At 67.3% G+C, this 81,190-nt stretch carries 88 protein-coding genes and 1 pseudogene (1 of these 89 running past the window's edge); 25 read left to right on the forward strand and 64 right to left on the reverse strand.

The genetic code is table 11. The features are described from left to right. Both ACY3FI_RS16220 and ACY3FI_RS16225 read left to right on the forward strand, forming a co-directional pair. A protein-coding gene (locus tag ACY3FI_RS16220; RefSeq protein ID WP_214545996.1) for a hypothetical protein crosses the window boundary here: on the forward strand, nt 1-5 show its 3' portion. The gene continues 544 nt to the left of window position 1, outside the view; 5 of the gene's 549 nt are visible here — the last part of the coding sequence; its start codon lies off the left edge, out of view; it ends in the stop codon at nt 3-5. An 88-nt stretch (nt 6-93) separates the two neighbouring features. Beyond that, nucleotides 94-630, forward strand: a complete 537-nt coding sequence (locus ACY3FI_RS16225; RefSeq protein ID WP_462548638.1) for a hypothetical protein — start codon at nt 94-96, stop codon at nt 628-630. Nucleotides 631-1,043: 413 nt separating this feature from the next. On the opposite strand, the gene ACY3FI_RS16230 is transcribed toward ACY3FI_RS16225, so the two are convergent. From ACY3FI_RS16230 to ACY3FI_RS16255, 6 genes are read right to left on the reverse strand one after another with little or no spacing between them, the layout of a single operon-like run. Beyond that, nucleotides 1,044-2,264 (reverse strand): MFS transporter, encoded by a 1,221-nt coding sequence (locus ACY3FI_RS16230; RefSeq protein WP_462548639.1) that lies wholly within the window; start codon nt 2,262-2,264, stop codon nt 1,044-1,046. 39 nt (nt 2,265-2,303) lie between these two features. Next, entirely contained in the window at nt 2,304-2,699 is a 396-nt protein-coding gene (locus tag ACY3FI_RS16235; RefSeq protein WP_462548640.1) for an arsenate-mycothiol transferase ArsC, read from the reverse strand. A gap of 11 nt (nt 2,700-2,710) precedes the next feature. Then, a complete protein-coding gene (locus ACY3FI_RS16240; protein WP_462548641.1) occupies nt 2,711-4,144 on the reverse strand; it encodes an FAD-dependent oxidoreductase in 1,434 nt (477 codons plus the stop codon). A 20-nt stretch (nt 4,145-4,164) separates the two neighbouring features. Further along, the gene (locus tag ACY3FI_RS16245) at nt 4,165-4,581 is read right to left on the reverse strand and encodes an arsenate reductase ArsC (protein ID WP_462548642.1); all 417 of its coding nucleotides are present in this window, start codon (nt 4,579-4,581) and stop codon (nt 4,165-4,167) included. A gap of 20 nt (nt 4,582-4,601) precedes the next feature. After that, nucleotides 4,602-6,005, reverse strand: coding sequence for an arsenic transporter (locus ACY3FI_RS16250; protein ID WP_462548643.1), 1,404 nt, complete (start codon nt 6,003-6,005; stop codon nt 4,602-4,604). Next, nucleotides 6,005-7,408, reverse strand: coding sequence for an FAD-dependent oxidoreductase (locus ACY3FI_RS16255; protein WP_462548644.1), 1,404 nt, complete (start codon nt 7,406-7,408; stop codon nt 6,005-6,007). Before ACY3FI_RS16255 ends, ACY3FI_RS16250 begins: the two co-directional genes overlap by 1 nt. Nucleotides 7,409-7,524: 116 nt before the next feature. Between ACY3FI_RS16255 and ACY3FI_RS16260 the strand changes: the two genes are divergently transcribed. Beyond that, nucleotides 7,525-7,878, forward strand: coding sequence for an ArsR/SmtB family transcription factor (locus tag ACY3FI_RS16260; protein ID WP_123680830.1), 354 nt, complete (start codon nt 7,525-7,527; stop codon nt 7,876-7,878). A gap of 15 nt (nt 7,879-7,893) precedes the next feature. Here ACY3FI_RS16260 and ACY3FI_RS16265 read toward each other — a convergent pair whose 3' ends face one another. Continuing rightward, nucleotides 7,894-8,322 (reverse strand): MerR family transcriptional regulator, encoded by a 429-nt coding sequence (locus tag ACY3FI_RS16265; RefSeq protein ID WP_123937946.1) that lies wholly within the window; start codon nt 8,320-8,322, stop codon nt 7,894-7,896. A 109-nt stretch (nt 8,323-8,431) separates the two neighbouring features. Here ACY3FI_RS16265 and ACY3FI_RS16270 point away from each other — a divergent pair, with 109 nt between their 5' ends. Beyond that, entirely contained in the window at nt 8,432-9,388 is a 957-nt protein-coding gene (locus tag ACY3FI_RS16270) for a bile acid:sodium symporter (RefSeq protein ID WP_462550377.1), read from the forward strand. Between the two features lie 157 nt (nt 9,389-9,545). Here the strand turns inward: ACY3FI_RS16270 and ACY3FI_RS16275 are convergent, their stop codons facing one another. The 9 genes from ACY3FI_RS16275 to ACY3FI_RS16315 all read right to left on the reverse strand — a co-directional run bounded on the left by ACY3FI_RS16275 (nt 9,546) and on the right by ACY3FI_RS16315 (nt 16,638). Further along, entirely contained in the window at nt 9,546-10,274 is a 729-nt protein-coding gene (locus ACY3FI_RS16275; protein ID WP_406884296.1) for a cytochrome c biogenesis CcdA family protein, read from the reverse strand. Beyond that, on the reverse strand, nt 10,271-10,870 hold the full coding sequence (locus ACY3FI_RS16280; RefSeq protein ID WP_123937950.1) for a signal peptidase II: 600 nt from the start codon (nt 10,868-10,870) through the stop codon (nt 10,271-10,273). Before ACY3FI_RS16280 ends, ACY3FI_RS16275 begins: the two co-directional genes overlap by 4 nt. Next, nucleotides 10,867-11,481 (reverse strand): TlpA family protein disulfide reductase, encoded by a 615-nt coding sequence (locus tag ACY3FI_RS16285; protein WP_462548645.1) that lies wholly within the window; start codon nt 11,479-11,481, stop codon nt 10,867-10,869. The genes ACY3FI_RS16280 and ACY3FI_RS16285 overlap by 4 nt, the downstream gene beginning before the upstream one ends. Further along, a complete protein-coding gene (locus ACY3FI_RS16290; protein WP_123937954.1) occupies nt 11,478-12,152 on the reverse strand; it encodes a DsbA family protein in 675 nt (224 codons plus the stop codon). Before ACY3FI_RS16290 ends, ACY3FI_RS16285 begins: the two co-directional genes overlap by 4 nt. A gap of 225 nt (nt 12,153-12,377) precedes the next feature. Next, nucleotides 12,378-13,604: a M23 family metallopeptidase gene (locus ACY3FI_RS16295; protein WP_243648836.1), complete on the reverse strand. Its 1,227-nt coding sequence runs from the start codon at nt 13,602-13,604 to the stop codon at nt 12,378-12,380. Further along, nucleotides 13,601-14,194, reverse strand: coding sequence for a copper resistance CopC family protein (locus tag ACY3FI_RS16300; RefSeq protein WP_165901039.1), 594 nt, complete (start codon nt 14,192-14,194; stop codon nt 13,601-13,603). Before ACY3FI_RS16300 ends, ACY3FI_RS16295 begins: the two co-directional genes overlap by 4 nt. 13 nt (nt 14,195-14,207) lie before the next feature. Then, nucleotides 14,208-14,657: a M23 family metallopeptidase gene (locus ACY3FI_RS16305; RefSeq protein WP_165904629.1), complete on the reverse strand. Its 450-nt coding sequence runs from the start codon at nt 14,655-14,657 to the stop codon at nt 14,208-14,210. Between the two features lie 495 nt (nt 14,658-15,152). Beyond that, nucleotides 15,153-15,560 carry a hypothetical protein gene (locus ACY3FI_RS16310; RefSeq protein WP_123937963.1) on the reverse strand — a complete coding sequence of 136 codons (408 nt, stop codon included), beginning with the start codon at nt 15,558-15,560 and terminating at the stop codon, nt 15,153-15,155. Nucleotides 15,561-15,672: 112 nt separating this feature from the next. Continuing rightward, nucleotides 15,673-16,638 (reverse strand): cytochrome c oxidase assembly protein, encoded by a 966-nt coding sequence (locus tag ACY3FI_RS16315; protein ID WP_123937965.1) that lies wholly within the window; start codon nt 16,636-16,638, stop codon nt 15,673-15,675. Nucleotides 16,639-16,685: 47 nt separating this feature from the next. On the opposite strand from ACY3FI_RS16315, the gene ACY3FI_RS16320 reads away from it, so the two are divergent. From ACY3FI_RS16320 to ACY3FI_RS16330, 3 genes are all read left to right on the forward strand, one after another. Continuing rightward, nucleotides 16,686-17,048: an ArsR/SmtB family transcription factor gene (locus tag ACY3FI_RS16320; RefSeq protein WP_123937967.1), complete on the forward strand. Its 363-nt coding sequence runs from the start codon at nt 16,686-16,688 to the stop codon at nt 17,046-17,048. Then, on the forward strand, nt 17,045-17,965 hold the full coding sequence (locus ACY3FI_RS16325; RefSeq protein WP_462548646.1) for a cation diffusion facilitator family transporter: 921 nt from the start codon (nt 17,045-17,047) through the stop codon (nt 17,963-17,965). The genes ACY3FI_RS16320 and ACY3FI_RS16325 overlap by 4 nt, the downstream gene beginning before the upstream one ends. Before the next feature lie 78 nt (nt 17,966-18,043). Then, nucleotides 18,044-20,095 carry a bifunctional copper resistance protein CopD/cytochrome c oxidase assembly protein gene (locus tag ACY3FI_RS16330; RefSeq protein WP_462548647.1) on the forward strand — a complete coding sequence of 684 codons (2,052 nt, stop codon included), beginning with the start codon at nt 18,044-18,046 and terminating at the stop codon, nt 20,093-20,095. An 85-nt stretch (nt 20,096-20,180) separates the two neighbouring features. Here the strand turns inward: ACY3FI_RS16330 and ACY3FI_RS16335 are convergent. Next, nucleotides 20,181-22,154, reverse strand: a pseudogene (locus tag ACY3FI_RS16335) (acyltransferase family protein); the annotation flags it as partial. Nucleotides 22,155-22,482: 328 nt separating this feature from the next. On the opposite strand from ACY3FI_RS16335, the gene cmtR reads away from it, so the two are divergent. Continuing rightward, nucleotides 22,483-22,869, forward strand: a complete 387-nt coding sequence (gene cmtR, locus ACY3FI_RS16340; RefSeq protein ID WP_123937975.1) for a Cd(II)/Pb(II)-sensing metalloregulatory transcriptional regulator CmtR — start codon at nt 22,483-22,485, stop codon at nt 22,867-22,869. Further along, on the forward strand, nt 22,866-24,881 hold the full coding sequence (locus tag ACY3FI_RS16345) for a heavy metal translocating P-type ATPase (protein WP_123937977.1): 2,016 nt from the start codon (nt 22,866-22,868) through the stop codon (nt 24,879-24,881). The genes cmtR and ACY3FI_RS16345 overlap by 4 nt, the downstream gene beginning before the upstream one ends. Before the next feature lie 534 nt (nt 24,882-25,415). Here the strand turns inward: ACY3FI_RS16345 and ACY3FI_RS16350 are convergent. From ACY3FI_RS16350 to ACY3FI_RS16395, 10 genes are all read right to left on the reverse strand, one after another. After that, nucleotides 25,416-26,054: a cation diffusion facilitator family transporter gene (locus tag ACY3FI_RS16350; protein ID WP_079238224.1), complete on the reverse strand. Its 639-nt coding sequence runs from the start codon at nt 26,052-26,054 to the stop codon at nt 25,416-25,418. Next, nucleotides 26,051-26,398: an ArsR/SmtB family transcription factor gene (locus ACY3FI_RS16355; RefSeq protein ID WP_079238223.1), complete on the reverse strand. Its 348-nt coding sequence runs from the start codon at nt 26,396-26,398 to the stop codon at nt 26,051-26,053. Before ACY3FI_RS16355 ends, ACY3FI_RS16350 begins: the two co-directional genes overlap by 4 nt. A gap of 131 nt (nt 26,399-26,529) precedes the next feature. Beyond that, nucleotides 26,530-27,267, reverse strand: coding sequence for a cytochrome c biogenesis CcdA family protein (locus ACY3FI_RS16360; RefSeq protein WP_099051938.1), 738 nt, complete (start codon nt 27,265-27,267; stop codon nt 26,530-26,532). After that, on the reverse strand, nt 27,264-27,755 hold the full coding sequence (locus ACY3FI_RS16365) for a signal peptidase II (protein WP_158521905.1): 492 nt from the start codon (nt 27,753-27,755) through the stop codon (nt 27,264-27,266). Before ACY3FI_RS16365 ends, ACY3FI_RS16360 begins: the two co-directional genes overlap by 4 nt. A gap of 20 nt (nt 27,756-27,775) precedes the next feature. Further along, the gene (locus ACY3FI_RS16370) at nt 27,776-28,390 is read right to left on the reverse strand and encodes a cadmium resistance transporter (protein ID WP_079238222.1); all 615 of its coding nucleotides are present in this window, start codon (nt 28,388-28,390) and stop codon (nt 27,776-27,778) included. 198 nt (nt 28,391-28,588) lie between these two features. After that, nucleotides 28,589-29,395 carry a M23 family metallopeptidase gene (locus ACY3FI_RS16375; protein WP_123937981.1) on the reverse strand — a complete coding sequence of 269 codons (807 nt, stop codon included), beginning with the start codon at nt 29,393-29,395 and terminating at the stop codon, nt 28,589-28,591. A 269-nt stretch (nt 29,396-29,664) separates the two neighbouring features. After that, a complete protein-coding gene (locus ACY3FI_RS16380) occupies nt 29,665-30,270 on the reverse strand; it encodes a DUF305 domain-containing protein (protein WP_079238220.1) in 606 nt (201 codons plus the stop codon). 103 nt (nt 30,271-30,373) lie between these two features. Beyond that, entirely contained in the window at nt 30,374-30,817 is a 444-nt protein-coding gene (locus ACY3FI_RS16385) for a hypothetical protein (RefSeq protein ID WP_096897504.1), read from the reverse strand. A 95-nt stretch (nt 30,818-30,912) separates the two neighbouring features. Then, complete coding sequence (locus ACY3FI_RS16390) at nt 30,913-31,227, reverse strand: metal-sensitive transcriptional regulator (RefSeq protein ID WP_079238218.1); 315 nt, start codon at nt 31,225-31,227, stop codon at nt 30,913-30,915. A 38-nt stretch (nt 31,228-31,265) separates the two neighbouring features. Next, nucleotides 31,266-31,943, reverse strand: coding sequence for a hypothetical protein (locus ACY3FI_RS16395; protein ID WP_123937983.1), 678 nt, complete (start codon nt 31,941-31,943; stop codon nt 31,266-31,268). Between the two features lie 92 nt (nt 31,944-32,035). On the opposite strand from ACY3FI_RS16395, the gene ACY3FI_RS16400 reads away from it, so the two are divergent. The 4 genes from ACY3FI_RS16400 to ACY3FI_RS16415 all read left to right on the forward strand — a co-directional run bounded on the left by ACY3FI_RS16400 (nt 32,036) and on the right by ACY3FI_RS16415 (nt 35,654). Further along, nucleotides 32,036-32,293, forward strand: a complete 258-nt coding sequence (locus ACY3FI_RS16400) for a heavy-metal-associated domain-containing protein (RefSeq protein ID WP_243648838.1) — start codon at nt 32,036-32,038, stop codon at nt 32,291-32,293. Then, nucleotides 32,290-34,491: a heavy metal translocating P-type ATPase gene (locus ACY3FI_RS16405; RefSeq protein ID WP_123937985.1), complete on the forward strand. Its 2,202-nt coding sequence runs from the start codon at nt 32,290-32,292 to the stop codon at nt 34,489-34,491. The genes ACY3FI_RS16400 and ACY3FI_RS16405 overlap by 4 nt, the downstream gene beginning before the upstream one ends. A 7-nt stretch (nt 34,492-34,498) precedes the next feature. Beyond that, nucleotides 34,499-35,002, forward strand: coding sequence for a DUF4396 domain-containing protein (locus ACY3FI_RS16410; protein WP_185094187.1), 504 nt, complete (start codon nt 34,499-34,501; stop codon nt 35,000-35,002). A 484-nt stretch (nt 35,003-35,486) separates the two neighbouring features. Beyond that, the gene (locus ACY3FI_RS16415; RefSeq protein ID WP_165901042.1) at nt 35,487-35,654 is read left to right on the forward strand and encodes a hypothetical protein; all 168 of its coding nucleotides are present in this window, start codon (nt 35,487-35,489) and stop codon (nt 35,652-35,654) included. Nucleotides 35,655-35,830: 176 nt separating this feature from the next. Here the strand turns inward: ACY3FI_RS16415 and ACY3FI_RS16420 are convergent, their stop codons facing one another. The 3 genes from ACY3FI_RS16420 to ACY3FI_RS16430 are packed head-to-tail and all read right to left on the reverse strand — an operon-like array spanning nt 35,831 to nt 38,645. After that, nucleotides 35,831-36,643, reverse strand: a complete 813-nt coding sequence (locus tag ACY3FI_RS16420; RefSeq protein ID WP_123293741.1) for an AAA family ATPase — start codon at nt 36,641-36,643, stop codon at nt 35,831-35,833. Beyond that, the gene (locus ACY3FI_RS16425; protein WP_123293740.1) at nt 36,643-38,037 is read right to left on the reverse strand and encodes a TnsB C-terminal domain-containing protein; all 1,395 of its coding nucleotides are present in this window, start codon (nt 38,035-38,037) and stop codon (nt 36,643-36,645) included. The genes ACY3FI_RS16420 and ACY3FI_RS16425 overlap by 1 nt, the downstream gene beginning before the upstream one ends. Before the next feature lie 5 nt (nt 38,038-38,042). After that, the gene (locus ACY3FI_RS16430) at nt 38,043-38,645 is read right to left on the reverse strand and encodes a recombinase family protein (RefSeq protein ID WP_123293853.1); all 603 of its coding nucleotides are present in this window, start codon (nt 38,643-38,645) and stop codon (nt 38,043-38,045) included. A gap of 544 nt (nt 38,646-39,189) precedes the next feature. Here ACY3FI_RS16430 and ACY3FI_RS16435 point away from each other — a divergent pair. Beyond that, a complete protein-coding gene (locus ACY3FI_RS16435; protein WP_462548648.1) occupies nt 39,190-39,918 on the forward strand; it encodes a potassium channel family protein in 729 nt (242 codons plus the stop codon). 34 nt (nt 39,919-39,952) lie between these two features. On the opposite strand, the gene ACY3FI_RS16440 is transcribed toward ACY3FI_RS16435, so the two are convergent. The 5 genes from ACY3FI_RS16440 to ACY3FI_RS16460 form a co-directional block, all read right to left on the reverse strand. Beyond that, on the reverse strand, nt 39,953-41,314 hold the full coding sequence (locus ACY3FI_RS16440; protein WP_123293738.1) for a dihydrolipoamide acetyltransferase family protein: 1,362 nt from the start codon (nt 41,312-41,314) through the stop codon (nt 39,953-39,955). Further along, nucleotides 41,311-42,327 carry an alpha-ketoacid dehydrogenase subunit beta gene (locus tag ACY3FI_RS16445; RefSeq protein WP_123293737.1) on the reverse strand — a complete coding sequence of 339 codons (1,017 nt, stop codon included), beginning with the start codon at nt 42,325-42,327 and terminating at the stop codon, nt 41,311-41,313. Before ACY3FI_RS16445 ends, ACY3FI_RS16440 begins: the two co-directional genes overlap by 4 nt. Then, entirely contained in the window at nt 42,324-43,415 is a 1,092-nt protein-coding gene (locus ACY3FI_RS16450) for a thiamine pyrophosphate-dependent enzyme (protein WP_200849223.1), read from the reverse strand. Before ACY3FI_RS16450 ends, ACY3FI_RS16445 begins: the two co-directional genes overlap by 4 nt. Beyond that, nucleotides 43,412-43,909 (reverse strand): uracil-DNA glycosylase family protein, encoded by a 498-nt coding sequence (locus ACY3FI_RS16455; RefSeq protein ID WP_260235857.1) that lies wholly within the window; start codon nt 43,907-43,909, stop codon nt 43,412-43,414. The genes ACY3FI_RS16450 and ACY3FI_RS16455 overlap by 4 nt, the downstream gene beginning before the upstream one ends. A 131-nt stretch (nt 43,910-44,040) precedes the next feature. Further along, a complete protein-coding gene (locus ACY3FI_RS16460; RefSeq protein WP_235035965.1) occupies nt 44,041-45,105 on the reverse strand; it encodes a TDT family transporter in 1,065 nt (354 codons plus the stop codon). A 152-nt stretch (nt 45,106-45,257) separates the two neighbouring features. On the opposite strand from ACY3FI_RS16460, the gene ACY3FI_RS16465 reads away from it, so the two are divergent. Next, nucleotides 45,258-46,178, forward strand: coding sequence for a LysR family transcriptional regulator (locus tag ACY3FI_RS16465; protein ID WP_235035966.1), 921 nt, complete (start codon nt 45,258-45,260; stop codon nt 46,176-46,178). 47 nt (nt 46,179-46,225) lie between these two features. On the opposite strand, the gene ACY3FI_RS16470 is transcribed toward ACY3FI_RS16465, so the two are convergent. The 11 genes from ACY3FI_RS16470 to ACY3FI_RS16520 form a co-directional block, all read right to left on the reverse strand. Next, a complete protein-coding gene (locus ACY3FI_RS16470; RefSeq protein ID WP_123293733.1) occupies nt 46,226-46,708 on the reverse strand; it encodes a hypothetical protein in 483 nt (160 codons plus the stop codon). Nucleotides 46,709-46,746: 38 nt separating this feature from the next. Beyond that, nucleotides 46,747-46,995 (reverse strand): hypothetical protein, encoded by a 249-nt coding sequence (locus ACY3FI_RS16475; protein WP_123293732.1) that lies wholly within the window; start codon nt 46,993-46,995, stop codon nt 46,747-46,749. Nucleotides 46,996-47,066: 71 nt separating this feature from the next. Continuing rightward, nucleotides 47,067-48,824 (reverse strand): aa3-type cytochrome oxidase subunit I, encoded by a 1,758-nt coding sequence (gene ctaD, locus ACY3FI_RS16480; RefSeq protein WP_123293731.1) that lies wholly within the window; start codon nt 48,822-48,824, stop codon nt 47,067-47,069. Between the two features lie 618 nt (nt 48,825-49,442). Beyond that, nucleotides 49,443-50,417 (reverse strand): ABC transporter permease, encoded by a 975-nt coding sequence (locus tag ACY3FI_RS16485; protein WP_123293730.1) that lies wholly within the window; start codon nt 50,415-50,417, stop codon nt 49,443-49,445. Beyond that, complete coding sequence (locus ACY3FI_RS16490; protein WP_131845087.1) at nt 50,359-50,637, reverse strand: hypothetical protein; 279 nt, start codon at nt 50,635-50,637, stop codon at nt 50,359-50,361. The genes ACY3FI_RS16485 and ACY3FI_RS16490 overlap by 59 nt, the downstream gene beginning before the upstream one ends. Before the next feature lie 6 nt (nt 50,638-50,643). Beyond that, nucleotides 50,644-51,987: a phosphopyruvate hydratase gene (gene eno, locus ACY3FI_RS16495; protein ID WP_123340877.1), complete on the reverse strand. Its 1,344-nt coding sequence runs from the start codon at nt 51,985-51,987 to the stop codon at nt 50,644-50,646. Nucleotides 51,988-52,123: 136 nt separating this feature from the next. Next, complete coding sequence (locus ACY3FI_RS16500) at nt 52,124-52,609, reverse strand: inorganic diphosphatase (protein WP_123293728.1); 486 nt, start codon at nt 52,607-52,609, stop codon at nt 52,124-52,126. Nucleotides 52,610-52,641: 32 nt separating this feature from the next. After that, the gene (locus tag ACY3FI_RS16505; RefSeq protein WP_123293727.1) at nt 52,642-53,013 is read right to left on the reverse strand and encodes a fluoride efflux transporter FluC; all 372 of its coding nucleotides are present in this window, start codon (nt 53,011-53,013) and stop codon (nt 52,642-52,644) included. Continuing rightward, nucleotides 53,010-53,513: a CrcB family protein gene (locus ACY3FI_RS16510; protein ID WP_235035968.1), complete on the reverse strand. Its 504-nt coding sequence runs from the start codon at nt 53,511-53,513 to the stop codon at nt 53,010-53,012. Before ACY3FI_RS16510 ends, ACY3FI_RS16505 begins: the two co-directional genes overlap by 4 nt. Further along, entirely contained in the window at nt 53,510-54,256 is a 747-nt protein-coding gene (locus tag ACY3FI_RS16515) for a 2,3-bisphosphoglycerate-dependent phosphoglycerate mutase (RefSeq protein WP_123293726.1), read from the reverse strand. Before ACY3FI_RS16515 ends, ACY3FI_RS16510 begins: the two co-directional genes overlap by 4 nt. Next, nucleotides 54,253-54,759 carry a universal stress protein gene (locus ACY3FI_RS16520; RefSeq protein ID WP_123293725.1) on the reverse strand — a complete coding sequence of 169 codons (507 nt, stop codon included), beginning with the start codon at nt 54,757-54,759 and terminating at the stop codon, nt 54,253-54,255. Before ACY3FI_RS16520 ends, ACY3FI_RS16515 begins: the two co-directional genes overlap by 4 nt. 351 nt (nt 54,760-55,110) lie before the next feature. On the opposite strand from ACY3FI_RS16520, the gene ACY3FI_RS16525 reads away from it, so the two are divergent. The 4 genes from ACY3FI_RS16525 to ACY3FI_RS16540 all read left to right on the forward strand — a co-directional run bounded on the left by ACY3FI_RS16525 (nt 55,111) and on the right by ACY3FI_RS16540 (nt 58,267). Continuing rightward, nucleotides 55,111-55,554, forward strand: a complete 444-nt coding sequence (locus ACY3FI_RS16525; RefSeq protein ID WP_123340876.1) for a hypothetical protein — start codon at nt 55,111-55,113, stop codon at nt 55,552-55,554. Between the two features lie 108 nt (nt 55,555-55,662). Next, nucleotides 55,663-56,262: a DUF305 domain-containing protein gene (locus ACY3FI_RS16530; protein ID WP_123293723.1), complete on the forward strand. Its 600-nt coding sequence runs from the start codon at nt 55,663-55,665 to the stop codon at nt 56,260-56,262. A gap of 52 nt (nt 56,263-56,314) precedes the next feature. Then, nucleotides 56,315-57,511 carry a permease gene (locus ACY3FI_RS16535; protein ID WP_200849224.1) on the forward strand — a complete coding sequence of 399 codons (1,197 nt, stop codon included), beginning with the start codon at nt 56,315-56,317 and terminating at the stop codon, nt 57,509-57,511. A gap of 153 nt (nt 57,512-57,664) precedes the next feature. Continuing rightward, on the forward strand, nt 57,665-58,267 hold the full coding sequence (locus tag ACY3FI_RS16540; protein ID WP_462548649.1) for a recombinase family protein: 603 nt from the start codon (nt 57,665-57,667) through the stop codon (nt 58,265-58,267). Nucleotides 58,268-58,525: 258 nt separating this feature from the next. On the opposite strand, the gene ACY3FI_RS16545 is transcribed toward ACY3FI_RS16540, so the two are convergent. From ACY3FI_RS16545 to ACY3FI_RS16590, 10 genes are all read right to left on the reverse strand, one after another. Further along, nucleotides 58,526-59,050 (reverse strand): hypothetical protein, encoded by a 525-nt coding sequence (locus tag ACY3FI_RS16545; protein ID WP_462548650.1) that lies wholly within the window; start codon nt 59,048-59,050, stop codon nt 58,526-58,528. Nucleotides 59,051-59,522: 472 nt separating this feature from the next. Continuing rightward, a complete protein-coding gene (locus tag ACY3FI_RS16550) occupies nt 59,523-60,233 on the reverse strand; it encodes a restriction endonuclease (protein WP_462548651.1) in 711 nt (236 codons plus the stop codon). A 162-nt stretch (nt 60,234-60,395) separates the two neighbouring features. After that, complete coding sequence (locus ACY3FI_RS16555; RefSeq protein ID WP_462548652.1) at nt 60,396-60,677, reverse strand: hypothetical protein; 282 nt, start codon at nt 60,675-60,677, stop codon at nt 60,396-60,398. Between the two features lie 85 nt (nt 60,678-60,762). Beyond that, nucleotides 60,763-60,900 (reverse strand): hypothetical protein, encoded by a 138-nt coding sequence (locus ACY3FI_RS16560; protein WP_181819313.1) that lies wholly within the window; start codon nt 60,898-60,900, stop codon nt 60,763-60,765. Between the two features lie 471 nt (nt 60,901-61,371). Continuing rightward, the gene (gene dnaB / locus ACY3FI_RS16565; protein WP_462548653.1) at nt 61,372-62,739 is read right to left on the reverse strand and encodes a replicative DNA helicase; all 1,368 of its coding nucleotides are present in this window, start codon (nt 62,737-62,739) and stop codon (nt 61,372-61,374) included. Nucleotides 62,740-63,257: 518 nt separating this feature from the next. Then, a complete protein-coding gene (gene rplI, locus ACY3FI_RS16570; protein ID WP_462548654.1) occupies nt 63,258-63,710 on the reverse strand; it encodes a 50S ribosomal protein L9 in 453 nt (150 codons plus the stop codon). Between the two features lie 14 nt (nt 63,711-63,724). After that, nucleotides 63,725-63,982 carry a 30S ribosomal protein S18 gene (gene rpsR, locus ACY3FI_RS16575; RefSeq protein WP_017887834.1) on the reverse strand — a complete coding sequence of 86 codons (258 nt, stop codon included), beginning with the start codon at nt 63,980-63,982 and terminating at the stop codon, nt 63,725-63,727. A gap of 50 nt (nt 63,983-64,032) precedes the next feature. Next, nucleotides 64,033-64,605, reverse strand: a complete 573-nt coding sequence (locus ACY3FI_RS16580) for a single-stranded DNA-binding protein (RefSeq protein WP_462548655.1) — start codon at nt 64,603-64,605, stop codon at nt 64,033-64,035. 3 nt (nt 64,606-64,608) lie between these two features. Continuing rightward, nucleotides 64,609-64,998: a 30S ribosomal protein S6 gene (gene rpsF, locus ACY3FI_RS16585; RefSeq protein WP_110825785.1), complete on the reverse strand. Its 390-nt coding sequence runs from the start codon at nt 64,996-64,998 to the stop codon at nt 64,609-64,611. A gap of 219 nt (nt 64,999-65,217) precedes the next feature. Beyond that, nucleotides 65,218-66,651 (reverse strand): CCA tRNA nucleotidyltransferase, encoded by a 1,434-nt coding sequence (locus ACY3FI_RS16590; RefSeq protein WP_462548656.1) that lies wholly within the window; start codon nt 66,649-66,651, stop codon nt 65,218-65,220. A 122-nt stretch (nt 66,652-66,773) separates the two neighbouring features. Between ACY3FI_RS16590 and ACY3FI_RS16595 the strand changes: the two genes are divergently transcribed. From ACY3FI_RS16595 to ACY3FI_RS16620, 6 genes are all read left to right on the forward strand, one after another. Beyond that, on the forward strand, nt 66,774-70,874 hold the full coding sequence (locus ACY3FI_RS16595) for a DUF6049 family protein (protein WP_462548657.1): 4,101 nt from the start codon (nt 66,774-66,776) through the stop codon (nt 70,872-70,874). 91 nt (nt 70,875-70,965) lie between these two features. Next, on the forward strand, nt 70,966-71,964 hold the full coding sequence (gene trxB, locus ACY3FI_RS16600) for a thioredoxin-disulfide reductase (protein WP_462548658.1): 999 nt from the start codon (nt 70,966-70,968) through the stop codon (nt 71,962-71,964). Between the two features lie 62 nt (nt 71,965-72,026). Continuing rightward, complete coding sequence (gene trxA, locus ACY3FI_RS16605; RefSeq protein WP_022832611.1) at nt 72,027-72,353, forward strand: thioredoxin; 327 nt, start codon at nt 72,027-72,029, stop codon at nt 72,351-72,353. Between the two features lie 179 nt (nt 72,354-72,532). Next, nucleotides 72,533-73,855 carry an aminotransferase-like domain-containing protein gene (locus tag ACY3FI_RS16610; protein WP_462548659.1) on the forward strand — a complete coding sequence of 441 codons (1,323 nt, stop codon included), beginning with the start codon at nt 72,533-72,535 and terminating at the stop codon, nt 73,853-73,855. A gap of 41 nt (nt 73,856-73,896) precedes the next feature. Further along, the gene (locus tag ACY3FI_RS16615) at nt 73,897-74,859 is read left to right on the forward strand and encodes a D-alanine--D-alanine ligase family protein (protein WP_462548660.1); all 963 of its coding nucleotides are present in this window, start codon (nt 73,897-73,899) and stop codon (nt 74,857-74,859) included. A 158-nt stretch (nt 74,860-75,017) separates the two neighbouring features. After that, nucleotides 75,018-75,539 carry an ElyC/SanA/YdcF family protein gene (locus ACY3FI_RS16620; protein ID WP_462548661.1) on the forward strand — a complete coding sequence of 174 codons (522 nt, stop codon included), beginning with the start codon at nt 75,018-75,020 and terminating at the stop codon, nt 75,537-75,539. 87 nt (nt 75,540-75,626) lie between these two features. Here the strand turns inward: ACY3FI_RS16620 and ACY3FI_RS16625 are convergent, their stop codons facing one another. The 8 genes from ACY3FI_RS16625 to rpmH all read right to left on the reverse strand — a co-directional run bounded on the left by ACY3FI_RS16625 (nt 75,627) and on the right by rpmH (nt 80,691). Beyond that, nucleotides 75,627-76,592, reverse strand: coding sequence for a ParB/RepB/Spo0J family partition protein (locus ACY3FI_RS16625; RefSeq protein ID WP_462548662.1), 966 nt, complete (start codon nt 76,590-76,592; stop codon nt 75,627-75,629). Continuing rightward, entirely contained in the window at nt 76,592-77,485 is an 894-nt protein-coding gene (locus ACY3FI_RS16630; protein ID WP_462548663.1) for a ParA family protein, read from the reverse strand. Before ACY3FI_RS16630 ends, ACY3FI_RS16625 begins: the two co-directional genes overlap by 1 nt. Before the next feature lie 81 nt (nt 77,486-77,566). After that, nucleotides 77,567-78,235 (reverse strand): 16S rRNA (guanine(527)-N(7))-methyltransferase RsmG, encoded by a 669-nt coding sequence (rsmG, locus tag ACY3FI_RS16635; protein ID WP_462548664.1) that lies wholly within the window; start codon nt 78,233-78,235, stop codon nt 77,567-77,569. Next, nucleotides 78,232-78,777, reverse strand: a complete 546-nt coding sequence (locus ACY3FI_RS16640) for a Jag family protein (protein ID WP_462548665.1) — start codon at nt 78,775-78,777, stop codon at nt 78,232-78,234. The genes rsmG and ACY3FI_RS16640 overlap by 4 nt, the downstream gene beginning before the upstream one ends. After that, nucleotides 78,778-79,746 (reverse strand): membrane protein insertase YidC, encoded by a 969-nt coding sequence (gene yidC / locus ACY3FI_RS16645; protein ID WP_462548666.1) that lies wholly within the window; start codon nt 79,744-79,746, stop codon nt 78,778-78,780. A 7-nt stretch (nt 79,747-79,753) separates the two neighbouring features. After that, nucleotides 79,754-80,134 (reverse strand): membrane protein insertion efficiency factor YidD, encoded by a 381-nt coding sequence (gene yidD, locus ACY3FI_RS16650; protein ID WP_462548667.1) that lies wholly within the window; start codon nt 80,132-80,134, stop codon nt 79,754-79,756. After that, a complete protein-coding gene (gene rnpA / locus ACY3FI_RS16655) occupies nt 80,131-80,493 on the reverse strand; it encodes a ribonuclease P protein component (RefSeq protein ID WP_462548668.1) in 363 nt (120 codons plus the stop codon). The genes yidD and rnpA overlap by 4 nt, the downstream gene beginning before the upstream one ends. A gap of 60 nt (nt 80,494-80,553) precedes the next feature. After that, nucleotides 80,554-80,691 (reverse strand): 50S ribosomal protein L34, encoded by a 138-nt coding sequence (gene rpmH, locus ACY3FI_RS16660; RefSeq protein WP_019181680.1) that lies wholly within the window; start codon nt 80,689-80,691, stop codon nt 80,554-80,556. Nucleotides 80,692-81,190 lie beyond the last annotated feature (499 nt).

Below are 81,190 nucleotides of genomic sequence, written 5' to 3' on the forward strand. Positions count from 1 at the left end.
GATGATGCGGCTGACGGGCGGGGCCAGCTGGACCGGAACGCACTTCATCGAGGCGCGGCCGAGGGAGGCTCCCCACGAGAGAAGGCGCCCAAGATGACGGACCAACCTGCCGACAACTCGTCAGGTTATGAGGGACACAGCGTTTGTGACAGTGATGACGTTCGTCAGCACATGCCAGCGCGCGTTTCGGATCCGATCCTCAAAGCTCTACTGCGGGCGATCCAGTCAGGCGAACTGCGGCCCTCCGAAGCGATGGACTACGCATCCGAATACATCGACCACAACCGTCCTCAAACCGCTGACCAGCCGTCGGTAACTCGAGCCGCCGCCCTGGCGGACGCTGCCCTTGGCGCCGAGGGGATCACGGTCATCGACCCCTACGCGCGGCAGCTCGCCCGGTGGGTTGCCGAGGGACGGATGAGCGGTGATGAAGCAGTGGTGTTCATCACGGTCCTGACCGACGTCGATGCCTGCCTTGTCGATCTCGATGCACCTTCCGATCCCGGCTACCAGGTGGAGACAGCGCCTTGGGGTGTTGACCTGCAGGGAGCAGTCGACCGCGGCGACACCGCGCAACTCGACGCGACAGCTCGGGCTTCCAGTGCGATGCGGTGCGACAGGGCGTTCTGACGGGCGGTCGGTGCTTCGGGTCTCGATAACAACCTGGAGCTTCGGGATCAGGCTCTCGTGGAACTCATCCGCGATGTGCTGCGTGGCAAGCGATCCGAAGACAATGCGCTCTCCGCGGGCCTTCGCCACATCCACGACGCGCACCGCACCGGTGGCTGACCAAAACGCCGGCGCCCCGGATTCAGTTGCAGGTTGGGGGGGGCGGGCTGCCGGAACATGCAGGGCTCGAACGCCTCATCGAGCCGCGCGCTGAGCGCGCGGACGTGAAGACAGCACCACGTCCTAGAACAGTGCGTTTGGCGGGTTTCGACCGAATCGACGGACAGCCCTCGACGTTGTCTCGATACCCGATCGGCTGTTAAGACGGAACTCAGCTAGCGCCGAACTGTGGGCGGCTTCGTTCGGTGTCGTCGTTATTGGTGCGTTGGATGTCGGGTTGCGCCCCGCGGATCTCGGTGGGTGGTTGTCCCGAGGAGCAGCGCACTGCCGCCGATCGCCGCCACCGCTGCGCAGAGCAGCGCGGTGGTCGCGCCGCCCGTTGCGTGGAGGAGGGCGGCGCCGACCGCTGGTGCGATCGCGGTCGCGATGGTCACCGGGGCGGCGAAGACCCCGGTGAGGTGTCCTGTGTTCGCTGTGCCCCACCGGTCGAAGACGACTGAGGCCTGGATCAACGTGAGGGAGCCGCGGGCCGCGCCGGCGAGGACGGCTAAGCCGATGGCCGCGGGGAGAGGGCCGGCCCCTGCGGCGAAGCCGGCCAGCGCGATCACCGCGACCGCCGCAACCGCGGTGACGGCCGGGACGGTCGTGGTGCCGCGTCCGAACGCGAAGAACGCGCGGCCGGCGACCTGTCCGACGCCGACGAGGCCGAAGGCGGTCGCAGCGGCCGCGGCGGCAAGTCCTGCGCTGGTCAGGAGGGGCACGAGATTGATGGTCAGGGCGTACAGCGCGAGCGCGAGGCCGGTGACGCCGACCTGCAGGAGCAGGAACGGTCTCGATCGTGCGATCCGGCGGACTCTGAACGGATCAGCGCGCGCGCCTGCCTCAGGTACGCCGTAGATGTGCGGCCACCGACGTGGGAGGAGGGTGGCGTGGATCGGGGCCACGGTGACGAGCAGGATGCCGGCGAGGATTAGGAAGCTTCCACGCCATCCGAGGCCGTGCGTGAGGGCGACGGCGATGGGCGCGAAGATCGTCGATGCCAGCCCGGCAGCGAGAGTCACAACGGTCAGAGCAGTGCCACGGCGGGTGCCGAACGTGGTGTTGATGACCGTGAACGCCGCCTGATACAGCGTCGCGGACTGGCCGAGACCGACGACACACCATGCTGCGATGAACAGTGGGAACGAGGGTGCGACGGCGACCGCCACGAGGCCGACTACGCCGACGACTGTCCCGACCGTCATCGCCAGGCGCGGTCCGGCCCGATCGAGGAGCCGCCCGACTGGGATACCGGCGGCGGCGGAGAGGATCAACCCGGCCGAGAACGCCGTGGTGATGAGGACCACGGACCATCCGGTGTCCCGCGCGATCGCGGTACTTGTGGCGGGGAGGGCGTAGTACATGGTTCCCCAGGAGATCACCTGCGACACGGACAAGCCGATCAGCAGGAGCGGGTGCCGGGGCTGGTCAGCCACGGTGTGCGCGGTGTGATCCAACTCCGACCCGTGCCGTCATCACTGCTGCAGGAGCTCGCGCTGGATGCGGTCCGCGACGGCGTCGCGCAGAGGGCGGACGTCCTCCGGTGACCAGGAGGACGGGTCAGGGAAGGACCATTCCAGGACCGTGCCGCGCGGCTTGGCTGGTAGCTCCAGGCCGGGTTTCATCAGCACGACGATGTCGGCTGCCTCGAGGAGTTCCGCGGTGACGTTCCGGGGTGTCCGGTCGGCGATGTCGAGGGCGAGTTCCCGAACAGTCGCGGCGATCGAGGGGTTCACGTCCTCGGCCGGCGTGATGCCGGCGGAGGTGGCGGTGAACCGGTCGGGTGCGGCGAGTTCGAGGAGCGCTGCGCCAAGTTGGGAGCGGCCGGCGTTGTGCTTGCAGATGAACAGGACGGTCGGCTTGGTCGTCATGAGAGTTCCCGTCAGTTGGCGCAGCACGAGCTGCTGTCAGCGGCTGGGGTGGGCTCGGGGGCTGCGCAGCACGACGCCGTTTCCGGAGCTGTCACGTCCACGGTCGGCGCAGCGGCCGTCGGGCTCCCGGCGCTGCTCTGGGTGGTGCAGCAGGAGGATCCACCGAGATCCGTGGAGCAGACACCGGTCTCGGGGAGGACGAGCTCGACCAGGCGCGCTGCGGTGTGGTCGCCGGCGAGCTCGGCGGCGATGGACCGGACCTGCTCGTACCCGGTGAGGAGCAGGAACGTGGGTGCTCGGCCGTAGGACTTCATGCCGGCGATGAAGAAGTTCGGCTCCGGGTGCGCAAGCTCCGCGACACCGTGCGGGGCAACGGAGCCGCAGGAGTGCAGGTTCGGGTCGATCAGCGGTGCGAGGGCTCGGGGTGCTTCGACGATGTCGTCGAGGCCGAGGCGGATCTCGCGGAGCATGCCGAGGTCGGGCCGGAACCCGGTCGCGTTCACGATCACATCGACCGTCACCGCGAACGGCGCCTCAGCGCGGCGTCCGGTGACAGTGACCTGGTCGCCGTCAGGTCGGACATCGTCGATCTCGAACGAGGCGATCTGCTGCACCCAACCGGACTCGACGAGCACGTGCACAGTGGACCCGAGCTGCCCCCGGGCCGCGAGCCCGTCAGCGGCGTCGGCGCCGAGCCGAGCGGTGCCGGCGTTTCGGACAGCCCACAGCACGTCGGTACCTGGGGCCGTCTTGGCGAGGCTGGCGAGCTTGATGAGGGTGTTCGCCGCGGAGTGGCCCGCACCGACGACGAGGACCCGCTTCCCCGCGAACCTGGCACGGTCGGCCCCGAGGACGTCAGGCAGCGCGTGGACCACCCGGTCACCGAGGTCCGCGGCAGGTGCGAGCCCAGCAGCAATGAGCGGGTTCGGGGACGTGTAGGTGCCGGAGGTGTCGACGACCGCACGCGCAGTCACGTCCGTGACGCCATCGGCGGTGTGGAGGCGGAGCAGGAACGGGGTGTCTGCGCGGCCGGCGGAGCGGGTGCGGTCCATACCCTGCCGGGACACCGCCTCCACGCGTGTGCCGTACTGGATCACCGGTGCGAGCTGCGGGGTCGCTGCAAGGGGGGCCAGGTAGGTGTCGATGAGGTCGTGGCCTGTGGGCAGGGATGATGCCCGGGGTGCTTCCCAGCCGGTGGCTTCCAGGAGCCGCTGGGCGGCGGGGTCGATGACGTACTGCCACGGGGAGAACAGGCGCGAGTGTCCCCAGGCGCGGACGCTGGTCCCCACGGTGGGGCCGGCTTCGTAGACGATGACGTCGAGGCCCTGCTCGAGGAGGTGTGCGGCGGCGGCGAGGCCGACGGGGCCGGCGCCGATGATCGCGACGGGGAGTCCGGTGAGGCGGTCCGCGTCGGTGCGGGGTGGAACGGTGAGGGTGAGCGTCATGGTCTGCGGCTTCCTGGTCGTTACACGGTTGCTTCTGCGGGCAGCAGCTCGTTGAGGAGCGCCCGGACGCGGCGCTTGATGTCGTCGCGGATGGGGCGGACGTCCTCGATGCCGCGGCCGGCGGGGTCGGTGAGGTCCCAGTCCTCGTACCGCTTGCCCGGGAAGATCGGGCACGCGTCGCCGCAGCCCATCGTGATGACGGCGTCGGAGTCGCGGACGGCGTCGGTGGTGAGGATCTTCGGCTGGTTGCCGGCGATGTCGATGCCGTCCTCGGCCATCGCCTGGATCGCGATCGGGTTGATCTGGTCCTTCGGCTCGGAGCCGGCAGAGAGGACCTCGACGCGGTCGCCGCCGAGGGCCTGGGCGTAGCCGGCGGCCATCTGGGAGCGTCCGGCGTTGTGGACGCAGACGAACAGGATCGTGGGCTTGTCGCTCATGGGTGTGTGTCTTTCCGGGTTCAGTGGATGAGGGTGAGCCAGCCGGCGAGGGCGGCGAGGGTGATGGCGAGGACGGGGATGGTGAGGACGATGCCGGTGCGGAAGTACTGCCCCCACCCGATGTGGATGCCCTTCTTCTCCAGCACGTGCAACCACAGCAGCGTCGCGAGGGAGCCGATGGGGGTGATCTTCGGGCCGAGGTCGGAGCCGATGACGTTGGCGTAGACCATCACCTCGTGCGTGAGCCCGGTCGCGCCGGCGCCGCCGATGGCGAGAGCGGCGATGAGGACGGTGGGCATGTTGTTCATCAGCGACGCGAGGATCGCGATGGTGAACCCGACACCGAGCGCGGTGACGAGGACCCCGTGGTCACCGAACACGTCGAACAGCCTCGCGAGGTAGTCGGTGAGCCCCTGGTTCTGGAGGCCGTAGACGACGAGGTACATGCCGATGGAGAACAGCACGATCTGCCACGGCGCCTCCCGGATCGTCTTCCACACCGGGATCACCCGCCCCGACGGCGCACCCGGCCCGGTGCTGCCTGCGCTGACGGTGGCAGTACCGCCGGTTGCGACGAGGACCGGTGCGGCCTCGGCACGAGCGAAGAGGAACGCGGGCTGCCGTGAAGCCACGGCAACGATGACGACGGCTCCGACGCCGGCGACAGCGGCGAGCGGGACGCCGAGCGGGTCGGCGGCGAAGTAGCCGACGAGCAGCAGCGCCAGGACGACCCAGCCGGCACGGAACGTCGCCCGGTCCGTGATCGCTGCGGCGGGGCTGGTGAGGGCGAGGACGTCGTACCGCTTCGGGATGCTCCTGCCGAAGTAGAGCAGCAGCATCTCGAGGGAGGCCAGGACGGAGACGATGCCGACGGGAATCATGACGGCGGCGTACTCGGCGAAGCCGAGGTGGAAGTAGTCCGCGGAGACGATGTTGACCAGGTTCGACACCACCAACGGCAAGCTGCCGGTGTCCGCGATGAACCCGGTCGCGAGGATGAACCCGAGCGCCGCCTTCTGCGGCATGTTCAGTGCGCGGAGCATCCCGACGACGATCGGGGTGAGGATCAGCGCGGCCCCGTCGTTGGCGAACACCGCCGCGATGACCGCGCCGAGGCCCACGATCAGCACGAAGAGCAGCCGTCCGTTGCCGCGGCCCCAACGGGCGACGTGAAGGGCCGCCCACTCGAAGAACCCGGCCTCGTCGAGGATCAACGAGATCAGCACCACCGCGACGAACGTCAGCGTCGCGTTCCACACGATCCCGACCACGGTCGGAATGTCGGAGAGGCCGACGACGGTGGTGGCGAGGGCGATGACGGCGCCGATGAGCGCGGTGTAGCCGATCGGGAACCCCTTGGGCTGCCAGATCACCACCACGAGCGTCGCGACGAAAATCGCCGCAGCGACCACAGCCAGCACCATCAGGCGCTCACCCCAGCCTGATTCACTGCAGCCTGGTTCGCCGCTGCGGCGGCGCGTTCCCAGCCCTGCGCGGCGACCTGCACAGCGTCCCACGGGGACCCGAGCGGCGGCGTGTAACTGAGGTCAAGATCGATGACGTCGTCCACGGTGAGCTCCGCGTGGAGGGCGGTGGCGAACGTGTCGATGCGCTTGCTGATCTCCGCGGTCCGCTGCCCGACGATCTGCGCACCGAGGAGCCGCCCGGTGGCCTGGTCGCCGGTGACGCTGATCGTCAGCGGGACGGCGCCCGGATAGTACCGCTTGTGGTCATCCGCGACCGTCACCCGCGTCAGCGGAGACACCTCCAGTGGGCCGGTCTCGTGCTGGCGGAGGCCGGTGCGGGCGGCGACGAGGTCGAACACCTTCACCACCTGCGTCCCCACCGACCCGGCGAACGTCTTCGAGCCGCCGAGCATGTTCTCCCCGGCGACGCGGCCCTGCTTGTGCGCCGTCGTCCCGAGCGGCAACCACGTGGTGCCGAGGAGGCGGTGGTGCGTCACGACGCAGTCCCCGGCCGCCCACACATGCGGCACCCCGGTCCGCATGCTGGCGTCGACGACGATCGCACCGGCCTGGCCCAGCTGCACGCCGGCAGCGACGGCAAGGCCCGTGACCGGGCGGACGCCGACGCAGACGACCACCAGCGCGAACGTGCCCTCCGTGTCACCAGACGCGGAGCCGGTGGCGACGCGCCACTGCCCACCGCCTGCCGGGGTGATCCCGGTGACGGTGGAACCGGTCAGCACGGTCGCGCCGTGGCGTCGGACCTCGGCGGTGACGAGGGACCCGAGTTCCGGGTCGAGGGTAGAGAGCACTTCCGGACCACGCTGGATCAACGTCGTGTCGAACCCACGGGCGACGAGCCCTTCGGTCATCTCCAGGCCGATGTAGCCAGCACCGACCACCGCGACCCGGCTCCCCGCCGGCAGCAGCTCGAGGGCAGCAACGACCTGCTCGGCGTCAGTCATGGAGTGCAGCAGGTGGATGCCCGGTTCCCCGAACGGCACGCCGGCCGGACGGACCGGTTCCGCGCCCGTGCCGATCAGCAGCTCGTCGTACGCGATCTCCTCGTCCCCGGTGGGGCCGGTGACGGTGAGGCGGCGCCCGTCGACGTCGACACTCGAGGCCCAGGTGGAGGAGCGGACGGTCATGCCGGCGGCCTCGAGATCAGCACGGGTGCGGTGCGCGAGGGACGCTTCCGTGGCGACGTCGCCGGACACCCAGTACGGGATGCCGCAGATGGAGAAGTTCGGGAACTCGTCCGCGAGCACCACCGTCACAGCCGTCGACGGGTCAAGTTCACGGGCGCGGAGCGCGGCGGCGATGCCGGCGTCGCTGCCGCCGACGGCGAGGAGGTGAGTCATCAGGCTGGTCCTTCACGGATCGAGCGGGAACCGGAACCCGGCGAGTACATCGAAGCACGTCGATATCGACCATCGCAAATATAGACGCGTGTCAAAGTCCGTGGGAGGATGAATCCATGACGATCGAGCTGCTTCCCATCCAGGACGTCACCGCGTGCTGCTCGCCCGTCACCACCGAGGCCATGGACCAGGCATCCGCCGAGGTCCTCGCGAAGTCACTCAAAGCGATCGCCGACCCGGCCCGGCTCCGGCTCATCTCGATGGTCGCCGCGCACGACGGCGCCGAAGCATGCGTGTGCGACCTGCAGGAACCGCTCGGCCTCTCGCAGCCGACCGTCTCCCACCACCTCAAGGTGCTCGTCGACGCCGGAATCCTCCACCGCGAGAAGCGTGGCACGTGGGCGTACTTCTCCCTCGTGCCCGGCGCGCTCGATACCCTCGCCGGCCTCATCACCGCACCGACGCGCTAACCCTCGGCCGCGCGGTTACCTTCCGGGACGCCGGGCAGTTGCGCCGATGCCGTCGGCGATGACGCACTGCGTGCTGCAGTGCTCGTCACGGTCCGGGCATCCCGCGAAGTCCTGATCCGCTTGCGCCAACCGCCCGCGGAGCTGCTGCAGTCGGGCGATCTTGTCGTCGATCTCCTGAAGACGTCGGGCGAGGACGGGACGCATGGTGTCGCGGACGTCCGTGCAGGATCGGGTATCAACCGTGACGAGGTGCGCGGCGACGTCGACGAGGGAGAGGCCGAGCTCCTTGCTCGCCTGGATGAACCCGACCCGGTCGATCGCGGCGTCGTCGTAGTCGCGGTACCCGTTCTCGAGCCGGCGGCTGCCGATCAGGCCAAGGGACTCGTAGTACCGCAGCGTGGTCGCTGCGACACCGGTTCTGCGGCTGGCTTCCGAGATGCGCACGTCAGCAGCGTACGGCTTGACCTTCCAGCGCACTGGAACGTTTAGGGTCAACGTTCGTGCACACCCCTGATGCGGCCGGAGCGTTCCGGTGAAGCGGCTCGTCTCCGCGATGGAGGCTCACCAGATCCTGCTCTACCTGGCCGCGATCGCCATCGGCGCCGGAGCCGGACTGGTGCTGCCTGGAGCGGAGCGCCTCGAGGTCGGTATCAACCCCGTCCTCGGACTTCTGCTCTACGCGACGTTCCTCGGGGTGCCGTTCGCCGTGATCGGACGAGCGGTCCGAGACGTTCGCTTCCTCGGCACGGTGCTCGTGCTGAACTTCGTCGTCGTGCCGGTCGTGGTGTTCGCGCTGTCCCGGTTCGTTGCCGGCGACCCGCCACTGCTCTTCGGCGTGCTGCTGGTGCTGCTGACACCATGCATCGACTACGTCATCGTGTTCTCCGGCCTCGCCGGCGGTGCGTCCGCGCGGCTGCTCGCGGCGGCACCCCTGCTGATGTTGATGCAGATCCTGTTGCTCCCCGTCTACCTGCTGCTGTTCATCGGCCCCACCGGGGTCGCCGCAGTCGACATCGGACCGTTCGTCGAAGCGTTCCTCGTCCTGATCGTCTTGCCGCTGGCCGCAGCCGCGGCGACGCAGGCACTCGCGAAGCGGACGCGTTTCGGCCAACGTGTTGAGGGGCTGATGCAGGGCCTGATGGTGCCCCTAATGATGGCGACCCTGTTCGTTGTCGTCGCTTCACAGGCGGGCGCCGTCGCCGAGAACGTCACCCGGCTCATCGTGCTGGTACCCATCTACGGGACGTTCCTGGCGGTGATGGCCGCACTCGGGACGATCGCCGGCAGAATCGCCAGGCTCGACGTCCCCAGCCGGCGCGCGCTGGTGTTCAGCGGTGCCACGCGGAACTCCCTGGTCGTCCTCCCGCTCGCACTCGCACTCCCACCCGACCTCGGCCTCGCACCGGTCGTCGTGGTGACGCAGACCCTCGTCGAGCTCGTCGGCATGATCATCTACGTACGGCTGGTACCTTGGCTCGTTCCAGCCAGAGTCGGGCCAATGACCACTTGATGCTGGGTCCTGCAGCGGTCGACCACCATTTCGTCAGCGCGGACGAGGCGGCTTCGGCGACGGTGTGCGCGGGGCACCATAGAGGCGACGAGCGACGAGCGACGTGTGGTCGGCGGGTCACTGCGAGATCCACGAGCTGGGTGGGGAGTTCCGGGGGTTACAGGACAACTGTTGTGTTCGCGATCATGCCTTGCAGGATGGACATGATGAGGGTCCAGACCCCGGTCAGCATGGCGATCCCGGTGGCGATGAGGATGCATCCGCCGAGGAGATTGATCGCCCGGATGTGGGTCCGTAGGAACGTCACGGTTCGGCTGGCCCATCCGAAGCCGGCAGCGACGATGATGAAGGGAATGCCGAGGCCGAGGCAGTAGGCCAAGCCGAGGGCTGCGCCGCGGAGTCCTGTACCGGAGTCGAGGCTGAGAGCGGTGATGGTCGCGAGGGTGGGACCAAAGCAGGGCGTCCAGCCCAATCCGAACGTTGCGCCTAGGAGTGGTGCTCCGAGGAGACCGGGTCGCGGTCTCCATGATGTTCGGACGGTCCGTTGGAGTGGACGGAAGAGCCCGATGAACGCGGCTCCCATAATGATGACGATGAGCCCCAGGATGCGGATGATGACGTCCTGCCATCGGAACAGCCACGCGCCAGCGGTGCCGAATGCTGCACCGTAGGCGACGAACACCAGTCCGAACCCGACGACGAAGAGTGCGGCTCCGCCGAGAGTGCGTCGCGTTGTGACCGTGGACGCGGAGCCACTGACGAAGCCGAGGTACCCCGGCACCAGCGGAAGAACGCATGGGGACGCGAACGAAATGAGCCCGGCGAGCATGGCAATCGGAACGGCAGCCAGCATCTGCCCACTGAAGACTGTCTCCTGCAACGTCATCGAGGCTCCTGGTTTCGGGGCTCGGTGGGGTAGTCGGAGGCGCCGGGAGGGCCGTCTTTGCCGTTTTGGGATCGGGGGTTCGGGGACCGAGAGAAGGTGACCGCGAGGATGACGACGCCGACGAGGATGGCGATGTCCGCAACGTTGCCGATCGCGATGTCGGCGTAGTTGATCATGTCGACGACGGCACCTTCGCCGATGTTCTGCCCGCGGGTGAGCCGGTCGCTGAGGTTGCTGGCTGCGCCACCGATCAGACAGCCGACACCGACAGCGATGATGAGTCGGAGGCCGGTCGCCGCCCACACCAGCAGGCTGGCTATCACGAGTGCTGCGAGGACGGAGAGTATCCAGGTTCGTCCTTCTGCGAGAGAGAACGCCGCTCCACGGTTGAACGCAAGTTGCAAGCCGACGAGGTCACCGAGGACGGGGAGGGTCCGGTGCGGGTCGAGGTGCCAGAGCGCCCACAGCTTGGTCTGCTGATCCACGGCCGCGACGAGGACTGCGACCCCGATGACCGTCGCGAGGGAGCGCCCGCGCTGAGAACCTGGGCTGCGGTCGGCGTCGGTCTGGTGACCTGGCGGGGGGTTGTTCCTCACGCTCGGGTGAGTTCGTCTTCGATGAGTGTGGCGAGGGTTCCCGGCCCGCCGATAGCTCCGAGGATCCGCACGGCGACCCTGCCTCGCACGTCGAGAACGATCGTGGTGGGGACAGCGTTTGGCGCCACGTCGCCGGAGAGCGCGAGTTGCATGCGACCGGTGTCGTTGTCGAGGATCGACGGGTACGTCACGTTGAAGCGGCGTTCGAAGGCTTCCGCTGTGCCCTGCGCGTCGCGGACGTTGACGCCGATGAACTGTACGTCTCGGTTTGCGAAGCGCTCCGCGACCTTGTTGAGGTGCTTCGCCTCAGCGCGGCAGGGCGGGCAGGAGGCGTACCAGAAGTTGAGAACGACGACCTGCCCGCGGAGCTCCTCGCTGTTCAGCTGCGTGCCGTCCATCGCGGTCTCGTCAAACTGTACCGGAGCGCTCCGGTTGGACGTTGGCACCTGCGTCACGGTGCCGTCGCCGGAGACGTAGTTCTTCGTTTCGCCGCCGCGGTACTGCGAGCTCAGCGTGCCGTTCTGCCCGCCAGCGCATCCCGCCAGCAGCATCACCGCCATGATCGCCGCCGTTGCGGGCGCGGCTCGTCGCCAAGATGGCCGGCGGGTCATCGACTTTCCTGCACAGCGGCGTCCACTGCGGTCTGCAGGTCAGCGTAGGTCTGCAGGGGAACCACTTCGCCGTTGATGAAGAACGTGGGTGTGCTGTTCACGCCCAGTGTCGTTCCGAGATTGACGTCTCGTTGAATGCGCTCGAGCACAGTCTTGCTGGTGACGTCGCGGTCGTAGCGGCTCATGTTCAGGCCGAGGTCTTTGGCGTAGCCGCGGAATCGTTCGGCCTGAGAGTCGGTGCCTCGCTCGCCCCACTCCTTTTGCGTCTCGTACATGCGCTGGTACATGCCCTCAACCTTGTTCTGCTGGGCGGCAGCCTCGACGGCGGCGGCAGCGGTGCGGGAGTTGCCATGGCCGGGGAGGGGGAAGTACCGGAACCCGAAGGTGACGTCACCTTCGTACTTCTTGCGGAGGTCCTCGACGTAGGGGTAGAACGCCGCGCATGCTTCGCATTCGAAGTCGAGGAATTCGACAACGGTGACGGAGCCCTTGCCAGGGGGCCCGAGGACCCGTGTTGGCGTGACGGCACCGGTTGGGCTCGAGGACGCCGCTGTTGCTGCGGTCGGCGCGGAGGGAACGTAGGCGCGGATGACGAAGACGGCGATGACGATCAGGACGAGTGCGCCGGCGATGAGGCCGGAAACGACACCGATGCGGGTGCTACGAGTCATGAGGTCCCTTTGCTGGGTTGGGAGCGGGGGCGCCGCGTCGAGCGGAACGTGCGAGCAGGAGAACGGTGGCGTGTCCGATGAGGGCGAGCCCGAAGCAGACCGCGCCAATGACGTAGATGCCGCCGGGCCCTGGGCCGTCGCGGAGCAGCATCACGCCGCACACTGCAACGGTGATCGTCAGGACAACGACTTGCACGGCGGACCACGTCGCCCGAATGGGCCCCATCACGCCCCCTTGCCATTGAGGAACGGGGTTGGTGGGATCGCGGTACCGCCCTGACGCACCTCGAAGTGCAGGTGACAGCCAGTGGAGAGTCCGGCATTGCCGACTTCCGCGATTTTCTGTCCGGCGCTGACACGCTGCCCGACAGCAACTTGCACCCCGGCAGGGAACATGTGCGCGTAGTTGGTGGTGACGCCGCCGCCGTGGTCAACCGTGATGAGGTTCCCGTAGCCGCCGTACGGGCCGGCGTAGGTGACGGTGCCGGCGGATGCGGCGTAGAGGCCGGTGCCGCATGCGGCTCCGAAGTCGTCGCCTGCGTGGAGGCGGTAGTAGCCCAGTACGGGGTGCAGCCGGTTGCCGTACGCCTGGTACGAGCGGTACGACGTGATTGGCATCGTCCAACCGGATGCGGAAACCGCGCCGGGGTTCGACGGGGTCTGTGGACGGTTCTGCGCGGCTTGTGCTGCAGCAGCCGCCGCGGCGGCTCGTGCAGCTGCAGCGCGGCGCCGCTCCGCCTCCGTGTATGCCGCCTCCGTGCTCAGCGTCCGGTTGCGCAGCACCGCGAGCTGGTCGTTGAGTTCCCGCTGGCGGCTGCGCTGGGTGGCCTCCGCAGCGGCGGCTTCTGCAGCGGCCGTTGACGCTGCGGTGAAGGCGCCGGCAGCGGTGTTCCGGAGCTGGTCCCGCTTCCGTTTCGCTGCCTTCGCTTGCTTACTCAACGCCGTCGCGGTCCCAGCCTTGGTCGCGGCGTCTCGGAGCGTGGTGTTCATGGTGTCGGTGACTTTGGACGCCGTGCCCAGACGAGAGAGGAGATCGTCAGTGTCCGCCGTGATACTCACCGTGAGATCGCGTCCTGCCGACCGGGAGAGATACGCCGACCAGGACGCGATCTGCTCCTCCGCGCCGGCGGCGTCCGCTCGTGCATCATCGGCCTGCGCGGTGAGCGTGTCGAAGCGGCCCGCCGCAGCGTCTGCGGCATCCTGAGCGACTTGCAGCTCCCGTCCGCGAGCATCAGCGGCCGCCTTGGCCGTCACGGTCGTGTCCTCGAGTTCCGTGACGAGCGCTGCGATCTGCTCGGCCTGCCGGGAGGCGGCCGCCTCATCGCCTCGAGCGCGGAGCACGTCCGCCCAGCTCGGTGCCGGTGCCGTTGCCGCCGCCGCGGGTACTGCAGGCAGCGCAGCGATGACGATCGCGATGATGGTCGCCGCGGCGACCGTGGTGCGCCGCATCATTCGGGAGCCTTTGGACGGCGGCGGGTGATGAGCAGGATCCCGACGACCGCGAGGACGAACAGCCCGGTCAGACCGCCAAGGGCCCAGATCGCCGGACTGGTGTCCCTCCCTCCGCCCTGCGCTGCGGCCGTTGCTCGTGCGGTCGGAGAGGCGCTTGTCGGTGTTGCCGATGGCGTAGTGGCCCGTGCCGTCGGTGTGGCAGATGCGGTGCTGCCGGTGGAGGTGAACTGGTAGCCACCGGAGATCGGGTGCCCATCAACCGAGACGCTCCGCCAGGCAAGGTTGTACGTGCCGGGGGCGGTGACATTGACGGATTTGGTGAGGGTGCTGCCGTCGACTTCCAATGTGCCCGTGGTGACTTCGGCGCCGTTGGGTCCGGTGACGCTGATCACTAGTCCGGATTCCAGCCCCGCCAAGGGCTGCTCGGAGAACGTCAGGGTGACCGTGTCGAGGTCGCCGCTGATGGTGGTGTCTGCGGCGGGCGTTGCTGATGAAAGTGCGTCGTGCGCACTTGCCGGGGCAGCAATGGTCAGTGCTGTGGCGAGCACGGTTGCCGGGATGAAGATTGCGATGAGGGTGCGAAGTCGCACGGGTGCCTTCCTGTTAGAAGTTGCGGCCGGCGTTGCTGCGCAGCCACGCTGCCGGGTCGATGGGAGTGGCGCCGCCCTGATGCACCTCGAGGTGCAGGTGCGCGCCGGTACTCCGGCCAGAAGATCCGACAAGCCCGACTCGAGCGCCAGCGGCGACGCGTTGCCCCGTCCGGAGCGGGGATGAACCGATGATCATGTGGGCGTACAGGGTAGATACGAGCTGCCCGCCGACCTGGTGGTCGATGATCACGTACTGCCCGAACTCAGAGTGCATGCCGGAGACGCGGACCACGCCCGCGGCGACCGCACCGATGGGAGTTCCAGCTCCGGGGGTGAGGTCGAGGCCCTGATGCGCTGTCGAGCAGGTGGCGCATGGCGCGATGCGATATCCGAAGCCGGAGCTCTGCGGCACCGGACCGGGGAACGGCCAGCGAACATCGCCCCCGCCGGTGACGGCGCCCACCTCACCGGCCGCGGTAGCCGGTGCGCTGCCGACCACTGTTGGGGTGCTGACGGTGAAGGAGTCGCGTTGGGCAGTTGGGTCCAATGCGGCGGCTGCTACCTGGAGGCTCTGCCCGCTCACACCGGGGGTGAGGGCTGTCGCCGGCGCGGCCACGGACGCCGTTGCCGGCCCGGGCAGTGCGGCAGTTGCGAAGAGCACGACGGCTGCTGCCGCACTGGTCAACACCAGCTGCGAGGAGACAGCCCTCCTCGGGCGAGCGGGGGAGGGCGCGCCGGCGATGGGTCGCGGACGGGGAAGTGGCCGGTGTTGGAGCTGCCGAGGGGTGCGTGCTCGCTGGGCGTGGCGTTCAGCGTCGAGGGCTGCGCGTCGCGTGAGGGGAGTTGGGGAATCGGGTACGAGGGCGGTCTGGTTCGTCACAGGTCTGCAGGAAGGCTTCCGTTAAGCGGGCAGGACGCTTTTGACGTCCCCGCGTTGCGGGGTCGTCCGGAAGGAGAATCAGACGCGTGCGATCGACAGGACCGTCAGCGAGACCGCTGTCTGGTCGTGCCGGATGAGCCGCGGCCGCAGTCTGGCGAGGACCCGGGACAAGGAGAACAACGGCCGGCGGAGGTCGTGCGCGAGCAGTGCCAGGACGAGGCCGGCACTCATCACCAACGCCGCCAGCCCCAACAATGCGCAGAAGATTCCACTGACGCCCTCATGCTGGTCCACGTGGGCGGTACCGGAGGTGCCCTGTTCCAGTTCGGACACGGTAGATGCGCCAGTGAGGCTCGCCACCGGGTCGTCCGTGTGCGCGGCCAGGTTTTGCAACGTCATCGCACCGAGCAACAACAGAACGGCTGCGATCACCGCGGTGGCAGCACGAAGCAGCCGGAGCGGGAGGAGGTGGCGAAGTGTCGTCATGATGAGGATGGCCCGATCGGTGCGGCCGCATCCATTGTGCAGGACGCTGTCAAGGGGTACAGGTGAGTTCGCTGGGTGTGTCCGGGGTGCCTGAGCATGCGGTGCCGGTGGGTCATCCGTGCTGCTCGTGGGGTGAGGTTGTTCGTCCTTGCAGCCGTGCGAGGTGCGCGTTGTAGGCCTCGAGGTCCGGGTCACCATCGCGATCGATCTCACGGTCCCGCTCTCGACTCTTCCGGGATTCGTGGCGGAACCAGCTGGTCATCAGGATCAGCACTAGGGCGAGTGAGGGTGCTTCCCCATACGACCACGCAAGGCCGCCCGCGAACGCTTGGTCGCCGACTGCGGTGATGCCCCAGGAGGCAGGAATGTTGGTGAACGCGGGTACGAGTGGCACGGTCGCCATCATCAGGATCACTCCGAAGAAGGCGTGCAGCGGCATCTCCAGGAACGCATCCAGGAGTCGGCCGAGGTGCCCTTGTCGGCGTGGCAGTGGGTCGGTTGGGATCAGCGGGGCGGTGAAGAGCACTCCAGCGGCGAGGAATGCGAGCTCGAGGCCGACATGTCCGGCCCACGTCTGGAGGAGGGCGTCCGCGGCGCTGGTGAGGTAGAGGCCGTAGAAGGTGATGAGGAACAGCGGGATCATGAACCCGGGATGCAGCAAGAACCGGCCGAGCCGTGACCGCAGCCCGAACACCGCCGTCTGCAACACCAGCCGACCGGGACCTCGATGCGGTGTTGCTCGGAGGAGCAACGTGCCCGGTGCGCCGAGGACAAGCAGTAGCGGAACCGTCATCATCAGTGTGAGCTGCTGGAACATGAACGCGGAGAACAGTACGAAGCCGTACCCCTCGATGCCGGCACCCATCGTGACGGCAAGCAGTCCGCATCCGGTCAGGAACAGCACGCCACGCCACACCGGCCACGTTCGGCGTTGCAGTCGTAAGCGTAGCCATCCGGTCACGTACCCAGCAGCGAGCAGCACCGCGATGACAGGGATCACGGGCACGGGCTGCAACGTCGGTGCGAGCAACGCAGCGACAGTCGGCGGTGCGGTCGGTATCCACGCCAACGGTTCCATGCCACCCGACGGTAGACACACCACCATCAACATGCAACTATATTCGCATGAGCGAATACACGAATGTTGGGCAGGCGGAGTTCGATGACGCGCACGTCGAACTAGCCGCAGAGATCTTCGCGATGCTCGCCGACCCGACACGTATCCGCCTCGTCCTCGCACTGCGTGAGGAAGAGATGCCGGTGGGGCATCTCGCTGCCGTCGTCGACCGGTCGCAGGCTGCCGTGTCTCAGCACCTCGCGAAGCTGCGCATGGCCCGCATGGTCACCACTCGGCAAGACGGCAACCGGGTCTACTACCGCCTCGCGAACGACCACGCGAACAAGCTCGTGCACGATGCGATCTTCCAGGCCGAGCACACCGTCGGCGACGTGGTCCGTCACCACCACAACACGGAGCACGACGCATGAGCACCTCACACGACCACGGCATCGACGCGCACGCGGTGAACCGCCGCCGGCTCGCGATCGCGTTCGGCATCACCGCGACGATTCTCGTCGCGGAGGTCGTCGGCGCGATCGCCACGAACAGCCTCGCGCTCCTCGTCGACGCAGCGCACATGCTCACCGACGCCGGCGGGCTAGCCACCGCTCTCGTTGCAGCGAACCTCGCACGACGACCCGCGACCGCGAAGCGCACCTGGGGCTTCGCCCGAGCCGAGGTGCTCTCCGCCACAGGACAGGCGGCAGTCCTGCTCGCGGTCGGACTGTTCGTCCTCATCGAAGGGGTGCAGCGGCTCTTCGCGCCCCCGGAGATCGCTTCCGGCGGGCTGCTCGTCTTCGGCATCATCGGCCTCGCCGGCAACATCGCGTCGATCCTGGTGCTCGCCTCCGGCCGGAACGCGAACTTCAACCTGCGCGCTGCGTTCCTCGAAGTCCTCAACGACGCTCTCGGATCGGTCGCCGTCATCATCGCAGCGATCGTCATCGCCATCACCGGTTGGGGCGGGGCTGATGCCATTGCAGGTCTCCTCATCGGCATACTCATTCTGCCGCGGGCGTTCAAGCTGCTCCGAGAGACCCTGAATGTGCTGCTGGAGGCCACCCCCACGGGCCTGAACCTCGACGACGTCCGCGCACACCTGCTCGAGCGGAAACACGTGATTGACGTGCACGATCTCCACGCGTCCCAAATCGCGACCGGCCTTCCGGTGCTCACCGCGCATGTCAGCATCGACTCCGCATGCTTCACCGACGGCAGCGTGCCGGCCTTGCTCGACGACCTGCAGCGGTGCGTCGCGGAACACTTCGATGTCAGTGTTGAGCACTCCACGTTCCAGCTGGAACCGGCTGGACACAGCCAACACGAACACACCCCCCACGTCTGATCCCGCGCATCTACCTCCGCCCCTGAGCCTGCTGCGCACCAAGGAAACAGCGGCCCGACAACGACTTGTGATGACCCATTGACTGACACGAACCACCGCTCGGCAGACACGCGCACCGCACCCATTGAGGTAGCGCCCGACACCGTGGCAGTTCGCTCGACACTCACCGTCTCAGTGCCACTCGCACTGGCATGCGCGCTGCTCGGGCTCACCCTGACCGGGGCGCTCGGGGAAGCAACACAGCTCGTCGACGCCGGCCGGCTTGTCGACTACGGCCTACCTGTCGCGCGAGTGGTCCACGACGCCATGGCTGCAGTGACGATCGGGCTGCTCATCGTCGCAGCGTTCGCGCTGCCCGGTCAGCGGAAGGAACGGGGCCGGCTCTCCTGGATGCAGTACCGGGCCGCACGCTGGGCGGCGTGGAGCGGCGCGCTGTGGTTCCTCGCCGCCGTGGCCGGAATCGTGTTCACCGGCGCCAACACCATCGGCGCGCCGATCACGAGCTCCGTGTTCGCCCGAACTTTTCCGGAGTTCCTCTTCCGCCTGGAAGCCGGTCAGGTGTACCTCGTCTCCGCAACCGCGGTCCTGGTCGCCACGATCATCGCCGCCTCCGCAACACGTGTGACCAGCATCGCCGTCGCGACGGTCTTCGCCATCTTCGCCCTCCTGCCGCTGTCGCTGTCGGGTCACGCAGCTGGATCCCTCGAGCACGCCAACGCCGTGAACTCCCTCGCGATCCACCTAATCGGCGTATGTGTCTGGGTTGGCGGGCTCACCGCGGTACTGCTGCTGCGCACGATGACCCAGGGCAGCACCGGCCGTGTTGTCGCTCGCTACTCGACCCTCGCCGGCTGGTCCTTCGCCGCTGTTGCCTTCTCCGGAATCGTCAACGCGGCACTCCGACTCACCGGCCCCGTCGACCTGATCACCACCTCATACGGCTGGCTGATCACCGTCAAAGCATCGGCGCTCATCCTTCTCGGCATCGCCGGCGTCGCGCAGCGCAGAAAACTCGTGCCAGGGCTTCTCCGCGACCCCGCCAACCGTCGGCTGTTCGTCCGGTTCGCTCTCGCCGAGATAATTTTCATGGCGGTCGCGATCGGCGCCTCCGTCGCGGTGTCCCGGAGCCAACCGCCGATCCCGCAGACGCCGGAAACCGGGGCAGACACACGTGACGGGCTGATCGGGTTCACCTACCCGCCCACCCAGACCCTGCAGAACTTCCTGAGCGCGTGGCACTGGGACTGGGCATGGACCGCTCTCGCCCTCATCGGCATCGGCTGGTACCTCTTCGCCGTCCGCAAGCTCCACAAGCGCGGCGACAGCTGGCCGGTCGGTCGGACAATCAGCTGGGTCACGGGCTGCCTGATTTTTATCTGGACGATGAACGGCGGCCCCGCCGTTTACGGCATGATCCACTTCTCCTCGCACATGATCCAGCACATGCTGCTGATGATGTTCGTCCCGCTGCCGCTCGTGCTCGGCGGCCCGGTGCTCCTTGCGCTGCGCACGCTGCCGGTCCGCAACGACGGCTCACGCGGCGCCCGTGAGTGGCTGATGCTCTTCGTACACTCCCGCTGGATGCAGTTCCTCGGCAAGCCCGCCGTCGCTGGGATCATCTTCGCCGGGTCCCTTGTGGTGTTCTACTTCACCCCGGCGTTCCAAGCCTCGATGCAGTCACACGAGTGGCACATCGTCATGGTCGTCCACTTCGTGCTGAGCGGCTACCTATTCTTCTGGGTCTTCGTCGGCATCGACCCGGGCCCGCAACGGCCCGCCTACCCGATCCTCATCATCGCGCTCCTGGCGACAATGGCGTTCCACGCGTTCTTCGGCGTCGCAGTGATGACCTCAACCGAGGTCTACGCACTCGACTGGTTCCGCGCACTCGGGCAAACCAACGAAGCCGCACTCCTCGCTGACCAGCACACCGGCGGCGGCATCGCCTGGGGCGCGTCCGAACTGCCGATGGTGTTCGTCGCACTGCTCGTCGTGCGGAACTGGGTCAAGTCAGACAAACGCGACGCCAAACGCCTGGACCGTCAGGCGCAACGCGACGGCGACGCTGAGCTTCGCGCCTACAACGAACAGCTCGCCGCGATGAACGGGCGAGATCGCTCGCGCGAGTGATCTCAGCCGTTACCGTTCGCTTCGTCGCTGGTGAGGCTCGAGCCAGTGCTGCCGTGATGGTGCGCTGCAGGGGACGAGTGAGAGTGTTCGCGTAGGTGCGGGTGATGTGCTGCGAGTCCCGATACACAAGCACCTTCCCAACCACCGCAGGACACCACCCAGCACGACAGAACGACGACGTCAGATCCAGCACCTGTGCACCGCGGATGCGCTGCGCCGCAACAGCGAGGTAGTCCTTCGCCGCGAACGCTCGTCCTGTGCTCAATCGACAGCGGGAGACAGCACCCGGATTCACGTCGAGGCAACGTTGCACACCGGTCCCAGCTGCGGGGGTGTCCCGAATCGCAAGGACAGTGGCCCCTCGGGTAATCACCGGATCCCATGACGCGCGGTAGCCGCGCTGCGCCGCCCGATCATGGTCAGCTCCCACCGGTCGTCCGCGGAGGTCCGCACGAGCGGCCGTGAAGACCAGCGTGTAGGGGGCTTCGGCTTCCAACGAGCGGTCGACGTCGTCGTTCCAAATGGCGCATCGACGTTGATTCGTCTCCGACACGTCCGACCATCGCACGCGTGAGAAGTCGCACCCGCCCTTGACATAGAGGTGCAGCTCCCAGCCTCGTGCGCGAGCAATTTGTATCAACACCGACGACCACTGGTGCGCGTGGGAATCCCCAATCAACGCCACCCGAGTGCCCCCTCGCACCCCGACCACGCAGCTGCGCGCTGCGGTCGTCTGCGCCTGGCACTTGTCCCAGGTCGGGTCGATGTCGTACGCCGCGGTCAAGGTCGCCGGGGTGAATGGTTGTCGCGGATCACCGCTGAGCCGGCAGGAACGGTTCCACGCAGCAGCAGCACCGAAGCAGCCGTCCCCGCGCAACATGGACACGACATCCCGGTCCCGACGCTCCTGACTCTGCAGTGCCGCCCAGCCCGCGGTCGGGACGATCAGCAACACCACCATCAGACCTGCCGCGCCGGCGAGAACAGTGGCTGGACGGTACCGTGAGAGCAAGCCGGAACGAACGCGCTTCTCGATCAAGACGTGTGTCAACTGGGCGAGGATCAGCGCGAACACGACAGTGGCGACGATTCGAACCGGCGGTGGTAGTTCAACAAGTCGCGGGAGCAACAGCGCGACCGGCCAGTGCCACAAGTACAACGGGTACGAGATGGCGCCAAGCCAGCGCACCGGACTCCAACGCAGCATCACCCCGATCACCCCGCCCTCGGCGCCTGCGGCGATGATCAGAGTGGTCGCCGTGACGGGGATCGCTGCAGCAATGCCTGGGTACGGCACCCTTGCCGAGAGTGCGACGCCGGCACCAATCAGGCCCATCCAACCGAACAGAGCAGTTCCAAACCGCAGCCGCGCAGGAACCGAGAACCGTCGCCCGGGGTTTGGCCCAAGCAACGCCAGTAATGCACCGACGCCGAACTCCCATGCGCGCGTATGCGGCCAGAAGTACGCAGCTGCGGGGTCTGAGACCGTCAACCAGATGGAACTGACGACTGAGGCTCCGGTCACTGCCCCCACGACCCAGCGCAACGCCGATTTTCGTGGAACGTACTTCCACACCACCAGGAGCAGGACCGGCCAGCCGATGTAGAACTGCTCCTCGACGCTGAGTGACCAGAAATGCTCAAACGGAGTGGACGGTGTGCCAGCCGCAAGGTAGTCAGTCCTCGACGCGGCAAGCGCCCAATTCTCGACGTAGGCCACACTCGCGGCGAACTGCCCCCCAACCTTCGGCCAGTCTTCCTTCGGATACAACACCGCTGCGGCGATTCCAACGGTGACGAGGACGGCCAGCGCCGAAGGCGCCAATCGGCGAACACGGCGAGCCCAGAACCTCGGGAGGTCTATCCGCCCCTGAGACTGGAGCTCTCGAGCGAGCTGGGTGGTGATGAGGTACCCGGAGACGACGAAAAAGGCATCCACTCCCACAAAGCCGCCACGGAACCAGCCGAAATCCACGTGATACAGCACCACAAGCGCCACGGCGACAGCCCGGATCGCGTGCACGTCGGCTCGGAACGAGCCATACTCCCGAGGCAGCATCGTCCGCGACGCTAGCTACCCCGGGTGAACTCGAAACGACGAGCGCTTGTCGGCCCGGTTCGGCGCCCCAGCTACTGAACGTTTAGCTGATGCGGCGAGGACCATCGCTGCGATTCCGAGCGGCGCGCAGAACACCGCCTCTCGCGTCGTGCACACCGTCAAGCTGCACCGTCGCGGAGGCCGATGGTGCAAGCGCAGGCTTAACCAGTGTGATTGAAACTTGGATCGACGTGGCGCCCAGATGCACGCGGTTGAAACCCGGGGCCCGCGCTAAGCGGCGGGACCTGGTCAACTGGCGATTGGTCATCATGCGCTGTATGGTCATCGCATGCTGACACTTGCTTCGCGGCTTGACGTGATGAACCGGCTCGGCCGGGCGATGGCGGATGAGACCCGTTCTCGGATCCTGTTGAGCTTGCTGGACGAGCCGGGGTACCCGGCCCGGCTGGCTGACGAGCTGACGCTCACGCGGACCAACGTGTCGAACCACCTCGCGTGCCTGCGCGGATGCGGCATCGTCGTCGCGACCCCGGAGGGCCGCCGCACCCGCTACGAAATCGCGGACCCGCACATTACGAAGGCGTTGGAAGCGCTCGTCGAGGTGGTCCTCGCTGTCGATGACGGCGTCGACTGTGCCGACCCCGCATGCGACGTGCCGTTGTGCTGCGACACGACGACGTCCAGTGTCCTGCAGGATATGAAGGCGATCCGATGAGCCGCGAATGCTGCGGGCCGGAGGAGGGGCAGGAACGCCAGCCGCTTGCCGTGCAGGTGCGTCGGCCAGAAAGCGAGCTGAGCCTGCAAGTGACCGGCACCGACTCACACGGCCACGCCGACGATGACTGCTGCAATCACGACGCCGCGGCATCGGAGCACGACGACGACGGACTCGTCCCCGTCTGGCGCGATCGGGCGCTACTGTTCCCGGCCCTCGCCGGCGTGTTCCTGCTGATCGGCTATGGGCTCGACTGGAGCGGTTTCACCGTCGCGGGCACCATCGTGCACGGCGCCGCGCTGCTCGCCGGAGCGTGGACGTTCGTCCCCGGCGCGATCCGTCGGGTACTCCGGGGCCGACTGGGCGTGGGTCTGCTGATGACGATCGCCGCGATCGGCGCGGTTCTGCTCGGCAAGGTCGCAGAAGCAGCCGCGCTGGCGTTCCTGTTCTCAATTGCTGAAGCTCTCGAGGACCGGGCGATGGACCGCGCACGGCAAGGCCTCCGCGCCCTGCTGGACCTGATCCCCAACACCGCCCGCGTCTCTCGACTCTCAGGAGAGGTTGAGATCCCGGCGCAGGAGATCCGAGCGTTGGACCTGCTGGTGGTGCGCCCCGGGGAACGGGTCGCCACAGACGGCATCGTCACCGCTGGTCGGAGCAGCCTCGACACGTCCGCAGTGACCGGCGAGTCCATCCCTGTCGAAGTGGGTCCCGGCGACTCGGTCCCGGCCGGATCGGTCAACGGGCAGGGCGCCTTGCAGATCGAGGCATCAGCGGATGGCCACGACAACTCCCTGACAACCATCGTGCGACTCGTCGAAGATGCACAATCCCGGAAGGGTGAACGCGCCCGTCTTGCGGACCGCATCGCCCGCCCCCTTGTCCCGGTCGTACTCATCGTCGCGGCGCTCGTCGTCGTGTTCGGGTTCATCGTCGGTGACCCGGCGACGTGGACCGAGCGCGCACTCGTTGTCCTTGTCGCAGCATCCCCGTGCGCACTCGCAATCGCCGTGCCCGTCACAGTGATCTCCGCGATCGGGTCGGCGAGCAAGTTCGGCGTCATCATCAAGTCCGGAGCGGCATTCGAGCAGCTCGGCGCCGTCACCGCGGTCGCGTTCGACAAGACGGGCACGCTGACCCGCAACGCCCCCGAAGTCGTCGACGTCGTCACCGCCCCCGGTCACGACCGCCAGGACATCCTCACGGCAGCAGCTGCACTCGAACGACACAGCACCCACCCGCTCGCAGCAGCGATCTCCAACGCCGTGGACCAGCCGCCGGCAGCATTCGACGTCACGGAAGAACCCGGCCGCGGTCTCACCGGAGAGGTCCACGGGCGACGAGTCCGAGTCGGCAGCACGCGCTGGCTGCAAGCCGGAACACTCCAGGCAGACATCGACCGGCTCGAGCGCAACGGTGAAACCGTCGTGGTGGTCGAAATCGACGGCGTCATCACCGGCGTCGTCGGCGTCCGCGACGAGCTGCGCGACGAAGCCGCCGAAACCATCACAGCACTGCACGAAGCGGGCATCCGCACCCTCATGCTGACCGGCGACAATCAACGCACCGCCACCACGCTCGCCGCCCGCGCTGGGATCCACGACGTCCGCGCCGAACAGCTCCCACAGGACAAAGCATCCGCGGTCAACGAACTCCGACGCAACGGTACCGTGGCGATGATCGGCGACGGCGTGAACGACGCGCCCGCCCTCGCGTCCGCAGACGTCGGCATCGCGATGGGCGCCACCGGTGCCGCTGCAGCCGTCGAATCCGCCGACGTCGCATTCACCGGCACCGACCTGCGCGCCATCCCGGCAGCGCTCCTGCACGCACGCCGGGGACGTCGCATCATGACCAGCAACATCGGACTCTCCCTCGCGATCATCGTCGTCCTGTTCCCGCTCGCCCTGGCCGGAGCGCTCGGCCTGGCTGGTGTCGTCCTTGTTCACGAGCTCGCCGAGGTGGTCGTCATCGCCAACGGAGTTCGCGCTGCACGACGACCACGCGCGTGATCCGCTCCAGATCCCGGACCGGGTCACCGTAACCGTGCTGCCGTCGGAGCGGGAGTGAGCATGCAACAGGCTGCCCCTGACAGACAAATACTTGCCGCGGCTCCTGCTCCGCAGCACCCACTAGGTAGAACGCTGACCTACTTCAGTGGATAGCAGCCCCATCGGCAACATCAGCCCGCGTCGCCAGGCACGGCGTGAGGGCGATCATGCCGGCCGCGAGCGGTGAACCATGTCCCGTCCGAGACTGAAGGCAATGCTTGGGTTGAAGACGAGCCCGTCCGTCCGAGGTGACGCCGGGTTAGCTGTTGCGTCCAGCAGCTGAAAGGGCGGGGGTTGGTGAGGCCCCCGCCCTTCTTCTCGCGGCTCTGATCGCAACGCGAGGCAGCCCCAGTTTGCTCATCTGCAGCTGTGCGCGTTGCGGTGGTGTTCTGCATCCCGTTGGTCCGCTCTTCGCCCCGCGAGGCACAGAGTGTGAGCAGCTTCGCTTTGTGTCAGCTTTTGAGCGGTGTTCGGTGTCGCTATGAAGCGGTCGTTTCAGTCGTCATCGTCGTCTTCCACGAGTTCGCCTTCCCACGCTTCGCGTCCTTCGTGGATGGCGAAGAGGGCGATGACGAATCCTGCGACGGGGTCGAGCCAGGCTGCGCCGGTGAGGGTGTAGAGGAGGAGTCCGATGAGGGTCGCGACGCTGAGGAGGACACAGATTCGAGTTTCTGCCGCGTCGGCGAGGATGAGCGGGTCGTCGAGCTTCTTGCCGACTCGGGTCTTGAGTGCGGCGAGGACCGGCATGACGATGATCGAGAGGACCAGCAGCACGATGCTGACCGGGGAGGTCTCCGGTGTTTCGTGGGTGATCAGGCTGCGGATGCCATCGATCACGACGTAGGCGGCGAGGAGGAAGAACGTCACGGCGACGAACTTCAACGTGCGTCGCTCCTTACCCTCGTCCGCTTCGCCGTGGCGGAGCCTGGCGGCGAGGCGGATGCCCACCAGCACGGCGACGATCGATTCGATTCCGGAGTCGATACCGAACCCGATGACGGAAACGAGTCCCGCGGCGATCCCAGCCGTGATGGCGACGATTCCTTCGAGGACGTTGTATGCGACGGTGAACTGCGCGAGGCGGAGCCCTCGTCGGGTGAGCTGCTCCGTTTCGGTTTCGGTGAGCGTGCTCATTCGCCAGCCCTCGCGTCCGAGCCATAGGTGCCGCAGAGATCGACTTGGTAGCCGGTGGCCTGCAGCAGTGTCTCCGCGGACTCGAGGAGGTCCATCAACTCCGGACGGGCGAGGCTGTAGAACACTTGCCGGCCCTGCGCCCGCCCCTCCACGAGTGCGCAGTCGCGAAGGCACGCGACGTGCTCGGAGAGGGTCGATTGGGCAAGACCGAGCTCCGCGACGAGGTCGCTCACGCGAGCTTCCCCGTGGCGGAGTCGGCGCAGGATGCGCAGCCGGGTCGGGTCTGCGAGAGAGTGGAACAGCGATACCGCGGCAAGATCGCCCCGCGCTTCTACGATCGGCATATGCCGATGATATCGGCGTAGCGCGGTTCGTGCGTTCAAGGTCGGCCATTGGTTCTGGGGCGGTGCTTGCTCGATCGTGACCATGGGGATGCCGCCGTCGACCATGCGTTGCAGCGGGCTGCACCTGGGTGTTAGAGGAGCGTGACGTACTGGCCGATGTGTGCGCCGACCGTGTACATCAGCGATGACCACAGTCCGGTGACCATGAGGACACCGATGAGGATCAGCGTGCCACCACCGATCAGGTTCACGGTCCGTAGGTGCCGTTTAACGCGGCTGATCGCGGTGGTGGCCCAGGTGGTTCCAAGGGCGAGGAGGAGGAAGGGGATGCCGAGTCCGAGGCAGTAGGCGATGCCGAGCAGGACGCCGTTCCAGGTGCTCGCGGCTTGCAGGCTCAGCAGGTTGATCGCGGTGAGGGTCGGGCCAAGGCAGGGGGTCCAGCCGAGCCCGAACACGATCCCGAGCAGGGGTGCGCCGGCGATGCCGGTGGCCGGTTTCCATCGTGGTTTGAGGGTGCGCTGCAGGATCCCGAAGCGGCCGATGAACACGAGTCCCATGATGATGACGAAGCCGCCGAGGATCTGCGTGAGCAGGTCGCGCCAGCGGATCAGCCAGAAGCCGGCGGCGCCGAATGCGGCGGCGTAGGCGACGAAGATGACGGTGAAGCCGAGGATGAACAGGAGCACGCCCAGGGTGAGCGTGCTGCGGCGGCGTTGCTCTGCGACACCGCCGATGAAGCCGAGGTACCCGGGGACGAGTGGGAGGACGCATGGTGAGAGGAAGGACACCAGCCCGGCCAGGAGAGCGACCGGCACGGCGATCAGGAGCTGTCCGCTGAGGATCGCTTCCGCGAAGGGGTTCCCGTTCACGCTGATCGCTCCGTGGGCGCGGGCTCGTCCTTGTGCCTGCCCGGCATCAGGAAGCGGATCGCGAATCCGGCGATCCCCAGGGTGGCGAAGATGTCGGCGACGTTGAAGATGGCGAACCAGTCGATGTTGATGAAGTCGACGACTTCGCCGGTGAGTGGCCCGGACTCGGCGCGGGTGATGCGGTCCCAGAGGTTGCCTGCGGCGCCGCCGACGGCGACGCTCATCAGCCCAGTGGCGAGCATGTCGGCGCCGCGCACGGCGCGCACGACTGCCCACGTTGCCAGGCACAACGTCAGGGCGATGATGCCGAGTGCGAGCGGCGGCCCCATCTCGCTGCCGAGGCTGAAAGCGACGCCTGGGTTGAACACGAGCTGGAGGGTCGCACCCGGAGCCAGCTCAATTGTGCGCGACGGGCCGAGGCCGGACAGTGCCCACGCTTTGGTGAGCTGGTCGATGGTGAGCGCGGCCGCGGCGATCAGCAGCACCACGACCACTCGGATGCTTGCTCTCACGAGAGCACGTCGATGAGGCGCACGATCACGCCGGACTCGATCAGGATGTAGAGGCCCAGGCCCGTGAACACGGCGGGCACGAGCCAGTGCTCGATCTTCTCGAGGGCTTCCGTGACGGTCTTGTTCGTCCCCACGAAGCGAGCCACGAGGCACCACACCGCGACGAGCACGAGGAACACCGCAATCGTGACCACGGTGTCCGGGATCGGGGTCGTCCGGAACACCGGCGTGTAGAGGGAGATGTTGTCGGCGCCGTTGGCGATGGTGATCCCGGCGACTCCGAGGACCCCGCCGGCGCGCACTGCCGAGTCGTCGTCATCGTCGTCGTCATCACCGCGTCGTCGCAGAGCACGGACCAACCCCACCAGACCAATACCCAGGGGGATGAGCCCCAGCAGTCCCACCCACTTGTCCGGAACGATGGTGAGCCCCGCAGCAGTGAGGACACTGATCGCGACGAGGGCGATGAAGCCGGCGTACTGACCGACGACGACCTTCCACCCCGGCAACGTTCCACGCGTCGATGCAAGGAACAGAACCGTCAGGACCACGACGTCATCGATGTTGGTGGCAGCAAAGAGACCCACCGCCGCCGCAATCGTGCCGATCATCGGTTCGACTCAACAAGCGGCGGCCGAGACACGGGAACCATCATCCGGCAAGTGATCGTCATACGCCGATCATATCGGTATCGACCGATGATCGGCGACGTGCAGCCGGCCGGCTCTCCACAACGCTGCCGCCGGCCCGGAGGCGATCGTCGGCGCGCGATCGGATGGTTGCCGCGGAGCGGGCTGAGTGGGCGCCGCTCACAAGGTGCGCCCGGCATTCGTTGTAAGCCAGGCAATGGGGTCGATTGGGGTGCTGCTGCCGAGCATGACCTGCAGGTGCAGGTGGGCGCCGGTGCTGGCGCCGGTGTTGCCGACGAGGCCGACGAGCTGCCCGACGGCGACGCTCTGCCCGGCATGCAGCGGTGACGAGCCGAAGATCATGTGCGCGTAGAGGGTGGAGATGGTCTGACCGTCGATCTGATGGTCGATGATGACGTACTGGCCGTACTCCGGGTGGGTGCCCGAGATTCGGACGGTGCCGGCGGCGACGGCGCCGATGGGGGTGCCGGCGCCGGGGGTGATGTCGGCGCCCTGGTGGATCGACGAGCACGCCGCGCACGGGGCGAGGCGGGGGCCGAACGGGGAGCTGACCCGGATGCTGCCGGCGACGGGCCAGCGGATATCGCCGGCGCCGGTGTTCACGATCGTCCCGGTGGGCGCGACTGCAGCCGTGCTACCTGCCGCTGCTGTGGCGCTGTTCGTGGTGCTGGTGGTCGTCTTGGTGATCACGGGCTTCACGGCGGGCTTGGTGACGGTGTAGCCGTCCCGGTCAACGGTCACGGTCAGCCCGGTCGCGGTGAAGCTCTGCCCGGTAGCGGACGGGGTGCCGCCGGGCACGGTGACGGCGGGGCCGGTAGATGCCTGCGCGGGAAGCGCCGCGGCGGTGAACAGCGCCATCGCCGCAGCAGCACCGGTCAGCGGAATCGCCGCCAGCGCCCGGGATCGGAACGTCCGCGTCGGAGCCGGCGCGGCCACCGTCACGGCGGGCAGCGGCGGCCGACTCACGACAGCGGGGGTCCGGCGGATGCGGGGCGTCCGCGGAGCGGGGGGTGTGGCGCGTTCTGCGGCGAGGGCTTCGCGGCGCGTCAGCGGCGTTGCAGTGGGGGTGTGGGGGTGCTGCTGGGGCACAGGCAGGCTCCAAGAAAGACGGCGGACGGGGATGAGCACGTCAGAAGAAACAGGGCCGCTCGGCGGGGTGCTCGAGCGGGAGAGGGGGAAAGCCGGTCGCGGATCGCGGCAGGGAGGGGGGACACCGCCGCGACCCACGGCCGGGGTCACATCGACGCGAGCATGTCCTTCATCTGGCTGATCTGCTCGGTCTGGCTCGACACGATCGACTTCGCCATCGCGACCGCGTCGGTGTTCTTGCCCTTATCGACTTCGGTCTTCGCCATGTCGACAGCGCTGGTGTGGTGCTCGACCATCTGCTGCAGGAACAGCTTCCCGGCGTCCGCCGGGGAGGCACTGTCGAGGGCGTTCATATCGGCGTCGGACATCATCCCGCCCGACATGGAGGAGTGATCCATCCCGGACATGCTCGACATCTCCGTGGGCTCGCCCCAGGCCTTCAACCAGCCGGTCATCGTCTTGATCTCCGGTGCCTGCTCGGCCTTGATTTGCTTCGCGAGCGTGACGACGTCGGGGTCCACGTCGGAGCCCTTGGCGAGGAGCATGTCGCTCATCTCGATGGCCTGCTTGTGGTGCGGCAGCATCCCCTGCGTGAACGTCACGTCCTGGTCATTGTGCGTCGACGAGGACGACGAGGACGACGAGGAGGAGTTGTCCGAGGAGCCGGCGTTGTTGGTGGAGCATCCGGCGAGGGTGAGGCCGATGGTGAGGGCGGCGGTGGCCGCGAGGGTGCGCGTGATGGTGGTGTTCATGGATCCGTTCCCGTGATGCGTCAGGTGTTCCGGGCAGGCGAATACCTGCCCGTGTTCTGGGCATGCGAGAGCTTCCGAAGGGAGCGCTCCCGCCGGGGATGGATCAGATACGGATGATCTGCAGCGCCGTCAGTGATGGCGGCTTGGGTGCCGCGACGCGGCGTGCGACACGGTCCCCGAGGGCGAGGAGGCGTGCGAGGACGTAGAGGACCCCGCCGTTCCGGGTGCGCAGAAGCGCCCACGCGAACAGGGCGATCGTCAGCGCGCAGGCCATCCCCATCAGGGAGCACATCAGCGCGCACAGGCCGCCATCGCAGCCAGCATCACTGAGCACGCTCACCACCGCGCCAGCCGGCGCGGCAGCGTGCTCGGCTGCGTCGCTGTGGGTGTGCTCGGCCGTCATGGCGGTCATGGCGTGCTCGCCGGTGGTCGCGTGGCCGAGCATGCTGTGCATCAGGACCGTGAACCCGACCAGCAGCAGCAACGCCAGCACCGCCGTGGCCTGCAGCAGCAGGCGGCGGCGCGTGGTGTTCGCGGTGGTGAGCATGCGGATCCGTACTGATGACTGGTCGGGGTGCGGGTTCTATGGTGCAGGACGAGCGCTGAGAGGACAACCGCCCCGTCTGGTGGGCGGAGAGCTGGTTAGGCGCGCACGAGGCGGGCGATCGCGTCGGAGGCTTCCTTCAGCTTCACCGCCGCCTCGTCGCCGCCTTCGGCGACGGCGTCGGTGACGCAGTGCGCGAGGTGGTCATCCAGCAGGCCGAGCGCGACGGATTGCAGCGCCTTCGTCATCGCGGACACCTGGGTGAGGATGTCGATGCAGTACTGCTCCTCATCGACCATCCGCTGCAGGCCGCGGGCTTGCCCCTCGATGCGGCGCAACCGTTTGAGGTAGTCCTCCTTCGCGGTGATGTACCCGTGGTGGTGCTCTGCTGCGGGCGCGGTGGTGTCGGTCATGGACGCTCCTCGGGGTTCACCGATTACGGTAGCGGCGCTCATGCCGCCGTCGACCAATCGAACGGGGTCGGCGCGATCGGCGTACCGGACCCACGGGTGATGACGATGGCGATGTCCTGCTGGTCCTGCAGTTCCAGATCCGGCAGCGGCGTGGTGGTGCGGGTGCCGTTGACGAACACGGCGACGTGCCGGTCGTTCTTCCCGTCGACGTACCCGCCGACCTGCCCGTCTCGCAAGGTCACGTCCCACTCGGTAAAGAGCTGTCCGAGGGTGAACGGCTGCACCTTCGCGGACTCGACGTGCACGATGCCGGAGGTGTCGTGGGTGTGGAGTGCAGACATGCCGCCCCGCTGCACGTCGACGCCGATGTTCGCCGGCACCGCCACCGGCTCCCCGTCCACGGACACGGACAGATGCTGATGGGTGTGCAGCGCCGCACCTTCCATCCCCGCCACCTCGAGCCCGGCAGCCTTCGCCCGCGCCGCCGCATCCGCGGGGGCCGGCCACGGCGGTGCCGCCGTCGCTCCGGACGCTGTTGGCGCCGTGTCGTTGCCACGGTTCAGCGCGGCGACCGTGATCGTGGTGACCGCGGCGAGGACGACGACCACGGCGGCGCCCAGCAGCCACCACCGGCGGGTGCGACTGCGCTGCTGTTCCGCTCTGCGGTCAGCGGCTTTCCGCCGCGCCTCTTCGCGCCGATCAGTTCTGCTCGCCATCACGTCCTCTTTCCGGATGCCGGTTCGGCGGATTGGGAACACATCCGCCCGACCGGCGTTACACTCGCTACGGTACCCCCCTAGGGTACCTGATGAACGTGAACGACGAAGGGATCACCACGATGAGCGAGCAGCTGACGAACACGTACGCCATCACGGGCATGACGTGCGGGCACTGCGTGATGAGTGTCAACGAGGAACTCGCCGCCGTGCCGGACGTCACGGACGTGACGATCGACCTCAACGTCGGCGGTGTCTCCACCGCTCGGGTGACCAGCACCCGCAACCTGCCGCAGGAGGAAGTCTCCGCCGCTGTGGAGGAGGCCGGCTACACGTTGGTCGCATCATGACCACGACCAGCACCCCGCCGGTTGAGCTGACCATCGAGGGGATGACCTGCGCGTCGTGCGCGAACCGGATCGAGCGGAAGCTGAACAAGCTGCCCGGCGTGACCGCGAGCGTGAACTACGCCACCGAAAGCGCCTCCGTCACGCTCCCCGCGGACCTCGCTGTCGACGACGCGATCCGGACCATTGAAGCGGCCGGGTACGGCGCGCACCTGCCCGAACCGGCCGGCGCGGACACCGACGAGCTCGCGCCGCTGCGTCGGCGCCTGATCGTGTCCACGGTGCTCGCCGTCCCGGTGGTGGCGCTGTCGATGGTCCCGGTCCTGCAGTTCCCGGGATGGCAGTGGGCCGTTCTGGTGCTGGCGCTGCCGGTCGCTGTGTGGGGTGCGTGGCCGTTCCATCGTGCTGCCGCGATCAACGCCCGGCATGGGGCCGCGACGATGGACACCCTCGTCAGCGTCGGCGTCGCCGCCGCGACCGTGTGGTCCGTCTGGGCGCTGGTGTTCGGCGGCGCCGGGCACATCGGGATGCAGATGGCGTTCTCCTGGTTCCCGCACCCGGGCGCGGCTCCGGAGCCGTACTTCGAAGTCGCCGCCGCGGTGACGGTGTTCCTCCTCGCCGGCCGGTACTTCGAGGCCCGCGCGAAGGACCGCTCCGGCGCCGCCCTGCAGGCGCTCCTCGCCTTGGGTGCACCGACTGCGCGGGTGCTCCGAGACGGTGTCGAAACCGAGGTGCCGACCGCAGCACTACAGGTCGGGGACCGGTTCGTGGTCCGTCCCGGTGAACGCATCGCCACCGACGGAACCATCACCGATGGCACGAGCGCGATCGACACCAGCGTGATGACCGGTGAAGCGGTCCCCGTCGAGGCCGGCCCCGGCGACACCGTCACCGGTGCGACCGTGAACGTCGGCGGCCGACTCATCGTCGAAGCCACCCGCGTCGGCCACGACACGGAGCTTGCCCGCATCGGCCGGCTCGTCGTGTCCGCGCAGACCGGCAAGGCCGAGGTGCAGCGCCTCGCCGACCGGGTCTCCGCCGTGTTCGTCCCAATCGTCATGGGCCTGGCGGTGCTGACCCTCATCGGGTGGCTGCTGCTCACCGGCGACGTGCAAGCCGCGTTCACCGCCGCCGTCGCGACCCTGGTGATCGCCTGCCCCTGCGCCCTGGGGCTGGCAACTCCCACCGCGCTGCTCGTCGGCACCGGACGTGGCTCCCAGCTCGGGATCCTCATCCGCGGACCCCAGGTCCTCGAGGCCACCCGCCGGATCGACACCGTCGTGCTCGACAAGACCGGCACCGTCACCACCGGCAAGATGAGCGTCCACCAGGTGACCGCCGTCGGTGGGGAAACCGACACCCGGGTGCTCGCCCTCGCCGCCGCCGCGGAAGCAGGATCCGAACACCCGATCGCCCGCGCCATCACCGCAGCCGCCACCGACCACCCCACCGCGGAATCGTTCCAGTCCACCGCCGGGCTCGGCGTCCAAGCCGTCGTCGACGGCACCCTCGTGCTCGTCGGCCGACCCGCGTGGTTGACCGACCAGTGGGCCATCACCATCCCCGAAGCGGTCACGGACGCGGTCCGGACCGCAGAGCGGGGCGGCGCGACCGCGGTCGTTGTCGCATGGGACGGCGCAGCCCGCGGCGTCATCAGCGTCGCGGACACCATCGCGCCGACCAGCCCGGACGCGATCCGACGCCTCCACGACATGGGGCTGCGCACGATCATGCTCACCGGCGACGCTAAAGACGTCGCCCGGACGGTCGCCGCCGAGGTCGGCATCGACGACGTCGAAGCCGAGGTACGCCCCGAAGACAAGTACCGGACCGTCATCCGGCTGCAGCAGCAGGGCCGGTCCGTGGCGATGATCGGCGACGGCGTCAACGACGCCGCCGCTCTCGCCGCCGCGGATCTCGGGATCGCGATGGGTAGCGGCACCGACGCGGCCATGGAAGCCGCCGACATCACCCTCATCCGAGCGGACCTGAGCGCCGCGGCGGACGCGATCGCGCTCGCCCGCCGCACCCTCGGCACGATCAAGGTGAACCTGTTCTGGGCCTTCGCCTACAACGTCGCCGCGATCCCGCTCGCGATGGCCGGCCTGCTGAACCCGATGATCGCCGGCGCCGCAATGGCGCTGTCCTCGGTCTTCGTCGTCAGCAACAGCCTCCGCCTCCGCACCTTCCACACCCGATAGGAGCGACATGGACACCCACGAACACCACAGCATGACCGACCACGACAACCACCAGAACCATGGCGGCGGTCACGCGACGACGACGTGGACGATGGCCGCACAAGCGACCCTGCACTGCCTCACCGGCTGCGCGATCGGTGAAGTCCTCGGCATGGTCATCGGCACCGCGACCGGCCTGCACAACACCGGCACGATCATCCTGTCGATCGTGCTGGCGTTCATCTTCGGCTACGCCCTCACCATGCGCGGCGTCGTCCGGTCCGGGCTGAGCTTCTCCGCCGCGTTCAAGGTCGCCCTTGCCGCAGACACCGTGTCAATCGCCGTGATGGAGATCATCGACAACACCGTCATCGTCGCGGTTCCCGGCGCCATGGACGCGCAGCTGAACGACTGGCTGTTCTGGGGCTCCCTCGCGTTCTCCCTGGTGATCGCGTTCATCGTGACCACCCCGGTGAACCGGTGGATGATCAGCCGCGGCCTCGGGCACGCCGTCGTTCACGGCCACCACTGATCCAAGTGACTGGCCCTCGCGGCCGCCGGAGTGCAGAGGCCTCCTCAAGCTCCAGGGGGCGGCACATCTGGCGGGTGCGACGTACTTGCTGCATGCCCGCCAGATGTGTCAGAATCGTCCTGCGTTCATAGTGCGCGCCAACAGCCGGCCTTCGGGTCGGTTTTTTTGTGCCCGAAACGCTCTACCCGCGAAGGCCCAGCGGCGGCGATCGCTTGCGGCGAGATGCAGGCCTCTCCCCGCCCCTCGATGAAAGGGCGGGGGATGGTGAGGCCCCCGCCCTTCTTCTCGCGGCTGATCGCGACGCGAGGTGAGCCCAGTGTGTCGAGCCGCACCTGTGCACGCGGCGAGCTCATCGCGGCACCCACGTGGTTCGGTCATCGATGAACCGTCCCTCGCACCGCGAGGCCCACAGACCTCGGAGCACGCACTGGGCGTGCTCCCGAGAGCCAGCCCACGGGCTGGCAGATCGAACGGTGGAGGTTCCATGCCCCTGTCGATTGAGATCCCCGCTGCCGCTGGCTACGCAGTCGGATTCGCCCTCGCGATGAACTTCATCGCGATCGCGATCCGACAGGCGTGGCCGGTGCTGAGTGACAAGGCTGCCCGCCGCGTCGCTCGCATGCAGCGGGCGAAGGCTGCTTCGAAGAAGTAGCGCTCAAAAAAGACCCCCCTCCATCGTCGGGGAGAGCTCTGTGTCCGTTTCGTACCACAAACCTCCGATTCCGCTACAAACGGGCTCGAGCACGTCGATCATGGTTCGGAGTGGCGTGTCTTGTTGTGTGAGCGGCAGCGCCTCATGGCCCGGTTCGGGCATCGTTCTTTGGCTTGTTAGCTGACGCCAATGACAAGAGTGCTGCGGGCGGCTTCGATGACGTCGTTGGTGATGACGTCGAGTTCGTTGATGCGGAGCACGCGTTGGATCTGCGGGAGGAGTCGTTCAAGGAGGCGGAAGTTACCGCGGGTGATCCGTTCGATGGCGGCGACGGCTTGGGCGTCGGTGAAGTCGTCAGGGTCGAGGGTGTGGCCGAGCTTTCGCCACTGGCGTTCGAGGACGAACAGCAGCTCGTCGTGGCCGAGTGGGCGGTACTGGTGTGCGAAGCCGAGACGGCTGTAGAGCTGCGGGTAGTGCGCGAATTGCTTCTCGATGCCGGGCATCCCGATCAAGATCAGCGCTGTGCCTGTGCGGTCGTACTGATCGCGGAGCCACTCGATCGCGGTGGCGGTAAGCCGTTCCGCTTCGTCGACGATGACGAGCTCGAGCTGGGACGGTGGTTGACCGTGGCGGTAGCTGACGGTGTGACCGATGAGTCGGAGGTGTTCCTCGACGAGGATGTTCGTGTGGCGTAGGTCGTAGTCGAGCTGGTCGCGAAGGGACCGCAGGGAAGCAGCGACCTGCGGCGTGTAGAAGACGGTGCGCGCTCGGTGGGCAGCGGCGTAGACCTTGAGGTCGCTTTCGGATCGAGGACCCCATTGCTTGATGAAGGGTCCGATGAGGTCCCAGTGTGCGTAGCGGCGGGCCGAGAGCGTCTTGCCGACGCCGGCGGCGCCGAAACAGATTCCGATGGTCTGTTGCTTGCGAACGGCGTCGGCGAACTCCGTGAATCGACGGTGTTCCTTGGTGACGACGAACTGGTTGGGCATCACTGGTCCTCCTCGTAGGTACGGAGCCTCCGTCGGCGCTGCTGAGATACGGGCTCGGACGGTGGCTCCTGCGCTGGCGGATGTTCGACGACAGCGATGCGTTCTTGGATCTGTCCGCGGAGCGCTCGGCGGTGCGCGTTTCTCGCGGCCTGGATCTGTTTGAGGGAGACGGTTTCGCTCTGGTGTTCCGGGTTGACTGCGGTGCAGAGGTAGATGTTGCGGTGGAACACGCGGATCTCGGTGATGTCTCGTGGGTCGTAGCGGATCGTCACTGTCGCCCCGACGAACGGTGCCAGTGTTGGTGACGTGTAGCGAAGGCCCTGGAAGCGGATGCCGTCGCGTTGCACGATCCGGGACGCCGGCACGGTCAGGAGAAATCCGTCGAGCTGTTCGAGGGAGTCGGGCATGCGGGCCAGCCAGCCGCCAGCGATCCATGCGTCCACCGGGGACTGTTTCGTTTCCCGGTGAATGCGAGTGTTGTAGCGGCCGATGAACGCCACGACAGCCGCATCGAGGCCAGCGAGGTCGAGGACTGGTGACGGAGCGGGCGTCTTCGTCGTCAGGTGGCCGGGCAGGCCGGTGAGCAGTTCCGTGTTGACGGTGCCAAAGAACCGCTCAATCTTTCCGCGGCCTTGCGGTCGACCGACTGCGGAGTGCACGATCCGAAGGTGCAGTGATCCGGCGGTTGCACTGAGTCGGTGGCTGGTGAAGTCGGACCCGTGGTCGACGTAGAGCACGTTGGGGATGCCGCAGATGGGCCAATCGGGTTGGACCTTGTGCCAGATCGCCTGCCGGAGAGCGAGCGCGGTGTTCGCCGCCGATGGCGCACCGAGGAACACCAGATACCCGCACACCGCTCGGGAGTAGTCGTCGAGGATGACGGTCAGCCAAGGACGAGCCGGCCTCCCGTCCGGGCCGACAATCAGGATGTCGAGCATCGTGTGATCGGCCTGCCAGACCGCGTTCGGCTGGTCCGCTCGACGCCGGAGGAGCAGCTCGTGTTTATCCCGGTACGATGCAGGCCCGTCGAGCGCCAGGGTCACCATCCCTGGGTCGAGAGCGCGCACGATGTTCTGCACGGTCGAGTACGACGGTGCATCGGCGTCGCGGCCAGCGCAGCGCTCGACCAGGCGCCGGTGGATGGTGGCGATCGAAGGTCGTGGCCGGGTCAGGGCCAGTGCCTCAACCAGAGCCACGAGATCCGGCGATGTGCGCCTGACCCCACGATCCAGGCGAACACTGTCGGAGAGCGCGTCGTAGCCGCCTGTTCGGTAGCGGGCGAGCCACCGCGTCAGGGTCCGACGCGGCACACCCGTTGTGCGGACGAGCTCGGCAAGCGGAATCGCGTCATCGACATGCAGTCGAAGGATTCGCCACCGCTCGTCCGCGTCCACGGTCGCTACATCGACGGGGAGGGCTTGGTGCGTCGAGCGGTCATGACCTCGGTGTGCTTCGCGAGCGTGCGGTAAATGGTCGTCCTGCTGACTCCGAGGACGTCTCCGATCTGCGCGACGGTCATGTCCTGCTGCTCGTACAACCGGCGCGCCGTTCGGACTTGGTCAGAGGACAGCCGCGGTGGACGCCCGCCGGTGCGGCCACGGGCGCGAGCCGCAGCAAGGCCGGCATTGGTGCGCTCCTTGATGAGGTCCCGTTCGAACTCCGCCAGGGCCGCGAACACGTGGAAGACGAGGCGGCCGCCGGGCGAGGTGGTGTCAATGGTCTCCTGCAGCGACCGGAATCCGACACCACGGTCCGCGAGGCCGTGCAGCTGGTCGATGAGGTGCCGGATCGAGCGCCCGAGTCGGTCGAGACGCCAGACGACGAGTGTGTCGCCGGGGCGGATCTGGTCGAGGAGCTTGTCGAGTTCTGGTCGGTGCTCGAGTGACCCAGACATGGTGTCGACGAATACGCGGAAGCAGCCGGCAGCGTTCAGCGCATCGACCTGCAATGACGCGTCCTGGTCGGTGGTGGATACACGCGCGTACCCGAGGAGGTGCCCCATGAAGAGAACGTAGCGAAACTCGACCAGGAGGGGTAGAGGCGACACGTAGATTCCGGGACTGAGTTCCGCTACAAGACACGCCGTCTCGCATATTGCCGGAGCGTCGGTTCGGACAGTTGTAGCGGAATGGTTCGTTATCGGCACATAGCTAGATCCGGGCTTTGCAGGGAGCCGCTGCGGGTGGTGCTCTCAACGATGGCGTCCGTTTGCCGGTGACGGGTGTGGCGTTGCCAGGACGGGGATGACGCGGGCGCAAGCGTGGAGGGTGAGGTGTCGCATGACGCTGTCGATGGCCATACCGCCGCTGGCGACCACGGCGCGGAGTTCGGGGAGCATCTCGAGCAGTCCGGCAAGTGAGCGACGGCCGCGCCCGATGTCGTCGGGTCGGACGGGAATCGGTGGTTCCCGCGAGGTGAGGGTTAGGCGCAGGATCTGGCGTCCCAGGAGTCCGGTTTCGGGCGGCCCGCTCGGAGCGGGGGTCGACGTGGTCGCGGGGAGGTCTTCGGTAGGTGCTGGCTGAGGCGAGGGGCAATATCGTGCACATGTGAGGTGGACACAGCAGCGGTGGGAACGGGTAATGCGGTGGCCGCTTGCGATCGCGGCGGGAGCGTTTCTTGCTGCGTATGCGGTGGAGGTGCTCGCCGATCAGCACGGCCGCAGCGCGTTCGTGTCGGATGTTGTGATCAACGTCACGTGGGCGATGTTCGTGGTGGACTACCTCGTGACGCTCCTGTTGGCGCGTCATCGTGGTCGGTGGTTCGTGCACCATCTGGTGGACCTGGCCGCTCTTGCGTTGCCGTTCCTGAGGCCTTTACGGCTGTTGCGGCTCGCGCAGCTGTTCCGAGTCCTGCAGCGGAGCACCGGGGCTGCCGTTCGCGGGCGAGTGATCGTGTACGTGATTGTGACGACAGCTTTGCTGGTGTTCGTGTCCGCGTTAGCGATCCTCGATGTGGAACGGCATGCCGACGGCGCGACGATTGTGTCATTCGGGGATGCGCTGTGGTGGGCGTTGGTCACGATCACGACCGTTGGGTACGGTGATCTGACCCCGGTGACCGAGACAGGTCGGTTGATCGCCGCGGGAGTGATGATCAGTGGCATCGCGCTGCTGGGTGTAGTTACCGCGACAATCGCGAGCTGGATCATTGATCAGGTCGGTCGACGTGACGACGAAGCACAGATCGCGACCCGGCGTGAACTACGTGAACTGTCTGCCGAGATCCGGTCGCTGCCGGAGGAGCTGCAGCAACGTCGACCGCCGTCGGGTGAATGATTCCCTGCCACGGTGTCCAGATCGTTCCGTGGCGTCATAGTAAGAGTGAGATCGGGTCTTCAAGGAGGCTGGTGAGCGTCTGTAGGTATTGAGCGGCGAGGGCGCCGTCGATGACGCGATGGTCTGCGGAGAGCGTGAGGCGGATCCTGTGGCGGACGACGAGGTTGCCGTCGTGTACGGCAGCGTCCGCCGTCGCTGCTCCAACGGCGAGGATTGCGCTTTCGGGCGGGTTGATGATGGCGGTGAAGGACTCCGCGCCGAACATGCCGAGGTTACTGACGGTGAACGTGCCGCCGGTCATGTCGGCGGGTTGCAGTTTCCGATCCGCCGCACGGGCGCTGAAGGATCGGCTGGCGGCGCTGATGCTGCTGACGCTTCTGGTGTCGGCATGTGTCATGACCGGGACAACGAGGCCGGCCGGCGCGGCCATCGCGATCCCGATGTTCACTGCAGTGTGCTGCGTGATCGCAGGATCCGGGTCGTCTTGGTAGGAGACGTTGATGGCCGGGTGCGCGGCCAGGGCGAGGGCTGCGGCCTTGACGATGAAGTCGTTGAGGCTGACTTTCGCGGTGTCTTGTCTGATCCGTGATGCGTTCACCATGGTGCGCAGATCAATGAGGGCGTCAGCGTCGGCGACGGCGGTGACGGTGAAGTGCGGGATGGTGCGGGCGCTCTCGGTGAGTCGGCGAGCGATCACCTTCCGCGTCCCGGTCATCGGCGTCGTCACGTCCGCGTCGGTGTCTTGCTGATGGTGTGTGGAGGCGCTGCCAGGCACGGGGAGCGTTGCCGTCGACGGGACATCGTGCTCTAAAGCTGCAGCACTCTGGTCCGCGTCGATGATGGCTTCGACATCAGCCCTGACAAGGCGGCCGCCGGGGCCCGATCCGTGAACGGTGGCGATGTCGACGTGGTGTTCGCGAGCGAGTTTGCGTGCCAGTGGGGACGCGAACGCGATGTGCTCTGCCGGCGCGGGTATGCCTTCGGAGCGTTCACGCTGTTGCGGCTCCACGGGGGGATCTTCCGATGTGCGTGCGGGGTGGTCGTGCTCGGATGATGTGTCGAACGCGGGAGCGGGGACGAACGTTGGAGTGGTCGGCGATGTGTGCTCATCGGCGGGCGAGTCCGCGCGTTGGCCATCCGCCGGGCTGAGCGCGGGGCCGGAACCGTCGTCGAGCGTCGCGATGGGAGTCCCTATCGCAACGTTCTCTCCTTCGGGAACGAGGATCTCCGTCAAGGTGCCAGCGTCGTAGGCTTCGTATTCCATGGTGGCTTTGTCGGTTTCGATCTCGACGAGGATGTCGCCGACTTCGACGATGTCGCCGGGGTGCTTGTGCCAGGCGGAGATGGCGCCTTCTTCCATCGTGTCCGACAGCCGCGGCATGGTGATCTGGATCATCGGGACGTTCCGTTCCGGTCGGAGGCGCGCCAGCCGACCGCGTGGAGGGTTTCGTGGACGGCGGTAATCGCGTCCTCGAGCGCGGGAAGGGCCACCGTTTCGAGGGGCTTGGCGTATGGCAGGGGAACTTCGGCCATCGCGACGCGGCGGACTGGTGCGTCGAGGTCGTCGAAGGCGCCGTCGGAGATCGACGCGGCAAGCTCCGCGCCGATGCCGTAAGTGAGCCAGTCGTCTTCAAGGACGACCGCGGCGTGGGTCTTCCGCACGGAACGGATCACGGTCTCGCGATCGAGTGGGCGGAGGCTTCGCAGGTCGATGACTTCGGCGTCGATGCCGTCCTCGGCGAGCCGTGTTGCTGCTTGCCGCGCCAGGTGCGCGGTGCGTGAGTAGCCGATGAGCGTGACGTCAGACCCGACGCGGCTGACAGCGGCGCGACCAATTTCGACGTCGTCGACGTCATCGGGTACGTCGTCCTTGATGTTGTAGAGGGCGAGGTTCTCGAGGAACAGCACCGGGTCGTCGTCCCGGATCGACGCACGCAGGAGCGTACGTGCGTCCGCTGGGGTGGACGGTGCGACGACTTTCATACCGGGTACGAACGCGTAGTACAGCTCCACGTTCTGCGAGTGCGTTGCACCGAGCTGTTGACCGCCGCCACCTGGTGTGCGGATCACTAGCGGTACGCGGCTCTGCCCGCCGAACATGCCGTAGATCTTCGCGGCGTGGTTGACGATCTGATCGAGTGCGAGGAGGGAGAAGTTGATGGTCATGATCTCCACCACCGGTCGCAGTCCGAGCATCGCGGCACCGATCGCGGCACCGGTGAACCCTTCTTCCGCGATTGGGGTGTCGCGGACACGGCGTGGCCCGAACTCCTCGAGCAGCCCCTGAGTGATTTTGTACGACCCTTCGAATATCCCGATCTCTTCGCCGAGCAGGAGCACGTTCTCGTCCGCGAGGAGTTCCTCGCGGAGCGTCATCCGGAGCGCGTCCCGGTAGCTCATCACAGTCATCGGGTCTGCTCCTGACTTGTCGTGGCGGGATAGTTCGTGTCAGTGGGCGGTGGGAACAGCGGCTGTGCAGGGAGCCGGCGCGTGTCGTTCGGGACCGGTGTGGCGTAGGTGTAGTCGAACAGGGTGCTGGGGTCCGGGTGGGCGCTGTTCGCGGCGTAGTCCGCTGCCGCGGTGGCTGCAGCGATGGCGGCGGCGTCCATGGCGGCGGCGGCATCGTCGTCGATGATCTCTGCGGCGATCAGCGCCGCCCGGTAGGCGGCGACCGGGTCGTGCTCGCGGAGCGCTTCCGTTTCGCTGTCGGTGCGGTACTTCGCCGGGTCCACCACCGAATGGCCTTTCAAGCGTTCGGTGGTGAGTTCCAGCAGGAACGGCTCATTTCGACGCGCTGACGCGAGTGCGCGGGTCATCGCTTGCTGCACGGTGACCGGGTGCAGCCCGTCGGCGCGTTCGGCGGCCATCCGGTAGGAGGCAGCGCGCTTGTACAGTTTCGGTTCCGCGGAGGCGTGTTCGACGGTCGTGCCCATCCCGAGCTGGTTGTTGATGATGACGTACACGATCGGCAGATGCCACAGCGCGGCGAGGTTCAACGACTCGTGGAACGCGCCGATGTTCGTCGTCCCGTCTCCGAGCGTGCACACCACGACCTCGTCGCCGCCGCGGTAGTCGATCGCGAGGGCTGCCCCGGTGGCGAGCGGGATTTGCCCGCCGACGATCCCATAGCCGCCGAGGAGCCTCGCGGTGAGGTCGAACATGTGCATGGAGCCGCCCCAACCACTGGAAACCCCGTCGACGCGGCCGTACAACTCCGCCATCACCCGGTTCGGGTCGATTCCGCGGCCGATCGCGTACCCGTGCTCCCGGTAGTTGGTGAACAGGTAATCCATCGGCTGCATCGCGGTCGTGATCCCGGCGACCGCAGCCTCCTCGCCGAGATTCAGGTGGCAGTATCCACCGATCAGGGCTTGCGTGTAGGCGCGGGCGGCGCGTTCCTCGAACCGCCGCACTCGGAGCATCAAGGACAGCAGCTCAGCTTGTTGCTCTTCGGGGATGTTGTCGGGCTCTTGCGTCGGCGTTGTGCGGGAGGTCATAACGGTCTGCTGCTCCTTTGCGCAATTGCCCATCCGACCCGTAACGCATTCACGGCGCGGAGGTGTTGTTCGGCCCGGTGCCGACCGTTGGCCGGTGAGGGGTGTGGCGCGGCGATCACCGGTAGCACAGTCGGGGCGTCTGTCATGGTGAGGTACCGCATGACGCCGTCCAGCGCCGTGGCTCCGAAGGTGACGATCGCGGCCAGTTGCGGAAGCGAGGCAAGGAGCGTCGACAGCGCGGGGATGCTTTCCACCAGATCTGCTCGCGTGGGTCTTCTCGCGAGTTCCCACGGCACGATATTCCACCGCAGGTACGCCGTACGCGGCAGCCCAGATTCCGCACGCGCGCGCCTGAACGCAGCCACTGTCGGGCCGGGATTGTCCTCGCTGCAGATCGCACCCGCGCCGACCGCGATCGTGGCGGGACCGGGCGATTCCATCAGCACCAGGACCTGGGATTCGACCCCACCGGAGTGAGCGTCGAAGCCCGGCACGAATCGCCTGGTCCCATCCGGTGCGAGCCGCCACATCTCCGCCAACCCGTTCAGCGACCGAACATCCGCCGGTGCGAACGTCCGACCGGTGTCGCGCACAGCGGCGGCAGCATCACGTGGTGATCGCCGCATCAAGCTGGCTTCGGGGGCGCGAGGAGGGTGCCGCGGATGACGGAGCCGTGGAAGGTGCGGACGGCAACAGTGATCCACGCGGCGACGAGGCCGGCGTAGTACAGGACGGCGAGGCCAGCGACGACGGTGAGTCCGGAGTGCAGGGCCAGGCCGTTCAGGCCGGTGACGCAGGTGCCGACGGGGAACGTGAACGACCACCAGGTCAGGCTGAACGGGAGGTGCTGCTTCGCGGTGCGGATGGTGATGGCGAGGGCGATGACGGTCCACAGCAGCGCGAAGCCGAGCATCGCGAACCCGTACACCAGCGCCACGACCAGCAGGGCATGCGCGGTACTCGCATCGACAACGGTGGGGGCGTTCGAGGCGAGGAGGTTCACGGCGGTGATCGACTGCCCGACCGGCCCGAGGACGATCCACAGAGTCGGGACCATGCCGGCGGCGCCGACCTTGTGCTGCGCGAGACGGTTCCAGATCAGGGTGATCACGACCAGGGACGTGATGAGGCTGAGGCCGAAGAAGCCGTAGCAGGCCCACAGCAGCGTCTCCCGTGCCTGTCCGGCGGGGGCGTAGGACAGGAGGAGCGCTCCGGTGGAGGCGGACACCATCGGCGGGACGATCGGCATCAGCCAACCGCCGAACGCGGAGTCGGGTTTGTTCTCGTGGCGGGTGAACGCCAGGTACGGCACGAGCACTGCCGTGAGCAGTCCTCCGATGGTGCCGATGGTCCAGAGGACCCAGTCGATGGTGACGGCGGCGGGGAGGCCGATCCAGTCCTTGCCGAGCAGGATCGTGCCTGCACCGACGGTGAGAAACGCCATTGGCGGGGCGCCGTAGAAGTGCGAGATGACCGGGTGCAGGTGGTGCTTCGCCGCGGTGTCCCGGTAGCGCACCCAATGCAGGACCGTCGCGATGGTGAGGGCGATGAGCAGGATCGCAGCGATTGCCCACACCACCGTCGCGCCGGTGCGCAGCCCTGGGAACTGCAGCGGGAGTGATGCAGCGGCGACGGCGACGATGCCGGTGCCCATGATGGATGCGAACCAGTTCGGAGTCAGGTTCGACACGATATGCCCTGGCCGATCGAGCTCTCGGAACACCGTGCGCCGCTTTGGGGCACCGTGCCGCTTGGTCGTGCTGGGTGCCGGTGCGGTCTGGGTGGTCATGCAGGCAGTCTGACCCCGACCTCGGGCGGGGTGGAACCACGAACTGTTTCGGGGTGGCACAATCATGGTTTGTGAAACGTCGTGTGACGGACCGGAAGCTGGATCTCGACACGTTGGACGTGCTGCAGCGTGTCTCGGAGTCGGGCTCGTTGTCGATGGCTGCGAGCCAGTTGGGCATCACTCAACAGGCGGTGTCAGCGCGGATTGCGGCGGCGGAGCGGATGGTCGGGGTGCAGCTGGTGGTGCGTTCCTCGTCGGGTTCGTGGCTCACCGATGCTGGGGCGACGGTGATGGAGCTTGCCGCACCGGTGTTGGATGCGGCAGCACGATTGGAGGCAGGTGTGCATGCACTGCGGCTGCCATCGGGCACGATCACGGTTGCCGCGTCGCAAACGATCGCGGAGTTGATGTTGCCGGAGTGGTTGTTGCGCTCCCGTCGTGCGGCGCCGGAGATCAGTGTGCGCATGTTGGCGGGGAACAGCACCGACGTGATCGGGTACGTCCGCACCGGCGCCGCTGACATCGGGTTCGTTGAGGGGCCACACACGCCGGTGGATCTTCATGCGATGCCGGTTGCGGACGATGAGCTCACGGTGGTCGTTGCGGCAGAGCATCCATGGGCGTCAGCGGCGTCTGTGACGGCGGCGGATGTCGCCGCGACACCGCTGCTGGTGCGCGAGCAGGGATCGGGCACGCGCGCTGTCGTGGAAGGGTGGTTGCGTGACCAGGGGTTGACGATGGTGGAACCGGCGGCGCAGCTTGATACCACCGCGGTGATTCGCGCGAACGTTCGCTCAGGCGTGGCGCCGGCGGTGATGAGTGTCCGTTCGGTACGTGCGGATGTCGACGCTGGGGTCCTCGTGCGGGTCCCGGTCGATGGCCCATCACCGCTTCGGCGGTTTACCGCGATCTGGTCGACGCCGCCATCAGCCGCGACCGCGGCGTTCCTGCACACCGCAACCCACCCGGTGTAGTCGTCTGCTGGCGAACCGGAGCTGGCGGCCACGGCTTCGCGGGGTTGTCATATTGCGCACGCGTCGTTCCATTCGCGGAATGGTGTGTTGGGGTTGGAAACGTCGATGATGGCGTTCGCTGCGGATCGCGGTTCGTCTCGTTGCGTGAACGCCTGCGCGGCTCCGACATCACGGATGGGCGCGCGGACAATGCCGGTACTGGCCCAGATCGTCCAGTCCCAGAGCCCTCGAGCGGGCACTTGCAACAGTCCCCATCCGGTCACGATGAGCACGTCCGCTCCTACCGGGTCGCTGCGGAAGGGAATCGCCACATCCGCTCGTGCTCCCATCGCGGTGATGACCGAAGTGATCGTCTCGTGTTGCACGGCGTAGCCAGCTGCAGTGACCGCGTCACCGAGCGCCGTCGCAACCGCGTGCACGGCGTCGACGGAATCACCATCGACCGCGATGATCGATCGCCGGCCGGCGTACTGCGTGCTCCACTGATGCACCACGTCGCGGTACACGCTGGCGATGGTGTGGGGGGTCATTGGTGCTCCCTTATGTGGCGGCGGGTGTCGGGGACGGATCAAACGGCATGCAGCAGCGGAACGAACAGTGCTGCGGCAGCGATCAAGACGACGAGGGAGACGCCGGTGAGCAGCAGCCGCTTCTGCCGGCGGGGTTGCCCATCTGGTGCGTCGCCCCACACGCTCGCCCGGACGGTGATCTGGTGCGCATCGCCGACCAGACGGCGGATCGTCGGATCGGACAGGTCCAACAGTCCGTTGCGGGCATTGGCCGAGATCTGCGCAGCTTCCCGCATGCTCATCGACATCCGCGACACGCTCCGATCACGTTCCGCGTCGTTGGCACTGAATCGTCTGCGAGACCGACTCGTCCGTTGCATCAGAACGTCTGCCCGTTCTCGTCGCCAACCTGCTTGACAGAATTGCCATGCACCACGGGGCCATCCGGAGCATCTGTGAATGGGCCGCGCCCGATCGGGATGCCAGCCTCAGGGTGATTCAGGTCGAACGCCGGGGACTCCGACCGGATCCTGGGGATCGAGGTGAAGTTGTGTCGCGGTACCGGACACTGGGTTGCCCACTCGAGGGAGCGACCGTACCCCCATGGGTCATTGACCTGCACCTTGGGTGCCTTCCGAGCCGTGATGTAGATATTGAACAGGAATGGCAGGAATGAGATCCCGAGCAGTATCGACCCGATCGTGGAGACCTGGTTCAGCCAGGTGAACCCGTCCTGCGGCAAGTAGGTCGCGTAACGGCGGGGCATGCCGATCACGCCGAGCCAGTGCTGCACGAGGAACGTGGTGTGGAACCCGAGGAACAGTAACCAGAAGTGGATCTTGCCGAGCCGTTCGTTGAGCATCTTCCCGGTCCACTTCGGCCACCAGAAGTAGAAACCGCCGAACATTGCAAACACGACGGTGCCGAACACGACGTAGTGGAAGTGGGCGACGACGAAGTAGCTGTCGGAGAGGTGGAAGTCCAACGGCGGAGACGACAGGATCACGCCGGTAAGGCCACCAAAGGTGAAGGTAATGAGAAACCCGACAGCCCAGAGCATCGGTGTTTCGAATGTCACCGAGCCGCGCCACATGGTGCCGATCCAGTTGAAGATCTTCACCCCGGTCGGGACTGCGATCAGCATCGTCATCAGTGAGAAGAACGGCAGCAGGACGCTGCCGGTGACGTACATGTGGTGTGCCCACACGGTCACCGACAAGGCTCCGATAGAGATGGTGGCGTAAATCAGTGTCTTGTAGCCGAAAATCGGCTTTCGGCTGAACACGGGCATGATCTCGGAGATGATGCCGAAGAACGGCAACGCGATGATGTACACCTCGGGGTGCCCGAAGAACCAGAACATGTGCTGCCACAGCAGCGCTCCACCGTTGGCGGGATTGAAGATCTGCGCGTCGAAGACACGGTCGAGGCCGAGGCCGAAGAGGGCAGCGGCCAATACCGGGAACGCGATCAGTACCAGCAGCGCAGTTACCAGGACGGTCCAGGAGAAGATCGACATGCGGAACATCGTCATGCCGGGGGCACGCATGCAGATGATGGTGGTGATGAAGTTGACCGACCCGAGGATTGATGCGAATCCGACGAGGATGAGCCCGAACACCCACAGGGTGCCACCGAGGCCTGGCGTGAAGGTCGTGTCCGACAGTGGCGCGTACGCGGTCCACCCGAACGATGCTGCACCCTGCGGAGTCAGGAAACCGCCCACAGTGATGAGGCCGCCGAACAGGTAGATCCAGTACGAAAAGGCGTTCAGTCGGGGAAACGCGACATCCGGCGCGCCGAGGTGCAGCGGCATGATCGCGTTCGCAAAACCCGAGAACAACGGTGTCGCGAACAGCAGCAGCATGATCGTGCCGTGCATGGTGAACAGTTGGTTGTACTGCTCCTTTGTCGCCACGATTTGGAGGCCCGGTTCGAACAGTTGCGCGCGGATCACGAGGGCCATGACGCCGGCGAGGAGGAAGAACATGAATGAGGTCATCATGTATAGGTAGCCGATGACTTTGTGGTCGGTGGAGGTGATCCACCGGACAATGATGTTTCCTTTTGCGCCGGTCCGGGGCGCATCGAACACGGGCACCCCGGTGTCGGTGGTGCGCGGGGTTGTGGCGGTCATGAGCTGCCTTTCGACATGCAGTGCAGAGACTGGTTGGGCGAATTCTGCCGGCTCGCTGGGGTCACACGAATAGGACGGCAGCGATCAGGCACGCACTGGGGCTGGCATGAGCCCAGCAGCGCTAGCAGGCTGGCGGTGACGCACCCGGGTCGTGGCATGTGACTGCACCACCTGCTCAGCTTCGGTGACGACGTCGGCGACTGCCTGGTCGTGCATGTCGAATGCATCCGTCGCGACGTAATACCGGCTGCGAGCCGTTCCGTTGAGCGGTCCACCCGAACGTTGATTGGGGCGCATCAGCATGGCTCTCCTGTTCGTGGAAGCGTTCCTGCCGATCTTCCTCGCCGCTCGGGCGGTCGGCAACGGAGATTCGGTTGTGACCACACAACGGCGTGTTGTGTGCGGCGGCGGTTGCGACGCGCAGCGGGCGACTTCCATGCCACCGAGCATCATCGGCACGGTGCACTGGTCGGCACGGTGCACTGGTCCGTGTCGTGGTGTCAGCTCGGCGGAACCGGGCCGGGGTTCACTCGAGCGAACCTGCGTCGGGAGGAAGGGGCGGCGGCGGACTGAGTTTCCTCTGTGCCGGCTGCCGGTGCCGCGCGGGATTTCCGGGTGTCAGCGTGGTCGCGTGGGGCGGGTTGCAACGGGAGCGAGCCAGGCGGTGAGTGCGGTGGCCACGATGCTGCCAGCGCCGATGATGACGGCGAGGACGACGATCTGGAATCGTCCGGCCTCGATGGGCGAAACCCCACCGAAGACCGCGCCGACGAACGCTCCGGGAAGCGTGACCAGCCCGGTCGTTTTCGTCTGGTCCACTGTTGGCACCAATGCTGCGCCGATCGCTCGGCGGACCTGGTCGACGGTGGCCTGCCGTGGCTGCGCTCCAAGGGCGAGCCACCCTTCGACTTCGTCCCATCGGTCATCGACGAGTTCGACGAATCGCCTTCCGGATAAGGTCGAGATCGTCATTGTGTTCCCGATCACGATGCCTCCGATCGCGAGAACGTATCGCGGGGTGAGCGCGATGGCCCCGGTTCCGAAGACGAGTACGCCGGCGACCATGATTCCTGCAGCCATGCACGTCGCGACTGGGACAATGCGAGCGCGGAGCGTGCCGAGCCGTCGAGCTGAGGTAATGGCCGCGACCGTGAACATCACCAAGAGCGCGATGGTGATCAGCGCCGGCGAGCGGATGATCCCTGTCAGCAGCACGCTGATCGCAGCCAACTGCAACACCCCCCGCCCAACTGCGAATGCTGGAGCCCACGGTGAGGGTGCGCGCACTGCCAGCAACACCGCCGCCGTAACACCGACGAGAGTGACCACGCCGACGAGAGTGCGGACGGCTTCATCGGAATTGATCAACTCGCTCCTTCCACCGGCGGCCGCCACGCGCTCAGGTTGCAGGCGTACCCAGATCGGGAAGAAAAGAAGGTGTGTCCGGCCAAGGCGCGCGTCCCCTTGCCCTCGGGCAGGACCGCCCGCCTGAGCATCGTTGATTCGGTCCGCCGGATCGCCGGGAGCATGCCGACTATTGGTCACCGCCCTGTCTGCCAAAGTCGACGAGAAAGATGAAGATGCGTTGCCCATCACGCATCTCGTGCGTCATCTCCCGGATCGTACCGATCTGACCATCGCGCGTGAGCGCCTGCTGCAGCGCCGGGACCTGCACAAGATGGTTCACGTCTACGTCGAACCACTCCACATGGTGCGCGTCAACATCGGATGCCATCCAGTCATCTGCTGGTGCGCTTCGGTCCCACCCGTACTGATGCGTCTCCACTGGAGACCATTTCACGATGCGCTGCATTGTCGCTCACCGCTGCCCGATCAAGCCGTAGGGCAGTCCCGGGTGCTGCTCGGCGATTTCGGTGAGCCGGTTGTACTTTGCGACCCGTTCCCCGCGGGCGGGTGCGCCCGACTTGATCTGCCCAGTACCGGTTCCGACGACGAGGTCGGCGATGAACGTGTCCGTGGTCTCCCCGGAACGGTGGGAGACCATGCTGGCCATCCCGATGCTGGTGGCGGTGGCGATCGCACCGAGGGTCTGGGAGACCGTACCGATCTGGTTCGGCTTGATCAGTGCCGCGTTCGTCAGGTGTTGCTCGCCGCCGTCGCGGATGCGCTGGGGGTCGGTGACGTAGAGGTCGTCGCCGACGGTCTGGATCCGGTCACCGAGCGCCGCTTGCATGCGGCGGAACCCCTCATGGTCGTCCTCAGCGAACCCGTCTTCGATGCTGCGGATCGGGTACGTGTCGATGAGCTGCCGGTAGTAGTCGACCAGCCCGTCCCGGTCGAGGCTGTCGTCGAGCATCCGGTACGAGCCGTCTCCGAGGGAGAACTCGTTCGCGGCCGGATCGAGGGCGATCGCCACCTGGTCGACGCCCGGCTCGTAGCCTGCGGCGCGGATCGCGGTGACCAGCAGGTCGAGCGCTTCCTCGGGTGCAGCGATCGATGGTGCGAAGCCGCCCTCGTCGCCGAGGCCGAGGCTACCGAACCGGTCCCGTACCAGGCCCGCGAGGGCGTGGTAGACGTCCGCGCCGATGCGGACAGCGTCGGCCATCGTTGAGGCGTTGACGGGGGCGATCATGAACTCCTGGAAGTCCAGCTTGTTCGCTGCGTGCGCGCCGCCGTTGAGGACGTTGAAGTGCGGGACCGGCATCCGCGGCGTCGAGCCGGTGATCTCGGCGATCCACTGCCAGAGTGGGAGGTCCGCGGCGTGTGCGAGGGCCCGGGAGGCGGCGATGGAGGTTGCGACGACGCTGTTCGCGCCGAGCCGGCGGTACCCGGTGGTGCCGTCGAGTTCGGCGAGGGCGGCGTCGACCTGTCCGATCGCGGACCAGGACCGGCCGGTGAGCAGGCCCGCGATGTCGGTGTTGATCAGGTGGAGCGCCTGGGTGATGTCGCGGCCACCGAACGCTGTTCCGCCGTCGCGGAGCTCGACGGCTTCGTGGGCGCCGGTGGATGCGCCCGCGGGGGCGTCGCCGGTGACGGTGCGGCCGTCGTCGAGTTCGAGCAGGACGCGGACGGTCGGGTAGCCGCGGGAGTCGAGGATGCGGGTGCCGTGGACGGCGTCGATGGTGACGGGGTGGTCGCGGTGGGTGACGTACTCGCCCTGGTGGGCTCCGTGGTGGTGGATGCCGCTGATGTAGTCGTTCATGGTGACGCTCCTTCTGGTCGGGTCATGCGTCGTGGTCGTGCGGATGGAAGGGAAAGCCGCGGGGAGGCGGAGGGGACGACCTGCTGGCGATCACTCAGCGCCAGTGCCTCCCCGCGGCGGTCAAGGGGCCCGTGGATCACGGGTGTCGGGTGTGGGCTTCCTGTGCGGTGCGGATGACGGCTTCGGCAGCAGGACGGTTGGCCCACCCGTTGGTGGTGACGTGCTTGCCGTGTTCGATCTCCTTGTAGTGGGAGAAGAAGTGCTCGATCTCGATGAGGGTGTGCTCCGGGACGTCGCTGATGTCCTGCAGGTCTTCGAACCGGTCGTCGCCGGCGGGGACGGCGAGGATCTTGTCGTCGCCGCCGTTCTCGTCGACCATGCGGAGCATCCCGATCGGCCGGACCGTGATGACGACGCCCGGGAACGTCGGTCGGGGCAGCAGCACGAGCGCGTCGAGGGGGTCGCCGTCATCGCCGAGCGTGTCATCGATGGAGCCGTAGTCCTGGGGGAACACCATGCTGGTGAACACGGCCCGGTCGAGCCGGATCCGGCCGGTGGTGTGGTCGACTTCGTACTTGTTGCCGCTGCCGCGGGGAACCTCGATCGTGACGTCGAACAGCATGGGAAGGCCCGTTCCAGGATGTGGGGTGGCGGTCACAGCAGACCGCCAAGGAGGATGCCGGCGATGGCTGCCGCGACCGAGAGGACGAGCATCCCGAGACCGTTGACGGCTGCGGCGGTGATCCGGCCGCTGCGGGCGAGGCGGACCGTTTCGAAGTTGGCGGTACTGAACGTGGTGTAGCCGCCCATCACCCCGGTGCCGAGCACCGCCACGGGGGCTGCGCCGAGGTGACTGGCGGCGCCGACGATGAGCCCGAGCAGCAGCGACCCGGTGATGTTGATCGTCAACGTGCCGACGGGGAGCCGGAACTCCCGGCCGGTGTTGATCAGCCCGTCGAGGAGGAACCGGCCGGCAGCGCCCACGCCGCCACCGGCCGCGACCGCGAGGAGGATGCCGGCGTTCATGCGGACACCGTCCGGGGGCGGAACCAGCCCGCGACCACCAGTCCGACCGCGGTCGCGATCGCACCGGCTATGACGGTCAGTAGCGCGTACCCGGTGCCGGCGAGACCGTGGCCGGTGAGGAACAGTGCGGCGGTGGACTCAGCGAGGGTGCTGTAGGTGGTGAAGCCGCCGAGCACTCCCGTGCCGAGCAGCAGACGCAGGACACGGCGGCGGCCCGCGTCGGGACCGCGATGCGCCAACGCTTCCAGGAGCACCCCGAGCAGCAGCGCTCCGCTGATGTTGATCCAGAAGATCGACCAGCTCACCCCGCCGTCTGCTGGGAGCAGCGCACTGATCACGTCGCGCAGGAGTGTGCCGACCGTGCCACCGACCGCGACGAGGCCGACGTACCGCCACCGCAGGTGCACGGGCCGCATGGCCGTTGCGGGGTCGGAGACGTCCACATCCGGGTCGGAGGGGAGCTGATCATCGGGCATCGGGGTGTCCGTTCGGGTGGTCATGTTCCGCCTTCTGCCGCGACCAGCGCCGCGGCGTGGTGCGCTGCTACCGGATCCAGGAACGCCCCACCACGCGGGACGAGAGCACCCGTCGGCGTAAGCTCATACTGCAGCGGCTGCCCCGTGGGCAGGTTCAGTGCGTGCAGTTCCGGCTCCGTGAGGTCGTCGATGCACGCGCACATGGCGCGGAGCGAGTTGCCGTGCGCGACGACGAGGACGCTCCGACCCGACCGCACCATCGGTAGAAGTCGGTCCTGCAGCACGGGTCGGACCCGATCGATGACATCGGAGAGGGCCTCGGTGCGTCGGAGGGCAGCGTCTGACAGGTCGCGCAGCGCGGAACTTGACCGCAGCGCCGTCCACACTTGCAGGGACATCGCCGGTGGTGCGCCGTTCCGGGACCTGCGGATTCGGGTGTATTCGTCGTCGCCGAGCGTTCGGCGGGCATCGGTCTTGGTCATCCCGGTGAGTGCGCCGTAGTTGCGTTCGTTGAGCTGCCAGACCTTCTCCGTCGGGATGGCGATGCCGAGGGTGTCGAGGACCAGTTCCGCAGTGTGCACGGTGCGTTGCAGCGTCGACGTGAGCACCTGGTCCGGCAAGATGCCTGCTGCCTGCAGGAGCCGCCCCGCGGTCACGGCTTGCTGGACACCCTCGACGGTCAACGGTTCGTCGCGGAGGCCGGTGAAGGTGCCGGCCCGGTTCGCGGTGCTTTCCCCGTGGCGCAGCAGCACCAGCCGGCCCGTCACGACGCATCCCACGGCAGGGCGCTCTCGAACCCGACCGGAGCGTGTGGGACGACCACGACGGGACGGTGCTGCTGGTGCGTCAGGCGGGCGGCGACGGAACCGTTCAAGAACTCCGCAACCCGGCGTCGGCCCGTCTGCGACCCGACGACGATCATTACCGCGTCACGTTGCTCCGCCACCGCCGCCAACGCCCGGCTTGGATCTCCAACCCGAGTGAGGATCTCCACCCGGACCGACCGTGCTGCAGCGAGATCGTGGATGACGGCGACGTCGCGGTCGGGCAGCTGCTGCGGTTCGGTGTCCGCCGTGTCCGGATCGATCGGTTCGATGATCTCCGAACCGTCCCGACGAGTTCCTGCGTTCAGCAGCGCCGGATCCACCGCAACACACACTACCGACGCACCGAAATGCTTCGCGATCAGCGTGGCAACGCCGACAACGCTCTCTACCTGCCCGGACTGTACGCCGGCAACGATCGTGCGGGCGGAGTCTGCCTCGACCATGTCTTCTCCCTATCTCGGGCACGCTGACGCGCGCCGTGCTGAGATAGGGACTGTTGTCGACAGGTGTCGAGGTTGGGTCCGGCAAGCCCCACTACCGGGTCCGAAGACACCACCAGTATGCACCCACCACCACGCACCACGACAGGAAAGTCCCTCCGGCTTCTGCGGAAGGGGTACGGCCTCTGAACGGTACGGCCACGCGACGCATACCCCTGTGCTGATCAATCACCCAGCCGCCACAGACAGCACATACCCCCAGGGGGTACAGTGCCATTAAATCTACCTTGCACTGTGACGTGCTCAACGCTGCAGCTCGACACTCCGACACTCACCGACCTGATCGAAAGACTGATGCTCACCACCACCGCCTCCCCGCGTCGCCGGCTGCTGTTGCAGGCCGTAGCGACGTTGGCGCTGCTGCTGCTGGTCGGGTTCACGGTCCTGATGCACACGATGGCCGGCCACGAGCACCCGATGGCAGCTCCCGCCGCCACCACCGAGCACGTCCATGCCGTCGCAAACCGCCACGGGGAGCATGCCGCTCCCGCGGCCGCGGTGCTGACGGTCCTCACCGACGCCGGCTGTGACAGCGGCCTGTGCGCGCTGATGTGCTCGCTGATGGGGATGGCGTGCGCGCTGACGATCGCCCTGTTCGCATGGGCGCTAGTGCGCGCACGGACCGGCGGCGTCCTCGCGCTGCTGTCGCGACTGCTTGCGCTGGCTGACCGGCTGCCGCGCCACATCGCAGCACCGAAACCACCGTCACTGACGGCACTGCAGATCATCCGCATCTGATCCTCCCCCTGCGGGACCACACCGCCGCAGGGCGGCTCCCGCATGCCCAGAACCGGGAGGCATCCGCCTGCCCGGACCAATTGACGCATACACGGGAACGGACCTTCCATGCACACCACCACGACCACGCGCATCCTCGCGATCGCCGCCTCGCTCACCCTCGGCCTGACCCTCGCGAGCTGCTCCACCAACAACAGCAGCTCCGACGCGGGCTCGTCCGCCTCGTCGAGATCGGCCGCGTCGGCGCACAACGACCAGGACGTGATGTTCGCGCAGATGATGCTGCCGCACCACGAGCAGGCCGTCGAGATGAGCGACGTGCTCCTCGCCAAGGGCGACGGTGTTGACCCCAACGTCGCCACCCTGGCGAAGCAGATCAAGGCCGAGCAGGGTCCGGAGATCACTCAGCTCACCAGCTGGCTGCAGGGCTGGGGTGAGCCCACGGAGTCGGAGCACCCTGGGTCGGGGCACTCCATGTCCGGGATGATGTCCGATTCCGACATGACCGACCTTGACCAGGCATCCGCGAAGGACGCCGGGAAGCTGTTCCTGCAGCAGATGGTCCAGCACCACGAGGGCGCCGTCGATATGGCCAGGAGCGAAGTCGACAAGGGCAAGAACACCGACGCGGTCGCGATGGCGAAGTCAATCGTGTCGAGCCAGACCGAGCAGATCACGCAGATGAAGGACATGCTCGCGTCCAAGTGACCGGTTCTTCCCCGTTCGTGACCACCCTGTCGCGGCAGAATATGCCCGCGACGTGAAGAAGCAGGTGTATATGTTCGTGATCAACGCAGTCGGTGACGCCCTAGTAGCAGCCGGCTCGATGGGGTGGGAGATCCTCTGGCCCCTCATCCTCGGCTTCACCCTCTCCGGCATCATCCAAGCCGTCGTCCGCACCGACCAGATCACCAAGCTCATGCGCGACGACTCCCCCCGAGCGATCAGCGTCGCAACCGGCCTGGGCGCACTGTCCTCGTCCTGCTCCTACGCCGCCGTCGCCCTCGCACGGGCGCTCTTCCGCAAGGGCGCGAGCCTGTCGTCGGCCATGGCGTTCGAGGTCGCCTCCACGAACCTCGTCGTCGAGCTCGGCCTGATCCTCGCGTTCGTCATGGGCTGGCAGTTCACCGCAGCGGAGTTCGTCGGCGGACCGCTGATGATCATCCTCATCGCCCTCGGGTTCCGGCTCTGGATGCGCGGGAAGATCGTCGACGCCGCCCGCGAACAGGCCGACAAGGGCCTCGCCGGCGCGATGGAGGGCCACGCAGCCATGGACATGTCCGTGCAGGGCGACCAGGGCTTCTGGCGGCGACTGTTCTCGAGGCCCGGGCTCACGAGCGTGTCGCAGTACTTCGTCATGGACTGGGCATCCGTCATCCGCGACATCGTCATCGGCCTACTCATCGCCGGCGCCTTCGACGCCTGGGTCCCGAAGGCGTGGCTGCAAGCACTGTTCCTCGAGGGACACCCGACGCTCGCGTTCCTGATCGACCCGCTCATCGGACCGATCCTGGCGATGGTGAGCTTCGTCTGCTCCGTCGGCAACGTCCCCCTCGCAGCGGTCCTCTGGAACGGTGGGATCAGCTTCGGCGGTGTGATCAGCTTCATCTTCGCCGACCTGATCATCATCCCGATCATCATCATCTACCGGAAGTACTACGGCTGGAAAGCAGCCCTCCGCATCACCGGGATCTTCTACGGCGCCATGGTCCTCGCCGGCTACGCCGTCGAACTGCTCTTCACCCCGCTGCACCTTATCCCCACGAACCGGCACCTCACCATCGTGACGACCTCGATCAGCTGGAACTACACCACCTGGCTCAACATCGTGTTCCTGCTCGTCGCGGCGTTCCTGCTCGTCGTCTTCACCCGCAGCGGCTCATGGCCCATGCTCCGCATGATGAGTGACCACCCCGATACCCACGACCAGGCAAACGCCAAGCACAGCCAGCCCTGACCCGACCGGCCACGCCGACAGGGCAAGCTAGGCCACACAGCATTGTCGGAATCACGCCACAAAGCGTTCCCAGCCACACTTGTTGCGAAACTCAGTCCCAGAATCTACGTCCCGTTACTGTGCCTGCCGGTCGAGTTTTGCTACGTTCTCCTCATGGGTCACCTCCTCGGGTACGCACGCGTGTCCACAACCGACCAGGACGCGTCGCTGCAGATCGACGCGCTCAACGCCGCCGGCTGTTACCGCGTGTTCGTCGACACCATGTCCGGGTCGCTCCAACACCGGCCCGAGCTCGACAAGCTCCTCGACCAGCTCCGCCCCGGCGACACTCTCGTCATCTGGCGACTCGACCGGCTCGGCCGGTCCATCCGGCACCTCATCGATCAGCTGCACGCTCTCGCCGAGCGCGGGATCGGGTTCCGGTCGCTGCAGGAGACCATCGACACCACCTCACCCGGCGGCCGGCTCGTGTTCCACGTCTTCGCCGCGCTGGCGGAGTTCGAGCGGGACCTCATCAAGGAACGCACCAACGCCGGCCTCGCCGCCGCCCGCGCCCGCGGCCGGACCGGCGGTCGGCCGACACGGCTCTCCGCAGACCAGGTGCGCACCGCGCGCCGGCTCTACGAGCAGCAGGACATGACCGTCGCGCAGATTGGCGACGTCCTCGGCGTCAGCCGCACCACTATCTACCGGACTCTCGCCCGCCACACTGAACCAGTCGCCGCGAGGCGGTCGAAGCACTCACCGAGCTTGTAGTCAGCGCTGGAGAAAAGCGATGGCATCGACACTCGTCACGGCGATAAGGACGACACAAAGCCAAGCTGCTCACACGGAACAGGCCGTACGGCTCGCCCGTTCCTAAGCCCCCGATCGCCCATCGGACGGTGGGAGCACCAGCACGCACTGCCTCAGACATGGGCGAAGGGGACCTTTCGATATCCCAGACGGTCGCGAAGAACATCAACCAGACGTCTGTGACAGTGGGCTCCGGGACGGGACCTTGGCCAAGAAGGTCTACTCAGCGTCAGCCTCGGCTTCAACGATCAGCTTCTTCAGTACCTCGCGAGCCTCGGCGAGCCGATCGATATGCACTTCTGTTGTCGTTCGTCGGCTGAGAAACTCAGCGATTGAAGCGGAGACGGTGCCGACGAGGTGGCCGACGGGCGCGGGCGCTCGGGACCTCCCGAGCTCCGTCACGAGCCTGATCAGCGCCCGCGCGAAGCGACTGTCGTCGTTATCCATCACTCCGCTGAGAAGATGCAATTCGGCCGTTAGGGCGAGACGGGCCCGCACTGAGTCGGATCCGTCGCGAGCCTCCATTAGTCGAAGGGTCGCTTCGACGCAGCGCACTGACGCTGCACGAATGGTCTGCTCATACTCGTCGCGACGCTGCTTCCGGAGTACCCAGATGGTCACCGCCCCCGCGGCGGCAGCACCTACGAGGGTCGCAATCAGAGTGCTAACGAAACTGTTCCAGTCCCAGCCAGGCGAGTGGTTCAACGCTTCGACTGCCTCGCGAAGCGTCTCAAGTTCGGTCACGCCCCGAACGGTACCGTCCCCTTCGGACCTGGAGCGTACCCACGTCTGAGGGCTGGTGTGACTGCCGACTGGCCATAGGCCGAGATTGGTGATCTGACGTTGGAGGCACTCGTCGGCAATAGGCCCGGTGCGGAGAACGGGCCCGAGTGATGGGCGCCGAGTGAGCGACGCTTGCTACGCGTTCCCGCTCCGCGCTGCCAGCGGAGCGGTCAGTTGGAATTCAACGACTGGCTCCGAGTCGAGGCACGTACGGATCGCTCTCACGAGGACACCGCCCTCGTAGTCGGAGTGCGCTCGGCAGACCAGCGCCTTCTCTTTCCTTCAAGCCCGCCCTCACGAAAGGCCGGTCGGGGACCCTGGGAACGACACGCTAGTCGTCAGTCGCGACGACTTCCGTTGCAAAACGACAACTTGTCGTTCACTCCACACCGTGGATTGAACTGCGGAGCGCCGCTGAGTTGACCCGAACTCGTCAGCTTCGGTCTTCAAGGTGCGGTAATCCATCAACGACCTTCTCGATCCGGGTGAGAAGCCTGGAGGCTTCCTCAACGTACTGATCGCGCGTTGCACGCAGCAGCCGTTCGCCGTCATCGTGCCATCCAAATACGGCCGGACAGTGCCCCGCTCGCGCCTGCTTGGCGCCGCGCTCCAGAACACTGAGTGAACTCACGAGGCCCAGGTGCCCTGTAGGCCATAGCTCTTTCGGTGGACTCGGCACGTGAGAAGCGAAGCCTGATTCCATGCGATGGTGACTTCCGCGAGCATGAAGTGCGGCCCGAACCGCGTCGATGCGACGACCAAGTTGTTCGAGTTCGAGTTCGCGAACCTCATCGATGCTCGCCGCGCGAAGTTCCTGCAGCGAGGTGACTAAGACCTTAGTTCCAGTCGAAGCTGCCACCGCTCCTGACTGGAACCCGTTTTCGGCAAGCAAGACACCACGGTCCGCCCCAAGGTCGTCAACGATCGCACGAAGCGCGAGAACACGGTCTTTCGAGACACGTCTGGCGTGGTGTTTGCACTCAACCACCCACAAGAAGTTCATTCCTGCCCTGCGGAAGGAGACAGCGACATCGACGTTGTGGCCAGTCCTCACGCCGACAAGTGAGACATCCGTATCAGCTGTCATGCCGAGGGAGCGAAAGTGTGCAGCCGCTTCCTCTTGATAAGCGCGCCACGGTTCCATCCCTAAAGCATCCCACCGACGAGCGAAGGGGGCGGCTCGGAAGAAGCGCTGGCGTCTTGGCGCCGGCCCCTCCACGGCGAGTCATCGGCTCCTCCTTTTACAGCACAAGCCGCTTGTGCTGCACCCTGGGCCGGGCGTTACTAACCCGGCCCAGGGGTCAGGTCACCAGCGAGTCTGACCCGGTCGGAAGCGGATCTGCACGCCGTCGCGGATGGCTTCCGCGTACTTAGTCAGTTCCGGCTCGGTGAGCGAGCCGCCGTCCCTTTGAAATGCGCGACGAAGCGCCGGCTTGATGACCTCGACCGGCTTCCCACCGAACTCGGCCTCCAGCCGCTTCATGTCGGCGTTGCGCTCCGCCGAGATGTCCTTCACAGCGGCGTCGATCTGCTTGCGAACTGCGCGGCGGAACGCCTTCTCGTCGAACCTGAACTTCATGCTGCTCATCGCAGCTCCTCTCCCCGCGCTACCGCGGGACGAGCAGGGGAAGCAGAGGGGGTGGCGTGCGTGGCCGCACGCCACCCCTGAAGGATTAGCCCTTCCCGAGCGTCGAGCCCGCGTTCGACTTCGCCGTCTTGGACGACCCGTCGGATGCGAGCGTCCGGCCTGCCTTCGACAGGGCCTGCTTCGACGGCTTCGCCGTCCTGCTGGGCTTCCCGGTCTTGCTCATCTGCTTACCTCCTACTGGGGTTGCGCAGAAGCACGCCGTCCGCCAATTAGCGGACTGGCGTAGAGGTCATCGAACCTCTAAGGTCGAGGAGTCTTCCCGGACACCTCAGCCCCGATCTGCGATTTGAGAGCCATTCTCGAACTAGCCGATCGGGGCTCTATTTGTACTTAGGAGTCTACCGATGACGGTCGACATCCCGAGGGTCACTGGCAGTCATCGGTCGCGCTGGAGCGCCGGCGCCGCCCGGGCCATGCCGACGCCATCCGCGTCGCACCGCTCGTTTCGAACCTCGTGTCTCCACTCGGAACGGTACGAGAAGGACCGTTGAACCGCTGGTCGGCCAGTTTGCGACTGTCGAGCCAAAAATCATCCAATCTGCAGAACCAACCCATGGAGTCTCCCCTCCGAGACACCAACCGGCGACAAGTTGCACGCGAAGGAGACAAGTTCTGTGCGTGGCGACACAAGCCCCTACTGCGGCATGTCGACGAACCGCGAGAACATCCCGTGGAACGCCACCGTGATCGTGTCCGTCGGCCCGTTGCGGTGCTTCGCCACGATGAGGTCCGCCTCACCCTGCCGCGGGTTGTCCTTCTCGTACGCAGACTCACGGTGCAGCAGGATCACCATGTCGGCGTCCTGCTCGATCGACCCCGACTCACGCAGGTCGGAGATCATCGGCTTCTTGTCCGCACGCTGCTCCGGGCCACGGTTCAGCTGCGACAGGGCGATGACCGGCACCTGCAGCTCCTTCGCCATGAGCTTCAGCGCACGCGAGAACTCCGAGACCTCCTGCTGACGACTCTCGACCTTCTTGCCCGAGGTCATCAGCTGCAGGTAGTCGATGACGACGAGCTTCAGGTCGTGCTGCTGCTTCAGCCGTCGGCACTTGGCCCGGATCTCGACGAGCGTCATGTTGGGGGAGTCGTCGATGAAGAACGGGGCGTCGTTGATCCGACCGCGGGTCTGGGCGATGGTCGTCCAGTCGCGGGAGTCGACGGTGCCCTTGCGCATGTTCTGCAGCGGCACACTCGACTCGGCGGAGAGCAGACGCATGGCGATCTCGGCGCGGCCCATCTCGAGGGAGAAGAACGCAGCGGTCTGGTTGTGCTTGAGCGCGGCGGCGCGGCACAGGTCGAGCGCGAGGGTCGACTTGCCGAGGGCGGGTCGTGCGGCGACGATGATGAGCTGACCGGGGTGGAAGCCGTTCGTCAGGCCATCGAGCCCGCTGAACCCGGTCGGTACGCCGGTCATCTGGCCGTCGCGGCCCTTCGCTGCCTCGATCTCGTCGATGGCGGCACCGATGGCGTCGGTGAGCGGCACGTAGTCCTCGGTCTGCACGCCGCCGGCGACGTTGTAGACCTCGGCCTGTGCGCTGTTGACGAGGTCGGTGACCTCACCCTCGGACGCGTAGCCCATCTGCACGATCCGGGTGCCCGCGTCGACGAGGCGGCGGAGCACGGCCTTCTCGGCGACGATGGCGGCGTAGTAGCCGGCGTTCGCGGCGGTGGGCACCATGCTCGTGACGCTGTGCAGGTACTCGGCGCCGCCCGCCCGCGACAGCAGACCGGTCTTGGTCAGCTCGTCGGTGACGGCGATGACGTCGGTCGGCTCGCCGTGCGAGTACAGCGACAGGATCGCGTCGAAGATGACCTCGTGCTTCGGGATGTAGAAGTCCACGCCGCGTGCGGTCTCGATGACGTCGGCGACGGCGTCCTTCGACAGCAGCATGCCACCGATGGTCGACTGCTCGGCGAGGAGGTCGTGCGGCGGGGTGCGCTCCATGCCTCCGCGTTCCGCGTAGTCCTGCGGGGCGGGATCGAGATGCGCGATCGACACACGTGCTCCTTCGGATCGAGGGGTTCCGGGCGAACCGGGCGAACCGGTCCTGCGAACCAGCCGAGCCAGTTCTACCCCGCGCGACCGACATCCACCGTCGTCCCCTGAGTCGCTGGGCCAAGCTACGGGGACAGAGTTATCCCCAGCAAACGCCCCTGTGGATAACTTTGTGGAGAGCCTGCGGAACACGCCGGAGAGCCGTGTGGAGAACTGTGGACGAATGTGTGGACAAGTCGCCTCCCGAACACACTTTCTACCGCTTGACCGGGGGTTTACGGTTTCACACCATGTGTGGAGAAGTGGGCTTCAAGTCCACCTTGAAGGTTCCGGATTCAGACTGTTTCGGTGTGGAGAACGACTTGACAATCGACCAACCTGTGGGGGGTGTTCTCGGGTCGCTCCCAGCCAGGCAACCCCTGCCTGAAGGGTAACCACTCAGGCCAGCGCGACCAGCGCGGACGACGAAGGGCGGGCCTCCAGTCTGGAGACCCGCCCTTCGACGGATGGTGCTGCGAGCCTTACTTGGCCGCGACGACCTTCAGCGAGATCACGGCGGTGATGTCCTCGCGCAGACGCACGGTGGCCTCGTGGTCACCGACGGTCTTGATGGTCGCGGGGACCTCGACCTTGCGCTTGTCGAGCGAGCCGACGCCCTGCGCCTGGACCGCGTTGGCCACGTCGGCCGGACGGACCGAGCCGAAGAGACGACCGTCCTTGCCGGCCTTGACCGACAGCTGGATGGTGGCGTTCTCGAGCTTCATCTTGAGGTCCTGGGCCTCTTCGATGGTGGCGAGCTCGCGAGCGGCACGGGCCGCACGGATCGACTCGACCTGCTTCTCGCCGCCCTTGGACCACGCGACAGCGAAGCCCTGGGGGATGAGGTAGTTGCGGGCGTAGCCGTTCTTGACGTCGACGACGTCACCGGCGGAACCGAGGCCGGAGACCTCGTGGGTGAGGATGAGCTTCGACATGTGAAGTCCTCCGATCAGCGGCCGGAGCCGGCGTAGGGGAGGAGCGCCATCTCACGGGCGTTCTTCACGGCACGGGCGATGAGGCGCTGCTCCTGGACGGAGACGCCGGTGATGCGACGGGCGCGGATCTTTCCACGCTCCGAGATGAACTTGCGAAGGGTCGCGACGTCCTTGTAGTCGATGACGCCGACCTTGATCGACTTCGCGGGAGCGGCGTTCTTGCCGCCCTTACCGCGAGGCTTCCGGCGGTCGCCGGTGCTCTTTCCAGCCATTGTGATTCCTTAGAGAAGAAGAAGTTGTGTGTCCGTCAGACCGCTGAGGATCAGAACGGGGTCTCGTCGTCGTACGAGCCACCGGGCGTGCTCCACACGTCGTTCGACTGTGCGTTGCCGCCCTGCTGGCCGCCCTGGGGCGACCACGGTGCGTCCGACTGACCGCCGCCGTTGTTGTTGCCGTTCCAGCTGCCGACGCCCTGGCCGCCGCCGGAAGCGTTGCCGCCCCCGACCTGGCCACGACCGCCGCCGGAGCCACCCGCTGCACGGGTGACCTGCGCGGTCGCGTAGCGGAGCGACGGGCCGATCTCGTCGACCTCGAGCTCGATGCTCGTGCGCTGCTGGCCCTCACGGTCCTGGTAGGAACGCTGACGGAGACGGCCCTGCGCCATGACGCGCATGCCCTTCGTCAGCGACCCCGCCACGTGCTCGGCGAACTCGCGCCACACACTCGCACGGAGGAACAGCGCGTCGCCGTCCTTCCACTCGTTCGCCTGACGGTCGAACGTACGAGGGGTCGACGCGATGGTGAAGTTCGCCACTGCGAGACCGTTCTGCGTGTAGCGCAGCTCCGGGTCCGCGGTGAGGTTGCCCACCACCGTGATGACGGTTTCGCCGGCCACGGGCTACTCGGCGCTCGCGGTCGTGGCGGCCGAGGCCGACGCGTTGGCGGCCTTGCGGGCGGCACGGGCCTCGTCGCGCTCCTTCTGAGCGGCGACCTGGGCCATGCCCTCTTCGGCGCGGAGGACCTTGGTGCGGAGGACGGCCTCGGAGAGGCCGAGCTGACGGTCCAGCTCCTTGGCGGAGTCGGCGGACGAGGTGAAGTTGACGACGGCGTAGATGCCCTCGTTCTTCTTCGCGATCTCGTAGGCCAGGCGACGACGGCCCCAGACGTCCACGTTGTCGACGGTGCCACCGTCGTTGCGGATCACGGCGAGGAACTTGTCCAGGCTGGGAGCGACGGTGCGCTCGTCGATCTCGGGGTCGAGGATCGCCATCAGTTCGTACTGGTGCATGCGGAACCCACCTCCTTTGGTCTCGGCGGCTCCAGGCGGTTCCCGGAGCAGGAGGGTTGATGCATGTGCCGTGCGCGAATGCGCAGAGGACAACCCGGGTAGCCTACCGGACTGCCTGGAGGCGCGCCACCCGCTCCTGGGACCGGCACCGCGCCTCCAGGCGGTAACCCTGCGCTCAGGGCGCGACGCTCAGTCAGGAACGCGCGCAGGGCGCGCCGCTCAGTCGGCGGCGCGCGCCGCCCACCAGGCGCGCAGACGCCGTTCGGCGTCGTCGGCGCCGAGCGGCCCCTCGTCCATCCGCACCTCGAGCAGGAAGCGGTACGCCTCGCCGACCGCACGCCCCGGCGGGATGTCGAGGATCCGCATGATGTCGTCACCGGTCAGGTCGGGACGGAGCGCATCCAGTTCCTCCTGCTCGGCGAGCGCTCGGATGCGGTCCTCGAGGTCGTCGTACGCGAACCCGAGCCGATCGGCCTTCCGACGGTTCCGGGTCGTCACGTCGGAGCGGGTCAGCTCGTGCAGGCGTTCGAGCAGGGGACCGGCGTCGCGGACGTACCGGCGCACCGCCGAGTCCGTCCACGCGCCGTCCGTGTACCCGAAGAAGCGGAGGTGCAGTTCGATGAGCCGGGCGACCGCCGCGATGGTGTCGTTGTCGAACCGGAGTGCCCGGAGCCGCTTCTTCGCGAGCTTCGACCCGACCAGGTCGTGGTGGTGGAAGCTGACGGCGCCCCCGGGCTCGAGCTTCCGCGTGGCCGGCTTGCCGATGTCGTGCAGGAGCGCTGCGAGCCGCAGCACGGTGTCCGGAGCCTCGCCCGGGTGCCGCTCGGCCTCGTACCCGATCGCCTGGGCGAGCACCGTGAGGGAGTGCTCGTACACGTCCTTGTGGTGGTGGTGCTCGTCGATCTCGAGCTGCATCGCCGGCAGTTCGGGCAGGAAGCGCTCGGCGAGCCCGGTGTCGACGAGCAGCCGCACGCCTGGCACCGGGTCGGACGTGTCCAGCAGCTTGACGAACTCGTCGCGGACGCGCTCGGCCGAGACGATCGCGATGGAGTCGACGAGCTCGACCATCGCGTCGCGGACCTCGACGGAGACGGTGAAGCCGAGCTGAGCCGTGAAACGCGCGGCACGCATCATCCGGAGCGGGTCGTCGCGGAACGACACCGGTGCGGCCTGCGGCGTGTGCAGCCGACCGGCGAGCAGGTCCTCGACGCCGCCGTGCACGTCGACCAGCTCGCGCTGGGGGAGTCGGAGCGCCATCGCGTTGACGGTGAAGTCGCGGCGGAGGAGGTCGTCCTCGATGGTGTCGCCGAACGCGACCTCCGGCTTGCGGGTCTCGCCGTCGTACACGTCGCTGCGGTAGGTGGTGATCTCGACCTGCTCGCCGCGGACCCGGGCGGCGATGGTGCCGAACTGGCGCCCGACGTCCCACGTGGCGCTCGCGATCGGCTCGACGATGCGCAGGATGTCGTCGGGACGGGCGTCCGTCGTGAAGTCGAGATCGGTCACCGCACGGCCGAGGAAGGCGTCGCGGACGGGACCGCCGACGAGTGCGAGCTCGTGTCCGGCGTCGGCGAACGCCCGGGCGAGGAGGTCGACCGGCTCGGTGGCGGCGAGTGCGTCGAGTCGTTCGACGGCCTGGGCAACGGACTGCATGACGGTCCTCATCCTCCCAGATCGATGCGCCGAGTTCTCCACATCGCCCGCGCGCACGGGAGGGTTCATGGTCGCCCCTCGTATGCTCGTGACGGCTCGAACCGACCCCGTGCCCACTCCACATGCGCATCTTCCGCTCCACGCTCGCCGCCGCCGCGACCGCCCTCGTCGCGCTCGGACTCGTCGTCGCGCCGACCGCGGCGACCACGTCGCAGGCCGTCACCGCCTCCGAGTCGACCACGCGTCCGGCACGTCCGGCGGCTGCGCAGCGCGGCTCGACCACCATCTCCATCGCGCCGGCGAACCGCGGCGTCCTGCAACGCGACCAGGACCTCGAGCTCTCGCTCACGGTGACGAACGACACCGACTCCGACTTGCCGGCCGGCAGCGCCGACCTCGACATCTTCCGGCCCGTGAGCTCGCGCGACGTGCTCGCCGACTGGTTGAACGACACCACCACAACCGGTTACCTCGGCGTCCCCATGGACTCTGTGGACGTCCCGGCGGTGCCGGCGCACCGGACGGTGACGATCGACTCGGTGAAGATCGTGCCGGGCAACGTCGGCCTCGGCGGGTACTCCTCCTTCGGCGCCCGACGGATCGCAGCGGAGTACACGGCCGGTGACACCCAGGCCGTCGCCCGCTCGGCGATCACCTGGTACCCGGACTTCCAGCAGACCCCGGTCAGCGTCTCCGTGGCGATGCCGATCACGATGCCGAGCACCACCGACGCCGTGCTCACGTCGGCCGACCTCGCTGCCGCCACCGCGGTCGACGGCACTCTCACGCAGCAGTTGGACGCCGCCGAGGACCACAACGTCGCCGTCGCCGTCGACCCCCGCATCATCGCCTCCATCCGGCTCCTCGGTGAGAACGCGCCGTCCACCGCGCGCACCTGGCTGACCGAGCTCGAGACCCTCCGCAACGAGACCTTCGCGCTGCCCTGGGCCGATGCCGACACCACGGGGCTGCGACAGGCCGGAGCAGGGACGGTCCCCACACCGATCTCCCTCGACCAGCTGGTCAAGCAGGACAACTTCCCCGGAGCATCGACGCCGACGCCCACCCCGACGCCCAGTGGTGACCCGACGGCGGGTGCCGAGGCGACCCCCGGCGCGCCGACCGCCACGACCGCTGCCGACCCGAGCGCGACCACCGACAGCACGACCGGCGGCACGACGGACCCGGGCGGGGCGGCCGACCAGGCAGACGACGCCCCGACGACGCTGCCGACGACCCAGACCCTGCTCGACTTCCCCTGGTCGATCTCCGACGTGGCCTGGCCCGCCGAGGGCACGGTCGCCTCGGCCGACCTCCCCGTCCTGGCCGCGGCCGGCACCACCACGACGATCCTCGCGAGCGGCAACACCTCGGCGGGCACCGAGACCACGATCGGGGCGTCCGAGCGCATCGGCGGTCAGCACGTGCTCGTCGCCGACCAGTCGATGTCGGCGCTCCTCCGCCGCGCGGCGAACGCGACGAGCCAGCAGGCCTGGGCGACGGCCATGTCGGACCTCACGGCGACCCTGGCGACCGCAGCCCGCTCCGGCACCGCAGAGGGGCCGATCCTCCTGACGCTCGGCCGCGACTGGCCGACGGACTCCGCGCGGCTCAGCCAGGCGCTCGACGCCCTCGAGAGCACCGACTGGGTCGCGCCCGTCGACCTGTCCACCGCCTCCTCCGCCACGGCGGGCTCGCTCACCCTGAAGTCGAGCGGCAACGGGGATGCCCGCACCGACGAGCTCACCCGCCTCGTGCACGGCGAGGAGGCCCTGACCGACTTCTCCACGGCCGTCGACACCCCGACCGCGCTCACGGCACCCGCACGCCTCAACCTGCTCGCGCTGGCGTCCAACGCGTGGCGTGCCGACCCCGACGCACTGCCGGCGGCCGTGGACGCCCGGGTCGCGTCGTGGGCGAAGACGATCTCGCAGGTGAGCATCGTCGACTCGAGCAGTCTGACCCTGCTCGGCGACCGGTCGTCCCTGCCGATCTCGATCCGGAACAGCTCGAAGTTCCCCGTCACCGTGCGCCTGACCGTCCAGCCGTCGAACTCGGCGCTGCGGATCGTCCGGAACGACATCGAGGTGAAGATCCAGCCCGAGTCGTCCACCCGCACCACCGTGCCCGTGCAGTCCGTGGCCAACGGCACGGTCAACCTGACCATGTCGCTCGCCAGCACCTCGGGCGTCCGGATCGCCGACACCGCGACCGTCCAGCTCAACGTCCAGGCGCAGTGGGAGACGGTCATCACCGCTGCCGCGGCGGTCCTGCTCATCGGCGTCTTCGGATTCGGCATCTTCCGCAGCATCCGGAAGCGCATCCGTCGTCGGAACGGTGAGCTCGACGACGACGACGAGGACCCGAACCGGCCGCTCGCGGTCCAGCCCGACGCTCCGGGCACGGCACCCCGTCCTGGAGGCACGTCCGCCGTCGCGCAGGCAGCCCCCGCTGCCGCCGTGATCGGCTCCACCGCCGCGCGCACCCCCGCCACGACGGTCGCGCCCGCCGCGGCCACGCACACCCCCACCGAGGCCGAGGAGCCCACCATCACCACCCAGCAGCAGCCCGCCGTCGACGCGGAGCCGGCAGCCGAGCGCAACCTCGGGCGGGCGAGCGCGATGCTCGCGGCCGGCACGATGCTGTCCCGTGTCCTCGGCTTCGGCAAGACCTTCGTGCTCGCGTACGCGATCGGCCAGGCGAACTCTCCGGGAGCCGACGCCTTCGCGCTCGCGAACCAGCTGCCGAACAACATCTACGCACTCATCGCGGGCGGTCTGCTGTCGGCGGTCCTCATCCCGCAGATCGTGCGCTCGATGCGCCAGAGCCGCGACGGCGGTGCCGCCTACGTCAACAAGATCGTGACCCTCGGCGCGACCGTGTTCGTGGTCATCACGATCGTCGCGACGATCCTCGCCCCGTTGCTCGTCTTCGTGTACAGCCAGCAGGCCGCCGACGACGGCAAGGGCTTCACGCCGGCGCAGACGGACCTCGCCGTGGCGTTCGCGTTCTGGTGCCTGCCGCAGATCCTCTTCTACGCGCTGTACTCGCTCCTCGGCGAGGTCCTCAACGCGAAGCAGTACTTCGGTCCCTTCACCTGGGCACCGCTCATCAACAACGTCATCGCGATCGCCGGCCTCGTCGTCTTCATCGCCATGTTCGGCGGCCAGGACGTCAACTCGTCCGTCGACTCCTGGACCCCGCTGAAGATCGCCGTCCTCGCCGGCAGCGCCTCGCTCGGCGTGTTCGCGCAGGCCGCCTTCCTGCCGTTCTTCTGGAAGCGCGCGGGGCTGACGTTCCGTCCGGACTTCCGCTGGCGCGGTGTCGGGCTCAAGGCGACCGGCACGGCTGCTGGTTGGCTCTTCGCGATGATCCTGGTGACGCAGCTCGCCGGCATCGTGCAGTCGCGCGTCGCGTCGCTGGGCACGGGGGCTGCAGGCAACGCGGTCCTGCAGAACGCCTGGTTGCTCTTCATGCTGCCGCACTCGATCTTCGCGGTGTCCATCGCGACGGCGTACTTCACGCGCATGACCCACGACGCCGAACGGGGTGACCTCGACGCGGTCCGCCGCAACCTGTCGCTCTCGCTGCGGATCGTCGGGCTCTTCACGGTGTTCGCGTCGGTGGCGCTGATCGTGGTCTCCGTGCCCTTCGGGCGCATGTTCGCGAACACCTACGACGGCGCCCTGACCATCGGCGCCGTGCTGCTGGCCTACATGCCCGGCCTCGTGCTGTTCAGCATGCTCTTCATCATCCAGCGGGTCTTCTGGGCGATGCACGACCACCGCACCCCGTTCCTCATGCAGTGCGTGCAGTCGGTCCTGTTCGTCGTCGGCGCGCTGGCGGTCGCGACGTTCCCGCAGCAGATCGTCGGTGTCTCCATCGCGGCGTGCACCACGTTGGCGGGCACCGCGCAGACGATCGTCGCGCTCGTCCTGGTGCGTCGGCGCCTGAACGGCATCGAGGGGCCCGTGGTGACCCGCTCGCACGTGCAGTTCGTCATCGCCGCGCTCATCGCTGGAGTCGCCGGAGCCGGCGTCGTGTACGCGCTCGGGGCGTTCTCCGAGGACGGCTTCGCCATGTCCGACCGCACGGGTGCCTTCATCTCGATCGCCTTCGCGGGCGCCGTGATGGCCGCCGTCTACTTCGGTGCCCTCGTGGTGGCGCGGAACGGCGAGATCACGAACGCGGTGGCGCTCCTCCGCAAGCGACTCGGCCGCTAGGCGCTGCCCCGATGCGCTCACCGGCGGCACGGAATGTCCCGCCGGTACCATGTGTTGACCCGGTCAGCACTCAACGGAAGGGCAGCGAGGCATGCGCCAGCTCATCATCATCGGTTCCGGTCCTGCCGGGTTCACCGCCGGCATCTACGCCGCGCGCGCGGAGCTCAAGCCCCTGATCGTCGCGTCCAGCGTCGAGACCGGCGGCGAGCTCACCAAGACCACCGAGGTCGAGAACTTCCCGGGCTTCCCCGAGGGGATCCAGGGCCCGGACCTCATGATCAAGATGCAGGAGCAGGCCGAGAAGTTCGGCGCCGAGGTCCTGTACGACGACGCGGTGTCGGTCGACCTGACGGGCGACGTCAAGAAGGTCACGGTCGGCTCCGGCGAGACGTACGAGGCCCTCGCGGTCATCTACGCGACCGGTTCGGCCTACCGCCACCTGGGCCTCGCCGACGAGGAGCGCCTGTCCGGCCACGGCGTGAGCTGGTGCGCGACGTGCGACGGCTTCTTCTTCCGTCAGAAGAACATCGCCGTCGTCGGTGGTGGTGACTCCGCGATGGAGGAGGCCACGTTCCTCACCCGCTTCGCTGACAAGGTGACGGTCATCCACCGCAAGGACTCCCTGCGCGCGTCGAAGATCATGCAGGACCGCGCGATGAACGACCCGAAGATCGAGTTCGCGTGGAACAAGGAGGTCACCGGCATCACGGGTGCTTCCTCCGTCGAGGGCGTCTCGCTGCGGGACACCGTCACGGGTGAAGCGTCGGAGCTCGCGCTCGACGGTCTCTTCATCGCGATCGGCAACGACCCGCGCACGCACCTCATCCACGGCCAGATCGACATCGCGCCCGAGGGCACCATCGCTGTGCAGGGCCGCTCCTCGAAGACCAACCTCCCGGGTGTCTTCGCCGCCGGTGACGTCATCGACCCGACCTACCGCCAGGCGATCACCGCTGCCGGTTCGGGAGCGGTCGCGGCACTCGACGCCGAGAAGTACCTCGCCGATCTCGACGACGCACTGACCGACCAGGCCGAGGGTGTCACCCCTGAGTGGCCCGCGACCATCGACGTCGAGGCCGCTCGCGCCTGACCCGACCGGAATAGTGCAGCGGCGCAGCCGTTGTACCCACTGAACTTCTCGAAGGAGCACACATGTCCAACGCCAAGGCCGTCACCGACGCCACCTTCTCGGACGAGGTCCTCAAGTCCGACAAGACCATCCTCGTCGACTTCTGGGCCGAGTGGTGCGGCCCGTGTCGCGCCGTCTCCCCGATCCTCGACCAGATCGCCGCGGAGCACGCCGACAAGATCGAGATCGTCAAGCTCAACGTCGACGACAACCCGCAGTCGGCCATGAACTACCAGATCACGTCGATCCCGGCGATGAAGGTGTTCAAGGGCGGCGAGGTCGTCAAGACCGTCATCGGCGCCAAGCCGAAGCCGGCCCTCGAGGCCGACCTCGCCGAGTTCCTCGCGTAGTCGTCCCCAGCGCACCACGGCGGCCCCGTTCTCCCCGGAGAGTGGGGCCGCCGTCGTTCTCGGGGCCGGCCCCTGCGAGCCGGCGAGCCACAACCTCAGGATCGGCCCGCACCTCCCACCCGGGTCACGGCGACGGATGTCGTAGTGTGGCGGGAATGTCCCACTGATCGGAGCACACGATGACGAACGGCAACAGTCTCGACCCCTGGTACGACTCCTACGCCCAGCGCACCGCCGGGCTGAGCGCCTCCGAGGTCCGAGCCCTGTTCGCCGTCGCCTCGCGGCCCGAGGTGGTCTCCCTCGCCGGCGGCATGCCGTACGTCTCCGCGCTCCCCAGGGAGCTCGTCACAGGGTCGATCGACCGCGTGATGACCGAGGACGCCGCGATGGCGCTGCAGTACGGCGGTGGCCAGGGCCTGCGCTCCCTGCGTGAGCACATCGTCGACGTGATGAGCCTCGAGGGCATCCGTGCCAGCGCCGAGGACGTCGTCGTGACCACCGGCTCGCAGCACGCGCTCGACCTCGTCACGCGGCTCTTCATCGACCCGGGCGACGTCGTGCTCGCCGAGTCTCCGTCTTACGTCGGTGCGATCGGCGTGTTCCGGTCCTACCAGGCCGAGACGGTGCACGTGACGACCGACGAGCACGGTCTGGTCCCCGAGGCGCTGCGCGAGGCGATCGCGAACCTCAGGACGCAGGGCAAGCGGATCAAGTTCCTGTACACGATCCCCAACTTCCACAACCCCGCCGGCGTCACGATGAGCCGCGAGCGCCGTATCGAGGTCCTCGACATCTGCCGGTCGAACGGCATCCTCGTGCTCGAGGACAACCCGTACGGACTCCTCTGGTTCGACGAGCCGGCCCCGCAGGCGATCCGCTCCATCGACGAGGAGGGCGTGGTCTACCTCGGTTCGTTCTCGAAGACCCTCGCTCCCGGTTTCCGCGTCGGCTGGGCCCTGGCGCCGCACGCCATCCGCGAGAAGCTCGTCCTGGCGAACGAGTCGGCGGTCCTCGCACCGAACTCGTTCGGGCAGTACGTGGTGAACGCCTACCTCGATGCGGCGGACTGGAAGGGTCAGGTGGACACGTTCCGCGGGCTCTACGCCGAGCGCCGCGACGCGATGCTCTCGGCACTGGGGGAGTTCCTGCCCGACCTCTCCTGGACGAAGCCGAACGGTGGGTTCTTCGTCTGGCTGACGCTGCCCGAGCAGCTGGACTCGAAGGGCATGCTCCCGCGCGCGGTGAAGGAGCTGGTGGCCTACACCCCGGGGACGGCCTTCTACGCTGACGGTCGGGGTGGCGGCAACATCCGTCTGTCCTTCTGCTACCCGACCGCCGAGCAGATCCGGGTCGGCGTCAAGCGTCTGGCCACCGTCGTCAACGACGAGCTCGAGCTGCTGGAGACCTTCGGGCATGCGGCCCGATCGGGCGCGGCTCCGAGCCCCGCCGCGGCGATCCGCCCGTCGTCGGCGGTCAGTGCACCGCCGCCGAACGTCGCCTGACCGGCCCTTTCCTCAAACACTGCATCTCGGAGGTCCCGCGCATGGTCGAGCTCACCAATCGTCACGTCATCGTCGTCGCGGGAGGGATCTCGCACGAACGCGACGTGTCACTCCGCTCCGGACGCCGTGTCGCTGATTCCCTGAGCGGCTACGGATGGCGCGTCGACCTCCGTGACGCGGACGCCTCGCTGCTGCCCGCGCTCCGTGAGACCCGGCCGGACGTGGTCTGGCCGGCTCTCCACGGTGCGTCCGGCGAGGACGGCGCACTCCGCGGCATCCTGGAGGCACTGGACATCCCCTACGTCGGCTCGCGATCGACCTCTGCGCGGTTGGCCTGGGACAAGCCCACGGCCTCCGCACTGGTCGCCAGGACCGGCGTCAAGACGCCCCGGTCCGTGACGCTCTCGCACGACGTCTTCCGCGAACTCGGTGCCGTCGGGGTGCTCGACGCCATCGCCGTCGAGCACCCGGTGCCGCTCGCAGTGAAGCCAGCGCGCGGAGGGAGCGCGCAGGGCGTCACCCTCGTCGAGGACGTCAACGACCTCCCGCGCGCAATGGTGACGGGCTACACCTACTGCGACGACGTCGTGGTGGAGCAGCTCATCCGCGGCACCGAGGTCGCCGTGGGCATCATCGACACCGGCGACGGGCCGACGTCCCTCGCCGCAGTCGAGATCGTTCCTCGGAACGGGACGTACGGCTTCGAGGCCCGGTACAACGCCGGGGAAACCACGTTCTACACGCCCGCTCGCCTCTCGGTCGAGAATGCCGCCGCTGTGTCCGAGGCTGCGATCGCAGCCCATGCGGCGCTCGGCCTCCGGCACATCTCCCGCGTCGACCTGATCGTCGATGGTGCCGGTACTCCTTGGTTCCTGGAGGCGAACGTGTTGCCCGGACTCACCGAGACCTCCCTCGTTCCGCAGGCACTCTCTGCTTCCGGCTTCGATCTCGGTTGGACGTACGCCGAGCTGGCCGAGCAGGCGATCCGCGACCACCGCGCGTGACCTCGCGCCGCGATGTTCCACGTGGAACGTCGCGCTGTGCGCTAGCGGTCCTTCTGACCACGGTCCCCGCCCTGCTCGCATGGGGCGAGGTGGTGCACGCCCGGGCGTCACTTCGTCAGCGCCGGGAGCTGCCCCCGATCGGCGCGGGGCCTGGAGTCGTGCTCGTCCTCGGCTTCCGGAATCGGTCAGCGCGGATCAACGCGGTGAATCAGTGGCGCGTGTCGATCGCTCTCCGCACCGCCGAAGGACGGCCTGACGGCTCCGATGTGACGATCGTGTGTTCCGGCGGAGCCGTCGGCGGACCGATACCCGAGTCGGATCTCCTTGCTCAGGAGCTTCGCCGGCGAGGGTGGACCGGCCCGCTCGTCGTCGAGCGGACGAGCGAGTCAACGTGGGACAACGTCGTCAACACGATCCCCGAGCTCGAGCGTGCTCGATGGATCGCCATCGCGTCGAACGGCCTGCACGCGGAGAAGGCCCGACGGTACTTGGCTAAGCAGCGACCCGACCTTGCCCGCCGTCTCGTGACCGCTGACGACTACCGGTTCGGCGAACTGATCGTGCTCAAGCCACTCTTCGCTGCCGTCGGGTTGCGGAAGCTCCGGACACTGCAATCCGGCAGTGTTCCACGTGGAACCTCGCCGAGCAGGCCTGTAAGCCGCACAGCGGGCCAGCAGTAGTCCGCACTGGTCTCTAGGTCCGATCCCTGCTGAACGGCCCTGAGTGGGGCGCACAGCGCCTCCAGAGTGGTGTCCGCGACGGACCAGCTAGTCCGCGACGTCCTGCAGGCCGAGTTCGCTCAGGATCCGGTTCAGATCGGCGCCGTTGGCGAAGTCAATCGTCACCGAACTCTTCCGAGCGCCCACGGCAATGCGCACCCGCGTGTTGAGCCGGTCGCCGAGACGGTCAGCCAGGTCGTTGAAGTGGGCCTGACGCTTGGACGGTTCGGCCTTGGGTTTCACCGGTGCCTTCGCGTTCAGCTGCTGCGCGATCGCCTCGGCAGCACGGACCGACAGGTCCTCGTTGACGATCTTCTCTGCCAGGTACTCCATCGCCTCCGCATCCGGTGCAGCGAGGATCGCGCGCGCGTGTCCGGCGGAGAGAACGCCGGCCGCGACACGACGCTGAACGGGGGAGGGCAGGCGGAGCAACCGGATGGTGTTCGTGATCTGCGGACGAGATCGCCCGATCCGTTGGGCGAGCTGCTCCTGCGTGATCCCGAAGTCCGCGAGGAGCTGCTGGTAGGCCGACGCCTCTTCGAGCGGGTTCAGCTGCGCGCGGTGCAGGTTCTCGAGCAGAGCGTCCCGCAACATGGCGTCGTCGGGAGTCTCCTTGACGATCGCCGGGATGGTCGCGAACCCGAGCTCCTTCGTTGCGCGGAGTCGCCGTTCGCCCATGATGAGCTCGTACTTCGCGTCCGTTCCCGATGCGTCCGCGATCGGGCGCACGACGATCGGCTGCAGCACGCCGATCTCACGGATGGAGTGCACGAGCTCCTGCAGCTCTTCTTCGCGGAACTCCTTCCGCGGCTGCTGCGCGTTCGGCACGACGTCGAGCGGGTTGAGGTTCGCGAGGCGAGCCCCGGGGACCGCAACGAGCTCCTCGGCGGTCGGCGCGGACGCGGGGGAGCCCCCCGTCGGGAAGAAGACGTCGACCGGGCGCTCCTGCTGCTCGGGCGCTGCGGGGATGAGCGCGCCGATTCCTCGGCCGAGTCCGGTTCGCTTCGGTGCCATCAGTGCTGCGCTCCTCGTGCTGCGATCTCGGCGGCCGCTTCCAGGTAGGAGAGCGATCCGCTGGAGTTGACGTCGTACGCGACCACGCTCTGCCCGTAGCTCGGGGCCTCGCTGACGCGGACGGACCGGGGGATCATGGCCTTGAGGACCTGATCGCCGAAGTGCTCGCGGACGTCGGCGGCCACCTGGTTCGCCAGGTTCGTCCGCCCGTCGTACATGGTCAACAGGATGGTGGAGACCTGGAGGTTCGGGTTCAGGTGGCGCTCGATGAGCTCGATGTTGCGGAGCAACTGACTCAGACCCTCGAGCGCGTAGTACTCGCACTGGATGGGGATCAGGACCTCTTGGGCCGCGACGAAGGCGTTGATCGTCAGCAACCCGAGCGAGGGCGGGCAGTCGATGAAGACGTAGTGGTACGGCTCGTCCAGGGACGAGAGGTACTGGTCGAGCGCGGTCCGGAGTCGTTGCTCGCGCGCAACGAGGGAGACGAGCTCGATCTCGGCGCCGGCGAGGTGGATCGTCGCCGGCACACACCACAGCGTCTCGGACTCCGGCGAGCGTTGCACGGTGTCGGCGATCGGTGCTTCATCGACGATCACGTCGTAGATGCTCGCGACCTCGGCCTGGTGGTCGACGCCGAGTGCGGTCGACGCGTTGCCCTGCGGGTCGAGATCGATGACGAGCACGCGGGCGCCGCCGTGAGCCAGTGCCGCCGCCAGGTTCACCGTGGTGGTCGTCTTCCCGACGCCACCCTTCTGGTTGGACACGGTGAAGATCCGCGTCTTCGTCGGCAGCGGGAACTGCTGGGTGGCGATCGCCCGACGTCGACGGTTCAGATCAGCGATCTCCCGCGCAAGCGGCGTCGACGCGTCGTAGTCGGTCGATGAACTCAACGAGTGCCTCTTCTCCGGTTCGATGTTCCACGTGAAACGCGGAGCCGCTGGCGACCGGTCGAACCGGTCCGAGCCGCAGCGTCAGTCAACTGTAGCCCGGAACACGCGCGTGGTCTCCTCGACCACACCGGCTCCGAGCTCGAGCACCTCGACGTCGGACAGCCGCTTGCGCAGGATGACCTTCCGGGCCTTCTCGATCTCGTCCTCGACCCGAGCGCCCTTCATCAGGATCAGCTGCCCACCCGACCGCGCGAGCGGCACCGTGATCGGGATCAGCTTCGACAAGGCACTGACGGCGCGGGCGGTGACCTGGTCGACGACGATGTCGTCCGCCACGTCCTCAGCTCGTGCACGCACGACGGCGACGTTGTCGAGGCCGAGACGTTCAGCCTCTGACGTCAGCCAGTCGACACGGCGCTCCATCGGCTCGATGAGTGTCAGATGCACGTCGCGCCGGGCGATGGCCAGTACCAGGCCGGGAAGGCCGGCACCGGAACCGACGTCTGCGACCCGGCCCCGCGCCTCCAGGAGGGGAGCAACCACGGCAGAGTTGAGGATGTGTCGCGTCCAGAGCCGGGGGAGTTCGAGGGGGCCGATCAGGCCGAGTTCCTCACCACGACGGGCGAGTTCGGCAGTGAAGGAGCGAGCGAGGTCCACGCGGTCCCCGAAGAGCGTCGCGGCAGCGGACGGCTCCGCCTCGAGCACCGGAGCGGCCGAGCCCGATGTGTCGGGAGCGGAAGCGTCCGTCATCGCGTGACGACGGTGTGGCGGTCCCGGCCCTCGCCCTCGGACTCCGAGTGGAAGCCCTTCTCGGCGACCAGGTCGTGGACGAGCTTGCGCTCGTACGAAGACATCGGGGGGAGTGCCGCCGAGGACGACCCGCCCTCGACACGCTCGATGGCGGTGTCCACGAGCCGCTGCAGCTCGGTGGCGCGGGCGTCACGCGAGCCGCCGACGTCGAGGATGAGCCGGCTGAACTCGCCCGTCTCCGCCTGCACCGCGATGCGGGTGAGCTCCTGGAGCGCCGACACCGTGTCGGGCTTCGAGAGCACGCGCAGGGCGCCGCCCTCGTCGGTCACCGAGAGGTAGACGCGGCCACCGCGCTCCTCGATCTCGATGTCTCCGTCGAGGTCGCAGATGTCGAGCAGTTCCTCGATGTAGTCCGCGGCGATGTCCGCCTCGTCACGACCGTCCTCGGCGTCGGTCGAGGGGGCGTCGTCCGGAGCGGACTCGGTCGTCTCGGTGTCGAGCACGTCGGTGGTCTCGGCGGCGGCGATGTCCTGCTCGGTCACTTACTTCTTCCCGTTCTTCTTGGAGCGGTTCTTGCCGACCGGCTGGGTCCGCTGCGTGTTGATCCGCACCGGCTCGACCTCGACGGCCGACGCACCGGCACCGGCTTCGGCGAGCACCGGCGTCGCGGTGCCGCGGCGCTGGGCCTTCTTCGCGAGGCGGGCCTCACGCGCGAGGGCGGCTTCGGACCCCGGGGTCGGCATGCTGCGGATGACGAAGTACTGCTGCGCCATCGTCCAGACGTTCGAGGCGAGCCAGTAGAACATGACGCCGAGGGGGAACGACAGACCCGAGATCACGAAGACTAGCGGGAGGACGTACAGCATCATCTTCTGCTGGCGGTACATCGGCGACGCCTTGGTCTCCGGCGACATGTTCTTCGCCACCAGCTGCAGCTGCGTGATGAACTGCGAGGCGGTCATCACGACGATCATGAAGCCCGCGATGGCCCGGACCTCCCACCCGGAGGCGTTCGTGAAGGTCTCGTGCAGGGGAGCGCCGAAGAGCGACGCATTGCCGAACGACTTGGCGAGGTCGCTCGAGAGCAGGCCGATCCCGGTCTTGTTGATCTGCGCCTCGTGCAGCACGGAGTACAGCGAGAAGAAGATCGGCATCTGGATGAGCAGCGGCAGGCAGGAGCTGAGCGGGTTGGTCCCGGTCTCCTTGTAGAGCGCCATGGTCTCGCGGCTCATGGCCTCACGCGAGAACTGGTCCTTCTTGCCCTTGTACTTGTCCTGGATCTTCTTGAGCTGCGGCGCGACCTCGAGCATGCGGCGCTGCGACTTGATCTGCCGAACGAAGATCGGGATGAGCGCGGCGCGGACGACGAACGTCAGGAAGATGATCGAGAGCACCCAGGTGATGCCGGCGCCCGGGTCCATCCCGATGGCCTCGAAGAGGGAGTGGAAGCCGACGAGGATGGCCGAGACCACCCACTTGAGCGGCCAGAGGATCGTGCCGATGAATTCCACGGGAGGGTCACGCCTTTCGAGTGCGCTGAGGGAGCAGGACAGGACGGTGGGAGACCGTCACGGACTGCAGTTGCTGCGGGGACGGCGCGAGCACGAACCCGAACCGGTTGACGAGGTAGGGGCGGCTGCGATCGCGGACGTCGTCGATGCCGCCGGCGGCCCAGGGGTTGCACCGTGCGATGCGCCATGCGCCCATCGCGGAACCGCGGACGACGCCGTACTGCTGGATCGCTTCGAGCGCGTACCGGGAGCACGACGGGTGGTAGCGGCAGACGTTGCCGTAGAGCGGGGAGATGACGGCCCGGTAGGCCCGGAGCACGACGACGCACGCGTTGCGCGGGAGCAACGCGACGACCCAGGCGAGCCGGGTCCAGAAGTTGCGGTTCATGCTGCCTTCTCCACACCGCGCGCGAAGGAACGCGAGACGTCTCCGAGCAGGGTAGGCCATGTGGCCTGCGCGGCGGCTGGCAGTGCACGGACCACCACGTCGTAGCCGACAGGAGCGTCGGCGAGCAGCCCGTGGGCGATCGCCTTGAGGCGCCGTCGGACCAGGTTGCGGGTCACGGCGTTGCCCACCGTCTTCGCGACGATGAACCCGAACCGTGTCGGCGCGGGGTCGACGAGGCCGGCGTCCGCGGGGCGACGGATCACCGATACGACGGCGTGCGCCGTGGCGCTCCTGCGACCACGACGCACGACGGACCGGTAGTCGTCACCGCGGACGATGCGGTTGGCGCGTGCCAACACGGTGTTACCGGGACCCCAGCCGGGAACCGACCGGGTGTGACCCGGTCAGACGTTCCTGGCTCAGGCGCTGAGCTCGGTGCGGCCCTTGGAACGGCGCGCAGCGAGGATGGCGCGGCCGGCACGGGTACGCATGCGGGCGCGGAAGCCGTGCTTCTTGGCGCGGCGACGGTTGTTCGGCTGGAAGGTGCGCTTGCTCATGATGTTCTCCACACGGCTGCTCGCGGCGAGCCGTCACGTACGTGTAGCCGCTCGGGGGCCGAACGGCAGGCGATGGGCGCGACCAAGCGGCCGCAGTCAACTGGTTAACGGTACGTGACAGCGGCGAGCAGGTCAAACGGCGACGAGGGACCGGACCGGGCCGTGACCTCGCACGTTCAGTTTCCACATTGGGGAAAACGTGCGTTCGGTGGGACGCGGTCCGGTCCTTTACAGTGGTGTGGTCGAACGGCCTGCGGCCCGCCAACACAGGGGAGTCCCGCTGTCATGCAGCCCGCAGCCGCCGTGGACGAGACTGTGGACAACCCTGTGGACTGCACCGGGGGTCGACACGCGGATCGAGCGGGTGACGGAGCCCGCCGGACCGCCGACGATCCAGCGGACGCCACCAGTGCGATCCGCGGGTCGCACGCACGAGCAGCACGAGCAGCACGTCCGGCACCCGTCCGGACGCCGAACGAGACCAGGAGACGAGCGCCAC

The sequence above is a fragment of the Curtobacterium sp. RM9 genome, assembly GCF_054956955.1.

What these genes read in the sequence shown, in the direction of transcription:
- ACY3FI_RS16475 (WP_123293732.1), bottom strand. Translation starts at nt 46,995, where the DNA reads ATGTCGATGAGCATGCGGGAAGCTGCGCAGATCTCGGCCAATGCCCGC.
- ACY3FI_RS16500 (WP_123293728.1), bottom strand. Translation starts at nt 52,609, where the DNA reads ATGCTGTTCGACGTCACGATCGAGGTTCCCCGCGGCAGCGGCAACAAG.
- rsmG (WP_462548664.1), bottom strand. Translation starts at nt 78,235, where the DNA reads ATGACGGACGCTTCCGCTCCCGACACATCGGGCTCGGCCGCTCCGGTG.
- ACY3FI_RS16615 (WP_462548660.1), top strand. Translation starts at nt 73,897, where the DNA reads ATGGTCGAGCTCACCAATCGTCACGTCATCGTCGTCGCGGGAGGGATC.
- ACY3FI_RS16450 (WP_200849223.1), bottom strand. Translation starts at nt 43,415, where the DNA reads ATGACCTCCCGCACAACGCCGACGCAAGAGCCCGACAACATCCCCGAA.
- ACY3FI_RS16520 (WP_123293725.1), bottom strand. Translation starts at nt 54,759, where the DNA reads ATGGTCGAGGCAGACTCCGCCCGCACGATCGTTGCCGGCGTACAGTCC.
- ACY3FI_RS16485 (WP_123293730.1), bottom strand. Translation starts at nt 50,417, where the DNA reads ATGGGCAACGCATCTTCATCTTTCTCGTCGACTTTGGCAGACAGGGCG.
- trxA (WP_022832611.1), top strand. Translation starts at nt 72,027, where the DNA reads ATGTCCAACGCCAAGGCCGTCACCGACGCCACCTTCTCGGACGAGGTC.
- ACY3FI_RS16610 (WP_462548659.1), top strand. Translation starts at nt 72,533, where the DNA reads ATGACGAACGGCAACAGTCTCGACCCCTGGTACGACTCCTACGCCCAG.
- ACY3FI_RS16355 (WP_079238223.1), bottom strand. Translation starts at nt 26,398, where the DNA reads ATGCCGATCGTAGAAGCGCGGGGCGATCTTGCCGCGGTATCGCTGTTC.
- ACY3FI_RS16295 (WP_243648836.1), bottom strand. Translation starts at nt 13,604, where the DNA reads ATGATGCGGCGCACCACGGTCGCCGCGGCGACCATCATCGCGATCGTC.
- ACY3FI_RS16430 (WP_123293853.1), bottom strand. Translation starts at nt 38,645, where the DNA reads ATGGGGCACCTCCTCGGGTACGCGCGTGTATCCACCACCGACCAGGAC.
- ACY3FI_RS16315 (WP_123937965.1), bottom strand. Translation starts at nt 16,638, where the DNA reads ATGGAACCGTTGGCGTGGATACCGACCGCACCGCCGACTGTCGCTGCG.
- ACY3FI_RS16285 (WP_462548645.1), bottom strand. Translation starts at nt 11,481, where the DNA reads ATGACCCGCCGGCCATCTTGGCGACGAGCCGCGCCCGCAACGGCGGCG.
- ACY3FI_RS16245 (WP_462548642.1), bottom strand. Translation starts at nt 4,581, where the DNA reads ATGAGCGACAAGCCCACGATCCTGTTCGTCTGCGTCCACAACGCCGGA.
- rpsR (WP_017887834.1), bottom strand. Translation starts at nt 63,982, where the DNA reads ATGGCTGGAAAGAGCACCGGCGACCGCCGGAAGCCTCGCGGTAAGGGC.
- ACY3FI_RS16590 (WP_462548656.1), bottom strand. Translation starts at nt 66,651, where the DNA reads ATGCAGTCCGTTGCCCAGGCCGTCGAACGACTCGACGCACTCGCCGCC.
- ACY3FI_RS16410 (WP_185094187.1), top strand. Translation starts at nt 34,499, where the DNA reads ATGGACACCCACGAACACCACAGCATGACCGACCACGACAACCACCAG.
- ACY3FI_RS16310 (WP_123937963.1), bottom strand. Translation starts at nt 15,560, where the DNA reads ATGACGACACTTCGCCACCTCCTCCCGCTCCGGCTGCTTCGTGCTGCC.
- ACY3FI_RS16505 (WP_123293727.1), bottom strand. Translation starts at nt 53,013, where the DNA reads ATGAACGCCGGCATCCTCCTCGCGGTCGCGGCCGGTGGCGGCGTGGGC.
- ACY3FI_RS16440 (WP_123293738.1), bottom strand. Translation starts at nt 41,314, where the DNA reads ATGATCCAGATCACCATGCCGCGGCTGTCGGACACGATGGAAGAAGGC.
- ACY3FI_RS16530 (WP_123293723.1), top strand. Translation starts at nt 55,663, where the DNA reads ATGCACACCACCACGACCACGCGCATCCTCGCGATCGCCGCCTCGCTC.
- ACY3FI_RS16255 (WP_462548644.1), bottom strand. Translation starts at nt 7,408, where the DNA reads ATGACTCACCTCCTCGCCGTCGGCGGCAGCGACGCCGGCATCGCCGCC.
- ACY3FI_RS16380 (WP_079238220.1), bottom strand. Translation starts at nt 30,270, where the DNA reads ATGAACACCACCATCACGCGCACCCTCGCGGCCACCGCCGCCCTCACC.
- ACY3FI_RS16420 (WP_123293741.1), bottom strand. Translation starts at nt 36,643, where the DNA reads ATGCCCAACCAGTTCGTCGTCACCAAGGAACACCGTCGATTCACGGAG.
- ACY3FI_RS16390 (WP_079238218.1), bottom strand. Translation starts at nt 31,227, where the DNA reads ATGACCGACACCACCGCGCCCGCAGCAGAGCACCACCACGGGTACATC.
- ACY3FI_RS16555 (WP_462548652.1), bottom strand. Translation starts at nt 60,677, where the DNA reads ATGAGCAGCATGAAGTTCAGGTTCGACGAGAAGGCGTTCCGCCGCGCA.
- ACY3FI_RS16275 (WP_406884296.1), bottom strand. Translation starts at nt 10,274, where the DNA reads ATGACGTTGCAGGAGACAGTCTTCAGTGGGCAGATGCTGGCTGCCGTT.
- eno (WP_123340877.1), bottom strand. Translation starts at nt 51,987, where the DNA reads ATGAACGACTACATCAGCGGCATCCACCACCACGGAGCCCACCAGGGC.
- rpmH (WP_019181680.1), bottom strand. Translation starts at nt 80,691, where the DNA reads ATGAGCAAGCGCACCTTCCAGCCGAACAACCGTCGCCGCGCCAAGAAG.
- ACY3FI_RS16370 (WP_079238222.1), bottom strand. Translation starts at nt 28,390, where the DNA reads ATGATCGGCACGATTGCGGCGGCGGTGGGTCTCTTTGCTGCCACCAAC.
- ACY3FI_RS16445 (WP_123293737.1), bottom strand. Translation starts at nt 42,327, where the DNA reads ATGACTGTGATGAGCTACCGGGACGCGCTCCGGATGACGCTCCGCGAG.
- ACY3FI_RS16625 (WP_462548662.1), bottom strand. Translation starts at nt 76,592, where the DNA reads ATGGCACCGAAGCGAACCGGACTCGGCCGAGGAATCGGCGCGCTCATC.
- ACY3FI_RS16405 (WP_123937985.1), top strand. Translation starts at nt 32,290, where the DNA reads ATGACCACGACCAGCACCCCGCCGGTTGAGCTGACCATCGAGGGGATG.
- ACY3FI_RS16325 (WP_462548646.1), top strand. Translation starts at nt 17,045, where the DNA reads ATGAGCACCTCACACGACCACGGCATCGACGCGCACGCGGTGAACCGC.
- ACY3FI_RS16400 (WP_243648838.1), top strand. Translation starts at nt 32,036, where the DNA reads ATGAACGTGAACGACGAAGGGATCACCACGATGAGCGAGCAGCTGACG.
- yidD (WP_462548667.1), bottom strand. Translation starts at nt 80,134, where the DNA reads ATGAACCGCAACTTCTGGACCCGGCTCGCCTGGGTCGTCGCGTTGCTC.
- ACY3FI_RS16550 (WP_462548651.1), bottom strand. Translation starts at nt 60,233, where the DNA reads ATGGAACCGTGGCGCGCTTATCAAGAGGAAGCGGCTGCACACTTTCGC.
- rplI (WP_462548654.1), bottom strand. Translation starts at nt 63,710, where the DNA reads ATGTCGAAGCTCATCCTCACCCACGAGGTCTCCGGCCTCGGTTCCGCC.
- ACY3FI_RS16270 (WP_462550377.1), top strand. Translation starts at nt 8,432, where the DNA reads ATGGAGGCTCACCAGATCCTGCTCTACCTGGCCGCGATCGCCATCGGC.
- ACY3FI_RS16320 (WP_123937967.1), top strand. Translation starts at nt 16,686, where the DNA reads ATGAGCGAATACACGAATGTTGGGCAGGCGGAGTTCGATGACGCGCAC.
- ACY3FI_RS16345 (WP_123937977.1), top strand. Translation starts at nt 22,866, where the DNA reads ATGAGCCGCGAATGCTGCGGGCCGGAGGAGGGGCAGGAACGCCAGCCG.
- ACY3FI_RS16250 (WP_462548643.1), bottom strand. Translation starts at nt 6,005, where the DNA reads ATGGTGCTGGCTGTGGTCGCTGCGGCGATTTTCGTCGCGACGCTCGTG.
- ACY3FI_RS16470 (WP_123293733.1), bottom strand. Translation starts at nt 46,708, where the DNA reads ATGACCCCCCACACCATCGCCAGCGTGTACCGCGACGTGGTGCATCAG.
- ACY3FI_RS16240 (WP_462548641.1), bottom strand. Translation starts at nt 4,144, where the DNA reads ATGACGCTCACCCTCACCGTTCCACCCCGCACCGACGCGGACCGCCTC.
- ACY3FI_RS16260 (WP_123680830.1), top strand. Translation starts at nt 7,525, where the DNA reads ATGACGATCGAGCTGCTTCCCATCCAGGACGTCACCGCGTGCTGCTCG.
- ACY3FI_RS16290 (WP_123937954.1), bottom strand. Translation starts at nt 12,152, where the DNA reads ATGACTCGTAGCACCCGCATCGGTGTCGTTTCCGGCCTCATCGCCGGC.
- ACY3FI_RS16595 (WP_462548657.1), top strand. Translation starts at nt 66,774, where the DNA reads ATGCGCATCTTCCGCTCCACGCTCGCCGCCGCCGCGACCGCCCTCGTC.
- rpsF (WP_110825785.1), bottom strand. Translation starts at nt 64,998, where the DNA reads ATGCACCAGTACGAACTGATGGCGATCCTCGACCCCGAGATCGACGAG.
- ACY3FI_RS16350 (WP_079238224.1), bottom strand. Translation starts at nt 26,054, where the DNA reads ATGAGCACGCTCACCGAAACCGAAACGGAGCAGCTCACCCGACGAGGG.
- ACY3FI_RS16490 (WP_131845087.1), bottom strand. Translation starts at nt 50,637, where the DNA reads ATGCAGCGCATCGTGAAATGGTCTCCAGTGGAGACGCATCAGTACGGG.
- ACY3FI_RS16510 (WP_235035968.1), bottom strand. Translation starts at nt 53,513, where the DNA reads ATGACCACCCGAACGGACACCCCGATGCCCGATGATCAGCTCCCCTCC.
- ACY3FI_RS16235 (WP_462548640.1), bottom strand. Translation starts at nt 2,699, where the DNA reads ATGACGACCAAGCCGACCGTCCTGTTCATCTGCAAGCACAACGCCGGC.
- ACY3FI_RS16415 (WP_165901042.1), top strand. Translation starts at nt 35,487, where the DNA reads ATGCCCCTGTCGATTGAGATCCCCGCTGCCGCTGGCTACGCAGTCGGA.
- cmtR (WP_123937975.1), top strand. Translation starts at nt 22,483, where the DNA reads ATGCTGACACTTGCTTCGCGGCTTGACGTGATGAACCGGCTCGGCCGG.
- ACY3FI_RS16525 (WP_123340876.1), top strand. Translation starts at nt 55,111, where the DNA reads ATGCTCACCACCACCGCCTCCCCGCGTCGCCGGCTGCTGTTGCAGGCC.
- ctaD (WP_123293731.1), bottom strand. Translation starts at nt 48,824, where the DNA reads ATGACCGCCACAACCCCGCGCACCACCGACACCGGGGTGCCCGTGTTC.
- ACY3FI_RS16560 (WP_181819313.1), bottom strand. Translation starts at nt 60,900, where the DNA reads ATGAGCAAGACCGGGAAGCCCAGCAGGACGGCGAAGCCGTCGAAGCAG.
- ACY3FI_RS16395 (WP_123937983.1), bottom strand. Translation starts at nt 31,943, where the DNA reads ATGGCGAGCAGAACTGATCGGCGCGAAGAGGCGCGGCGGAAAGCCGCT.
- ACY3FI_RS16540 (WP_462548649.1), top strand. Translation starts at nt 57,665, where the DNA reads ATGGGTCACCTCCTCGGGTACGCACGCGTGTCCACAACCGACCAGGAC.
- trxB (WP_462548658.1), top strand. Translation starts at nt 70,966, where the DNA reads ATGCGCCAGCTCATCATCATCGGTTCCGGTCCTGCCGGGTTCACCGCC.
- ACY3FI_RS16385 (WP_096897504.1), bottom strand. Translation starts at nt 30,817, where the DNA reads ATGCTCACCACCGCGAACACCACGCGCCGCCGCCTGCTGCTGCAGGCC.
- ACY3FI_RS16225 (WP_462548638.1), top strand. Translation starts at nt 94, where the DNA reads ATGACGGACCAACCTGCCGACAACTCGTCAGGTTATGAGGGACACAGC.